The organism is Pseudomonas sp. SWRI92, from assembly GCF_014268685.1.
In the GTDB taxonomy this organism is placed as follows: Bacteria; Pseudomonadota; Gammaproteobacteria; order Pseudomonadales; family Pseudomonadaceae; genus Aquipseudomonas; species Aquipseudomonas marvdashtae.
This window is the reverse complement of the sequence record NZ_JABWQY010000016.1, coordinates 1-115,343: the sequence shown is the minus strand read 5'-3', so window position 1 is coordinate 115,343 and position 115,343 is coordinate 1. Positions and strand designations below refer to the sequence as shown.

Sequence of the window (115,343 nt, the reverse complement as noted above, 5' to 3'; positions counted from 1 at the left end):
CGCGCTCGCTCACGTACATGATCGCCACGGTTGAGCACACTGACGTGATAGCCGTTGCGTTCCAGATAGCTGGCGATCAGTTCGCAAAGGGCGGCGTCGTCTTCGACGAGGAGGATGTTGGGCATGGGTGGGTCCAAAGGTACGAGGCGCTGAGAATCTCAAGCCGCCAAGGATATACACCGTCGCCCTTCCCAAGAGCAAAACCCTTACACAATTTCACATCCAGTCTATAAAGCGTTACCGTCTTGTTCCCCTGGAATACTGGGACGGACTGCCAACCAGGAAGCGCCGCTCGCGCACGGCGAATGCCTATCGCCATTCATTCCTTTGGCAAGATCAACCAACGTAGTACTTGCAGTGGGCTGAGGAAGACTGCTCCCTCAACCCACCGGTCCGATGCAACCAGGTCACGAGCAATTGCCGTTCCGGCAGAGCCGTCAACTGTCCTCGTTGTCGATCCCCCAGTAATCGTTGAGCTTTTTTCGCAGTACCAGCAACGCGGCAGTTTCAGCCAGCGCCTTATCTTTACGGCGCAGTTCGCGCTCAAGTTGCTCGATGCGTTTCTTGTCCTTGCGGGCTTGCTCGCGGTCGTCTTTGGACTGAGCTTTTTCCGACTTCTGACCCCTGATGAAGGCTTGTCGCTACGCCTTGATCTGCTCAGGGTAAAGGCCTTTTCGACGGCAGTACTCACCCAGCTCGATCTCGGATAAACCGCTGGCTTCAAGGACGACGGCAAACTTGGTTTCGGCTGTCCAGTTCTGGGCCGATGGGGTGTTTTCGGGCACTGCGTTTCCTTCAGAACTGACCTGTTTTCGCCAGTTGGACAAAGACATTTCGCTGACCCCTTCGCGCCGGGAAACCTCGGCCATCGATAGGTTGAGCGGGGGAAGCAGCATCTTGAGCAATGCGGCTTTGCGTTCCGGTGAATAGTACGGCACGAGAAATCGAGATGTGCGTACTGTCAGAACTCACAGGTGCGGGCAGGTTTCAGATGGGTGGTCATGGGAGGATCAGGGCAATCAATCTCAAGCGGACAAGATAGATGTCCTCATCCATCTCTGAGCAAAACCATTACACAATTTCACACGCCAGCATCAACCTCGTTATGCGCATTGTTCGAATTGACGTCCGACATCAGTACAGGTGGGCCGACGCAAAACATCGATTGGGTATTTATCAGATACAGAGGGAACCGTTGCGCTATAGAAAAGGCACAAGGATGTCCATCTGTAAACTGTAAAGTCTTACAGTTTACAACCCCTCAAGACTGGCATTACATGGTCTAGTCTCGTCCATTGCTTCCATTGACGGGATATCACTTGTCAAGACAGCGGAGAGTACCTCAATGAACGCATTTGCTAGAACGAGTATGCATCAGGAAGTACAGGGGATGTGTCAAGGAACCATTAATGGCACGGAAACGTTCAATGCCAGTTTGGTAGAACTTTTAGAGGTGGACTTTCCTAACCATCCACCACCTCATAAAAAGGCTCACGTCATGCTGGCCACGCAGATGGCCCCTGGGCCTGATTACACGACCAAAGAGGTGCGAGTTTCGTTTTCCATGGATATGGATGATGACGAATATGGACTAGGTGAGGATAGCTATCCAGTAGGGGTGCTGTTCGTTGATCGGTCGGACCCAGCAGTCGCAGTGGTCTATAAACAAGTCAAAGGTATCGCCAGGCTCGCCTACGACGCTTCAAGCGCGACGCTCTCAGGTACCATTTGCGCGGACGTGGAAAATAATGATGAGAATACCCCCAGTACATTGACTTTAAAAATGGACTTCATCGCCTCCGCTCGCAGCCGCACTAGGAGAAATCCGCGTCGCCCGTCAGCCCGAGTTGGGACCTGCTAGACAGCAAAAACAGTCTAGGCATAAAGATGAAGAAGGAGGCCGAGGCCTCCTTCTTCATCTTTATTCGATTTTGCTCTGTGTTAGAACGCGTAGCGTAACCCCACTGTCCACCCAGCCGGCTGTCGAAAATTTTCTCCATCGCTGTATTCATAATCCGCATGCAATTTCAACTTGTCCGTCATCGACGCAGCGACACCCGCCCCAAACCCAGCGCGCGAGCCAGACAAGTCATTATTGAAGACATTATCATTGACCTGCACTTCGTTACTTTTCGAAAATTCATAACCGCCGGATACCCGTACATAGGGCTGCAGCTCAATGTCATTTTGTACTTTGAAATTTCGGCCGGCGGTCAGGCCCACTTCGCCCAACAATGATCGCGCACGATCTCCATCGGCTTGCAAACCATTATCCAACGAAAAGCTTTTACCCTGGATGACCACGGCAGACCATTTGGTGAATGGCTCGATGAAAAAATCGTCGTCGAGTTTGATATGCCGACCGAACTCGACGGAACCACCAATGCCGCTATTGTCATAATCACCCTTTGCACGTCCCCCATCACTCAGACTGGCCTTGGCTTCGTTGCGAAAGCGGTTAACCTTCAGCACAGCGTCTGCATAGTACCCGCTGCTTGCATCAAGCCAAGTGGCATAGGTGCCGAGGTAGTAGCTGTCCACGCTACCCGAGCTACCCGCATCCAAGTTAAGGTCAGACGTGCTATGCCCGCCCATTACCCCCACCAGCCATTGACCATCCCCCGCCGGTATCGCAGCGTCCGCTCCGAGGGTGAACCCCTGCTGGGTTTGCCGATAAGCCAAGCCGGAACCGTTGGCGATTTCATATTTGTTTCCGTAGGTGCGTCCCCAGGCTCCGGACTGACCGGGATTCCATCGCAACTCGCCCATGCGGGTGCGCAACGACGTCAATTCACCATACCAGGTAGGTAAAGGTGTGTTGAACAGCGCCATCACCGAACGCGTCCCTGGGCTGATGATCCGAGTGCTCGGATCCAGAACCCAGTTGTTGCCACTCTTCTCCAAACTGTAGGAATAGGCGCCTTGATCGACCACGTCATTGAACAACTTGAACTGTGCGTCGCCCCCTCCGGTGGTAACAACCGTAATAGGCTGGCCGGCCGCTGGTTCAGCTCCGCTGCTTGCAATCAGCAGTTCGTGGGTGCCGCGGGCATTACCCGTAACATTCAAGACATCTGTACGACCGGTGGCAAAATCGGTTCCCATGATGAAACGCCCCTCGCCTGACAGGTTTGCCACATCCAGCCGATAAAACGCGTCGTCAGCCCCGAATTTTACTGAGCCGCCATTAAGTGTAAGATTTCCAACCTGGCTGTCGCCCACCAATACCCATTGGGATGTGTCGTTTACGGTCGCGCTCGCGACATTTTCCAACCGACCGGTCAGCACGGAATTATTCTGCAGTGTCAGTTCAGTGGTACTTCCAGATTCAGTAACAATGTTTCCATTCAATACACTGCCATTAACCGTCATCGCCGTGGTAGCGCCTCCCTTGACCTCGAGTAGAGTGCCGTTGCCGGCCAATAAAGTAGAATTGGTCAACGTCAACGTGGCTTTGGAGCTGTCCTCGTTTTTGAAATCGACCACAATCGCTGAACCATTTTTTCCTTGGACCGTGGTGTTCTCCAGATTCAAGGTGGCTGGCGCAACCCCCGTCACATCCAGCTCAACGAACACCCCGTTTTCCCCACCCGTAATCGTGCTGTTCTTGACAATGGCATCTGCACTCTGAAGCCAAAGGCCATAACCGGTAGAAGCCGTTCCTTCTAGCGTGGAGTCGGTGACATTGATCAAGCTATGGGACGAGGCGAATATACCGGCGTTCGCGCCTTTAATAACGCTTTTTCCCGTTACGTTAACGACGGAACCGTCCAGACCGGTGGACAATCGAACTGCCGATATGCCTGTATTACCGCCACTGACGTTACTGCCATTGATGTTGCCGGTACTTGAAATCAGTTGTAACCCAGCCGCACCAGTAGCACTCGTAACGCTGGCACCATTCAAATTGACCGTCGAATTATTTCTGGCTGTGATTGCCTGAGTGCTACTACCCGCATTGACATTAACCGTAGAAGCATCGGCATCAATGGCCAGCGCCTGAGCATTATTGACATTCAACGTAGCACTCTGCGACAAAAACCAGCTTTCAACGGCGTCGCCATTGTTGACGGTGGCACTCCCGCCGACAACGGGCGCGGCTTCGATGACGGAAGAAAGCAAAAATACGGGAAGGCACAATACGCACTTCACAAAGGGCGGCGATGGGACCGGGGGGGAAGTTGGCTGCATGCTAGACACCTGCTTTTACAATAAGGATCGGATTACGGGCCAGCCGCCGAATCAACGACTATCCTTCTCAGGGTTCGCAAGGCTACAGATGAACCAGGCATAGTTATGTAGGATTTCTCCCCACGTGACGTCAGATAACTCTCCAATGCTTCCTGAAGCGACCTGAGTACACGATGGGCATGACAAAGCACCATGCCCACCGCTTTCACGTTAATATCGCTTACGGTACTGGATTTGCGATCTCACAGAAGTCGCCATTATTATCCGTCAAAAACACGAAATGGATAGCCGGGTCCGACTCCGGCGTGACGTCGGTGACGGTGTAGAACAATTTCCCATAGCCATCCGAAACAGGTCTGAAGTTGTCAGAATAATCGCCAATCACCATTTCTATACCCTCAGTCGGTACAGTTCCGCTAATAAGATGAGTCGCCGTGGTAGCGGTTCCGCTAATTGGAACTGTCGCATTCTCATCGCTATATCCTCCCCAATTCAATGTCACGGTCCTCCCATCGACAAGCGATGAGCTGAATGGAATTACGACTTTCAAATTTCTGCGACTGGTGCCATCGCCGTTCACAAAATTTAACGTAGGACAAGCAATTGCGTTCCTCGAAAGTCCTTGCACTTCGGGCATTGGCAACTCTATTTTAGTAATATCGACATCGACATCCTGCGGTAGCGACGACTGTGGGTTGCTGCCCCCAACGGCCGATAACACCCATTTTATTTTGATCACTTCATTCGGTTTTCTCGCAATAACATCCCATGGAACCGTCGCGGCGAGAATTTCCGTATCTTCTTCTCCTGGCGTCAGGTAATAAGGATCAAGTTCCACGTCGTCGTACCAAACCGTTACAACTTGCCCCGTCTCGGTTGGTGGAACATCGTATAGCTGAATGTATATATCAGCCGGCTTGCCGTGATCGTCGTCGTCCAAGACGTTGTCCACTCCTTGAGACGAAACCAAACGAGGCAACTCAAGGTTAGGATTCTCTGGATCCGGCTCTTCGGGATTCTCAGGACCTGCATAAGATATATCAACGTCGATGGTCGTCTGTCCCGTGGCAATAGGATTACCCGAGCCGCGCACCATGACATAGCTGACAGTTGTAGCTTTCCTACCGTCGGTTGCGCCATAGGCTGGCTTGATGACGGTTTCGTAATCAACGGGGAAAGAAAGCAAAGTTTCTGTCCCCACGGTTTGATCGGGTGATAGTTCAATATCCTGCCAAGTGACACGAATCATGTCTCTGCCTTGACTTGGCTGAGGAACAGTAATTTCTACCGTCACACCGTCGGCGCAATCTGCTAGATTAATTAAGTTATCACCATCGGTGCCATCTGCCAGCGGTACGACAGGCGTTGTCGGCACAGGGGGTTCCAAATGCCGGACAGTACGCTGGTTAAGTCTGGACTCTCGGCTGATATTCCCTGCCAAGTCCCTTACCACATATTTCAGAAAATTCACGCCTTCTGCCGAATCTTCAAGAATGGTGACATCTAAAGGAATTTCCCCGCTTACTGGTAACGGGTGATCGCTCAGCACTGGCGTGTCAAAAGCAGGGGTTCCCGGGATGCCCCAATAAATATTTACTGTGTCTGTTGTCTCAGCGTTGGAAGTCGCTAATGGCACCGTGATGACTATCCCACTGGGGTTTGCGGTAAGGTAATCCGCATCGATCTCCTGGGTGGGCGGTAAATTTGCCGGAAACTCAGCAGCGGGAGGAGCGTAATCTGTGGGGGGCGTTTTAGTCTGATAGGGTTTGGTCCGGTCGATTACATACTCGGCGACAACTTCTCCACCCGGATTGACACCGCCAGCAAACATCTCGTAGACCAGCTCGTACTCAGTTGGCGTTTCCGGTGCAGGCAGCTCTATGAGGCGTGCAAGCGGAATGCTCAAGCGCAATGGCCAAATGCGAGCACTAGGCGGATCCCCCAATGGTTTAGCGCTTTCCAAGTCAAATCTTGTGGTCGGGTCACCTTTGACCTGCATGAAAATATCTATCGTATCCTTGTCGAACTCTTGATCAGGCTGGGGAACTTCGTACACCAGATCAGCATTCAGCGCAGCCACTGGAATACGCAAGTCACCCCCTGGCAGGGTTTGCTCAGGAAAAGTAGCAGGGTCGAACAAAATGGTGTTCTGTAGAGAAATTTGTTTATTGGTTGCGGCCGTTCCAACTTTAGCATTCATGAAATTAACTCCGATCTTATACACGATGGTGTCAGGTAAATAACGTGACAAAGTGGCGCATTTGATGCTTCGCTCAAAAACTTTTATTACGCCTTACGGGCCGCACGGCTGCGACTCTCCCGGAATGATTCGATCAATTTTAACCACCTCCCTCACCGAAGCGCCTATCTTCCTCGTACCACGATAGAGCGTGTAATTCGCCGCGCCCGACGCTTTGTCTATCATCGGTTCCAGATGCGGTCGAAAAGGTTCAATCGTTACTGAGAAACCGTTAGTTATCTGGAGCAATGTCAACGGCGTGTCGATTTTTTTATAAGTAGCATTGATGGGCGGACCACTGCCGTTGAGGCTTTGATACCCAATCCATTCCACGGCGCAAATGTCACCGGGTCGGCAGAAATTGGGGAGCGGAGGAACCTTGACTTCCACACCCTGCCAAATAGGCGGTTGTGTGGAGCAATTAAGATAACCATGCAAATTTTGTTTCGCCGCGGGAAACTCAACCTCGGGAAGGTTCGACGGAATCGGTGTGTGATCAATCGTCAATTTCCGTGGATACGAAGGGTGCTCATTTCCAAGGTAGTTTTCGGTCGTGTAACTAACTTCAACCACACCATCCACGGCCAGATACTGCGGACCGATTAGAATGAAAAATTCCGTTTCGCTAATCGGATTTAGATGGTACGTCGCCGAGGTAAACTCCACGACACCATTACGTTTCATCTCGACAGTAAGCGTATCGGTTTCTCCCGAAGGAGAAGGTACAGGCCAAATAGGTATCCTGACCTCGATCCCTGTCTGCAACAGCTCGAACGGGATATAGCCATCCGGGTCGTTTTCGTCCACGCCCACGACCGTCGGCGGATCGTATTCCAGAACTTCAACAGGCTGCATGATGGCTGACCTCGACCTTTGCTTGAAGCACCTAGTCGAAGCGAATTAAGCACCGGATTCCTCTTCTTAACTACTGTCAGACCTGACAGGTATGACTACCGCTTGTCGGCTTTCCATTGCGACATAACTATTCACACAACCGGTTTTAGTTGGATGGCGGTTTGGGGTCGCTGGCCTGTTCAATATACAGCGCCGGCTCAGGCACGTCGCACCCGCAACAATTGCGCCACATATAAGACAATCCGCCGGCACGCCCCCGCCAGCTTCACCTGATCGACCACCAACCCAATCCGAATATGCCCCGCCGCACTGGGCCCGAACGCCTCCCCCGCCAACACTGACACGCCATACCCATCCAGCAGCCGCTCGGCAAAAGCCTGGGCGTCGAGGCCGGTCTGGCGCACGTCAACCATCACGAACATGCCACCATCGGGCCGCACGGGCTTGAGGCCTGGGCAGTCATCGAGCATGGCGCACACCAAGTCCCGGCGTTGGCGATACTCATCGCGCATCCGCGCCACCTCAGGCAAATCCTGCTCAAGGGCAACCTGGGCGGCGCGCTGGACGAAGTCCGGCAGGCCGAACAGCATGCACAGCGACAGGTTCGACAAGTGTTCGGCCAGGGGTTCAGGGCCTATGGCCCAGCCAACGCGCCAACCGGTCATGGCGTGGGATTTGGACAGGCTGTTGATGGTCACGGTGCGCTCGGCCATGCCCGGCAGGCCGGCCGGGCTGATGTGTTCGCCTTCGTAGAGCAAGTCGCTGTAGACCTCGTCGCTGATCAGCCACAGGTCATGGTCGATGCACAGCTGCGCCAACGCTTGCCAGGTCGGCAGCGGCAGGCTGGCGCCGGAGGGATTGTTGGGACTGTTGAGCAGCATGGCGCGGGTGCGCGGGGTGATCAGCCGGGCAACGTCGGCCGGCTGGACCCGGAAAGCGTTTTCCGGGCTCACCGGCACCGGCACCACCGTCGCCCCGCAGGCACCGAATACTGCTTCGTAAGTGACGTACATCGGCTCGGCGACGATGACTTCATCGCCGGGGTTGAGCAAACATTGCGCGACGGCATACACGGCGCACTGAGCACCGGGTAACACCGTGACGTGTTCGGCGCCGACCGGTTGGCCGCAACGCTGCTGATGCCGCCGGGCGATGCTGGCACGCAGGGAGTGCAGGCCACGAGTATCCGAGTAGTGAGTGTCGCCGGCGCGCAGGCTGGCGACGGCGGCTTCGACGATGGCCGGCGGGGTATCGAAATCCGGGTCGCCTACTGACAGCAACAACACTTCCCTGCCCTGCTCGCGCATGGCCAGCGCCCGATCATGTATCTGCCAGGCGGCGGCGCCATCGCCAGTGATGCGTTGGGTCAAGGCTGAAAAGCGCATGTAGTTCTCCTGTGAGCGCGGTGTCCAGCCTCAACCCTATCTCAAATCACGAAGCGCGCCAGACACATTGACGCCCATCCTCGCCCATGGTCTCCTGTGCACCTTGTTACGGGTGCCCTTCACAGGGTGAAACGGGAAACCGGTGAATCGTGTGCTTTACTTCAAGGCCACGTCAGTCCGGTGCTGCCCCCGCAACGGTAAGCGAGCGAAGCGTCGAATCCACTGTGCATGCGCATGGGAAGGTGATGCTTGCCGGCAAGGCCAAGGCCCTGCCCCTCGCAAGCCCGGAGACCGGCCCATGACTCAAGCTCAACAAACCCGCGGTGGGCGGGCGCTGTTCGAATCCTGGCGAGCCTTCGCCCGGTTTTTCATTGCGCTCGATTTACCCGCTGACAAGACCAGAGGGAAGCGCCATGTCGACCATCAGCAATACCGCCCGCACCACCAGTAGCACCATCACCCTGAGCCAGCGCCTGAGCGCGGCAATCTTCGCCTCGATCCTCGGTGCGGGCCTGGTCTATTTCGCCGGTTTCTCCCACATTGAAGCGGTGCACAACGCGGCCCACGACACACGGCATAGCGCCGCGTTCCCGTGCCACTGAGACCTGCCGACATGATCAAGCGTATCGCCCAGACCGCCGGTTTCAGCGGATTGCTGGCCGCCCTGCTGCTGACCCTTCTGCAAAGCCTGTGGGTATCGCCGCTGATACAGCAGGCCGAAACCTACGAAAAGGCTCCGGTGGCGGAGGCCCATGAGCACGTCTCAGGCGCGGCCCACAGCCACGATGCCGAAGCCTGGGAGCCGGAAGACGGCTGGCAGCGGGTACTTTCCACCACGGGCGGCAATTTGGTGGTCGCGGTGGGTTTCGCCCTGATGCTGGCGGGCTTGTACACCTTGCGCGCACCGACTCGTGCGTCCCAAGGCTTGCTTTGGGGCTTGGCCGGTTATGCCACGTTTGTCCTGGCGCCGACCCTTGGCCTGCCGCCGGAATTGCCTGGCACCGCGGCGGCTGACCTGGCCCAGCGGCAGATGTGGTGGATCGGCACTGCGGCGTCCACGGCGGTCGGCATCGCGCTGATGGTTTTCGGTCGGCATTGGCTGCTCAAGCTGCTGGGTCTGGCGACCTTGCTGGTGCCGCACGTGATCGGCGCGCCGCAACCCGAGGTTCATTCGATGCTGGCGCCCGAAGCGCTGGAAAGTCAGTTCAAGATTGCCTCGCAATTGACCAACGTCGCGTTCTGGCTCGCCTTGGGCCTGATCAGCGCCTGGCTGTTTCGCCGTGGCGCCCAGGCGCACCACGACGCATGAAGGCCGGGCCGATCCTGGTGGTCGGCCTGGGCTGCCAACGCGGCTGCCCGGCCAGTTCGCTGCGGGCATTGCTCGACCAGACGCTGCAGGCCCACGGCATTGAGCTCGATGAAGTGCGGGCCCTGGCCAGTATCGAACTCAAGCGCAACGAACCGGGCCTGCTGGCGTTGGCTGAGCAACTGGCGCTGCCGTTGATTTGCTTTACCGCCGAACAGTTGTCGGGCTATCAAGGGCAGCTCAGCCATCGCTCCCGGATTGCTTTCGAGCGTACGGGCTGCCATGGCGTTGCCGAAAGCGCTGCTCTCGCGCTGGCCAATCAATTGGGCGATTCGCCCGCAACGCTACTGATTACCCGCCAGAAAGCTTTGCAGGCCACATTGGCATTGGCGGCCGCTTCGTAACGCTCGATAATCGCCACCGGAATCATGAGCGCGGCTCATGCAAGCCACTCTTTCGACAGGAACCGGTCATGACCGTTTATTTCATCGGCGCCGGCCCCGGCGACCCGGAACTGATCACCGTGAAGGGCCAGCGACTGATCCATAGCTGCCCCGTGATCATCTACGCCGGTTCCCTGGTGCCGACGGCCGTGCTGGAAGGCCATCGTGCCGAACAGGTGATCAACAGCGCCGAGCTGCATCTGGAGCAAATCGTCGACGTGATCAAGGCGGCCCATCTCAGTGGGCAGGATGTGGCTCGAGTGCATTCTGGCGATCCTGGCCTGTATGGCGCCATCGGCGAGCAGATCCGCTGCCTGCGGGAGCTGGACATCCCTTTCGAGATCATTCCAGGCGTCACCGCCACCTCGGCCTGCGCCGCCCTGTTGGGTGCCGAACTGACGCTGCCCGATGTGTCCCAGAGCGTGATCCTCACTCGCTACGCAGACAAAACCGCCATGCCCGCTGGAGAGGAACTTGCCAGCCTGGCGCAACATGGAACGACCATGGCGATTCACCTGGGCGTCAATCACCTGCAGAAAATCGTCGGTGAACTGCTGCCTCACTACGGCGCGGATTGTCCGATAGCGGTGGTACATCGGGCGACGTGGCCGGATCAGGATTGGGTGGTGGGTACGCTGGAGGATATCGCCGAGAAGGTGCAGGCCAAGGGTTTTCGCCGCACCGCGCTGATTCTGGTGGGACGGGTGCTGGGCAACGATGTGTTCAGCGAATCATCGCTGTATCGCGCAGGCCATGCGCATCTCTACCGGCCCTGAAACAATCGATCAGGCGGTAAAACAACCTGTGGCGAGGGAGCAGGCTCGCTCGCCACGGGTCTTGCCGCAGTGACACCTATCAGTAGTAGGCGTTTTCTTTCTGCGTGTGGTCGGTCACGTCGCGCACGCCCTTGAGTTCCGGGATGCGCTCGAGCAGGGTGCGCTCGATGCCTTCCCTCAAGGTCACGTCCGCCTGGCCGCAGCCCTGGCAGCCGCCGCCGAACTGGAGCACGGCGATGCCGTCTTCCACCACGTCGATCAGCGATACCTGGCCGCCGTGGCTAGCCAGCCCCGGGTTGATTTCGGTCTGCAGGTAATAGTTGATGCGCTCGTTGACCGGGCTGTCGGCGTTGACCATTGGCACTTTCGCGTTCGGCGCCTTGATGGTCAGCTGGCCGCCCATGCGGTCGGTGGCGTAGTCGACTACCGCATCGTCCAGGAAAGCCTCGCTGAACGAGTCGATGTACGCGGTGAAGCTCTTGAGCCCCAGCGCGGTGTCTTCAGGTTTTTCTTCCCCCGGCTTGCAGTAGGCAATGCACGTTTCGGCGTACTGGGTGCCGGGCTGGGTGATGAAGATGCGGATCCCGATTCCCGGGGTGTTCTGCTTGGACAGCAGGTCAGCCAGGTAATCGTGGGCGGCATCGGTAATGGTAATGGCGGTCATGGAAACTCCTCGCAGGCTTGCCGGCAGTTTACGCCAATCATCGCGCCGGACAAAGTCCTAGTATTTTTGTCAGGAAAGCACCCGACGGCAGGCAGGATCGCCGCCGAGCACCTTACTCACGGCCTCTGGTAGCGGTTCATCTGCAGCACACCCGCTTGCGAGGGCTCGGCTTGCTGACAGCATCGCCTTGCAAACATGAGCGGCATTCATGCAAAAGCCATCATGATCAAATCCTGCACAGGTTTGCTATCATCCCGGCCTTCGTAATGGTCTTTTTTTCCAGGTAGTCCTATGTCTGATCGCAGCGCTCGCTTTTATCTTCTCCAGCAAGCCCTCAAGGAACGCATCCTGATCCTCGACGGCGGCATGGGCACGATGATCCAGAGCTACAAGCTGGAAGAGCAGGACTACCGCGGCAAGCGCTTCGCCGACTGGCCGAGCGACGTCAAGGGCAACAACGACTTGCTCGTGCTCAGCCGTCCCGACGTGATCGGCGCCATTGAAAAAGCCTACCTGGACGCAGGCGCCGACATCCTCGAAACCAATACTTTCAACGCCACCCAAGTGTCCCAGGCCGACTACGGCATGCAAGGCCTGGCCTACGAGCTGAACCTTGAAGGCGCGCGCCTGGCGCGCCAGGTGGCCGACGCCAAGACCCTTGAAACCCCCGACAAGCCGCGCTTCGTCGCCGGCGTGCTCGGCCCGACCAGCCGCACCTGCTCGCTGTCGCCGGACGTGAACAACCCCGGCTACCGCAACGTGACCTTCGACGAACTGGTGGAGAACTACACCGAGGCCACCAAGGGCCTGATCGAAGGCGGCGCCGACCTGATCCTGATCGAAACGATCTTCGACACGCTGAACGCCAAGGCGGCGATCTTTGCCGTGCAAGGGGTCTACGAAGAACTGGGCGTCGAATTGCCGATCATGATCTCCGGCACCATCACCGATGCGTCCGGCCGCACCCTCTCCGGCCAGACCACCGAAGCCTTCTGGAACTCCGTGGCCCACGCCAAGCCGATCTCCGTGGGCCTGAACTGCGCCCTCGGTGCCAGCGAACTGCGCCCCTACCTGGAAGAACTGTCGAACAAGGCCAGCACCCACGTATCGGCCCACCCGAACGCCGGCCTGCCCAACGAATTCGGTGAATACGATGAACTGCCGGCCGAGACGGCCAAGGTCATCGAAGAGTTCGCCCAAAGCGGTTTCCTGAACATTGTAGGCGGCTGCTGCGGCACCACCCCGGCGCACATCGAAGCCATCGCCAAGGCCGTGGCCGGTTATGCGCCACGGCAGATTCCGGAAATTCCCCGGGCGTGCCGCCTATCGGGCCTGGAACCGTTCACCATCGATCGCAGCTCGCTGTTCGTCAACGTTGGCGAGCGGACCAACATCACCGGCTCCGCCAAGTTCGCTCGACTGATCCGCGAGGACAACTACACCGAAGCCCTGGAAGTGGCGCTGCAACAAGTCGAGGCCGGCGCCCAGGTAATCGACATCAACATGGACGAGGGCATGCTCGATTCGAAGAAGGCCATGGTGACCTTCCTCAATCTGATCGCCGGCGAACCGGACATTTCCCGCGTGCCGATCATGATCGACTCTTCCAAGTGGGAAGTGATCGAGGCCGGCCTCAAATGCATCCAGGGCAAGGGCATCGTCAACTCCATCAGCATGAAGGAAGGCGTCGAGCAGTTCATTTATCACGCCAAGCTGTGCAAGCGCTACGGCGCTGCCGTGGTGGTGATGGCCTTCGACGAAGCCGGCCAGGCCGACACCGAGGCGCGCAAGAAGGAAATCTGCAAGCGCTCCTATGACATCCTGGTCAATGAAGTCGGCTTCCCGCCGGAAGACATCATCTTTGACCCGAACATCTTCGCCGTCGCCACCGGCATCGAAGAACACAACAACTATGCCGTGGACTTCATCAACGCCTGCGCCTACATCCGCGACGAACTGCCGTATGCACTGACCTCCGGCGGCGTGTCCAACGTGTCCTTCTCGTTCCGCGGCAACAACCCGGTGCGCGAGGCGATCCACTCGGTGTTCCTGCTGCATGCGATCCGGGCGGGCCTGACCATGGGCATCGTCAACGCCGGCCAACTGGAGATCTACGACCAGATCCCGGTGGAACTGCGCGATGCCGTGGAAGACGTGATCCTCAACCGCACCCCCGAAGGGACCGACGCCCTGCTCGCCATCGCCGACAAGTACAAGGGCGACGGCAGCGTCAAGGAAGCGGAAACCGAGGAGTGGCGCGGCTGGGAAGTGAACAAGCGCCTGGAGCACGCGCTGGTCAAGGGCATCACCACCCACATCGTTGAAGACACCGAAGAATCGCGTCAGTCTTTCAGTCGTCCGATCGAGGTCATCGAAGGCCCGCTGATGGCTGGCATGAACATCGTTGGCGACCTGTTTGGCGCCGGCAAGATGTTCCTGCCGCAAGTGGTGAAATCCGCCCGTGTCATGAAGCAGGCCGTGGCCCACCTGATCCCGTTCATCGAGGCGGAAAAAGGCGACAAGCCGGAGGCCAAGGGCAAGATTTTGATGGCCACGGTCAAGGGCGACGTGCATGACATCGGCAAGAACATCGTCGGCGTGGTGCTCGGTTGCAACGGCTATGACATCGTCGACCTCGGCGTGATGGTGCCGGCGGAGAAGATCCTGCAGGTGGCCAAGGAGCAGAAATGCGACATCATCGGCCTGTCCGGCCTGATCACCCCGTCCCTGGATGAGATGGTGCATGTGGCCCGCGAGATGCAGCGCCAGGACTTCCACCTGCCGCTGATGATCGGTGGCGCCACGACTTCCAAGGCCCACACGGCGGTGAAGATCGAACCCAAGTACAGCAACGACGCGGTGATCTACGTCACCGACGCCTCTCGCGCCGTGGGCGTGGCGACCCAGTTGCTGTCCAAGGAATTAAAACCGGCGTTCGTCGAGAAAACCCGCCTGGAATACATCGATGTGCGCGAGCGCACGTCCAACCGCAGCGCTCGCACCGAACGCCTCAGCTACCCGGCGGCCGTGGCCAAGAAGCCACAGTTCGACTGGAGCAGCTACCAACCGGTCAAGCCGACCTTCACCGGCGCGCGAGTGCTGGACGACATCGACCTGAACGTCCTCGCCGAATATATCGACTGGACGCCGTTCTTCATTTCCTGGGACCTGGCCGGCAAATACCCGCGCATCCTCACCGATGAAGTGGTCGGCGAAGCGGCCACCGCGTTGTACGCCGACGCCCGAGCGATGCTGCGCAAGCTGATCGACGAGAAACTCATCAGCGCTCGCGCCGTGTTCGGTTTCTGGCCGGCCAACCAGGTGCATGACGACGACCTGGAAGTCTATGGCGACGATGGCAAGCCACTGGCGCGCCTGCATCACCTGCGCCAGCAGATCATCAAGACCGACGGCAAGCCGAACTTCTCCCTGGCCGACTTCGTCGCGCCCAAGGACAGCGGCGTGACCGACTACGTCGGCGGCTTCATCACCACCGCCGGCATCGGCGCCGAAGAAGTCGCCAAGGCCTACCAAGAGGCTGGCGACGACTACAACTCGATCATGGTCAAGGCCCTCGCCGACCGTCTGGCCGAGGCCTGCGCCGAGTGGCTGCACCAGCAGGTGCGCAAGGAACATTGGGGTTATGCCAAGGACGAGAGCCTGGACAACGACGCCCTGATCAAAGAGCAATACACCGGCATCCGCCCTGCCCCCGGCTACCCGGCCTGCCCGGATCACACCGAGAAGGCCACCCTGTTCCGCCTCCTCGATCCCGAGGCCAGTGAAATGAAAGCGGGACGCAGCGGCGTGTTCCTCACCGAGCACTACGCCATGTTCCCGGCGGCAGCGGTCAGCGGTTGGTATTTCGCCCATCCACAGGCGCAATATTTTGCCGTGGGCAAGATCGACAAGGACCAGGTCCAGAGCTACACCGCGCGCAAGGGCCAGGACTTGAGCGTGACTGAACGCTGGCTGGCGCCGAACCTGGGTTACGACAACTAAGCGAGAAACATGCAGACCGCTCTGTCGACGGCGTTGGCATCGACAGGGCGGCATACATCCATAGTTTGAACGCAGATCCAGATCAGTTGTGGTGTGACGGTCCGGGTTGAGGTGAGTGGTTACCGGACTGCTCCGCTTCAGCGGCAACGCCCTGCAAGTCATCCAGCTCTCTTCGCGTCAACTCGACCAGTTTCTGCGTGCGCAGGGAATCCACCGTTCTGCTCAGCGCGTTCAGTTGCAGATTGTACTGCTCCGTGTCGACTTTACCGTCTCCCCTGCTATCCTCCAGTTCACTCAAAAGCTGTTCGCGCCTGCTGGCAACAGTGTCTTCGATATCGTCCATCTGTTCTGGGTAACGCTCGCGCAGGTAGGTCGTCCAGTAATCACGCGACGCCATGCTCTCCAGTAGAGCATCAGTCTGCTCTGCCTCAAGAATCGAGGTCCGCGTCCGTGCCAGTGTCACTCCGGTGATCGGGGCGCCGTAGGCCATATGAGAAGGCTGCCCGGGCAAATCAATACCGTCGCCCCATCCACTTGTCAGCCCAATGCGATAACGCAGGCGAACTTCCGCCCGATCCATGCCCAGGCCGGCTGCTTCGGCCAACGTATCGACCCGGTCCAACCGAAACAATTGCCGCGACAAGCGCAGCAATGCCCGCCCCCTAAGCATCGGGCGATCCAGCGGAATGTCGCGCAAGGCTTGATAGACAAACACACGAACCTCCAGCTCGCTGAACGTCAGGATGCGTCCATCGATGCAGGTGCCGTGGGTTTCGGCGTTGTGGAACAGCACCTGGCGCAGTTCGCTGCTTTCGCTGGCCGCATCCATGACGTTCCATACCCGTTGCGTCAGCTCTGCTCGATTGAACCTGAAATCGAAGGTGTCACGTAACAGCGCGAGCAATTGGAAGAACCGCTCGTGTTCGGTTTCTTCGGACAACTGCTTCCAGATCGTGCTTCGGATGCTGGTCTGCTCGGCGCTGGAGCCGACCAGCCAGGGCTCTAGCGCCAGCTCCGATGAATCGCCCAAGGGATCGAGCAGAGGCTCGACTGGAGCGACGGTGGCATGAGGATCGTGACCGACACCCTGGGCTTCTTCGGAGTCCTCATCAAAATCCGAAGTGCCACCTTCACCTTCCGACCTCTCTAACACGGCTATCCAGCTATCCAACTCGTCCAGGGAGAAACCCATCACACTGGTGTGATTGTGCTGACTGCCATAATTCCTGAGTTGCTGGAGCGCGGCGAGCGAGAGGTCTTCGCAATGACTCAGGTCCGTCCCGGCCACCAGCGTATCGTGATTGCCGTCCAGCAGTCCTGGCGCAATCTCCGTAAGCTCATTGCTACCCAAATTCAGCTCACGCAAGTGTTGCGCACTCAATAAGTGCTGGGGCCAATCATTTATCCCATTGTCACTGAGATCCAGCGTTTCGATCCGGCCAAAATCTACAGGATCGAATGTCTCCATCCAGTTGGATCGCAGGCTAAGCTCGCGCAGGCGACCATGGGTCAGCAACGGGTAAACCGCCTCGGGCGGGATGTTGTTATAAGCCAGTTCCAAATGCTGCAGTTGACTCATTTGCACGACAGCGTGGGGGACGTCGGTCAGACCATTGCTGCTCAGATTCAATCGGCGCACATGAGGGAAGGACTCGAAAAAACCGTTTGAACCTTGTTCGGTTAAAAGCACCCCCGACAGATCCAGTGTCGTCACGCCGGGAAGCCGTTCAACCAGTTCAGGCAAGTCACCTAATAGCAAACCATGCAGACTGAGTGTCTGTTCCGAAGCACCGACGTGTATCAATCCTTCTTGCCACACCTCACCAATGCGCATCGCCGCAAGCAGGCGGCTTTGCGCGGACACCGTGCGCCTGGCCGGGTGTACTCCCCGCGTATAGATCCAACCATTCAACTGACGAGTCAGCGTGTCACACGCCTGATGCCACTGGCTGATCCGCGCATCTATTTGCACCTCGGTCATCCCGTTTTCGCGCCATTGCGCAAGCTTCAGGGCTGCCCGTTCCGGCGTCATGATCGGCCCAAGACGCTGCAGCCGAAGTTGAAGCCCGGCGTCTCCCTCGACCACTGCCGATTCCTCGGGAAGCGATAATAAAAGCTGGGTGATCGACCAGCCTGTTTCCACAGGAGGGAAATCAACCGGTACCGTCTCCTTCGCAAACCGTGCCAACGCGCCGAGGGGAAGTCCGTTGCTTTGCTCTACCCGTTGCTGCGCAGCGCTCAGGGCTGCTTCTCCTTCAAGGCTGAAGGAATTCCCGGTCAGATTGATTTTCAGCAGGACATCGTCATCGGACAGCACTGCCATCGGGAGCGACTCGAGCCGGTTGTCCCGCAAGTCAAGCCAAGACAATTGGGGCAGGCTCTCGGCGCCGATCGGCCAACCTCGCAATTGGGTGGCTTTGAGATTCAACGCCTTGAGCTGGGTCAAGCCGCTGACATCGAGGGCGTTGAGCGGGTTGTTTTCCAGATTCAATACTTCAAGGCTCTTCAAGCCACTGAATTGTGCTTGTACGGATGAGGTGACGAGTACGTTGTTGTTGCGCATGTCGAGTTGCCTCAAGGCAGGCAAATCCTCGGCGACAAAAGGCAATTCGGTGAAGCCGCTGCCGCTGATATCCATTGTTCGAATGTCACTGAATGCCCTGAAGAACTTGCGTGCCTGCTCTAGGGGAACATCCAGTGTTCCCAGGTTTAATGTTCGAACATGGGAAAAGCTGCCGGCCGGCAAAACAGGCAGAGTCTTTATCCTTTCACCGCCGAGCCCCGGTCCCAATGAAGACAGTTCAAACGTGGAAACATCTATCGGCAGACCAAAACGTCGGCGAAGAGCATGACCCCAGCTATCCTGCAGGGCTCGAAGCAAGCGTCCTTCTCCAGGCTGCCGCCATTGCGCTGACGGTATGGCCTGTATCAATCCACCCGGCTCAGCCGGCTCATAGAACTGGGTAAAGATCGCATCGTGTTCTGCCCTGATCGTTTCCAACGCATCGAATCGTTCCCGGGGAGTATTCCAAGCATCCTTGAATCGCTCGGGCAGGCGCCCCAGGTATTCGCTCCGTCCGACCATGTGCTGCAATTGTCCGCGACAGTATTCGTTCACCATCTGGTCCAAATCGGCCAAGTGACCGAACTCACCCGAATAGTTGCTGACATACCGATAGGCGCGCGTGAAAACGTCCGGGGGCAATCTTGACCAATCCAGCGACAACCCGGCCCACAGCTTTTCGTGCCCTTCGAATATCGCGTCAGGCAATGTGTGTATCAATGTATGCGTCAGGTCCAGGCGTTCGAGCGAAGGCAAATTCTGCAGGTAATCGGGCCATCGCGTTAAAGCGAAGGGCGCCGCGATTTTCAACGTTCGTAAACGACTGAACGAGGTCAAATCGGCACCTTGCATGACGGCCGAGTCGAAGCCTGAATAAGAGATGTGCAACGCCTCCAGCGAGGTCAACGCATTCAGTCTCGCCGGATAAGTCGCTGCCAATCTGGGCGCGCTGGTGGTAAACCGCAAGTCGATGAGTCCTGGCATTTGGCTCAACGCTTGCGGCAAGGTGGTCAACGGTTGCGCTTGAACGGACAAATCGATATGGGCGTTTTCCCTGCCGCCAATCGACAGTTTCGTCACGCCTGGGAAATGCGCCAGGAAGGCATCGGCGCTGGCATCTGTCAGGCCGCTGCCAATGACCGACAATTCCTGCACGTGTGGAAAGTCGGCGACGATTTCAGGCAGCGGCTCCTCGCAGGAAAGCGTCAAGCGCGCTGCCTCGGGCATTTCTTCCGCCAGCGGGCGATTGCGCCAACTCTCCTTGAGGGCTTGCGCAAACTGACTCTTGTGCACATTGGCCGGGCTGTCCGTCGCGATTCCCTGCCATTGATCGAGCGTATCGCTGAGGGTCTCCCACTCACGCAGGCGCGTTTGCAGTACCGAATAGATCTGCTGATCTGTCTTGCCCCGCTGCTGCCTGATAAAGGCTTGAGCCTGTCGTCCGTCTGGATAAAGTTGCTCCACCCGAGCCTCCAGGGAAGGATTCATTCCTTTGCCACGTCCGCTCGCGTAATAGCCCTTGAGTGTCGCGCTTACCCGAACCGGTGGCTTGAAGTGTTTGGCCTGGGGTTCCAGGACCTTGGACATTTCGCCATGATGGGTGTCAGCGTAATCGATGATTTTGCGTTGCAGTTCGGCGCTCGGATCGACACGTGACAGCCCCAGTGCGGAACGCGTGTCATCAGGCAACGCATGCAGGACCGACCTGTAGAAGTCGTCGCCCTGCCCGGGCAAGCTGGCGAGGTTTTCCCCACGTTCATTGAGCGCCTGATAGCGAAGTCCGTTTTTGATCAGGTAGGTTTTTTTGGAAGCATTTTCGGCGCCGATGCTATCGAGCAATACCCCCTCGTTGTTCTCCGCGCGAACTTCCAGGCGCATCGTGTCAGGCCATCCCGGCAGTTTTTCCAGGGCACGCAATGCCAGGCGCCGGCTGTCGGCCGAACCGACAGTGTCGCTGCGCAACCCCGCATACGCCCGAACCTGACGTCCTTGTCGCGCATACCAGCGAGCTTCCTCCAGCATCGTCAATGGCGAGCGTCGCGTTGCATCCAGACGGGCCAGGTCAGCGGAACTGCCATGGGCAATCACCTCTTGCGCAGCAGCCTCGCTGAGGCCGGGACACTCTCGCTGCAAAATCCTGACTCGAACGTCCGCAGGTTTGGTGAAGTAGAGGCTGTCAAAAATCGCCGGTTGACGTAGCGAGGCCATGTCCGTCGGTGGCCGGGTGGACTCGCCCGAGTTTGCCGCAGCTTGCGACCGGCCAATCATCTGGGCTGCCTCGGCATCCGCCTTGAACAGGCGCATCGCATCCCTCAGTTCAGGAGGGGAAGCGGTACGGTCCAGGTGCATTTTGCGCAGAGCGTTGTCGCCAACACCGCTGATATCGGCGAGCCGGAGCAGGACCTCGTCCGAGAAGGTTGCGGTCTCATGCCCGATGCGCCTGAGCAGTGTCAGGCGATCCCACGCCATCGGGCGCTCCAGCGTGTGTCGCCAGGCTCCGGTGCCGTTATGCACGAGGATAGGCTGATACGCCGCCGTGTCCGTCGGATGCTTGATACGCCATTTTTGGATCGACTGATCGTAAAACTGCTCGTAGACCTTGTTCCCCTGGCGGATGTAGGTCCTGCCATCGACTTCGTATTGTCCCTGCGCGTTGGGAACGCTCGTGTCGTCGAGCGTTACGCCGCTCTCATAGCCGCTCAGATCAGGCTTGCACAGGCGTGTTTCGCCGTTGGGCAATGTCACGGGCTGAAGGCGCTCGATCACCGGCTCCGGCTTGATAGCGGCGAACCTGCTGTACCCGGCGCCCGCACCGGCCATCACGCCAATCAGCGCGAGGTTTTCCGCGACATCGACCAAGTGGGCCTTGGCGGCTCGCTTGTCGCCCTCACCCCACCCGACTGCGCCTTCCAGGGTTTCGTACAACAATTGCCCCGCCATGACGGTCATCATGACCTCGCCCAACACCGGAACGAACATGGACACCATGTTCACCGCAAACATGCCCATTTGCAGCAGGTGGGCCAATTTCGCTTCTCTTGCCTTGACGTCGACGGCATTCGTAGGAACTGCATGACTGCGCGCATCCGCAAGCACCTTTTCACGGTGCTGATCGAAAAGGTAGGTCCACAGGTCCAGGTTATCCGCCCACAAGTCCCGACCTTTCTGGGGACGCGTGGAAGGTGCGACGTAAGGGTCAGGTTCGCGGCGCAATGTTGGCCGTGGCGGGGGCACGTCGCGGATCTTTGTCAGTAATGACGTGGGATTGACCAATACGGCGAAAGACACCCACGGGGAAAGGAACGGATCACGCGGTGCATCGATCGCACCCTGGACAAACTGACTGAAGTAATAGGGTCGCTTTTCATAGGGTACAAACTGGCTGAAAAAACGCTGATAAGGGGTAGGACTGGCATCTTGCGATGGTCCAGTATCAGGCGTGGTGAGTAATTGCTTGAAGCGCGTTTGAATCTGGCTATCGTCGTAGCGCTTGAACGGATGCTCGGGGTCATGGGGAACGTAGAGAATCATCTCAGTGCTGTAGCGATGCATTTCACAAATCGAGAACGCGACACAGCCCACCAGCCTTTGCTTCATCAGGGTCATGTCTTCGAACCAGACCCGTTTGTTGCCCATCCTGGGATTGTTCTCTCCCTTGATAACCGAAAGGATCATCGCGTAATCCTTGGGCTCGATATCCTTCGTCAACAGCGCTTGCTCGGCTGCGGCCCTCATCGCCGCTTTCTGGCTGGCAATGAATTGCTGTCGAAGCGTCGTTTCAGTCGTCGCGTCAACAGGATAGAAAAATGACTGGAGGTAGGCCTGGTACTTCGCACCGATATCAAGCGTGCGGCACAGGGTAAGGAATTGGCTGACCGATAAATTCAACACCACGGGCGCATAAGTGCCGGATGTGACCGTTTCCACAAGAAACCCGGAGCTTTCATGATAGGCGCCGTCGTCGCATTCCCAGCGCTCGAAGTTATGCAGCGCGGCCTGTAGCAGCGGCAGCTTCAACAGTTCGAACGAAGTCACTTCCACCTCGAACGCGCCCATTCTCACGGGTCGTCTAAGGCATAACAGGGTTTTGTCGACGTCTGTCTCTACCTTGAACTGATCTTTCAATGCCTGGATCAATAACCCCCGGCCAAACGTGTCGACGTCGATGAACGATGACAAGGTCTTATCCAGCTGATTCTGTGCTACGACATTTTCCTTGAAACAGGCATCCAGCACCTTGCGCTGCCCTGGCGAAGCGTTTGTGTACCAGGCCGGCGGCTGCGTTCCGGCCTGCTTGACCGCCTGCCTGCGTTGTGTCGAAGCGTCTATAAGCCATGCGGGCATGGCGGCTTCCAGAAAGTCTGCATGCAAGCTCTCTGTGGCCCTTGGATTTGTGGGTTCTGATTTTTTTGGGTCTTGTGTGGGATTCGCTGACATACGTCGCTCCTGTGAATGAAGCGACAGCAAATCAGCTCGGCAAAGCGCATGTGCGGTACATAGTTATTGAGGGATCGACACTGTGTCGCAAAATGAGACTGAGCAGATTCATCGAAGAATGCGCAGTTTGACTATGCTTTGTCGGGGACGACTTTCAATGAGGGATGTATGGACGATCCAGTCGACAACAAACCGCCAACGCTGTTGCAGATGATGCACAGCGTGTTGGCTGCGGCCTTGGGCGTGCAGAGCAACAAGAACCGCGCCCGGGATTTCACCCACGGCAAACCGAGTCACTTCGTGATATTGGGGATCGCGTTCACGGTGATCTTCGCCTTGACGCTGTTTGGGATCGTCAAGCTGGTGGTGCACCTGGCGGGGTTGTAACGCTTCGCGCACAACACAAATCGATAGGGGAGCGAGCCTGCTCGCTCCCCTATCGAGTCATGTGTGGACAGAAGCTATTGGTGACTGACCCAGAACACCGCCGTGCCCACCACCAGGATAATCAGGAACAAAATGGCCCAGGCATCAACGGTACTGTCGCTTTTCCTTGCTTTGGTCGGATTGCTCATTGCATCGCCTCTTGTCGGTTTTGTAGGTGATTGCATAGGGACTCGACCACAGTTAAGACGATGATTGCCCGTACGACAAATGTGGGTTAGGCAATAATCGATCTCATTAGTCGATTTGGTTCTTTACATATACTCAAACATCACTTTTGCGCATAACTCAAAACAGGTATCTTGCACCGGCTCCTTTAGGAGTGCGCGGCCGTGCGCGCAGAATTGCCGAGGCAGAACCCGATTTCAGCGAGCCAACCTGCAGCTGTTTCTGATCGGCCCAAGCCTGAGAACGAGACTTATATGTACGTATATGACGAGTACGATCAGCGGATCATCGAGGACCGCGTCAAGCAGTTCCGGGATCAGACCCGACGCTATCTGGCAGGCGAGCTGAGCGAAGAAGAATTCCGCCCTCTGCGCTTGCAGAATGGCCTGTATATCCAGCGCTTCGCCCCGATGCTGCGCGTGGCGGTGCCTTATGGTCAGCTGACTTCGCGCCAGGTGCGCAAGCTGGCGCAGATTGCCCGCGACTATGACAAGGGCTACGCCCACATCAGTACCCGGCAGAACGTCCAGTACAACTGGCCAGCCCTGGAAGACGTGCCGGAAATTCTCGCGGAACTGGCCACCGTGCAGATGCATGCGATCCAGACCAGCGGCAACTGCCTGCGCAACGTCACCACCGACCAGTTTGCCGGAGTTGCGGCCGACGAGGTGATCGACCCGCGCCCATGGTGCGAAATCGTCCGTCAATGGACCACGTTCCACCCGGAATTCGCCTACCTGCCGCGCAAGTTCAAGATCGCCATCAACGGCTCGAGCTCGGACCGCGCCGCTATTGAAGTGCATGACATCGGCCTGGAAACGGTCTACAACGCCGCAGGCGAGCTGGGCTTCCGGGTGCTGGTGGGCGGCGGCCTCGGCCGTACGCCGGTGGTCGGTGCGTTCATCAACGAGTTCCTGCCGTGGCAAGACCTGCTGAGCTACCTCGACGCCATCCTGCGCGTGTACAACCGCTACGGTCGTCGCGACAACAAGTACAAGGCGCGGATCAAGATCCTGGTCAAGGCCCTGACGCCTGAAGTGTTCGCCGAGAAGGTCGAAGCCGAGATGGCTCACCTGCGCGGCGGCCAGACCACCCTGACCGAAGCCGAAGTGCAACGCGTAGCCAAGCATTTCGTCGACCCGCAATACAAGGCTTTGGACAACGGGGACGCCGAACTGGCTGCCCTTGACAAGGAACATCCCGGCTTCGCCCGCTGGCGTACCCGCAACACCCTGGCTCACAAGAAGCCGGGCTACGTTGCAGTGACCCTGTCCCTGAAGCCCACCGGCGTCGCGCCGGGCGACATCACCGACAAACAACTGGACGCCGTCGCCGACCTGGCCGACCGCTACAGCTTCGGCCAGCTGCGCACCTCCCACGAGCAGAACATCATCCTCGCGGACGTCGAGCAGAGCCAGCTGTTCACCCTGTGGGGCGAGTTGCGCGAGCAAGGTTTCGCCACGCCGAACATCGGCCTGCTGACCGACATCATCTGCTGCCCCGGCGGTGATTTCTGCTCCCTGGCAAACGCCAAGTCGATCCCGATCGCCGAATCGATCCAGCGCCGCTTCGACGACCTCGATTATCTGTTCGACATCGGCGAGCTGGACCTGAACATTTCCGGTTGCATGAACGCCTGCGGCCACCACCACGTCGGCCACATCGGCATCCTGGGCGTGGACAAGAAAGGCGAAGAGTTCTACCAGGTCTCCCTCGGCGGCAGCGGTAGCCGCGACGCCAGCCTGGGCAAGATCCTCGGCCCGTCGTTTGCCCAGGATGACATGCCTGACGTGATCGAGAAGCTGATCGACGTGTACATCGAACAACGTACCCCGGACGAGCGTTTCATCGACACTTACCAACGTATTGGCATCGACCTCTTCAAGGAACGCGTCTATGCAGCGAATCATTAAGAACAACGAGGTCATCGACGAAACCTGGCACCTGCTGCCCAAGGACGCGACCTTCGATGGCATTTCCAACTGCGATGACTTGATCGTGCCCTTGGCCCTGTGGCGCGACCATGCCCACGCCCTCAAGGCCCGCGACGGCGGCCTGGGCGTGTGGCTGGACGCCGACGAGGAAGCCGAGGAGATCGGTGATGACGCCAATCAGTTGCAGGTCATTGCCTTGAACTTCCCGGCCTTCACCGATGGGCGCAGCTACTCCAACGCCCGCCTGTTGCGTGACCGTTATGGCTTCAAAGGCGAATTGCGGGCGATTGGCGACGTGCTGCGCGATCAGCTGTTCTACATGCGCCGCTGCGGTTTCGACGCCTTTGCCCTGCGGGCCGACAAGGACCCCTATGAAGCTCTCGAAAGCCTCAAGGACTTTTCAGTGACTTACCAGGCCGCCACTGACGAACCGTTGCCGCTGTTTCGTCGTCGCTGATAACGAGAAAATGAAAAAGCCCTGATCCGGGTGCGCCGGATCAGGGCTTTTTTATTGCCGATCAATGACCGCGCGTTACCAGAACCGCTGCTGCGTCAGGCGACTCCACCAGCTCAGCAGCACGCGGTCCACCGAACCGCTGGCGGCCATGCCGATACGCTCTTGCAGGCTTTTACGTTCGGCATAGTGCAGGTGATACAGCTCAGCGGTCTTGGCCCGTTCGGCCAGGTATTCGTCGCTGGTTTTCAGCTCGTCGACCAGACGCTTGCTCAGTGCGGCAACCCCCAGCCAGACTTCACCGGTCGCCACTTCATCGATGGCCAGTTGCGGGCGATAGTTGGCTACGAAGTTCTTGAACAGCTCATGAGTAATATCCAGGTCTTCCTGGAATTTTTCCCGGCCCTTCTCGGTGTTTTCGCCAAACACTGTCAGGGTTCGCTTGTATTCGCCGGCTGTCAGCACTTCGAAATCGATGTCGTGTTTCTTCAGCAGGCGATTGACGTTGGGCAACTGGGCGACGACGCCGATGGAGCCCAGGATGGCGAAGGGGGCGCTGATGATCTTCTCGCCGATGCACGCCATCATGTAGCCGCCGCTCGCCGCGACTTTGTCGATGCACACCGTCAGCGGCACGCCGGCCTGGCGGATCCGTGCCAGTTGCGACGAGGCCAGGCCATAGCTGTGAACCATGCCGCCACCGCTTTCAAGGCGCAGCACCACTTCGTCCTTCGGGGTCGCCAGGGTCAGCAGTGCGGTGATTTCGTGGCGCAGGCTTTCGGTGGCGGAAGCCTTGATGTCACCGTCGAAATCCAGCACGAACACCCGAGGCTTGGCGGCCGGCTTGTCTTTTTGTTTCTTCCCGGCCTTTTCAGCCTTGCCTTCGGCCTTGCGCAGGGCCTTGAGCTGGTCTTTGTCCAGCAGCGTCTGCTCCAGGCGCTCGCGCAACCCTTTGTAGAAATCGTTGAGCTTGCTGACCTGCAACTGCCCGGCCGACTTGCGTCGCCCCTTGCTGCGCAGCGCGGCAAAACTGGCCATGACCACCAGAATAGCGATCAACAGCGTCACCGTCTTGGCCAGGAAACCGGCGTATTCGACAAAAAACTCCACAGCGACTCCTTAAATGCAATGCGCCACTGAACGCAGGCGCGTAACGCTGCCAGCATACCCATGCGCCTGTCCTGCTGCCAGCCATGAAATCTGTGGTTACCTTAGCGCCCGCCAAGGTGAAGCCAAGCACTCAAGCGGGAGCAGGCTCCCTCGCTACAGGCTGTAACGGCCATTTCAAACAAGCGTATGTTTTTTCATTGACAGGCCAACGCCATCCTCATAACCTCGCCAAACCTTCAACGTACCGGGATGACGCGGACGTGGGCAGCATTTATCTGATTCGACATGGCCAGGCCTCCTTCGGTGCGGACGACTACGATGTCCTTTCGCCCAACGGCATACGCCAGGCCCAAGTGCTGGGCAGCTACCTGGCGGAGCTCGGTGTCGTGTTCGATCGCTGCCTCTCGGGCGACCTGCGTCGCCAGCAGGACACCGCCATCGGCGCGCTAGGCCAGATGGCCGCCGCCGGGCTGCCGGTTCCCGAAGTGGAAATTGACGCCGCGTTCAATGAATTCGATGCCGACGCAGTGATCCGCGCCCTGCTGCCGGAGATGCTGCCCCAAGAGCCCGAAGCCCTTTACATCCTGCGTAACGCTGCGCAGAACCGCGCCGAATTCCAGCGTATCTTCGCCTTGATCGTCGAGCGCTGGCTTGGTGGCCAATACGACCCGCCGGGGCTGGAAAGCTGGCTGGGTTTCGTCGAGCGCGTCCAGACCGGCCTGCAGCGCATCCTCGAAAAGGCCGACAAGACCGACAAGATCGCCGTGTTCACCTCCGGCGGGACCATCACCGCCCTGCTCCACCTGATTACCCAGATGCCTGCCCGGCAGGCCTTTGAACTGAACTGGCAGATCGTCAACACCTCGCTCAACCACCTGAAATTCAGGGGCCGCGAGGTAGCCCTGGCTTCCTTCAACAGTCATGCCCACCTGCAACTGCTGAAGACCCCGGACCTCATCACCTTCCGCTGAGGCCGGATTACCTGCAGACCCTTGCCGTACCACTCAAATAAGGACCGAAACCATGACCTCCGTAGCCGACGCCGTACAAGCCATGAAAGCCAAGTTCAACCCAGCCGCCGCTGCCGGCCTGGACCTGGTGTTTGGTTTCAACATCACTGACGAAGACAAGCAATACGCCCTGATCGTCAAGGACGGCACCTGCGAATTGCAGGAAGGCGAACATGCCGACGCCAATTGCACACTGATCATGGACAGCGAAACCCTCAAGGGCATCGTCAGCGGCGAAACCGACGGCATGCAAGCCTTCATGGGCGGCAAGCTGCGCGTTGAAGGCGACATGATGTTGTCGATGAAACTGGCCGAGCTGTTCCCTTCCTGAGATCGGCTCGCGCCACCGCTCTAGCCAGATCCCGCCCTTGTGGCGGGATTTTTGTTTCCTCTGAATGAGCCACCGCATCGCGAGCGGATCACGGTGGTATCGGACAAAACTGCCAGCTCTTACAATGCCCGCTTCCCCCGCATCGGCATGACCATGGACATCGACCTCGCCCGCACCTTCCTGGAAATCGTCCGCCACGGCAGCCTCGCCGCCGCGGCTGAAAAGCTGCACGTCACCCAGACGGCAATTACCGCCCGGGTACAGAAGCTTGAGAGCCAGCTCGGCTGTGGGTTGTTCGTGCGCAACCGGGCCGGCGCACGATTGACCGCCGATGGCGAAGCCTTCGTGGTCTATGCCAATCAGCTCGTACAAACCTGGGAGGCCGCTCGCCGCGATCTGCCGTTGCCCGAGGGTTATCGCAACGTTCTGCACCTCGGCGGGGAAGTCAGTTTGTGCAACCCCTTGATGCTTGCCTGGGCCGGCGCGCTGCGCCAGGCAATTCCCGGCCACGCCCTGCGCATGGACATCCGTGACGGGGAAAAGCTGTTGCAACAACTGGAGCTGGGGCTGCTGGACGCAGCGGTGGTGTATCAGCCCGAATACTGGCCAAGGCTGCAAGTCGAACAGCTTTTGGAAGAAAAACTCATCCTCGTGCGCCTGGCCGCTCGTCCCGAACCCTACGTGTACATCGACTGGAGCGCCGATTTCCGCCGGCAGCACGATACAGCACTGCCGGACAAGGCCAAGGCCGCCGTGACCTTCAATCTCGGCCCCCTGGCGTTGCAGTACATCCTGGAAAACGGTGGCAGCGGTTATTTCCGCACGCGGGTCGTACAGAGCTACCTGGACAGTGGAATCCTGGAGCGGGTGCCCAAGGCGCCGGAGTTCAACTACCCGACTTATCTGGTGTATTCCAGGGACCGGGATTCGGCGGCGTTGCAGCAGGCATTCGAGGTGTTGCGGGGAATCGTCAAGACGGGCAGCGATTGGTCCCAGCGCTGGGATCCCTTGGGTTGATGGGTTTGGAAGGGGCCGCTTCGCGCCCCAGCGGGAGCAAGCTCCCTCGCCACGTGAAGCGCCTATCGTCAGAAAGGCCCTTTGCAACTCAAAGGGCCCCGTATCTTGTTCAGGCTACTCCTGCATCAATGCAGCGATCTCGTCCTTGACCAATAACCGTTCTTTCTTGAGTGTCTCCAAAGCGGGGTCGGACAGCGTGACGGGTGGTTTCTCGGCATTCACGACCTCGGCATCAAGTCGCGAATACTTTTGAAGCAATGAGTCGAGCTTCGGGTCCTTGCTGCGCTTTTGCTGGATATGGTCTTTTGTGCATTTGAGATCCTGACAAAGATCATGGGACACCGGCATGGAGCACCTCCTTCATGAGTTCGGTGGCAAGCGCTTTTCAGTGCACTGCCAGTCCTCAGCATGGCCTTGCCGGTCGGGTTCTGTCGACCGCCAATCAGACCAGCGGTGACCGTTCGTCGTCCCGCCATGCGCTGCGATCAAACCTTCACCCACGTATCGCCCTCCATTGATCAGTGACCACAAGAAACACTTGTACAACCTGTGTGGAGACTTACCTATGGACAGATTTACCCTGCGTCAACTCGGCCTGGCAGTTGCCTTGAGTACCAGCATGGGCATGGCATGGGCCGCGACGTCCAACGACTTCGTCGACAACGCGGCGGCCGGCGGCATTGCGGAAATCGAAACCAGCAAGCTGGCGTTGCAAAAAAGCCAATCGGCAGACATCAAGGCGTTCGCCGACAAGATGATTGCCGACCACACCAAAGCCAATGAAGAGCTGAAGGCGCTGGCGCAAAAACATGACATCGAAGTCCCTGACGACACCACGCTGATGAAGAAGGCCAAGGCCAAGATTCTCGATGTGCGTGATGAGTCCTTCGATCCAGCCTACGCCAACAACCAGGTGATGGCCCACGAAGAAACCATTGCCCTGTTCAAGAAAGAAGCCGAGACCGTCACCGACGACAAAAAGCCCGGTAATACCGAACTGAAGGCGTTCGCCCAGAAAATGCTGCCGGCCCTGCAGCATCACCTGGAAGAGGCCAAGAAACTCCAGGCGGCTCACCCCAGCAAATAAGCTGTTTGAGGCCATGGAAAAAGGCCGTCTTCATTTGAAGACGGCCTTTTTGTTGCTTTTCGGGATCAGCCTCCGTCGGTGTCAATATCCGCGTCAGTGCTCTCGTTGGACTTAGGCCGATCAGGATCAGGCTCGAAGCCTGGACTGAAGGTGTTGTCATTGTCCTGGTGATGTTGTTTCTGATCGACCTCGCTATCAGCACTCTGGGCCTCGTCCGCCCCAGGTGGGCTCACCGGTTGGGCGCCCGACGGGTTGGCCTGGGTCTGCGGATCGATGGCCGGGTCGTTGCGTGGGGACGGGGTCTGCGTCTGGCCTTGCTGCTGCGAGTTTGCAGGCTTGTCGTTCATAGGTACCTCTCATGACAGGGCCGGTTAATGACCGGCCTTGGTTATTCGAAGGTCGCGAAGGGGCCTGGGTTCCATTTGTTTGCAGTGCAGCGTTCAGCCACCCAGTACTGACCTGACCATCCGGGTCAGCGCCTCCGGGTTATAAGGTTTGCTCAGCAAATGAGTATCGGGGCTCAATTGATGGTTGCGCGAGATGATGTCGCGCGTGTGCCCCGACGTGAACAGCACCGGTATCGGCGGGATCTGGACCTTGGCCCAGGCTGCCAGGTCGGAACTCTTGATCAGGCCGGGCATGACCACGTCAGTGAAAATCAGATCCACCGCGACGCCTTCCAGCAATAGCTTCATCGCCTCGTCGCCGTTGGTGGCGGTCAAGGTCCGGTAACCGGACAGTTCGAGCATGTCCACCGAGGCGCTGCGTACTTCATCGTTGTCTTCCACCACCAGGATCGTTTCCTGTCCGCCGCAGGCGAGCGTGCGCTGGTGCGCCGGATCCGAGGCTTCAGGCTGGTGGCTGCGCGGGAAGTACATGTGCACTTGGGTACCTTCCCCCGGGCGGCTGGAAATTTCGATATGCCCGCCGCTCTGCTTGACGAACCCGAAGACCATGCTCAATCCGAGCCCTGTGCCCTGGCCGTCGGTCTTGGTGGTAAAGAATGGCTCGAACACTTGGTTCAGGACTTCCGGCGCCATGCCTGCGCCGCTGTCGATCACCGACAGTCGTACGTAATCGCCGGCAGCGACGCCCTTGCCAACGCAGGACGATTCATCCAACACGATGTTATCGCCGATCATGCTGATGAAGCCTTCGCCGCCCATGGCATCGCGGGCGTTGATCGCCAAGTTCAACAGGGCATTTTCCAACTGGTTGCGATCGACATGGATACACCAAGGCTCAACGGGCAACGAGACCTCGATCCGAATGGTTTCGCCCAGGGCCCGTTGCAGCAACTCGCCCAGGCCGTCATAGATGCGCCGTGGGTTGTAGACCGCCGGCGACAATGGCTGGCGACGAGCAAAAGCCAGCAGTTGCGACGACAACTTGGCGCCCCGCTCCACGGCTTCGATTGAAGCCCCCACCCGCCGCTGCACGTTGGGATTGTCAGGTTCGTGACGAGCCAGCAAGTGCAGGTTGCCGGCAATCACCTGCAACAGATTATTGAAGTCATGGGCCACGCCGCCAGTGAGGCCACCGATGGCCTCGAGTTTCTGCGACTGGCGCAACTGCTCTTCAGCCGCCAACCGCGCCTGTACCTCGGCGGCAACGCGTTGCTCCAGATCGCGGGTGAACTTGAGCAATGAGGCTTCGGCGGTCTTGCGCTCGTTGATATCGATCAGCACACCGGGAAAGCGCAGGGGCTTGCCCAACGCATCGAACTCGCATCGACCGCTGGCCAGTACCCAAAGGTAATCGCCCTCGCCACGGCGCACACGGTACTCAGCGGTGTAGGGTGTGCCCGTGCGCACCGTCAGATCGACCCGTTGCTCAACGTCTTCAAGGTCATCCGGATGGATACGCTGGCGTGCGATTTCGATGGGCAATGCGTCCAGCGGACATTGCGGCGGATAGTCGAACGTACGCGCGAAACGCTCATCGCCAGACAGCGTGTCGGCCTGGATATCCCAGACAAACGAGCCCAGCAGCGGCCCGGCCGAGAGCGCCAGTTGGATGCGTTCATTGACCGCACGGTAACTGCGCTCAGCCTCTTGCCGGGCCCGCTCGGTCAGTACCAGTTCGGTGGTTTCCACGACGATGGCCAATACGCCCGCCGGTGTGTGATCGTCGTCCGGCACCGGGCTGTAATAGAGGTCCATCCAGACATCTTCGGGCTTGCCATCGCGCAGCAGCACCAGCTCCTTGCTGCGGTAGGACAAGGTGCCCCCGGCCAGGCACACGTCCAGCACGTGGCGATTGAACTCGGCCACTTCCGGCCAGCCCAACTCCACCGCGCGGCCCAATAGATAGGGATGACGGCCGCCCGCAAACTCGGCATAGGCGTCGTTATAAATCATGAAGCCCTGGCGGCCCCACAACATGACCATTGGCAAGGGCGAAGCCAACATCAATTGGACGGCACTGCGCAGGCTGGCGGACCAGTGCTCGATCGCGCCCAGTTCGGTGCGACTCCAATCGTACGCCCGGATGCGCCGGGCCATTTCGCCGTCCCATCCGGGACACCCGTTATTCTGGGATAAGAACTTCATGGAACGACTCTCGCCTCAAACTAACAGCAGGGAAGCGGCATACCACAAGTCCCTTGTGCTAGTGCTTCGAGCGCAACGTTGGCAATTGGTTTCATGCGGCAGGTGCGCGCCGCTCCCCGTGGCGAGGGAGCTTGCTCCCGCTGGGGGGCGCAGCCGCCCCAAATCGGTTTTCCTGATTCTTCAGACGGACCGCGCCAGCTGTATTGCGACGGCTGCGCCGCCGAGCGGGAGCAAGCTCCCTCGCCACGGGGCTGCAGCGCTAGCGGAAATCGCGACTGCGCACATGGATGCCCGCCAGCAGTCCGGTCAGGTCGCTCAAGCGCCCGGCGATCAGGTGGCGGACTTCACCGACACTCTCCCAGCGCCCATCCACCCTGAGCAATTGCGATCCCACCAGGACCTTGCGCTGGCGTTCGGCGAGGTCGCGCCAGACCACTACGTTGAGGTTGCCGAATTCATCTTCCAGGGTGACGAAGGTCACGCCGCTGGCCGTCCCCGGGCGCTGGCGACCGGTGACCAGACCGGCGACGCTGACGTTGCGACCATGTTCAACGTCCTGCAATTCCCGCGAACTGCGGCAGCGCCGGGCGCGCAGTTCGGGACGCAGCAAGGCCAGCGGATGGGGGCCCAACGTCGTGCCCAGCGTGGCGTAGTCGGCGAACAGGTTTTCTCCCACGGTGGGTTTTGGCAGGTCCACGGGCGGCTCTTCCTGACTGGGCAAGCCCGCGAACAGGCCCAGTTGTTCTTGTACCCCGGCAATTTCCCAACGGGCGCGGTGGCGATCTCCGGCCAGACCGCGCAAGGCACTGGCGTCAGCCAATTGCGCCAAGGCCCGGGCATCAAGTCGAGCACGCTCGCCGAGGTCGGCCACATCGCTGAAAGCCCGCTGCCCGCGAGCCACCTCAATGCGCCTGGCATCGTCCTCGCGAAAACCCTTGATCATGCGCAGGCCCATGCGAATGGCCGGTTGCCGGCCCTCCAAGGGTTCGAGGCTGCAGTCCCAATCGCTGGCGCGCACGTCCACCGGACGGATCTGCAATTGATGGCGGCGAGCATCCTGGAGGATCTGGTCCGGACTGTAGAAACCCATGGGCCAGCTGTTGATCAAGGCACAGGCGAACGCCGCCGGTTCGTGGCATTTGAGCCAGCTGCTGGCGTAGGTCAGCAAGGCGAAACTGGCGGCGTGGGATTCAGGGAAACCGTAATTGCCGAAGCCTTTGATCTGCTCGAAGATTTGCGCGGCATATTCAAGGCTGTAACCCCTGGCCTCCATCCCGTCGGCCAGCCGCTTCTTGTGAGGCTCAAGCCCACCGTGGCGTTTCCAGGCAGCCATGGAGCGCCGCAGCTGGTCCGCTTCGCCCGGGCTGTAACCCGCGGCGACGATGGCGATCTGCATGACCTGCTCCTGAAATAGCGGAACACCCAAGGTACGTCCCAATACTTCTTCCAATTCTGGCGACGGGTAAGTGACAGCCTCCTCCTTGTTCCGCCGACGCAGATACGGATGCACCATGCCGCCCTGGATCGGTCCCGGCCGCACGATCGCCACTTCGATCACCAGGTCGTAATACTCCTTGGGTTTGAGCCGCGGCAACATTGCCATCTGCGCCCGGGATTCGATCTGGAACACGCCGATGGTGTCGGCGCGGCTGATCATGTCGAACGTGGCTTTATCGTCCTTGGCCAGCGACGCCAAGGTATGGCGCATGCCCCGATAGTGCGCGATCAAATCGAAACATCGGCGAATCGCGCTGAGCATGCCCAAGGCCAGGATGTCCACCTTGAGCAGCCCGACCGCATCAAGGTCGTCCTTGTCCCACTGGATGATGGTGCGCTCGGCCATGGCGGCGTTTTCCACCGGCACCAGGGTGTCCAGGGGTTGCTGGGAAATCACGAAACCGCCGGGGTGCTGGGACAAGTGCCGGGGAAAGCCGATCAACTGCTGGGTCAGGCCCAGCACCCGGCGCAACACCAGGCTGTCCGGGTCGAAACCGCCCTCACGCAAGCGGTCCAATGGCGGTGCCTCGTCACTCCAACGCCCGCAGCAATCGGCCAGGGCATTGACCTGGTCCGGCGGCAGGCCCAGGGCCTTGGCCACGTCGCGCACCGCCCCGGCGCCGTGGTAAGTGCTGACCACTGCGGTCAACGCCGCGCGATGACGGCCATAACGCTGGAACACGTACTGCAAGACTTCTTCACGGCGCTCGTGTTCGAAATCGACATCGATGTCCGGCGGCTCATTGCGCTCGCGGGACAGGAAACGCTCGAACAGCATGTCCGTACAGCTCGGGTCGATTTCGGTGATGCCCAGGGCGTAGCACACCGCCGAGTTGGCCGCTGAGCCGCGTCCCTGGCAGAGAATATGGCGGCTGCGGGCAAATCTGACGATATCGTGGACCGTGAGGAAATAACTGTCGTAACCCAGCTCGGCGATCAACTTCAATTCCTTGTCGATCTGCACCCGCACCTTGTCTTCCACGCCGTCCTTCCACCGCTCGCGCACGCCGCGTTCGGCCAGCTCCCGCAGCCAGGACGCCGGGTCGTGGCCCTCAGGCACCAGCTCGCGCGGGTATTCATAGCGCAACTGATCGAGATCGAAGGTGCAACGCTGGGCGATCTCCAGGGTTTCGTCGAGCAAGGCGCGAGGGTAGAGATCGGCCAGATCCTTGCGACTGCGCAGATGGCGTTCGCCGTTAGGGTGCAAGCGCTGGCCGGCGTCGGCCACGGTGACGTGGTGGCGGATGGCGGTCATGGTGTCTTGCAAGGCGCGGCGACCGCGAACATGCATGTGCGCATCGCCCGTGGCGACGGCGGGAAGATCCAGGCGTGCGGCCAACGCCAGCAAGTCGGCCAGGCGCTTGCGGTCGTCCTGTCCGCAATGCAGCTGCACGGCCAGCCACAGGCGCCCGGCAAAAAACCGTTGGAGCCAACGGCCTTGCGCCTCGGGGTCCTTGCCGTCGGGAACCCACAACGCCAACAGTCCCGGCAGGGGTTCGTCGAAATCTTCCCGGACGATGCGATAACGGCCCTTCTCGCTGCGACGCCGGGCGCGGGTAATCAACCGGCACAAGGCTTGATAGCCTTCGAGATTTTCCACCAGCAGCACCAGCTTGGGGCCATCCTCGACCTGGATTTCGCTGCCAACGATCAGTTGCAGGTCCAGCTCTTTGGCCGCCTGCCAGGCTCGGACGATCCCGGCCAGGGTGCACTCATCGGTAATCGCCAGGGCCCGATAGCCCTGCTGTCTGGCACGGCGACACAGCTCCAGGGCGCTGGAGGCGCCGCGCTGGAAGCTGAAGTTCGACAAACAATGCAGTTCGGCGTAGTCGATGCTCATGCGAACCAGCCTTGCAGCCATAACGGCCCGCTTTCGCCCACCGGTCGATAGGCCCAGGCGCGTTGCCCGGTACGGGTTTCGATCAGGTAGTAATCGCGGCGCACATCGGCGCCGTCCCACCAGCCGGACTCGATGCGTTCCGGGCCCATGAGGATGCGCGCCTGGCCTTCGGGCAACGCTTGGGGCTCGCCAAGCAACCAGCCGGGACGCTGGACTTCATCGCGCAGAGGACAGGCCTGGAGCCGCGGCTCGGGCGTCAGTTGCCAAGCGCACTCGGGTCGATGATCGTCGCCAAACCCCAGCCCCTGCACGGCATCGTCGCCCAGGCGCGCCCGCAGTCGTTCGCGCAATTGCTCCCAGGGCAAGGACTGCTGGGGACGTTCGTCGAACAACTCCAGGCGCTGGGGCACGAAGCTCGGCAGGTCTTCGGCGCACAACCGAAAACCGCGCACGGGTGCCTCGACCTGTACCTGTTCGAGACGGCCACGGGCCAGTTCGAACAGCATCGAAGGGTCCCGCTCGGCGCTGAGCAGGCCGACCTTGATCACCGTGTCGGGCAAACCCGCATGCTCCAGATGCAGGTCAAAGCGCTGCACGCCGCTGTCGCGCCCGCATAAAAAGGCCGACAGATCACCGGTCAAGCGGCGCAACGGAAACAGCAACGCTTGGTGCGATTGCACGTCGTAATTGAGCTCGATACGCGCATCGAAACGGTCCGCAGGCAAGTAGAACGACAGCGCCAGGGTGCGACTGCCCGTCAGCGCGTCGAAGTGCTTGAGCACGTCGGCCTCGAAGCGCCGCGCCAGGGTGTGCCGGGGCAAGGCCTGGACCTGATCCAGGCGGCGCAGCCCCATGCGCGACAACGCCGTGGCGACGTCGGGCGCCAGGCCGATGCGGTCCACGGGCATGTGCCCCAGGTACGCTTGCAGGGTCTCGCCATCGGGCACCACCAGGGCATCATAAGCATTGGCCAGTACACGCGCCGCCACCGGGTTGGGAGCGGCGACGATGCGATGGCGAAAGCCCAGTTCCGTCAGTTCGTCCCGCAAGCGTGCCTCGAACACCGGCCAGGGCCCGAACAGCCCCAGGCTCGATTCGATTTCGAACACCACCGTGCGCGGGTAGTGCACGCTGACCTGGGAACTGAAGCGGTAGGCCCAGGCGGCTAGAAATTGTTGCCAGTGCTCGATCTGCGCCGCGTCGTACTCGGCCGTGGCAAACCCTTTGCTCAGGGCCTGGGCGGCGGTCATGGTCTGCCCGGGCCGCAAGCCCAGGGCGCGGGCCGGTTCATTGACCGCTTGCAACACCCGACGCTGGGCCGGACCGGTCAGCAGCGCCAGGGGCTCGTCGGGATCGGGGCGCTGGCGCAGCGCGGCGTCCAGCGCCAATTGCGGAAAGAGGATACAGACCCAGCGCATCGCAACCTCAATGCTCGGTGTGCGTGGGAAACGCAATCGGTGCCGAACGAGCCAGCCCGCCCCGGGACTTGAGCACTCGCAATTGTGCCGGCCGGGCATCGATGGCAATCCGCAGGGCCGCCGGAGACGGGTTGATGGCTTCCTGGATCGAGCGCCAGGCGAACGCCAGGGTCTGGCCGGTTTCCGCCGCGACTTGCAAACGGCGCAGGGCCCGGTCATCCGCCTGCCGAGGCCAGCACAGCACCGCGCCGCAACTGCCCGAACGCAAGCATTGCTCAGTGGCCCACAAGGCATCGCGTTGATCGGCCTGGATGATCGACAGCTGGCGCAGGTCGACCCCGGCATTTCGCCAAGCCTGGGGATAGGGTACGAACGGCGGCGCCACCAGCACGATCCGCTCCCCCGCCGCCGACAGCCGCGCGAGGGTCGGCCAGACCAGTTGCAACTCGCCCACGCCCGGCGCGCCGATAAGAATTTCCGTCAGTGCCGCTTCCGGCCAGCCGCCATTGGGCAATGCCGCGTCCAGCGCCGCATGACCGGTGGGCTGCGGACTGGCGGCCGGCGGCGCAGGTCGCCCCTTCCAGACCTGGCCGCCATTGAACAGCGTATCCAGCGCAACGACAGCGCCCATCAGCCTTGTCTCACCAGGCCACAGAACACGCCTTCGATCGCCAGGTCCTGGTCGGCTTCAACGATGATTGGCTGATAGGCCGGATTGCGGGGCAACAGGCGCACGCGCTCGCCGATTTGCTCGAAGCGCTTGATGGTCACTTCCCCGTCCAGGCGCGCCACGACGATCTGCCCATTGGCGGCCTGGGGCGTGCGCTTCACGCCCACCAGGTCACCGTCGAGGATGCCGTCCTCGATCATCGAATCGCCCTGTACCCGCAACAGATAATCCGGCGCCTTGGTGAAAATCGCCGGGTCCAGCAGCAGGCGGCTGTGAACCTCGGCGTCGGCACCAATCGGCAGCCCGGCAGCCACCCGCCCCAGCACCGGCACGTCCAGCAACTCGGGCCGTGGCGGCTGGTTCAGCAGCCGAATGCCTCGGGCCTGGTGCGCATTGACCTCGATGAAACCGGCCTCGGTCAACGCCAGCACATGCTTGCGCGCCACGCTGCGAGAGGCGAAACCAAACGCCTCGCTGATTTCAGCAAGGCTCGGAGACTGGCCCTGCTCGGCGATGCGTTCGCGGATAAAGGTCAGGATAGCGGTGCGGCGAGGAGTGAGAGTCGTCATGGAGTACATTTGTACTCCTGTCGGTTTTTTCTGACAAGCGCCGCCAGTCAGTTCACAGGTTGGCTGCGTTTGTGATTGTGGCGGGGGAGCTTGCTCACTCGGCACTCTTTTCAGTTCAGGGCAACAGCAGCCCCTGCTCACGCTCGCACAATTGCACCACGTAATCCCACAACACGCGCAATCGGACGGATTTGTGCAGCTCGCGGCGGGTACTGATCCAGTAGCTGCGGCAGATGCTTTCGTCCGGCAGCAAAGGCACCAGCGTCGGATCGCTGCTGGCCATGTAGCACGGCAGCACGGCGATCCCAAGGCCCGAACGCGCGGCCTGCTGCTGGGCGATGACACTGGTGCTGTGGAAGACGACCCGGGGCTTGCGGCAAAAGCTGTTGAGGAACATCAATTCCTGGCTGAACAGCAGGTCGTCGACGTAGCCGATCCAGGCGTGACGGGCCAGATCCTCGCGGCTGCGCAACGGCGGCGAGCGATCGAGATAGGCCTGGCTGGCATACAGCGCCAGGCGGTAGTCGGTGAGCTTGCGGGTCACCAGCAGGTCGGCCGCCGGGCGTTCGAGATGAATACTGATCTCTGCCTCGCGGTTGAGGATGCTGACAAATCGCGGCACCGCCACCAGCTCAACCTCCAACCCCGGATAACGTTCGAACAACCCGTTCATGCGACTGGCCAGGAACATGATGCCCAGCCCTTCTGTAACGCCGAGGCGGATCTTGCCCAAGGGCGCGCTGGATTGGGTAATGTCCTCCTGGGCCAGCAGCGCGACATTTTCCATGGCCTCGGCATGCTTGAGCAGTGCTTCACCCGCTGGGGTCAGCTCATAGCCCTGGGCGTGCTGGACAAACAACGCCGTGCCGAGGCTTTTCTCAATGGCCTCGATGTGCCGCGCCACCGTGGCATGGGTGGTGTTGAGCCGTCGCGCGGCGGTCAACAAGCGGCCGCTGCGTTGCAGTTCCAGGAAGTAGCGCAGGTCATTCCAATCGAACATGAGCCTTCCTTGCAAGCGCCTGAAAGTGAGGGGCTGTTTATAAACGCACAGCCGCTGCGCAAAAACTAACATTCTTTTGACGAAAACTAACAACTAGGATGAGTCCCACAAGAACAAAAAATGAGGTCGCGAATGCAACCTGTCGTCGATGAATACGATTACGTGGTCGTGGGCGCCGGCCCCGCTGGATGCCTTCTGGCCAACCGGCTTTCGGCCAATCCGCAACACCGGGTGCTGCTGCTCGAAGCCGGTGGCCGTGACAATTACCCCTGGATTCATATCCCGGTCGGCTACCTGTTCTGCATCGGTAACCCGCGCACCGACTGGTGCTTCAAGACCGAAGCACAACCGGGCCTGCAAGGGCGCGCGCTGAGCTATCCGCGCGGCAAGGTGTTGGGCGGCTGCTCGTCGATCAACGGCATGATCTACATGCGCGGCCAGGCCGCGGACTACGATGGCTGGGCCGCCGAGGGTAATCCCGGCTGGGCCTGGAAAGACGTGTTGCCGCTGTTCAGGCAGAGCGAAAACCACTTCGCGGGAGACTCCGATTTTCATGGCGTGAACGGGGAATGGCGAGTCGAACGCCAGCGCCTGTCATGGCCGATTCTCGATGCCTTCCGCACCGCTGCCGAGCAGAGCGGCATCCCCAGCGTCGACGATTTCAACGGTGGCGACAACGAAGGCTGTGGCTACTTCCAGGTCAACCAGAAAGCCGGGGTGCGTTGGAACGCGGCCAAGGCCTTTCTCAAACCGATTCGCAACCGCCCCAACCTGACGATATTGACCGAGGTCGAGGTAGACCGCGTGTTGTTGCGTGACGACCGCGCCCATGCCGTCAGCGCCCGCTGGCAAGGCAAAAACATGACGTTCAAGGCCCGCAAGGAAATCGTCCTGTGCGCCGGTGCCGTTGGTTCGCCGGGCATCTTGCAGCGCTCCGGCATCGGCCCGCGCAGCCTGTTGCAGCGCCTGGGCATCGGCGTGGTTCACGAGCTGCCCGGCGTTGGCGGCAACTTGCAGGATCATTTGCAGTTGCGGCTGATCTACCAATTGGAAAACGCCCGCACGCTGAACCAGATCGCCGGCACGCTATGGGGCAAGATGGGCATGGGCTTGCGCTACCTGTACGACCGCAGCGGCCCGCTGTCCATGGCCCCGAGCCAACTCGGCGCGTTCGCCCGCTCGGGCCCGGAACAGACCTCGGCCAACCTTGAGTACCACGTACAACCGTTGTCCCTGGAGCGCTTCGGCGAACCATTGCACAGCTTTGCGGCGTTCACCGCATCGGTCTGCGATCTGCGCCCGATGAGCCGCGGTCGCGTAGACGTCCGCTCAGCCGATCCCCATGACGCGCCGTTGATCCAGCCCAATTACCTGAGCCATCCCGAAGACCTGCGGGTCGCCGCCGACGCCATCCGCCTGACCCGACGCATCGTCGCCTCCCCGGCCCTGGGCGCCTTCAAGCCGGTGGAATACCTGCCCGGCCCCAGCCTGCAAACCGAAGAAGAATTGCACCAGGCCGCCGCGCGCATCGGCACGACGATTTTCCATCCGGTGGGCACTTGCCGCATGGGCCCGGACGCCGACGCCGTGGTGGATGCGCAATTGCGCGTGCATGGCATCAAGGGCCTGCGCATCGCCGACGCATCGATCATGCCGCACATCATCTCGGGCAACACCTGCTCGCCGACGCTGATGATTGCCGAGAAGGCGGCGCAGATGATGCTAGCGCCAGCGATCACCAGCATCACGACACAAAAGCAGCCCGCCACGGTCTGAAAAACACCAAGAGCCCCCGTGGCGAGGGAACAAATGTAAACCAAGGAAAATGCGTCAAGTCAGGAGACGCCCCACCCGGCGTTGCAGTGGAACAACAAAAACAATCACTGTGAGGGATACCGCTATGTCTGAGCATGTTCAGCCCCTGGAAGCCACGCGCAGCGCCGGCACCAGTCAGGAAACGCAGAAAGTCATCTTCGCCTCGTCCCTGGGGACGGTGTTCGAGTGGTACGACTTTTTTCTCTACGGCGCCCTGGCGGCGGTGATCAGCAAGCAGTTCTTTGCCGGGGTGAACGACACCACGGCGTTCATTTTTGCCTTGATGGCCTTCGCCGCCGGCTTCATCGTGCGTCCGTTCGGCGCCTTGGTGTTTGGTCGATTGGGCGACATGATCGGGCGCAAATACACCTTCCTGGCGACCATCGTGCTGATGGGCCTGGCCACGTTCTGCGTCGGCCTGCTGCCCAACTACGCCAGCATCGGCATCGCCGCACCGATCATCCTGGTGGTGTTGCGCATGCTCCAGGGCCTGGCCTTGGGCGGGGAGTACGGCGGCGCGGCCACCTATGTCGCCGAGCACGCGCCGATGGGCAAACGTGGTTTCCACACCAGTTGGATTCAGTCCACCGCCACCCTGGGGCTGTTGCTTTCGCTGTTGGTGGTGCTGGGGTGCCGTTACTTTACCGGTGACCAGTTCGAAGTCTGGGGCTGGCGCATTCCGTTCCTGCTGTCGATCCTGCTGCTGGGCATTTCCACCTGGATCCGCCTGAGCCTGCACGAATCGCCAGCGTTCTTGAAAATGAAAGAAGAAGGCAAGTGCTGCAAGGCGCCGATCCGCGAATCGTTCGGCAAATGGGAGAACCTGAAAGTGGTGCTGATCGCCCTGTTCAGCATCAACGCCGGGCAAGCGGTGACCTTCTATGCCGCGCAATTCTATGTGCTGTTTTTCCTCACCCAATTCCTCAAGATGGACCCGGCACTCGCCAATAGCCTGCTGATCGTCAGCGTCATCATCGGCGCACCGTTCTTCATCTTCTTTGGCTGGCTGTCGGACAAAGTCGGACGCAAGCCGGTCCTGATGATCGGCCTGCTGCTGGCGACGGCGTTGTACTTTCCGATCTTCAAGACGCTTGCGCATTACGCCAACCCGGCCATCGACCTGGCAAGCCGCCAGGCACCGATCACCGTGGTCGCCGATCCGGCCACCTGTACCTTCCAGTTCGACCCGGTGGGCAAGGCGCGTTTCGACAGCCCCTGCGACAAGGTCAAGACCTTCCTGGTCAAGCAGGGCCTGCCCTACAGCAGCGTCGCGGCGCCTGCCGGCAGCACCGTGCAAGTCAGCGTCGGTGACGTGAAACTCGAAGGCTACGACGAGGCCGCCCTGCGCGGCGCGGTGACGCTGGCGGGCTACCCGCAACAGGCCGACGCCCAGCAGATCAATCGGCCGATGATCGTCGCACTGATCGTCGCGCTGATCATCATCTCGGCGATGTGCTACGGCCCGCTGGCGGCGCTGATGGTGGAGCTGTTCCCGACCCGCATCCGCTACACCTCGATGTCCCTTCCATACCACATTGGCAATGGCTGGTTCGGCGGCTTCCTGCCCACCGTGTCGTTCGCGCTGGTGGTCTATACCGGGGATATTTTCTATGGGCTGTGGTACCCGGTGGTGATCACTGGCGTGAGCCTGGTGGTGGGGATGATTTGCCTGCGGGAAACCAGGCACCTGGATTTGGATACCAACTGAAACCCGAGTATGGCGAGGGAGCAGATGCCCTCGCCATCGTTTTCAGAAGCGCGCCTTCACCGTCGCGGTGAAATTGCGCGGCTCACCGTAATAGTTACCGAAGCCCTCGGTCCCGATGGTGGTGTAGTAGCGCTTGTCGAACAGGTTGTTGCCATTGAGTGCCACGGACCAGGTGTCATCGATGCGATAACCGATACGACCGTTCCACACCGCATAACCGGCCTGGGTGATCTTTTCACCGCTCACCGGCGATACACGGAAATTATCGCTCTGCGCGTTGACCCCGGCGCCGACATTGAAGCGCTCGAAGGCCCCGCCCAAGGCATAATCGCCCCACAGGCGCAGCACATGACGCGGCACATAGCTGTTGAACGAACCGCCATTGAGGCTGGTGTCGATGTCTTCCAGGGTCTTGGTCTGGGTGTAGGTATAACCGGCGAGCAGTTGCAGTCGCTCGATGACTTCGCCGCTGATCTCGGCTTCGAAACCCTGGGCGCGAACCTTGCCGGCGTTCTCGTAGCAATAGCCATCCGATGAGGCGCAGGTCGAGTTGAAATCCGTCTGGGCCTGGTCCTTCTGCACGGTGCGGAACAGGTTGAAAGCCGTGTTCAAGCGCCCTTGGAACCATTCTCCCTTTATCCCCAGTTCATAACTTTCACCTACCAGTGGCTTGAGCGCCGAGCCACTTTGCGAGCGGTAGTTGCCTTGGGGCGTGAAGATGTCCGAGTAACTGGCGTAGGCCGTCAGGTTTTCGTTGAGGTCCAGCAACACGCCGGCAAAGGGCGTGACCTGGCCGGTCTCGGTGCTCCTGGCGTGTTCCGTACCGCCCGTGAGAAACACCGAGTCGCTCTTGGAGCTGTACCAGCTCACCCGGCTGCCCACGACGAAGGTCAACGGGTCCGCCAACTTCAGGCGCAGGGTCGAATACACGCCCTGCTGCTCGGTGACGGTTTTGACCGGTCCGCCGCGAGTCGAATTTTCAATGAAGTAACTGTCGTCCGGTTCCGGGATGTGCCGGTCCGGATCGAATACGTTCTGCTTCTGCGGCAACAAGGCGACCGAGTAGAAATCGTCCTTGTCCGAACGACTGGCGTTGACGCCGAGAATCAATTCATGTCGCTGACCGAGGGCTTGGAAGGTGCCGTCTAGATAGGCGTCCAGACCGTAGTCGACCTGATCGTAGTCGTACATGCTGCCAAGCAGGTTGGTGGTGGAGGCGCCGGGCGCCACCGAACCTGATGCGAACGCGTATTTGATGTCCTGGGTATTTTTCGTATAGACACCTGCGACCTTCACCGCCCAGTCGTCGTTGAGCGAATGCCGCAGGTCACCAAAGACCGTGGTCCGCTGACTGCGCCAGGTATTCCACGACGGGTCCAGGCAGGTGGAACGGCTGAGCTTGAGATCACTGCCATCGCGGTAGCGCGCAAGGCCGCCCCAGCACGGGCTCGCGTCGACGTCCTCATAGGCCACGCCCAGGCCGAGCGTGGTGTCGGACGTCAAGTCGACGTCCAGGGCACCGTAGTAGACCTGATCCTTGCGTTGGGCATCGTCGTAGAAATAACGCCGGCTCTGTTCGGCAATCACCGCCCTGCCCCGTACAGTGCCGGCGTCGTTCAGCGGACCGCCGGTATCGACTTGCCCGCGGTAGTTGTCCCAAGTGCCACCCGAGAGGCTGAGTTCAGTCTGGGGCGTGGCCTGGCCGCGCTTGCGAACAAAATTGACGCCCCCCGAAGTACCGCCCGAGCCCTTCATCATCCCGGCCGCACCGCGCAGGACTTCAACGCGGTCGTAGTAGGCCATGTCACTGCTGAAGCTGTCGGCCTGGACATAGCTGTTGCCCATGTCCAGCGGAACACCGTCGTACTGGTATTGGCCCGACATCCGGAACCCGCGGGAATAGAAATATTTGCCGCCCATCGTCGAGTCGTAGACGGTAATGCCAGGCGTTTTCTCCATCACCTGATCGATGGTGTTCAGGTTCTGGTCGTCGAGCATCTTGCGGGTAATCACCGTGACCGACTGCGGCGTTTCGCGTAGCGAGTGTTCACCTTTGCCAATGGTGACCGCCCCGGTGGTGTAGGAGCCGCTGTTTTCCGTGGTTGCCGTGAGCAACTGTCCGTCGATGGTGGTGGTGCCCAGTTCCATGGCCGAACCGCGCGAGGGTGCGGCACGAAGCCGATAGGTCCCGTTAGCCTGGGGTTCGGCTTGCAGGCCGCTGTCGTCCAGGATGCGAGCGAAGCCCTCGTCCACGCCAAAAAAGCCGTTCAGGCCGCGCGACTGCAAGCCCCGCAGCTGTGCGGCATCGAACGAAATGGCGACACCGGCCTGGCTGGAGAAACGCGTCAGCACATCGACGAGCGAGCCCGCGCCAATATCGTAAGCCTGCACCGAGCGTTGCTGCGCCGGGGCCTCTGGAACGGGATTGGCTGACGCCTCCCAGGCACAGGAAGACGTAGCAGCCAACAAACCGATTTTCATTGCAATCGCCAGACGACCTGGCGTGTTCACGCAAGACATGCGTCCCCTCCCCCAAACAATCAAGAAACTCACTGAGGGATGAGCCGAACCATGCCGATGAAAAGTGCAAAAGTTTTTTAATTGCATCAACGCGTGCGCGTCAGCCTCGTTCGCCGCGAGACACCTGGACCCAGAATCGGCTGTATCGCGTCACTCGCAACGAAAAGCCGGTTTCCAGGGCCGCCAGGGCAAGGTCGGTATTGTCGATGGGGAAAACACCTGAGACTTTCAAGTCGCCGATAGCCGGGTCACAACGCAGTATTCCCAGGCGATAGCGTGAAAGCTCCGTGAGTAACGCCGCCAGCGGCCGGTCAATGGCGATGACGCTGCCTTGCTGCCAGGCACCGACCGATACGTCATTGGCCCGCAGCGTACCGAGCGATTGGCGGTCGAAGCCTAGCTGTCTGCCAGCGTCGACTCGGACTGCCGGCCCGCCACCGAGCAGCCTGACCTCCACCGCCTTTTCAAGTACCGAGACCTCCCCGCCCTGACTGTTGGCGCGCACGATAAAGCGTGTTCCCAAGGCAAGCACTTCGGCTTGGTCGGTGAACACCTTGAATGGACGCTGCGAGGGATCGGCCGCAGTCGTCACGATGATTTCGCCCCACAGCAGCTTCAAGATCCGTTGTTGTCCGTCGAAACGAACGTCGACCGATGTATTGGTATTGAGCAACACCCTGCTGCCGTCCGCCAACCGGACCTCCCGCCGCTCGCCGACGCCCGTGCGGACGTCGCAAAGCAGGTTCTGCGCGGTCTCGCTGCGCCAACTCAACCAGCCCAGGCAGCCGGCGGAGGTCAGCAACAAGGCGCTTCGCAGCACCTGCCGACGGGATCGGCCGGGACTGGTGCTCAAGGTCGGGGCGGCCAATGCACCTGGCACGCTGGACATTTGCTCGGAGACCGCCGCCACGCGCTGCCACGCTTGGTCATTCAAGGCGTCCGCAGCCAGCCAGGCGCGCCATCCCGCCCGTTCCGCGTCCGTCGTGATGCCGGAATGAAGCCGGGCGTACCATTGCGCCGCCACACGAATGGCCTGCAATTGCTCGGGCGACAGGCTCATGGGAGCTGTAACTGGAGCTGCATCAGGCAGCAGTGCTCCATGGCCTTGGCCATGTGATTGTTGATTGTGCGCACGCTGACGCCGAGGCGCTCGGCGATTTGCGGGTAGGTCAGGCCGTTGAATTGCGACAGGATGAACGCTTGCTTGACCTTGGGACCCAAGCCCTGCAACAGCCGGTCAATTTCCATCAGGGCCTGGAACAGGATCGCCTGCTCTTCCAACGACGGTTGCTGTGACTCAGGCATCGCCGCCAAGGCTTCGAGGTAGGACTGTTCAAGAGAGCGGCGGCGAAAAAGATCGATCAGCAATCCCTTGGCGATCATCGACAGGTAAGGTCGCGGTTCGCGGATATCCAGCGCGGAGCGCGCCTTGATCACGCGTACGAAAGTATCCTGGGCCAGATCCGCCGCATCGAACGTGTTACCGAGGCGCTTGCGAAGCCATCCCTGGAGCCAACCGTGATGGTCGCAATACAGATCGTTGACGGCGCTACGTAAGGACAGATCGTTGGCGGACATGACAATGGAATAATTCGCGACTGATAATGACTCGCATTGTCATAGGGGCAACCGCCGTTTTGCAACCTAAACGTGAATAAACGCCCCGCCCCGGCGCCTGACTCGATCAATGCACCGAATGATCTTTCACCGTATTTTCCACCAGGTCCAGCATCTGCCCCAGCGCCCACGGCTTGGCGATGAACGAGGCGTGATGCTTGATCCCCGCGCTCTCCGGCGTCTCGAAGCCCGACATGATCAGCAAGGGTATCTGCGGCCAGCGATCTCCCGTGAGATTGGCCAGGTCCGCTCCATCCATTTCCCCGGGCATGGTGATGTCAGTGAGTAACAAGTCCACGTAATCGGCGCTTTCCTCGAGAAAAGTCAGTGCCGAATCGGCGCTTTCCCGAGGCTCAACGACAAATCCTTCTTCCTCGAGGATTTCACACAAAAACTCCAGGATGGTCGGATCATCCTCAACAACGAGAATCAAACGCGTGGTCGCCTGTCCGTTGCCCTTCGGCATCGAATTCATGAAAGTGACTCTCCTTGATTCCATTAACTTGCTCTGCGGTTTCAATCGCTCTGCAAGTTATGAGCTATGGCCTTGCAAGAAATTCATTCTGCTTGCCTATTCAGTCGCCGAGCGACAAGACAAGCGGGCTGTTGCAACGCAGCGCAATGTTTTATCTGTATATCCATACAGATAAAGCTTGCTCCGGCGCCGATCCCTGACCATGCTACGGCCCCATGAAACCCGCTTAGGAAGAGGCGTTATGCGGTTGTACCTGTGTGAAAAACCGTCCCAGGCCAAGGACATCGCCACCGTGCTGGGCGCCACGCGGCGCGGCGACGGTTGCTGGCTGGGCGCGAACGTCACGGTCACCTGGTGCATCGGCCATCTGCTGGAGACCGCCCCACCCGACGCCTACGACGCGCGCTACAAACGCTGGGTGCTGGCCGACCTGCCCATCGTGCCGGTGCAATGGAAAATGACGGTCAAGCCGAAAACCGCCGGGCAGTACAAAGCGGTCAAGCGGCTCTTGGGTGAAGCGACGGAACTGATCATCGCCACCGATGCCGACCGCGAGGGCGAAATGATCGCCCGGGAGCTGGTCGAGCATTGCCGCTATCGCGGACCGATTCAGCGACTGTGGCTGTCGGCCCTGGACGACGCGTCGATCCGCAAGGCCCTCGGCGCGCTCAAGCCCGGCGCGGAAACTTTCAACCTGTACCATTCGGCCCTCGGTCGCTCACGGGCCGATTGGCTGATCGGCATGAACATGAGTCGCCTGTTCACGCTCCTGGGTCGCCAATCCGGTTACCAAGGCGTCTTGCCGGTGGGCCGCGTGCAGACACCGACCCTGCGTCTGGTGGTGGATCGCGACCGCAGCATTGCCGACTTCGTACCGGTCGCCTACTGGGCCATCGACGTGCAACTGAGCGATGCCGGCACCGCCTTCACCGCTCAATGGCGCGCCGATCCGGACGCCTGCGACGACCAGGAACGCTGCCTGAACCAGGCCCTGGCCCGAGACGCCGCCCAGGCCATGGGCAACGCTGCCACCGCCCGGGTCATCAAGGTACGCACCGAACGCCTGCGCGAAGCGGCGCCGCTGCCGTTCGACCTGGGCACCCTGCAGGAAGTCTGCTCGAAGAAGCTCGGCCTTGGCGCCCAGGAGACCCTGGACGTTGCCCAGTCGCTCTACGAAACCTACAAGCTCATCACCTATCCCCGCAGCGATTGCGGTTTCCTGCCAGTGAGCCAGCACAGCGAAGCACCTGCCATCCTGGCCGCCCTCGCCCAGGCCGACCCGGGCCTTGCACCGCTGCGCGATCACCTGCAACCCCAACGTAAATCCCGCGCCTGGAACGACGCCAAGGTCAGCGCGCACCACGGCATCATCCCCACGGCTGCGGCGAAAAACCTCGACAAGCTCGCCGGCAAGCAGCGCGCCGTCTACACGCTGATTCGCGCGCGCTACCTGGCGCAGTTCCTGCCCAACCATGAATACGACCGGACCCAGGCCGACTTCGATTGTGCCGGCCAGGATCTGCGCGCCGTCGGCAAGCAGATCGTCGAACCCGGCTGGAAGCGCGCCCTGCCCGAAGCACTCGCACCGGCACGGGGCCGCGAAGCACCCGCGCCACAAACCTTGCCGCCGCTGGCCGAGGGCGGTGACTGCAAGGTGGATGCGGTTACGCCCAAGGACCTGTGGACCCAGCCGCCCAAGCCGTTCACCGAGGGCGACCTGATCAAGGCGATGAAGAACGTCGCCAAGCTGGTGCAGGATCCGTTGCTCAAGCAGAAGCTCAAGGACACCACCGGCATCGGCACCGAAGCGACCCGCGCCTCGATCATCCAGGGCCTGCTCGACCGCGGTTACCTGGTGAAGAACGGCAAGGCCTTGTCCGCCACCCCGGCAGCGTTCAGCCTGATCGACGCCGTACCTCGCGCGATTGCAGATCCAGGTACCACCGCGATCTGGGAACAAGCGTTGGACATGGTGCAAAGCGGCGAAATGAGCCTGGAAGAATTCGTCACCCGGCAAGCCGCCTGGATGAGCAAGCACGTCGCCCGCTGTCAGGGCATGAGCTTGACCATCAGCGGCCCGGCCAGCCCCGCCGGGCGCGGGGCTACGCCGTGGAAAAACAAACGCAAGCCGACCAAGCGCAAGGCTGGCGGCGCACCGCGCAAGACGAGCAAGGCCAAGGCGACCTGAGCCCTGCCGCAGAAGACAAAGCCAGATGCGATCCCCGTGGCGAGGGAGCTTGCTCCCGCTGGGTTGCGTAGCAGCCCCAAGGAAACACACGCGCTATATCTGATACATCGCATGTGCCTTTTTGAGGGCCGCTTCGCGCCCCAGCGGGAGCAAGCTCCCTCGCCACGGGAAACCACCCGCAGTTGTTTTTTCATACCCAAACCATTTTGTCCGACAATATGTAGTGACCAAAAATAATCACTACAAAACCGTTGACGCCTCCGATTTGCCCTTGCATGATGCAGACGTCTCCCCGATCGGGAGTACAGGCAAAATGTTTGAGCAAGCTCGTCTGACCGCCGAGCTGTTTTTTCGATAAAGGGACTGCCCACAAGGCAGATTGAAGGTGCTGACCTGGCATGACCGTCCGGTGACAAGGACGAGAAACGCTGGCGATCAATCCTCATGACGCATGGGCTCGACCCTCAAAGTCGACACTGGCCTGAAGATTCTTCGCTGTTTCTCTTCGTTGTAGCGCATTTGCGTAGCAGCCCTTCGACAACACTACACAACTGATGCACGACCCCGTCGAAACTCGACGGACGAACGCTGACGGCCCGGTTTCGGCGACAGGCAAACAAACACCGAACAGCGAAGTTTTGCGAACCACCAGACAGATCAACCAAATGGTCAAGGGGCTTACACATGAATCTGAATAATCAACCATCTATTGATGAACTGGCTCGCATGTTCGCAGCACACAAAGACAGCCTGGACAGCCACATCTTGTGGATCAGCAAGAACGGCCAGGTCCATATGGACTGCCTCTCGCCCTTCACCCAGGAAGACGAGTTCGACAAGCACCAGCGAGACCTGTGTGCCCGGCTGAAGATGTACCGCCGTGGCCAGGGCTACGTCGGCAAGAAAGCCGCCGCCGACAAGGACTTCATGAGTCGCGTGCTACAAACGCTGACCCAGGCCTGGCCGTCGGTGCAGGACAGCGCTGAGGTTCGGGTCATCGACCGCCTCTGCTGAAAATCCATAAAACCAAAGGGCCCGCTCCTGAATCAGGAGCGGGCCCTTTTTTTGTCATCAGAAAACCGACCAGCCGATCCGTTGGCTGAGCAGTTCCAGCGCCGCCATACCGGCGAGGGAATTGCCGGCAACGTTGAGTTCCGGCGACCAGACGCAGACCGTGAACTGCCCCGGCACCACGGCGACAATCCCACCACCCACGCCGCTCTTGCCCGGCAGGCCAACGCGATAGGCGAAATTGCCCGCCTCGTCGTACAGGCCGCTGGTGGCCATGATGGAGTTGACCTGCTGGGTCTGGCGAGCGCTGAGGATCTGCTCGCCGCTGTGCTTGCAGAAGCCATCATTGGCCAGGAAGCAGAACGCCCGCGCCAGGTCGATGCAGTTCATTCGTAGCGCGCAGTGGCTGAAATAGCTGCGCAACACCGCTTCCACGTCGTTGTGGAAATTGCCGAAGGATTGCATCAGGTAGGCCATCGCCGCGTTTCGCGCGCGGTGCTGGTATTCCGACTCGGCGACCTTGCCATCCACCATCACTTGGGGATTGCCCGACAAGCGACGTACGAAATCCCGCATCGACAGCGCCGGAGCGGCAAAGCGTGATTGATTGATGTCGCAGATCACCAGGGCACCGGCGTTGATGAACGGATTGCGCGGTCGGCCGCGTTCGAATTCCAGTTGCACCAGCGAGTTGAAGGGCTGGCCGGACGGCTCGTGGCCCAAGCGTTGCCAGATGGCTTCGCCGGAATGCTCGATCGCCTGCACCAGGCTGAACACCTTGGAAATGCTCTGTACCGAAAACGGCGTTTCAGCATCGCCTGCGCAATACATCTCACCGTCATTGCTGTACACGGCGATGCCCAACTGATTGGCCGGCACCGTGCCGAGTGCGGGAATGTAGTCGGCCACCTTGCCCTGGCCGATCAGGGGGCGAACCGCATCGAGGATCTCGTTCAACAGTGCTTGCATGTGCGCATGGGTCCAGTCATTCCCCGTTCGAGTGCGGGGATACAGACGCTAGACGCCGTTGGGCGGGGGCAGAGCACACTGAGCGAGATGAAAATCCCGCAGTCTATAGTTCAAGGGATCAACCGGCAGGAGGTAAACGATGCGCCAGATCATGCAAAAAGAACCCTGGTGGGCCGCGCCGCCCCGGCCAGGGCAGGATGAAAACGAGTTGGAATGGGGCTGGCTGGTGATCTACAGCGAAGGCGAGCCACGCTTTGAATTCATCAGGGAACGCCCCTCGGACGAACAGATCCGCCATCGCAAGGGCTGCCGCGTGACGCTGGGGTCTGAGTGAGCGACTAGGGCGTCAGGGCTGGGAGATTCGCAGGCCGATTGTTGAGGTCCGCTTCCACCAGGTTGCTATCGATTTCCCCGCCCAGGTAATACACCGGCGCCATCACCCCGCTGAGAGGGTGCTTGAGGGATTTGAACCAGGCTTCGTCGAACGCCGCGCTCAGGCTTTTACGAATGTGCGCTTCCATTTCCGGCCGGTCGCCCTCGTGGATGATCGCGCGAATGCCCGCCACGCCCACCGAAATCAACGCACCTGCGGCCTTGCCGGCCACGGCCGCCGCCGCCCCGGCCGCGCCTCGGGTGGCGAATTGCGCCTCGATTTTTTCGCTGGTGCGTTGTGCCACCGTGGCGATCACCGCATCCGAGGGGCCAGAACCGGTGTCGGCGGCCTTGTCGACGTGATCGATCAGCGCCGCATAGGCCGGCAGTGTATTGAGCGGTTCGGTGTGGACCACCTCGTACAGCGACGCGTTGCGCGCCGCTGGCGGCCCCAGGTTGATCGCCCTGATTCCGTGCAGGCGCCGATTCATCAGTTCGAGGGGGATGCGATGCCGTTGCGCGATCACCTGGACCTGCTGATTCAGCAGGCGCAGGTAGTAAGCCGTCGCGTTGGCCCTGATCGCCTCGGGATCGATTTCCACCGCCACCGGTTCCAGCACCTGTTCGCGATATTGCTCCTGCAGGTAAATCGCCAGGCGCTTGGCCGACGAATCCGCCTCGCCTTCTGCGCTGGCCGAGTACCAACTGACCTTCACGGCCAGCCACTCCTGGGTCCAATAACTGCTGAACCAGGGGATGAACTCGGCCTCCGTGCGCTCATACACCAGCACCCGCCAATGCTCCATGGAGCCGCGCGCATAGAGCCCGGCTTGCTCGGTGGCGCTTTTCGACGCGGCAATGATCTGTCGATCAACCTGTCGCCAAGTGCCCTCGGGGATCGCCACCGGGGCGACCTGCTGACCGCGCTGCGACGTGGCGCACCCCGCCAGGACGAGCAGAACGGACAGCATCAGCACGCGCAGCACGATTGCCCACCCCGGATTCAGATGATCTCAGGGAATGAGTATAGGTGTTGAGCCAAGCTGGCCGAGTCGCTTGCATTGGGGGCGCTGCGCCCCCCCAGCGCGAGCCAGCTCCTCGCCACAGGTCGGCTGTTCAGAACCGCGTGAAATGCTCGAATTGCCAATCGTCCGCCGCCCCGTCCGTAGAGGTTCTATGGTTCGAACCGCTGGGCGTCCAGTCGGTGCGCTGGCCCACCAGCGTGCCGAGGTAAGGCCGTGCGACTTCCAGCACACGCTGGTAATCCATTTGCTCGGGCTCGACGATGCCACGGTCCGGATGCTCTACCGCCCAGACGATGCCCGACAGCACCCCAGCCGCCACTTGCAGGCTGGTGGCATTGTTGAAGGGCACCAGCGCCCGGGCCTCGTCGATGCTCAGCACCGAACCGAACCAGTAGGCATTCAGCTCATGGCCCATCAGCAAGACACCGAGGGCGTCGGCACCGCCGCTGTCGATTTCGCCATTGAGGATGCGTTGCCGGGCTTGCGTTTCCCAGCCGCGACCGACCAGCTCATGAATCGACAGCAGTGCGTCATTGCAAGGGTGATAGGCGTAATGCAGCGTCGGTCGATAGACCAATCTGCGTTGCTCCTTGACGGTCAGCAGGTCAGCCGTCGATGCGGTTTCATGATGAGTAATCATCAGCCCCAGGCAGGGACCGCCCAACGGCGTCCACGTCTTGACCAGCACGCTGGCACTCGGGCGTTCGAGATAAATCGTGTTGCGAGTGCCGAAGCGATGACGCCGGGCAGGCGTCGGCCAACTGCGCTCATGGCTGCCCCATCCCAGTTCCGCCGGCTGGCTGCCCTCGCTGATGAAGCCTTCCACCGACCAGCTGTTGACGAACTCATCGTCCTCCTTGGGACGCTGCGAACGCTGGGTATCGCGTTCGGCAAAATGAATGACCTTGATCCCCATATCCATGCATAACCGCGCCCAGTCGATGCCTTCGCGGTCTTGGGGCAATGGATGGTCCAACTGCACCGCCAACTCCATCAGTCCAGCCTTGAGCAAATGGGTAATCAAGCCTGGATTGGCGCCGTGGGCAACGACTGCCGTCGGGCCTTTGCCCAACCTCCGGCGCAGGTCCAATACTTGATAGCGCAACGCATAATTGGTGCGGTGGGAAAGGTCCAGGTGCGGATCGTCATAGCCACCGGCCCAGGGTTCGACGCAGGTGTCCAAGTACAGGGCGCCCTTGTCGAAGGCGTACGCCATGACGGCCAATGAGCTGACCTCCACTGACAAGTTGACGATGAAGTCCCCGGGTTTCACGAAGCGATCCAGCGTCTGTACAAAGGTCTGCTCGGTCAGCGCCTTGCGGACAAAACGAATGCCCCGCTCCTTGAACCAGATCTCCTGCTCAATCACCGGTGCGATGACGGTGATGCGCTCGACCTCGATATGGTCCTGCCTGAGTAGCAAGGGCAACGTGGCTCGGGCAATGGAACCGAAGCCGATGAAGACCAGATGGCCGCTGAACGGGACCTGATGTTTCATGTGCTGCCTCCTTGGGAACGGTGTACTTCAGATGAAATAACCGCACAACAGCCGAGGCTCCTGCCAACCTTGACAGGTACGGCGCGGGAACATCCCGCACCGCCTCTTGCGCTCGCCTACGAGGTACCCAACCCGCCGGACAGATCCGCGCCGGAATGCGCGTGTCCAGTGGCTGGCGTGGCGGCTGGCTCGTCACGATGCTCAGTGGTCTTGCTCACCGTATCGCGCACCGTTTCATAGCCTTCGCGCGCCTTTTGCTTGGCCTTGTCAGCCAGGTCGGCGCTGGTCCTGCCCATCATCCGCTGTTCGGTCGACGTGCCAGGCAACGCAGCCCCCAGCATGGCGCCCAAGGCGATACCCGCAGCCGCCAGCATCAGCGGTTGCTCCTTGAGCAGACGACTGAACTGCTCGCCCAGGTCCTGGGTACCCTGGCTCATTCGCGCCCCGGTTTCATGGGCGCTGTGGCGGGCATGACGGGCGCTGGCACCGAGGCCGTCAGTCAGGTGCGAAGCCTTGTCCTTAAGATGATGGAAGCCCTCGCGCAACGAATCGGTGGTGTCATGCAAATGATCCTTGGCGTTGCCCAGGCCACCGGCAAGTCCCTCGCTCCAGCCGCTGCCGTCCTGGTCGGGTCCGACGCGATAGCCGACCCGCGGCGGGTGGTTCTGGCCGAGCATCAACCAGCACAAGCCGACCGTGGTCAACACGGTCGGCACCGGGTTATTGCGCACCGTGGTGCCGAGGTTGCCGAAAAATTCCGCGCCATTGCCCTTCACCAGGCCCAGTGCCTGATCGAGCATTTGCCCCGGGGTGAACTTGCTGCCCAAGGCATCGACGATGTGGCTGATATGGGCGCGCTGCTCATCGATCTCGCGTTCGATGGTTTCCGGGCTCTTTTCGGATTCGGTTTTGAATTCATCCTTCATGAGGCTTTCCTCCGCAGGGCTTCCTGGTCTTTGTTCAAGGCATCGAGCGTTCGGTCAGGCTTGAAGTGGGACGGTTCGAACTGCTTCTTGCCCGACTGGACCATGACGAAGCCGATGATCATCGCCACCACACCGACGATCAGCGCGGCCAGCCACGGCGCCATCATCGTACTCAGGCCATACACCACTGCCATCAGCAGGATGATAAAACCGGCCAGCAGCACCATCGCGCCGCCGGCCACTCCGGCGATGCCCGCCTTCAGCGAGTTGAGACTGGCCTGGAACTCAGCCTTGGCCAGCGCCAATTCCTTAGTGAACAGCGAAGGGACTTCATGGGTCAGTTGCCTGAGCAAGCCCATGACCGACGCATCGTTCTCGGGGGCCGTGGTCCCGGTGGGGCGCTGCAGATCTGGGTCTGGTCGGTTCATCACAATTCTCCTCTGGTATTGGCCGAACCCGGCAGCGAGCCGGTGGCTGAGTCACTGGGATGGTCTTGGACGCTGGGTGAAGTCGGGGTAACGCCGGTGGCCAGGCCACTGCTTGATGTTGTTGCGGCACCCGGACCGATGGGGTCTGGGGTGGACTCGAAGGGTCGCTGGGCGCCGAATCCGCCGGCCGGTGGATTCGAACTCCCGGCGGCGGGGTCCTCGACCTCAGTGGCAACCGGCGAGGTACCGGCCTTGAGGAACCGCGACAGGCCGAAGCCCACGGCGATGCTGCCGGCGAGGAACAGACCGGGATTATCCCGTGCCAGGCGAGAGCCGTCGTGCAGCAACTCTTCGGCGCTCTTGTTGCGCAACTTGCCGGCCAGACCGCTCATGCTATCGGCCATGTCCGCCAAGTAATGCGAGAGGCCAAGGGTGTCGTTGGCTTCGAGTTCCGACATGGCCGACTTGGCGCCACGCGCCAAGGCATCGATCTGGTCCGCCGCGGTATCGCGGTATTGGCCGAAGTGCGCATCGGCCTTTTCGCGGGCGCTGCCGATGGCTTCGTTCACGTCCTCCTTGATGTGGTTAAGGGACTCGTCAGGTCGCCCCTGACTTGAAGTGCCGCTTTGTCGCTCGGGGTTGTTGTCCGGGATAGTCATGTCTGTCCATCGCCTCCGTGATGAAAAACTCAACAACAGGCACCGCCGTAGCGATGCCCGAATACGTGCCTCTCAGAACAAATGACGGAGTGTGTGGAAGCGTAGTTCCACTGAGTTTTAATCCCGGACGCTGTGCGGTCGTTGAGGGCGTTTGGCTGGGTTTCGCTCAAAAAAAAGGCATTGGAGGTGAACACCAATGCCCGATCCAACGCTGAACCCGGGAGCTCGTCAGTGCGAACTCAAGACTCCATCGTCGCCGCTTGATTGCCACCCTGCTCGGCAATTTTCGAAAGTTTCTCGTCGGTGGCTTTTTCTTCTTCGAGGGTCGCCAACAGCAAGCCGACCACTTCGTTGCCCAGGTTCAGATGCTTGGCCATGGCGATCAGCGTGCCGTAGCTGGCGATTTCATAGTGTTCGACTTTTTGCGCCGCGCCAATCAGCCCCGCATCGAGCACCGCGCCTTTCTCGATTTCCTCGATCAGTTCCTTGGACTCTTCCACCAACCCTTCCATGGCGACGCACTTCATGCGCTTGAGCTTGATGCCCGCCACCTCGACGAGGGTGTCGATGCGCTCGATCTGACCTTGGGTTTCTTCCAGGTGATCGTTGAAGGCTTGTGCCAACAGCGGGTTGGTAGTGGCCCGGGCCATGCGCGGCAAGGCGCGAGTGATCTGCTTTTCAGCGCTGTAGACGTCGGACAGTTCGTGAATGAACAGGTCGGTGACTGATGTTCTGGCCATCTCAGTATTCTCCGGTCACAGAAGGCGCCGCGTCTGGCGCCTCTCGATTGAAGAGGTGAAGCGGGCTTCACCTGTCATCAACACTGACCCGGAGGAAATTGCGGATGTTCAACAAAATCCGTGCGCGCCTGGACGGAGGGTTGCGAGCGCGTTTTCAGCCCAGCGCCGTGTCGAGGAACATCATCACCGCGAACCCCATCATCAAGCCAAGGGTCGCTGGCGTCTCGTGACCATTGCGGTGGGTTTCGGGAATGACTTCGTGGGACACCACGAAGATCATCGCCCCCGCCGCCAGCCCCAGGCTGATGGGATAAGCCAACGCCACGCCGGACGACATGCCCAGGCCGATCACCGCGCCCAGCGGCTCCATCAATCCCGAGCCGACCGCGATGAGCGCGGCACGCAGGGTACTGATGCCGGTGACGCGCAACGCCATGGCAATCGCCAGCCCTTCGGGAATGTCCTGGATGGCGATGGCGGTGGTCAGGGGCAGACCCACCTTCAGGTCACCGTTGGCAAAGCTGACGCCGATTGCCATGCCTTCCGGTAGATTGTGCAAGGTGATCGCCAAGACAAACAGCCAGACCCGGTTGATACGCTTGGCTTCGGGCCCTCGCCGCCCACTCAACTCATGTTCATGAGGCACGAAGCGATCGAGGCCGACCATCAGCGCGACGCCCAGCCCGAGCCCGATCACGACGACAAGGGCGGCGAGCAACTGATTGCCGAGAATGGTCTGCGCGGCGTCAATGCCCGGCAAGATCAGCGAGAACGAGCTGGCGGCCAACATCATGCCCGCGGCGAACCCCAGCATGATGTCCTGGGTCCGCGACGAGATATCGCGCAGCACCACCGCCATCAGCGCGCCCAAGGCCGTGGCGGCAAACCCGGACGTACCGCCCAGCGCCGCGTACCCGAGGTTCTGGCGGTCGGCGCCGACCAACGCGTTATAGCCGCTATAGAGCAGCAGCGCGGCGACCAGCGCCAAGCCCAGCCAGAAAGCCAGCCCCAGGAACAAGTTGTTTTGCACAGGATCAAGCCAGGTACGCCAGGGCGATCGGATCCGGGAGGTGGGCTGGTCCATCAAATGTCCTTGTCGATTTAGCCGTGCGGCGCCCAACCGCCGTGCACCAAGGCGCAACGGTCAGGCAATGATTTCAGGCGAGGGGGCACGCCCCCTCGCCGGCGTCCTACAGTTTGTCACTTTGCATTCCCGAGCCCAAGTCGGCACCCGTCGTAGGGTCGCTTTCAGGGTTGGACATCGTCCGCGCCTTCATGTCCATCAGCAACGCCTCGTCTTTTTCGCTCAACTGCACGCTCGCCAGGCCATCGCCACCGTCGACTGCCGGCGTTGGGTTCTCGACAAACTCCCAATCGTCGCCCTGGTTCCAGGGACCGCGTACCGAAGGTTCACCCTGGGACATATTGAAGTACACATTGGTGAACTCCGGCATGCCAGGCAATTTACCTTGTGGGAAGTTGGGCTGGATAGCGTGCAGGGCTTTTTCGAACGACAACTGGTGGGCGATTTCGCGGGTCATCAAAAAACCCAGGGCCTCTTTCACGCCAGGGTCGTCGGTGACGTTCATCAACCGCTCATAAACGATTTTCGCCCGGGCCTCGGCAGCGATATTGGAACGCATGTCCGCCGTCGGTTCGCCAATCGTATCGATATAGGCGGCGGTCCAAGGCACCCCAGCCGAATTGGTCAGCGGCGAACCGGCGCCATACAGGACACTGGTAATGTGCGAGTCATTGCCGGCACCGTGAATCTCGCGGTACAGCTGGCCTTCCTTCTCGACGCCCTCGGCCATCTTGCCCTTGGCCCCCTTGTTCAGCATCACGATGATCGAGCCGATCACCTCGAGGTGGCTGAGTTCTTCGGTGGCGATGTCCATCAGCAAGTCCTTGCGACCCGGATCGTCCTCGGACAAGGCCTGGGTGAAATAACGCGATGCGGCCGCGAGTTCACCTTGGGCACCACCAAACTGCTCAAGCAACAGATTGGCGAGCCCTGGATTAGGCTCAGCGACACGCACGGTATATTGCAGTCGTTTGTTATGTATGAACATGATTAAACTCCTCGGTCAGGACGCAGGTCATGAGTAACACTGCCGACGGCAGGCTCATGAAAGTCAGAAGAAGTTACACGGATAAAATTTATTTTTTATTCAAGACAAAAGACGAACGGTAGTTGCAGTCTATATAGGATTGTCGGTATTTCGACAGGAACAAATCAACGAAGCCGGGCATATCATGCCCGACTCGATTAACGCTTTATTGTTGCGACTGGAACAGGTCCCATGCCAATGGCATGAGACCTGAAGACCATGGGATATTACGATTTACGACCGCCACCGTGGCTGTTTTCGCCGCCTTTCTTACCCGCTTCGGAGGCTTTTTCCCGGTCGTTGGCAAAATTGCCGCCCGACGCCTGTCCGCCTTTCTTGCCGGCTTCAGAGGCCCGCTCAGGGTCATTGGCAAAGTTCCCGCCCGAAGCCTGCCCGCCTTTGCGACCGGCTTCTGCGGCACGTTCCGGATCGTTGGCGAAATTGCCACCGGACACATGGCCACCCTTGCGGCCGGCTTCAGCTGCGCGTTCTGGATCGTTGGCGAAGTTGCCACCCGATGCTTGTCCGCCTTTCTTGCCAGCTTCCGACGCTTTTTCACGATCGTTAGCGAAATTGCCAGGGTTGTTATTACCTGTGTTTGCCATTTCATTCACCTCGTTAGTTGCTATTTGCGAACCTCGTTGGCTCGTATTATTCGGAAAACCTGACACGTCCAAGGTTTGAATAAAGTTCTTCAAGTGGCGACGAACGGTCAAGCTCAACCAAACTTTTAGTCTGCAATTAATTTGCCGCCATCGGGACTATTCCTAAGCGCTATCAAACAAGCGGCTATTGATAAATTATCTTTACCGCGGTTCATCAAAAGAACCACCGCGCTGAGATGAACAGTGTCCGATTGCAAAACAGTGCGTGTCTTTCCACGCTGTCCGCCAAGGGCCGAGTGGCGCCGGCACCCCATTGCACCGGTCTCGTCACCCTGGCCTCGCGCCGTTCCAGGAAGCCAAAACTCGCGGGCTGCCGGTGTTGTCTTGCACCACCGCACTGACCGGCTTGCGGTGTCCGGATACCCTGTCGCCGATACCCGGATATAGCTATGTTCAGGGTGAGATCGGGTCACTGGCCGGGAAGGTTTCCTCCAGCGCTTCATCCAGTTGATTGTTGGTGATGTCCCTTTCGCCGACCTTGCCACTGCGCTCGCAATGGCAATCCGACGCCGGACACGGTTCGCCGTTGGGGTGTTGTTCAGCGCAGGCCTGGCTGCAATAGGCCTCGCCGTCGTGATTGAACACCCGCTCCGGATCTACATCGCAATGGCAGCCGGGGCAACCACAACGTAATTCACTCATGCTCGTCCTCCTGGGGTCCGGATCGTCAGGATCCCACCAGCAATTGGACCTCGAGGTTCGCCGTCGCCACGCCGTGCTTTGCCACGTACACGTCGTCGGTCCAACCCTTGGTCCGGTTGCGATAAGTCTGGGTGCCAATGGCCGTTCCGCTGTCCCACTCCATGACATCGCCGATATCGACATCATTGGCCGGTCCCAGCTGGAGGACGGTATGGCCGTCCTCTGCCACGTAGACACCCACCCTCGCGCTCTGTCGATTGATGGCTCTTACCTCACCGGTGGTCTGCTTCATACCTGTCCTCTTTGCGTTTGACGGCAGGTCTGGCGCGGCCGGAACAGGCCTGGCCGCGCCGCTTGCATTGCACTCAAGTCAGCGCTTGGCTTCGGTATGCGGATTGGCCGAACGCTCGAGAAACGCCTGGGTGATTTCCGGCAAGTGATCGCGCAGCCATTCGGCCATGGCGATCTCCTGGGGCAAGATCTGCTCGCAGGCCCTCTGGGTCTCCATATCGCCAGCTACCTTCGCCGCCTCGATCAGTACCGTGTAGGAAGCGATTTCCAGGTTCTCGAATACGTAGCCGCTCATGGCGCCCTTGACCACTTCGTCACTCATCGCCATGCCGCCCATGGCTTGGCCGAACGCCATCAGCTTGCCGGCCATGTCCTTGAGCATCGAAGGGCTGCCGCCCAGGCGCTGGATGCATTGCTCAACCAGCTTCTGCTGCCCGAGGGTCTCTTCGATGTGCTGTTCGATCCGCGCCTTGAGTACCGGGTAATGTTCCAGGCGCTCGGCCTGGGCCTTGAGCATTTTCTCCGCTTGCTGTTCCATGGCGTGAGCATCGTTGAGCCAATCCAGCAGGTTGTCTTTAGGGGTTGCCATTGCGTTCTCCTTATTCAGTATCCATAGCGCACCGTTGTGCGAAAAATCGAAATACCGCACATAAGGTGGATGTTCCGCGCGCCGGGAAAGTTTGAAGAAAGACCCAGGGAGGGCGACGAAAGGCGCACAGCGAGCCCGATGCTAACCTCAAGATTCAAGCCCAGCGGAGAATGCAAATGCCCGACGATCTTCACCGTGACCCTATCGAACAGCTTCAGGCATACATGGCCGGACGCCGCTTCCTGGTGTTGACCGGCGCGGGCATCAGCACCCCCTCCGGCATTCCCGATTACCGCGACAGCGACGGCGTGCGACGGGGCCGTCAGCCGATGATGTATCAGGAGTTCCTCGCCAGGCCCGAGGCACGGCGGCGCTATTGGGCGCGGGCTATGCTGGGCTGGCCGCGCATGCGTCAAGCCCGGCCGAACCAGGCCCACGAAGCTTTGGCGGCGTTGCAGGGACAAGAACGCATCAGCGGCCTGATTACCCAAAATGTCGACGCCCTGCACGACCAGGCCGGCAGCCAGCAGGTCATCGAGCTGCACGGCAACCTGCACCGGGTGCTGTGCCTGGATTGCAGCCAGCGGAGCGAGCGGCAGCGGATACAATTATTGATGGAGGCACAAAACCCTTACCTGGCCGGCGTCGATGCGGTGCAGGCACCCGACGGCGACACCTTGTTGGATCCGGCATTCGAAGCGCGCTTCCAGATTCCCCGCTGCCCTCATTGCGACGGCGAGCGTTTGAAACCCGATGTGGTTTTCTTTGGCGAAAACGTCGCCGCCGCCACGGCGACCCGCGCCACCGAAGCTGTCGAACAAGCGGATGGATTGTTGGTGGTGGGTTCTTCGTTGATGGCGTATTCGGCGTTTCGCCTGTGCCGGGCAATCAAGGAACAAGGCAAGCCGCTGCTGGCGATCAATCGGGGCAAGACCCGCGCCGATGACCTGCTGGACCTCAAGGTCGAGGCGCCCTGTGAGCAACTGTTGCCCTTGCTGATCTGACGACGGCTGGCGATCTATCGCGCCGACAGCCGAGCAGCCAAGTCCTGATCCTTGAACGTATCGAACAACGCCTGGGCCGCCGCCGACAGCTCATACCCCGGCTTGGTCAGCACGCCGATGGCCCGCTCTATCACCGGATCGCTAAGCGTGATGCAGCGCGCGCCCAGTTCGTGCATCTGGCCGACGCACAAGGCCGGCACGGCGCTCACGCCCAAGCCGCTGGCAACCATCCGCCCAACGGTCGCCAACTGATGGCTCTCGAACTCCACCGGCAGTTTCATCCCCCGGGCCTGAAGGTGCTCTTCGAGCATGACCCGCACGGTGGAGGGTCGTTGCAAGGTAATGAACGGATGCTCCAGCAACGCTTGCCAATCGATCTCGGCGAGCTGGGCCAAGGGCGAATCCAACGGCACCACCGCAACGAAACGATCGAGGTACAACGGCGTGAAGACCAGCGACGAACTCTGCAGCGGCTCGAACGCCACGCCCAGTTCCACGTGACGATCACGAACCATTTCCAGCACCTGCTCGTTGATCACGTCGTTGACCGTGACATTGACATTCGGGAACCGGGCGCGGAAGGTCTTCAGGATCGGCGGCAGCAGGTTGCCGGCAAAGGACGGCATCGCCGCCAATGTCACGCGACCGCGCTGCAAGGTGAAGCGCTGGCGCATCTCGTCTTCGGCGTTGTCCCAGTCGGCGATCAATCGACGGGCCAAGGGCAGCAGCGATTCGCCTTCCGGCGTCAACGCGACATTACGGGTATTGCGACTGAACAAACGACCACCGAGCCCCTCCTCCAGCGCCTTGATGGTCAAGCTCAAGGCCGATTGGGAAAGATGCAACCGCTCGCACGCCACGGCGAAGCTCAGGCTCTGGGCCACGGCGAGGAATGCGCGGATTTGCTTGAGGGTCATGGCGTCAGGCTCGGAGGATGATTGGTGAGTTTTATCAATCAATCCCACTTAAAAATCAACTTAACAAATATATGACTTGGCGCAACACTGCATTCATTGCGACCCCATTCAAGAATAAAAGAGGTGTCTATGGCAGGTTTCGACAAACGCGTGAGCTCTTATGAGGAAGCGCTGGAAGGCTTGACGGACGGCATGACCGTCATTGCCGGCGGCTTCGGCCTGTGCGGTATCCCGGAAAACCTGATCGCCGAGATCAAGCGCAAGGGCACCCGGGACCTCACCGTGGTATCCAACAACTGCGGCGTCGACGGTTTCGGCCTCGGCGTGCTGCTCGTAGACCGGCAGATCCGCAAGGTCGTGGCTTCCTATGTGGGCGAAAACGCCTTGTTCGAGCAGCAACTGCTCAGCGGCGAAATCGAAGTCGTGCTCACTCCCCAAGGCACCCTCGCCGAAAAAATGCGCGCCGGTGGCGCAGGCATCCCGGCGTTTTTCACCGCCACCGGCGTCGGCACGCCCGTGGCCGAAGGCAAGGAAGTGCGTGAATTCCATGGCCGCCAGTACCTGATGGAGGAATCCATCACCGGCGATTTCGCCATCGTCAAAGGCTGGAAAGCCGACCATTTCGGCAACGTGATCTATCGTCACACCGCCCAGAACTTCAATCCGCTGGCCGCCACGGCGGGCAAGATCACCGTGGTGGAAGTCGAGGAAATCGTCGAACCCGGTGAGCTGGACCCGGCGCAGATCCACACCCCTGGCATCTACGTCGACCGGGTCATTTGCGGCACGTTCGAAAAGCGCATCGAACAGCGCACCGTGCGCAAGTGATCCCCCGTCCCCGGCCCGAATGAAGGAATAACACCATGGCACTTTCCCGCGAACAAATGGCTCAACGCGTCGCCCGCGAAATGCAGGACGGCTACTACGTGAACCTCGGCATCGGCATTCCGACCCTGGTCGCCAACTACATCCCCGAAGGCATGGAAGTCATGCTGCAATCGGAAAACGGCTTGCTCGGCATGGGCGCGTTTCCCACTGAAGCTGAAGTCGATGCCGACATGATCAACGCCGGCAAGCAGACCGTCACCGCGCGCATCGGCGCGTCGATCTTCTCTTCCGCCGAGTCCTTCGCGATGATCCGTGGCGGCCACATCGACCTGACCGTGCTCGGCGCTTTCGAGGTGGATGTCGAAGGCAATATTGCCTCGTGGATGATCCCCGGCAAACTCGTCAAGGGCATGGGCGGCGCGATGGACCTGGTCGCCGGTGCCGAGAACATCATTGTCACCATGACCCACGCGTCCAAGGACGGCGAGTCGAAACTGCTGCCCCGCTGCAGCCTGCCGCTGACCGGCGCCGGTTGCATCAAGCGCGTGCTGACCGACCTCGCCTACCTGGAAATCCAGGACGGCGCCTTCATCCTGAAAGAACGTGCTCCAGGCGTCAGCGTCGAGGAAATCGTCGCCAAGACCGCCGGCAAATTGATCGTGCCGGACCACGTGCCGGAAATGCAGTTCGCTGCCCAGTGAGGAGAGATTCGATGCAAGAAGTCGTGATTGTCGCCGCCACCCGCACCGCCATCGGCAGCTTCCAGGGTTCGCTGGCTTCCATTCCCGCGCCGGAACTCGGCGCGGCGGTGATTCGCCGCCTGCTGGAACAGACCGGCTTGTCCGGCGAACAGGTCGATGAAGTGATTCTTGGCCAAGTCCTGACCGCAGGTTCCGGGCAAAACCCGGCACGCCAGGCATCGATCCTCGCCGGCCTGCCTCACGCGGTGCCGGCCCTGACCCTGAACAAGGTCTGCGGCTCGGGCCTCAAGGCGTTGCATCTCGGCGCCCAGGCGATTCGCTGCGGCGATGCCGAGGTCATTATTGCCGGCGGCATGGAAAACATGAGCCTGGCTCCCTACGTCCTGCCAGCCGCTCGCACCGGCCTGCGCATGGGCCATGCGAAGATGATCGACAGCATGATCACCGACGGCCTGTGGGACGCGTTCAACGATTACCACATGGGCATCACCGCCGAGAACCTGGTGGACAAGTACGGCATCAGCCGCGAGGACCAGGACGCTTTCGCCGCCGGCTCCCAGCAGAGAGCCATCGCCGCCATCGAAGGTGGCCGCTTTGCCGATGAGATCACGCCGATCCTCATCCCTCAGCGCAAAGGCGACCCGGTGGCGTTCGCCACTGACGAACAACCGCGCGCCGGCACCACTGCCGAATCCTTGGGCAAGCTCAAGCCGGCCTTCAAGAAGGACGGCAGCGTGACTGCGGGCAATGCCTCCTCGCTGAACGACGGTGCCGCCGCCGTGATCCTGATGAGCGCGGAAAAAGCCAAGGCATTGGGCTTGCCGGTGCTGGCGAAAATCAGCGCCTATGCCAACGCTGGCGTCGACCCGGCCATCATGGGCATCGGCCCGGTCTCGGCCACTCGCCGCTGCCTCGACAAGGCCGGCTGGACGCTGGACCAACTGGACCTGATCGAAGCCAACGAAGCCTTCGCCGCCCAGTCGCTGGCCGTGGCCAAGGAACTGGAGTGGGACATGGCCAAGGTCAACGTCAACGGCGGCGCCATCGCCCTGGGCCACCCGATTGGCGCTTCGGGCTGCAGGGTGCTGGTGACGCTATTGCATGAAATGATCAAGCGCGACGCCAAGAAAGGCCTGGCGACCCTGTGCATCGGCGGCGGCCAAGGCGTGGCTCTCGCCCTGGAACGGGCGTAACCGCAACGAGCAAAACGATGCGCGCGCAGACCCACGATATCTGCGCAAACATCGGCAACACCACCGGCGCGGCCCCTTGGGTGCGCTCGTTCCCACGCTCTGCGTGGGAATGTCGCCAGGGACGCTCCGCGTTCCGCTTCTGTAAGGTGACGCAGAGCGTCACTGGATGCATTCCCACGCAGAGCGTGGGAACGATCAAAACGATCAAACAAGGATGATGTTCAGGAGCCCGCGCCAAATCGGTCGCGGCTGTTGGTCAGGTGCAGCCACATGGCCGCACGGGCTGCGTCCGGGTCCTGGCGTCTGATCGCGTTGAAAATCGCTTCGTGCTCAAGGTTCGCCAACTGCGCCAGCTTGCCCAGGTCCGCCTGGCCGCGTTCGGCCACATTGACCCGCGTGCGCGGAATCATCGAACTGCCCAAGTGCTGCATGATCTCGACAAAGCAGCTGTTTTGCGTGGCTTCGGCAATCAGTAGATGGAAACGCCGGTCGGCTTCGGCACAGCTGTCGTTGTTGCTGAGCAAGCGCGGATAGTCATCCAGCGCCTGGCGCATCTGCTGCAGTTGCTGCTCGCTGCGACGCTGGGCGGCCAACGCGGCGGCCTGGGTTTCCAAGCCCAGGCGCAATTCCAGAATGCCCCGCACGCCGGCGGCGGTATCGACATTGAGGCGCAGCCCCTGCTCCCCAGTCTGCTCCAGCACAAAGGTGCCGATGCCGTGCCGGGTTTCCACCAACCCCGACGCCTGCAACTTGGAAATCGCCTCGCGCACCACGGTGCGACTCACCCCGTGCTCCCGCACGATGGCGCCTTCGGACGGCAGCTTCTCACCAGGCTTCAACTGCCCAAGCAAGATGCTCTGGCTCAACTTTGTCACCAAGTCATGGGCCAGGTTATGGGTGCGCTTGCGCAATGGCGCTTCGACGTCGTGCTGCATGGTCACTGTTCCTTGAAACGACAGGCTGATTGCGGAAGCACCAGCACCACAAACTTGTATGACAAGCGCAACCATGTCAATCCTCCGGCAGATTCGTCGCTTCCGTGGGAGATTCATACCAACGCTCTAATCGCTAACAAATTGTCTTTTAAATCAATAGATTGAACCAACCATCAAAATAAAACGCGCTCTAAACGCCAAAGCGCTCTTGTCACCTAAAAAAATCGAGTTGTATGATGTCTATCAACATCGCAGCCATACGATGCCCGTATAAAAACAAAGAGTGGGATAACAATGCATACCCAAGACACCAGCAAAGCCCCGATCATCACCAGCATGCAGGTCGTGCCGGTGGCCGGCCACGACGGCATGCTGCTGAACCTCAGCGGCGCCCATGGTCCGTTCTTCACCCGCAACATCGTCATTCTCAAGGACAACGCCGGGCGCACCGGCGTGGGCGAAGTGCCCGGTGGCGAGCGCATTCGCCAGACCCTCAAAGACGCCCGTTCACTGGTGGTCGGCAGCCCCATCGGCACCTACCAGAAAATCCTCAACAGCGTGCGCCAGGCTTTCGCCGACCGCGATGCCGGTGGCCGTGGCTTGCAGACGTTCGACCTGCGCATCACCATCCACGCGGTCACCGGCCTGGAAGCCGCATTGTTGGACCTGCTCGGCCAGCACCTGGACGTACCGGTCGCCGCCCTGCTCGGCGAAGGCCAGCAGCGCGACGAAGTGAAAATGCTCGGCTATCTGTTTTATGTCGGTGATCGCCAGCAGACCGACCTGGCCTACCGCAGCGAGCCGCAGGCCGATAACGACTGGTTCCGCCTGCGCCACGAAAAGGCCCTGGACGCCGATGCGGTGGTGCGCCTGGCCGAAGCGGCCCAAGCGCATTACGGTTTCCAGGACTTCAAGCTCAAGGGCGGCGTGCTCAGCGGCGATGAAGAAATCGAAGCGGTCACGGCCCTGGCTGAGCGTTTTCCCGAAGCGCGTATCACCCTGGATCCGAACGGCGCCTGGTCATTGAAGGAAGCCATCCGCCTGTGCCGTGACCAGCATAAAGTGCTGGCGTACGCCGAAGACCCGTGCGGTGCCGAGAACGGTTACTCGGGCCGCGAAGTCATGGCTGAGTTCCGTCGCGCCACGGGCCTGAAGACCGCCACCAACATGATCGCCACCGATTGGCGTGAAATGGGCCACGCGATTACCTTGCAGTCAGTGGACATCCCCCTGGCCGACCCGCATTTCTGGACGATGCAGGGGTCCGTCCGGGTGGCACAGATGTGCAATGAATGGGGCCTGACCTGGGGCTCGCACTCCAACAACCACTTCGATATTTCCTTGGCAATGTTCACCCACGTGGCCGCTGCGGCACCGGGCGATATCACTGCCATCGACACCCACTGGATCTGGCAGGACGGCCAACGGCTGACCAAGGCGCCCCTGCAGATCAAGGGCGGTTGCGTGCAGGTGCCGAAGAAACCGGGGCTGGGGGTGGAGCTGGATATGGACCAGTTAGCGAAGGCCCATGAGCTCTACAAGGGCATGGGACTCGGGGCGCGGGATGATTCGGTGGCGATGCAGTATCTGATTCCGGGCTGGAGTTTCAACAACAAGCAGCCGTGCCTGGTGCGCTGAGCCTGAGATGGATGATCGTTCCACACGCTCCGCGTGGGAATGCAGCCAGGAACGCTCCGCGTTCCGAAAGCGTGACGCAGAGCGTCACAGGAGGCATTCCCACGCGGAGCGTGGGAATGATCAGACACGGACGACTAACCCTCCGGCCGCAGGATCAACACCGCCAACGGCGGCAGATTCAGTTCCAGCGACAGCGCCTGGCCGTGGCTCGGGACTTCCTCGGTTGAGGCTCCGCCGCCGTTGCCATAGTTGGAGCCGGCGTAGGTGTCGGCATCGCTGTTGAGCAGCTCTACCCATCGTCCGCCAAACGGCACGCCCACTCGGTAAGCCTCCCGCGGCACCGGGGTGAAGTTGGCGACCACCAGCACCGGCCGGCCATCCTTGCTCCAGCGCAGCCATGCATAGACGCTGTTGACCGCATCGTCACCGATCAACCATTGGAAGCCTTGCGGCGCGTCGTCCTGGTCGTGCAGCGCCGGCTCTTCGCGATAGAGTCGGTTCAGATCGCTCACCAGCTTCTGCACCCCACGGTGCTCGGGGTATTGCATCAGGTACCAGTCCAGTTGCTGGTCATGGTTCCACTCGCGCCACTGGCCAAACTCGCAACCCATGAACAACAACTTCTTGCCTGGATGGCCCCACATGAAGCTGAGGTAGGCGCGCAGGTTGGCGAATTTCTGCCAACGATCGCCGGGCATCTTGTCGATCAGCGAGCGTTTGCCGTGGACCACTTCGTCATGGGAAATCGGCAAGACGAACCGCTCGGACCAGGCGTACACCAGGCCGAAACTCAGCTCGTTGTGATGGTGGGCGCGGTAGACCGGGTCCTGCTGGATGTAATGCAGTGAGTCGTGCATCCAGCCCATGTTCCATTTGTAGGCGAAACCCAGCCCGCCCTGCTGCGTGCTCTGGCTGACGCCGGGCCACGCCGTGGACTCCTCGGCGATGACTAGCGCGCCGGGGGTTTCCAGCGCGACCACGTCGTTGAGGTGGCGCAGGAAATCGATGGCTTCCAGGTTTTCCCGGCCACCGTGGCGATTGGGCACCCATTCGCCAGCCTTGCGTGAATAGTCGCGATACAACATCGAGGCCACGGCATCCACCCGCAGGCCATCAATGTGAAAATGCTTGAGCCAATGCAACGCCGACGCCAGCATGAAGCCGTGCACTTCGGTGCGGCCCAGGTTGTAGATCAGCGTGTCCCAGTCCTGGTGAAAGCCTTCCAGCGGGTTGCCGTATTCGTACAGCGCAGTGCCGTCGAATTGGGCCAGGCCATGGGTGTCTGTGGGGAAATGCGCGGGCACCCAGTCGAGTATCACACCGATATTGGCCTGGTGGCAGGCGTTGACGAACGCAGCGAAATCGTCGGGCGAGCCGAACCGCGCCGTCGGCGCAAATTGCGAGAGCGGCTGATAGCCCCACGAACCGCCGAACGGGTGCTCCATGATCGGCATCAGTTCGATATGGGTGAACCCCAGGTCCTTGATGTAGGGAATCAGCCGGTCGGCCAGCTCGTGCCAGTTGTACTGCCGGGCAACTTCGCCCGCCTCGTCGATTTCGCACTGCCAGGAACCGGCGTGCAATTCGTAGATCGACAACGGCGCGCCTGGCAGCTGGCGTTCACGGCGACTTTGCATCCATTCATCGTCACGCCATTCGACTTTCAGTGGCGCGGCGACTCTGGATGCCGTATCCGGCGGCATCTGGGTAGCCAGTGCCACCGGGTCGGCCTTGAGCGGCAGGATGCCGTGGGCGCCGAGGATTTCATATTTGTAGCCCTCCCCCGGGCCCAGCCTCGGGATGAAGATTTCCCACACACCGGACGGATAACGAATGCGCATCGGGTGCCGACGGCCATCCCAGACGTTGAAATCCCCGACCACCGATACTCGCCGAGCGTTCGGCGCCCAGACGGCGAAGCGCACGCCGTCGATGCCGTCGACTGTGGTCAGTTGCGCACCGAGGCAGGAACTGAGGTCGCGGTGATTGCCTTCGGCGAACAGGTAAAGATCCATTTCCCCCAGCAACGGGCCGAAGCTGTAGGGGTCTTCGGCGACTTGCTCGCCACCCGCCCAGCGAGTGCGCAGCAGGTACGGCTGGGCGCGGTCGAAATGGCCGACGAAAAGGCCCGGGGTTTCGGTGACCTGCAACTCGCCCAGCTCTTCGTCGCTGTCGCGGGCAAGCACGTGCACGCTCAGTGCGCCGGGCAGGTACGCGCGGATGAATTGTCCGCCCGCGCCATCGCCATGGGGCCCCAGGATCGAAAACGGGTCTTGATGCTCGGCGCGCACCAGCGCGTCGATGTCATGGGGGGCCGGCAGCAATGACTCTTTGGCCTGCCCCTGGGATTGCTTGTTCGAGACGCTCATGATTCTCTCCACTAAATCGGTCCGGCTAATCGGAAAAGGGTTGCAGCCCACTCAATAACCCGTACAGACCGTGCAACGGCACGGGCAGCCAGGCGGGGCGATTCTCGGCTTCATAAGCCACCTCATAGGCCGCCTTCTCCAGGCCGAACAACGCCAGCGCGGCGTTTTCGCCTTCAGCATCCTTCCACTCATGGGCAAGACTAGCTGCCGCCAGCCGATATGCCTGGACAAATGCCTGGCGGGCCTCAGTCAAATAACGCTCGGCGACTCGTTTGCGCGCCGCATCGGCATCGGCCGTGGTGTCGACGGTGTGCAGCTGAATCGCCATCGCCGCCGCGTAGTCGAAGGAACGCAACACACCACTGACGTCCTTGTATGGGCTGTGCTTGCCACGTCGCTCATGCAACGGCCGCGCCGGCTCGCCCTCGAAGTCGATCAGATAGGCATCGCCCTTGATCACCAGCACCTGCCCCAAGTGCAGGTCGCCATGGACGCGGATGCGCAAGCCACCGGCGGCCTTGCCGGCGAGGTCCTGGACATGGGACAGGACGGTTTTCTTGTGTTCCAGCAAGCGTGCGACCATCGCCTGATCCGCCGGGTTCAATTGGCCCTGGTTCTGCTTGAGCAGGCGCAAAGCGTTTTCCACCTGCGCGACGACGTCCTTGCCAATCGCCTGGGCTTCCTTGGCGCTGGTAGCCTGCGGCGCGAAGTCCGGATTGTCGGTGGGCTCGGCGAGTACCCGATGCATTTCTCCCAGGCGCTGGCCGAGCATGCCGGCAAAGTCCTTCAACTCGCCCAGGGCGTTGTAATGTTGTTCCTGTTCGGACATGGCGTCCGCCAGCTCATCGCGCAAGGCGCGTTCAAGGTTGTTCTGGGTCCATTCCCACGCATCGCCCTGATTGCTCAGGTAGCCCTGGGCAATCATCAGCAGTGCATCCTCGCCTTGGGCGTCGCGACGAATCACCGAACCCAGCAGCGGCGAGATATTGCTGAACCCCGCAGCGGTCAGGTAAGCGCTCATCTCCAGTTCCGGGTGCACGCCGGACGCGACCTTGCGGATCAACTTGAGCACCAGGCTGCCGCCCACCACCACCGAACTGTTGGACTGTTCGGCGGACAAGTAACGCACCTCAGGCTCGGCACCCAGGTTCAGCGCCGCAAGGCCCTCGGTGGGTTCGAAACGCAACTCGCCATCGGCGCAAGGCAGCACCGTGTTGTCCTGTATGCCTTGCATCACCGCGCGCACGAAGCTTTCGAGGGTGAACGCATCGGTGATCAGCCCGACCTGACGGCCCCGGCGAACCCGCGACAAGGCCAGTTGCTGGGGCAGCGCTGGGCCCACCTGGTCCTCGGCCAACAGACCGAAGGGCAGCTGATAGCGCAGCGTCTGGCCCGCGCTAGTGACATCGATTTCGCTGAGCAGCACCGGGTGTTGCGGATCGCCGAAACGCACGCCGTAGACGATGTCGATTTTCTCGATGGCGCTGTCCTTGCCGGCGAACCAGCGGCGGTTCTGCAGCCAGTTCGGCAGGATGCCCTGCTCCAGGGTGGTACGCGACGGCGCCTCGAGCAATTCTTCCAGGCGTTTTTTCAGTACCAGCGTGGTGAAATCCGGCAGGCTCTGGGCGGGCTCCACGTGCCAGCTCGGCATCTGGTTTTCCCCGGCCAGGGCAAACCAATAGAAGCCATACGGCGCCAGGGTCAGGAGGAAATTCAGCTGACCGATGGGCGGGAAGGCATTGCCGCCGAGCATCTCCACCGGGACCATGCCGGCATAGGCCGAAAGATCCAGCTCGGCGGCCTGGGCGCTGCGCGATACGTTGGCCACGCACAAGATGATTTCATGCTTGCCGTCCGGCCCGGTGTATTCACGGGTATAGGCCAGGATCCGGCGGTTGCTTGGCGAGAGCATCTTCAGCGTGCCGCGACCGAAGGCCTTGGACTGCTTGCGCACCGCCAGCATGCGTCGGGTCCAGTTGAGCAACGAATGGGGGTCGCCGGCCTGGGTCTCGACGTTCACCGACAGATAGCCGTATTGCGGGTCCATGATCGGCGGCAGCACCAGGCTCGCCGGGTCGGCGCGGGAGAAACCGCCGTTGCGGTCGATGGACCACTGCATCGGCGTGCGCACGCCATCGCGGTCGCCCAGGTAGATGTTATCGCCCATGCCGATCTCATCGCCGTAGTACAAAGTCGGCGTGCCGGGCATCGACAACAGCAGGCTGTTGAGCAATTCCACACGGCGACGGTCACGCTCCATCAGCGGCGCCAGGCGCCGGCGAATCCCGAGGTTGATTCGCGCCCGGCGGTCGGCCGCGTAGTAATTCCACAGATAGTCGCGTTCCTTGTCGGTGACCATCTCCAAGGTCAGCTCATCGTGGTTGCGCAAGAAAATCGCCCACTGGCAATTCGCCGGAATCTCCGGGGTCTGGCGCAGGATGTCGGTGATGGGGAAGCGGTCTTCCTGGGCCAGCGCCATGTACATGCGCGGCATCAGCGGGAAGTGGAATGCCATGTGGCACTCGTCACCGTTCAGGCCCTGGGCATCGACGTCGCCGAAATACAGCTGGGTGTCTTCCGGCCACTGGTTGGCCTCGGCCAGCAACATGCGGTCGGGATAATTGGCGTCGATTTCGGCGCGGATCAGCTTGAGGACGTCGTGGGTCTCGGGCAGGTTTTCATTGTTGGTGCCGTCGCGCTCGATCAGGTACGGAATCGCATCCAGGCGCAGGCCGTCGATGCCCATGTCGAGCCAGTAGCGCATGACCGACAGCACGGCCTTGAGCACCTGCGGATTGTCGAAATTGAGGTCCGGCTGGTGCGAATAGAAGCGGTGCCAGAAGTACTGGCCCGCGACCGGGTCCCAGGTCCAGTTGGACTTCTCGGTGTCGAGGAAGATGATCCGCGTACCGTCGTATTTGTGGTCGTCATCGGACCAGACGTAGAAGTCCCGCGCCTTCGAACCCGGCTTGGCCTTGCGTGCGCGCTGGAACCAGGGGTGTTGGTCGGAGGTGTGATTGATGACCAGCTCGGTGATTACCCGCAGGTTGCGCTTGTGGGCCTCGGCGATGAAGCGCCGCGCGTCGGCCATGGTGCCGTAATCGGGGCTGACGCCACGGTACTCGGCGATATCGTAGCCGTCATCGCGCCGGGGCGAAGGATAGAACGGCAGCAGCCAGATGGTGTTGACGCCCAGGTCGGCAATGTAGTCGAGCTTCTCGATCAGGCCGGGAAAATCACCGATCCCGTCGTTGTTGGAGTCGAAATAGGATTTGACGTGGACCTGATAGATAACCGCGTCCTTGTACCAGAGCGGGTCGTTGATAAAGGTGGCGGACCGGGGTTTCTTGGCCATTTGCAACTCCTGAAAATTCGATAAAACCGCGGCTCACAGGCTTGTTTCTTTTGTAATGAAGATCTTCTGTGGCGAGGGGATTTATCCCCGCTGGGTTGCAAAGCGACCCCAAAAGCTTCAGCGCGGCCAACCGGACGTATCCGTTTTGACCCATTGGGGCTGCTTCGCAGCCCAGCGGGGATAAATCCCCTCGCCACGAAAGCCGTTCTTGCGCCTCACGCCACGCTGATCCGCCAGATCCCGAACGGCTGGTACGCCGGGTCGATGCGCATGAACTGGTACTTGCCGTACCAGCTCCAGCGATGTCCGTTCATCAAATCCTCGCCTTGAGTCTGGGCATCGTCAGGCAGGCCCATTTCCCACAGGGGCAACTCGAAATTGGCCTCCTGGACGTTATGCGGATCAAGGCTCACCGCCACCAGGATGAAATTGCTGCCATCGGGGGTGCGCTTGCCGAAATAAAGGATGTTGTCGTTCCAGGCGTTGTAGATCTTCAGGCCCAGGTGCGTGTGCAATGCCGGGTTCTGCCGGCGGATTCGGTTGAGCTGGGCGATCTCGGCAATGATGTTGCCCGGCGCGGTGAAGTCCCGTGGACGGATCTCGTACTTCTCCGAGTCGAGGTATTCTTCCTTGCCCGGCACCGCCGCCGATTCGCACAGTTCGAAACCCGAGTACATGCCCCACAGCCCCGACCCCATGGTCGCCAGCGCCGCGCGTATCAGGAAACCCGCACGCCCCGACTCATGGAGAAACGCCGGGTTGATGTCCGGCGTGTTGACGAAGAAATTCGGCCGGTAGCATTCGCGCAAGGGCGATTCATTGAGCTCGGTGAAATAGGTCGCCAGCTCGGCCTTGGTGTTGCGCCAGGTGAAATAGGTGTAGCTCTGGGAATAACCGACCTTGCCCAAACGCGCCATCATCGCCGGGGTGGTGAATGCTTCCGCCAAGAACATCACTTCAGGGTATTGCGATCGCACATCGGCGATCAGCCACTGCCAGAACGGCAAAGGCTTGGTGTGGGGATTATCGACGCGGAATATCTTCACCCCTTCGTTGACCCAGCCCACCACGATGTCGCGCAGCTCCAGCCACAGGCTGGGAATGGCATCGGCGGCATAGAAATCGACGTTGACGATGTCCTGATACTTCTTCGGCGGGTTTTCCGCGTATTTGATCGTGCCGTCCGGCCGCCAGCTGAACCAGCCCGGGTGCTGCTTGAGCCACGGGTGGTCCTGGGAACATTGGATGGCGAAGTCGAGGGCGATCTCCAGGCCATGGTCGGCGGCAGCGGCCACCAGGCGGCGGAAATCTTCGCGGGTGCCCAACTGCGGATGAATCGCCTCGTGCCCGCCCTCCTCGCTGCCGATGGCATACGGGCTGCCCGGATCGTCTGGACCTGCGTGAAGGGAGTTGTTCGGGCCCTTGCGGAAGCTGCGGCCGATGGGATGGATCGGCGGAAAGTACAGCACATCGAAGCCCATGTCCTGGATCACCGCCAGGCGCGAATGAACGTCGTTGAACGTGCCGTGGCGGCTGGCATCATCGGTGATGGAGCGCGGAAACAGCTCGTACCAACTGGCGAACTCGGCAAGTTCACGCTCCACGTCCAACGGGTACTCGGGGCTGATGCTCAAGTAAGGCCGGTGGTCGGCCAGGGACATCAAGTCGGCGCTGCGGGGATCGAGGAACAATGCGACCTGCTCTTCCGGCAACAGGCCTGAAAGCTCATGGTGCAGCGCGGTCAGCTGTTCCCTCAGTTCGCCATCGCTACGCTCGGCGGCCTGTTGCACGTAATTGCGGCCTTCCTGCAATTCGAGGCTGATGGGCACCCCGGCGGCGTATTTCTTTTGCAGCTCGTAACAAAAGCTGGCGAATTGATCGAGCCAGGCCTCGATGCAAAACACGTAGCGACCCTGGACCGGCGCATTGAACTGCCCACTCCAACTGTTATTGCCCAGCTCGGCCATGACCTCGCTGTTCCAGATCTCGTCTTCCAGGGCGCGCCAACGAATCCGCACGGCCAGCTTGTCGTGGCCATCGGCGAACACCTTGCTGGTCACCGTCACATCCCGCCCCGCCAGGGCCTTGGCGGCAAATAGCCCGCCGTCGATCACCGGCATGGTGTTTTCAATTGCAATACGTGGCAACAACAAGGCCTGTGACAACGGCAAATGCGGGTTGTAGGCCAGGTCAGTCGGGTGTTCGGCAGTCATCGAGCATCGCTCCTTTTACGCCCCATGGACGCGCTTGTGGCGGTAAAGGCCCAACGGGTCCCTGATTAAACTCACTTAAGCTCCGAACCGGACCGGCGACCAAAAGTTCAGCGAGATTTACTGGCCGGCTCCGGGGAATCAAATCCGTCGAGTCATGGTCAACCCAACAAGCACGACTCAAGCCACATCCCCTCCGGAGAGCCGCCCATGAGCATTCCCATCCCGGCCGAAACACCCGATCCGAATATCGACGACCCCAACCTGCCACCAGCGGGTCCCGACCCGGAGCCGATACCGGAAAAAGACCCACCGCTCGACCCGCAACAGCCCCACGGTGACCCGCCGAGCGAGGCACCGCCGGAGCGCGTGTGAGGTAGCCTAGTCGCAACTCTCGGGAACGACGTGAAACCTGCCGGAGTGTCAAGCCAGGGCGCCCTGGCTTACCCCTTGTTGTCCCTTTCCAACGCCCGGACAATCATCGGCATCACGCTGAAGATCGCCAGCGCCAGCACCGTGCTGAGCAGCGCAGTCGCTTCGCGCCCCAGCCCGGCAGCAACGCCGATGGCCGCCGTCATCCACAGGCCAGCGGCGGTGGTCAGGCCCTTGACGTGGCTTTCATCGCCGTCAGCGTTTTTCAGGATCGTGCCGGCGCCGAGAAAGCCGATGCCGGCCACAACGCCCTGGATCACGCGGCTCATGGCGTCAGCCTGGGAACCGGACATCTGCGGCACCAGCACGAACAGCGCAGCCCCTAGCGCCACCAGCATATGGGTACGCACGCCCGCGGCCTTGCCCTTGTGTTCACGCTCGAACCCGAGGATGCCCCCAAGCAGTGCAGCCATCACCAGACGCACCGTTACGCGCGTCATTTGCTCGGTATCGGTGATGTCGGCGAATTCCGCTTGCAGGGTTACCCAGACTTCATCCCACCAGGATTCCATGGACCTTCCTCTCTCACGTCGATAAATGATGGACCACAAGCGGGGCCAGACGTGCCCGCTCCGACCGCTGATCAGCCGCAACGAACCCTGCTGGTCGCCAGGCGCCTAACGATCAGATATCAGGAAGGAGCACCACCATGACTGTGCGTATCGATGACGACCAGACCTGCCATTTCGAAACCCCCAACGGCCCGGAACAGCGTCCGGCCAGCGAACTGACCATCATCACAGACCCGGACAAAGCCATGTCGGCCGTGGAACTCAACAGAGGGCGGGTCTACCTGACCGAGGCGGAAGTGGACGCCTTGACCGTGGCCGGGGCGGCTGACGGTCGCCAGAACCTGAAGGCGACGGACAGCGACTCAGTGATTTGAATCCCAATCCAATACATTTGTGGCGAGGGGATTTATCCCCGCTCGAGTGCGCAGCGCTCGCAAATTTTTAGGGGCGCTGCGCGCCCCAGCGGGGATAAATCCCCTCGCCACAGTAGTATGTTAGTCCAGCCATGGGTGCATCAACGTGTCGCAGGGCTTGGGGCCGACGGCATCTGATCCGGTTTTTATCCGGCTACCTGAGTCTGTTATGCAAACAGTTCGATGCTCATAGTGCTCCGGCCAGATAGCGGCTGATGAGCGACCGACCATGAGCGAACGAATTCCCGTCCAGTTGATACCGACCTACGATCCCGCGCCGACCAGGATCAAGGCCCGGACCACCGACAACCTGATCCATACCCGCAGCTTCACCGGTTTGTTTCGCACCTTGCGCATCAGCGGTGCCGGTGTCTTGTTCTTGCTGTTCTTCGGCACGGTGTGGTTGGACTGGAACGGTCGCCAGGCCGTGCTCTGGGACCTTTGCGAAAGCAAATTCCATATTTTTGGCGCGACCTTCTGGCCGCAGGATTTCATCCTGCTATCGGCGTTGCTGATCATCGCCGCGTTCGGCCTGTTTGCAATGACCGTGTTCGCCGGACGCGTGTGGTGCGGCTACACCTGTCCGCAGAGTTCGTGGACCTGGCTGTTCATGTGGTGCGAGAAAATCACCGAGGGTGAGCGCAACCAGCGGATCAAGCTGCAAGCCGCGCCCTGGGGACCGAACAAACTGCTGCGACGCTGGGCCAAGCACACATTGTGGCTCGCCATCAGCCTGCTCACTGGCCTGACATTTGTCGGCTACTTCACCCCGATCCGCCCGCTGGCCGAAGAACTCCTGACCCTGCAAATGGCCGGCGTCAGTTTGTTCTGGGTACTGTTTTTCACCGCTGCCACCTACCTCAACGCCGGCTGGCTGCGCGAAGCCGTGTGCATGCACATGTGCCCTTATGCGCGGTTCCAGAGCGTGATGTTCGACAAGGACACGTTGACCATTTCCTATGATGTGGCCCGTGGCGAGAACCGTGGCCCGCGCAAGCGTGAGGCTGATCCGGCCGCCATCGGCCTGGGTGACTGCATCGACTGCCAGATGTGCGTGCAGGTTTGCCCCACCGGCATCGACATCCGCGACGGCTTGCAAATGGAGTGCATCGGTTGCGCGGCATGCATCGATGCCTGCGATTCGATCATGGACAAGATGGGCTACGCCCGCGGCCTGATCAAATACACTTCCGAACACCAGTTGCAAGGGGGCAAGACCCACCTGCTGCGACCGCGGCTGATCGGCTACACCGCCGTCTTGCTGGTCATGATCGGCGCGTTGGCCCTGGCACTGGTGGAGCGGCCGATGGTGTCGCTGGACGTGAGCAAGGACCGTGGCCTGTTTCGTGAAAACAGCCAGGGCCAGATCGAGAACATCTACAGCCTGAAGATCATCAACAAGACCCAGCAACGCCAGTCGTATCACCTGTCCTTGGTGGACGGCGACGGCTTCGTCCTGCAAGGCCAGACCCAACTGAGCCTGGCGCCGGGGGAGATCGTCGACGTGCCGGTGTCGGTGGCGATGCTCAGCGGGCGTCCTGGCAAAGGTTCAGAGGAAGTGACCTTCAAGGTCGCCGACAGTGACGCGCCTGATGTCTACAGCGAAGCAACAAGCCGTTTTGTCGCACCGATGAATCGGTGAAGCCTTAAGATGCCTCGCTCCCATAATGAAAGCCGCTCCAGACCGGGCCCGCCATGAAACGCTACGAACAATTCGCCGACGACATCGCGCAACTGATCCGCTCCGGCATGCTGGGGCCCGGCCAGCGGATACCGTCGGTACGCTATGCCAGCCAGACCTATGGCGTCAGCCCGTCCACCGTGTTCCAGGCCTATTACCTGCTGGAGCGCCGAGGCCTGATTCGCGCCCGGCCGCGCTCCGGCTACTTCGTCAACCATCATGGGCCAAGCCCGTTCTACGAACCGGTGATCAGCAGCCCGGTTCATGAGTCCACCGAAGTCGATGTCAGCGAACTGGTATTTTCAGTGCTCGACTCGATCAAGGACCCTGCCACCGTACCGTTCGGCTCGGCCTTTCCCAGCCCACTGCTGTTTCCGCTGCAGCGCCTGTCGCGCTCGTTGTCCAGCGCCACGCGGGACATGGATCCGCGCGTGGTGGTCACCGACATGTCACCGGGCAACCCTCAGCTGCGCCGCCAGATCGCCCTGCGCTACATGGTCGGTGGGCTGATGTTGCCAATGGAGCAATTGTTGGTCACCAACGGCGCGCTAGAGGCGTTGAACCTGTGCCTGCAAGCGGTCACAGAACCGGGCGACTTGGTGGCGATCGAGGCACCGGCGTTCTACGCCAGCCTGCAAGTGCTGGAACGGCTCAAGCTCAAGGCCGTGGAAATTCCTGTGCATCCGCGCGATGGCATCGACCTTGAAGTGCTGGAACAGACCTTGGCGCGCCATCCGATCAAGGCCTGCTGGTGCATGACCAGTTTCCAGAACCCCATGGGCGCGACGATGCCCGAAGCGCGCAAACAGGCGCTGGTCGAGCTGCTGCGCCGTCATGAGGTGCCACTGATCGAAGATGATGTCTATGCCGAACTCTATTACGGCCAACAGGCGCCCAAACCGGCGAAGGCGTTCGACACCGAAGGACTGGTGATGCATTGCGGTTCGTTCGCCAAGAGCCTGGCCCCGGGCTATCGCATCGGCTGGGTCGCCGCCGGGCGCTATGCGCAGAAAATCGAACGGCTCAAGCTCATGACGTCGTTGTGCGCCTCGATGCCAGCCCAGGCCGCCATTGCCGACTACCTGCAACACGGTGGCTACGACCGTCACCTGCGCAAATTGCGCTACGCCCTGGAAGAGCAGCAAAGCGCCATGCTCGCCGCCATTGCCCGCTATTTTCCGGCCCAGACCCGCGTGAGCCAGCCAGCGGGTGGCTATTTCCTGTGGCTCGAACTGCCGGAGCAGATCGATTCGCTGAAGCTGTTCCAGATGGCCCTGGCGCAGGGCATCAGCATCGCGCCGGGACCGATCTTTTCAGCGACCCGGCGCTTCAACAATTGCATTCGCCTGAACTATGGCGGCCCTTGGACCGACGTTTCGGAAAAGGCCATGGAGACGTTGGGGCGGATCATCAAGTCGTTCTGAGTCGATTGCCAGCGCTGGACAGCTCAGCGCCCGCCGCCCAGGTCCACAAACGTGCCGGTCGCATACGAAGCCTTGTCCGACAGTAACCAGATAATCGCTTCGGCCACTTCATCAGGGCGTCCGCCCCGCGCCATGGGAATCGCCGATTCCAGCTTGCTGACGCGATCCGGGTCGCCACTGAGGGCGTGGAAATCGGTATAGATATAGCCAGGACGGACGGCGTTGACGCGAATGCCTTCGCCGGCCACTTCCTTGGAAAGTCCGATCGTGAAAGTATCCAGCGCGCCCTTGGAGGCCGCGTAGTCCACGTATTCAGCCGGCGCGCCGAGGCGGGCGGCAACTGACGAGACGTTGACGATGCTGCCGCCCTGCCCGCCATGCCGGGGCGACATGCGCAGCACCGCGTGCTTGGCACACAGGATCGGCCCCAACACGTTGGTCTTGAGGATCTTGAGAATGCGGAACTCGGACATTTCATCGAGTCGGGATTTGTGCGCAACCGTACCGGCGTTGTTTACCAGTGCAGTGACGCGCCCCAACTCGGCGTCAACGCGATTGAACAGGCCGACCACCTCGTCCTCGATACTCACGTCGGCCCGGACCGCAATGGCCTGCGCGCCCTTGGCCCGGACCTGTTCGAGTACATCCTGGGCGGCATTTTCGTCGGCTTGGTAATTGATGCAGATCCGATAGCCCAGGTCGGCAGCCAACAGCGCCGTGGCCGCCCCGATCCCGCGACCGCCGCCAGTGATGACGATGATTTTATCCACGCTGCTTCTCCGTTTCACGCAAACACATCGGGCCCAAGAATAGCGTTCGCCTGTGTTTTTGCACAACGCGGCCCGCTTACCGGGCCGAGGCACACGCCCTAGCGAACGAGTGCGCGCAGGTCCAGGCGACCGTCCAGCAGCGGCGGGCACCAGTAATAACCGCCGGTAATCGGTCGGCTCATGCGGTACAGGCCATCGGTGATACCGTCCTCCAACCCGCTCATGCGGCGCAGTTGCGCCTCGAAGGCGTCGAGGGAGAAACCGAACGCGAGGAACATCAGGCCAGCGCGATCACCTTCGATCCAAGGCATGGAACGGCGCACGACGAAGGCCTCCGGGGCGAAGCTTTCCTGGGCCGTGCGCTTGACGTGGGCCGACTCCGGCGCGTCTTCGATCTCTTCGTTGTCGCTCAGGCGACGGCCCATGATGTTGTCCCGCTCATGGGTCTGCATCGCCGCGAAACCATCCAGATCATGTTGCCACTGCTGGATCGCGGCAAAACTGCCACCGCGCAACCCGTCGTTGCCCTGGGCCAGGGCGGCGGCGATGGCCGCTTCGTCATGGGGGTTTTCGGTGCCATCTTCGTAGCCGGTCAGGTCGTGCCCGGTCATGTGGCGGAAGGTTTCGTTCATCTGCACCAGGCGCAGGGCCGGCGCCAATGCCGCTTCGATGGCGCGACTGCGGTGCAGCAGCTCGCCCCGGTCCTCGCCGTGCAACCAGCACCAGAGCGCGTGCTGGGTCGACGGGTTGTCGACGCCGACACCGGCCAGCGCGGGAAACGCCCGCAAGCCTTCGACCTGGCCGCCCAGCGCCTGGACCAGCGATTCGCCAAGGCCGACCACCGCGCGGCCATCCAATTGAAGCAGCAGTTTGTCGAGCGCAGCCGGCAGTGCCTCGACCGATTCCAGGGCAAAAAACAGATGACGAGCCTGAGGCGGAACAGGGGTGGCGAGAATGCCGGGCTGGTAGTAACTCATGGGAACTCCTTTGGAAAGAGCCGCGAGTTTAACCGGCGGCCGCCGCTTTGTGTGGTTTCGCTTGAGGCCCGTCATTTTGAGCCATTACGCGTTTTTGTAGGAACATGCCCACTGCGCTGTCAGACCAGACGGAAACAAGCCCCTGCCCAACCACTCCCAATTGTCGCGTAGCGGAAAACATCCTAGATTGACCCCCCTCAAGGAAGGCCAACAGGAGCGGTCCATGATGCAAATTGCCAAATCGATACTCGCCGGGACGTTTTTCCTCGTCTGCGTAACCACCCCAAGCTTTGCCAAGGAGCGAATTGAAGACCGGGTCAACGCGGTCATCCAGCCCTTGATGAAACAACAGGACATCGCCGGCATGGCGGTCGCGATCACGCATAACGGTCAGCGGCAGTATTTCAATTTTGGGGTCGCTTCCAAGGACACGAAAAGCGCGGTGACTGACCAGACCCTGTTCGAAGTCGGCTCGATCAGCAAGGCCTTCACCGCGACGCTTGGCGCCTACGCCCTGGCCCGAGGCAAACTGTCCCTGATGGACCCCGCCGGCCGCTTCGCCCCCGAATTGCGCGGCAGTGCCTTGGAAAGCATCCGCCTGCTCGATCTCGCCACCTACACCCCGGGCGGCCTGCCGTTGCAGTTCCCCGACGATGCCGACCGTCCCGACCGGATGTTCAGTTATTACCAGAGTTGGAAACCGCTCTACCCGGTCGGCACCCAGCGGCTGTATTCGAACCCGAGCATCGGCTTGTTCGGCCATCTGGCGGCCCGCAGCCTGGGGCGACCGTTTGACGAGGTGATGGAACAAACGCTGATGCCCGGGCTGGGCCTCAAGCACAGCTACGTGCGGGTGCCGCAGGACCAACTGGGCCGGTATGCCCAAGGCTACGCAAAGGATGGCAGGCCGGTGCGGGTCGGCCCCGGCGCGATGGATTCGGAGGCCTACGGGGTGAAGACCAGCTCATCGGACCTGATTCGTTTCGTCGAGGCCAACCTGCAACCTGAAAAGCTGGACGCTGACCTCAAGCAAGCCATCGCCACGACACAGACAGGTTTCTACAAGGCCGGCCAAATGACTCAGGGGCTGGGCTGGGAGTTCTACCCCGCCCCGTTCACCCTGGAGAAATTGCTCGCTGGCAACACGCCAGGGATGGCCCTGACCCCGCAAAAAGTCGAACCGCTCGACCCACCCCGGCCCGCGCCGGACGGTGCCTGGATCAACAAGACCGGGTCTACCAATGGTTTCGGTGCTTATGCGGCGTTCGTCCCTGGGAAGGATGTGGGGATTGTGCTGCTGGCGAATAAAAACTACCCGAACGAAGAACGGGTGAAGGCCGCGCACCAGATTCTGATGGCGTTGCAAGAGCAATGAGGTCACCTCACCACAGGGACCTCGTCGCTCTTGGAATCAATCATCCAGCGGTTTCGGCGCAGTCGCTGGCTTGGCTGCCTTGCCCGGCTTCGCACCTTTCGCGTCCTTGGCCGGCTCGGGTTCCGGCGCGGGGGGTGACGCCGCAGGGGTCGCTTCTTTTTCCGCTGCGGGAAGTTTATCGACAGTGTCGAACAATTCTTTCAACTCGATCGCGCCCGAATGCTCAAGCTTCTTTTCCCCGTCCTTGCCCACCAGGATGATCTTGGTCTGCGCACCGGCCCCCAGTTTGAGAGAACGAATCAGCGCCATGGTGCTCTGCGGGTCGAGGTCCTTGCCGTCACGCTGCCCGATGGTGTTGAGCACCGTGTAAAGCACCATGTTGCGCTCGGAAAAACCCTGCTTGCCCGCCGGCTCATCCAAGGCTTCCTTCAGCTTGACCCACGCAGGATCGACGGAGCTGGGCGCGATGACGATCAGCGGGCGAGACTTGCCGACTTCCGCCACCAGGGGTGAATCGCCATCGGCGGCGAACAGGGGGCCAGCGATGGCCAGCAGGGTAGCGAAGGTCAACGACCGAATAAGCATGCGCCTCTCCTTTTGATATTTACGCTGTACTGATTGCACATGGCGGCGATTGTTCCGCGAGAGTCGCCCGATACGCAGCTGCCTGCCTTGAAGCTTAGGCGACCGGACCCATAGCGCAACCGTGACACAAGGCGTTCAAAGGCCGAACGGAAAAGTGTCCTCCTCGTTTTCCAGCGGGTGAGGCGCGGGTAACGGCGTGACGGCTTCGGTCTGTTCGAACCAGAGCCAGGCGTCGAATTGTTCGGCCAGCACCGCCTCGAAATAGTGGCTCTGGCGTTCGGTCTCAGGGCGGTAGATCACACCGATAGCGCGTTCAAGCAGCGGTTCCGACAACGCGTCCAACAAGTCTTCGTCGGGCGCGGTTCGCCAGTCGGTCAGCGATGCGCCCACGCCTGCCAGCAAAAACTCCCGCTCCCAACTGCCGGCCAGCGCTGGCACGACTGGCTTGATTTTCATCGGCGCGTCCCAGTCATCGGCCGCCGCCACGCTGCCATGGTCAGTGCCCATGCCCAGCAACACCGCGTCGCGACCATAGGCCATGCGGCACAATTGGCCAATATTGAATTCCCCTTCCCAGCCCATGCGCGTCGCGGCGGCATTGCCGATGTGGGAGTTATGTGCCCAGACCACCGCTTTTGCACCCGGCCCACGATGCTCCAACAGGCTTTGCAAGGTGTCGAACATATGCTTGTCCCGCAGGTTCCAGGACGATTTGCCGCCACGGTACATCGCCCGGTAATACTGCTCGGCGGCGCGCACGACACGGGCATTCTGGACGGCACTGAAGAATCCTTCGTCGTCCTGGATCAACGGGTCGAGGCGCTCGGCCAGCAAGCTGTTGAGCTGCTCGACCACGGCGTCTTCGCACGTCGCCAGGTTGCCGCGTTCGGTGAAATGGCCGTACAACGCCGGATCGTCGTGCCACGGCGTCAGGCAGCCATAACGGTGTCGGGCGTCACGGGACAGATGTGGATGGCTCTTGTCGAGGTAATCGAGCACCTCGTCGATGGAATGCCGCAGGCTGTAGACGTCCAGGCCGCGGAACTCCACGCGTCGAGCGGCAGGCTGGCCGAGGTTGTGGTCCCGCAGCCAACGGACGAACGCCTGGACATCACTGTTGCGCCACATCCAGCTCGGGAAACGGGCGAAGGCCTGCTGTTTCCAGGCCGAGGGGCCCAGGTCACGGACGCAGCGGTCGATTTGCCCGGCGTCGGGCCAGTCGGCTTCGACGGCGACAATGGCGAAGCCGTGATGCTCGATCAGATGTCGGGTGATGGCGGCGCGGGTGCGGTAGAAATCGTGGGTGCCGTGGCTGGCTTCGCCGATCAGTACGACCTTGGCGTCGGCGAAGCGATTGAACATCTGGCCAAAGGCCGGGCTGTCCTCGGCGGGCAGCGGCTCGGCGTGATGACGCAAGATGTCGGCAATGCCGGTGCGCGGTTCGGCGCGATGACGGCGTAGGCGTTGCAGCAGATCTCTGGCTGGGCTGTTCATGGATCGTGGCCTCATCAGTACCTGGTTTACAGGTATGACTACGGCGACATCCGCATGACTCCGAGCAAATCAGAACGCCAGTTTGAAGCCGATCAGCGCCAACATCACCGCCAGGCAAGGGCGCAGGAGCTCGTCGGAAATGCGTCCCGACAAGTGGCTGCCCAGATAGATGCCCGGCAACGAACCGATCAGCAGAAAGCCCAGGATGTGCCAGTCCATGTTGCCCATGCTCGCATGGCCCAGGCCAGCGACCAGGGTCAGCGGCACCGCGTGGGCGATTTCGGTGCCCACCAGGCGCTTGGTAACCAGGAACGGATAGAGGATAAACAACGCGACGGTGCCCAGCGCGCCAGCACCGATGGAGGTCAACGCGACCATCGTGCCCAGGACCAGGCCAGTGATCACGGTCAAAACGTTGAGCCGCGAACCGCTGGGGTTGTAATGGCCGCCGGCGCGGTCATGGGCGAATTGCAGCAGGCGTTTCTTGAACAGGATCGCCAGGGCGGTGGCAAACAGCACAAAGCCCAGGGCTTGCTTGATGACCGCGTTCATCGCGTCGGGCGAGCCGTCCAGGCTGCTGAGAAACCACAGGGTCAACCCGACCGCCGGCACACTGCCAAGGGTCAGCCAACCGGTAATCGCCCAGTCGATATTGCGATTTTTGGCATGGACCAGGACGCCGCCGGATTTGGTGATTGCCGCGTACAGCAGGTCCGTACCCACCGCCGTCGCAGGGTTGATACCAAACCATAACAGGATGGGAGTCATCAGCGATCCGCCACCCACGCCGGTCATTCCGACGATGAAACCGACCACCAGGCCCGCTACGACTAAACCGACATTACCGAAATCCATCAAACCCGTCTCAGCGCGACCGCGTGAAAAATCTGGCCGCGAGCATAGCGATTTTTCTTATAACTCCCTATATCGATGTGATCTATCTTTATTCCATTCTTACTGGACCGGCAGGAAATTGAGGAACAGCAAGCTCTGCGCGTAATTGAGCCCTATGCGCCGGTAGCGCTCGTCGAGCATCTGCGTCAGCAGGTCCAGCCGCGCGACTATTTTCCCGAACTCGACGGCGAAGCTCAGGTTGCTCCCCTCCTCCGAAATTTCATTGGAAAACAACATCGGCGTGCCGTCCTTGTTCTGTCGCTGGCCCAGCAACCACGTGGCTTTCTCGATGTTGCGCGCCGCGTTGCTGACGAAGCGCGGGTCAATGGTATCGGTCATATAGAACTCGAGCCGATTGCCATGGGCCGTCACCAGCATGCTGCCGATGGCGTAGATGAATGCACCGACCCGATCGCCGAGAAACTCCGGGCTCATGGCGTAGCTCAGGGCGGCGAGATCCTTCTTGTTGCCCAGGGTTGGCAAAGGTTGTTGCTGCTCGATGGCCTGGCGCACCTGCTTGACGGCAATACGCGCATCCAGGAAGCCCGACTTACGCAGCTCTTCAGGGTTGCGCAGGTAAAGCTTGTGCATCAGCAGGTACAGACTTTCCAGGTTGTCATGCATCGAGAGCGTGGCCATGCGGTCGACACTGGTCTGCAAGAATTCCTGGGGCCGGGCGTTGCTGAACTGATTGACCATGTCCTGGCCCTGCTGCTGACTGCAGCCGCCGCTGAGCAGCAACAAAAGCCCTGCCAGCAGCAAGCCGCAGCGCCGTGGCAATACCATTTCGAAAGGGAAAACACCGGCCATTGAATCTCGGTCTGGGCATGGGGAAACGGTGGGGGTCGCCGCTTCCTGGCCATGGATAGAGCGGCAAAAGTCCCAAAAGTGCAGTGGTCGCCATCAAATCTCCCGCTCGGGTCAGGCTCGCCTCGCTCAATTAGTCTTACTTTTTAATTGATAATTCTGTATTTATGGCTATAAATCCCTTCGCAAGCCGTAAATAGAAAGACTACTGAACAGAAAAACCTTCATCGCTGTCCGACCAAGTAACGGACTCGACCCGCGTTAAAACAACAACAAAACAACAGGAAGGAAGGTCACACCATGCTTGAATCCAAATATCTGCTCACGGCCCTCGGAGTCTCTCTGATGATCGCCACCTCATCCCAGGCCGCGGGCCTGACCAACGAACGCGTTGCGTTCGGCAAGACCAACGACGGCACCGCGGTTGAAAAATACATCCTGCGCAACAGCCATGGCATGGAGGCGACCGTCATCACCTATGGCGGGATCCTGCAATCGCTGGTCGTGCCGGACAAAAACGGCATGACCGCCGACATCGTGCTGGGCTTCGACGATGTTCAGGGCTATCAGAAGAACGGCAATGTGTATTTCGGCGCGACCATCGGCCGCTTCGGCAACCGCCTGGCCGGCGGCGCCTTCGAGCTGGACGGCAAGCGTTACCAAGTACCGCAGAACGATAAGGACAACTCCTTGCACGGCGGACCTCAAGGGTTCGACAAACGGGTATGGAAAGCCGAGCCGAGCAATGACAAGGATTCGGTGGGCGTGACCCTGACGTATGTATCGGCGGACGGCGAAATGGGTTTTCCCGGCAACCTGAAGACGGACGTTACCTACAGCCTCAACGATAAGAACGAGCTGCGCATCGACTACAAGGCCACCACCGACAAACCGACGGTGCTGAACCTGACCAACCACAGCTATTTCAACCTGGCTGGCGCGGGTAACGGCGACATCCTCAAGCAAGTCGCGACCCTGCACGCGTCCCGTTATACGCCAGTGACGGCCAAGCTCATCCCCACCGGCGAGCTGGCGCCTGTCGCCGGCACGCCGATGGACTTCACCAAACCCACTGCCATTGGCACGCATATCAAGGCCGATCACCCTCAACTCAAATTTGCCGAGCCGAAACAGGGCGGCTTCGATTTCAACTGGGTGCTCGACGCCAAGGGGGACGTGAGCAAACTCGCCGCCGATGTCCAGGATCCGCAATCCGGACGGCGCCTGCAGCTCTATACCAGCGAACCCGGCGTGCAGTTCTACACCAGCAACTTCCTTGATGGCACGGTCAAGGGCAAGCAAGGCAAGGTCTATTCGCACTGGGGTGCGTTCACTCTCGAGACCCAGCACTACCCGGACTCGCCCAATCAGCCGTCCTTCCCTTCAACACGACTTGACCCGGGCCAGACCTACACCCAGGCCATGGTGCTGAAGTTCTCGGCCGAGTAACTTCCCCACGATTGATCGTTCCCGCCCGTTACACGGGAACGATCAAGATGGGAACACCTGGTCTATCCTGCTGCCACACGCTTTATCGACCCGCAGAGCAGGAGATGTGCATGAGAACTGTGGAATTGGCCGGTGTTTCGGTACCGGTAATCGGCCAGGGCACTTGGCGCCTGGGTGAAGAACCGTCCCATCACAAGAAGGAAGTGGCCGCCCTGCGCTTGGGCATCGAACTGGGCATGACGCTGATTGATACGGCGGAAATGTACGCCGAGGGCGGCGCCGAACACGTCGTTGGCGAAGCGATCACCGGGCTGCGCGACCAGGTGTTCCTGGTGAGCAAGGTCTATCCGCACAACGCCAGTCGTAAAGGCATTCCGTTGGCCTGCGAGCGCAGCCTACGGCGGCTCGACACCGATTACATCGACCTGTATCTGCTGCACTGGCGCGGCCAGTACCCGTTGGAAGAAACCGTCGAAGCGTTTGAACGCCTGCGCGAAGAAGGCAAGATCGGGCGCTGGGGCGTGTCGAACTTCGATGTCGCTGACCTCGAGGAATTGGCCTCGCCGGCCTGCGCCACCAATCAAGTGCTGTATAACCTGCAAGAACGCGGCATCGAATTCGACCTGCTGCCCTGGTGCCAGCAGCGGCGCATGCCGGTCATGGCTTACTGCCCGGTCGGCCAGGGTGGACATTTGCTGAAGGATCACACCCTGCAACAGATTGCCGAGCGCCACCGCGCGACGCCGGCGCAGATCGCCCTGGCCTGGCTCTTGCGCCAGGACAATGTCATCGCCATCCCCAAGGCCGTGCAACCTGAACATGTGCGCCTGAACGCCGAAGCAGCGAATCTGCAGCTTGAGCCCCAGGATTTGGCGGCGTTGGACCTGATGTTCCCGCAGCCACAGGGCAAGCAGCGGTTGGCGATGGTCTGACTCCACTGAAATCGGCGGGCACTGACCTGTGGCGAGTCATGGAAAATCAGAACAACCCCATCTGCCCCCCGATCAACGTTGAAAAATCATCGTCCACAAACGGCAGGATCGCATCCGCCAATGGCTGCAGCTGCTTGGTCACGTAGTGGTCGTAGTCGATTGGCGCACTACGGGTTTCCAGTGGTTCAGGTCCTGTGACGGTGATCACGTAGCTGATCCAGCCACCGTTCTGATACTGCCGTGGACGGCCCTGGCGCTCGTTGAACTCATCGGCGAGCCGCGCTGCCCGAACGTGGGGAGGAACGTTGCGTTCGTAGTCATCCAGCGGACGGCGCAGGCGCTTGCGGTAGACCAGTCGATCATCGAACGCCCCGGCCAGCGTCTGCTGGACATAATTGCGCACGTAGTCCTGATAGGGCTTGCGATGGAAGATCCGCCCGTACAGCTCCTGCTGGAACTGCCGGGCCAGGGGCGACCAGTCGGTGCGCACGGTTTCCAGGCCCTTGTAGATGATTTCGTCGCTGCCGTCGGCACGGGTCACCAGGCCGGCGTAGCGCTTCTTGCTGCCCTCCTCCGTGCCACGAATCGTGGGCATCAGGAAGCGCTTGAAATGGGTTTCGAACTGCAGCTCCAGCGCACTCTGCAATCCATACTCGTCGCGCACATGATCGTCCCACCATTGGTTGACGTAAGCGACCAGGTCCCGGCCGATCTGCGCGGCCTCTTCCTGGCCGTGAGCCCGGCCCAACCAGACGAATGTCGAGTCGGTATCGCCATAGATCACCACGTGCCCCTGGGCTTCGATCAGCTGCCGGGTGCGCTGCATGATCTGGTGTCCGCGCAGGGTGATGGACGACGCCAGCCGTGTATCAAAGAAGCGACAGCCGCTGGAGCCGAGCACGCCGTAAAACGCGTTCATGATGATTTTCAGCGCCTGGGACAGCGGCGCGTTGTGTTCGCGCTTGGCCGTTTCCCGGCCTTCGGCGACCCGCGCCACGATGGCGGGCAGGCAGTGGCGGGTGCGGGAGAACCGCGCCCCGCGAAAACCGGGCACCGACTCGCCATCGTCCGGGTGGCGCAGGCCTTCGATCAAGCCCACCGGATCGATGAGGAAGGTGCGGATGATCGACGGGTACAGGCTCTTGTAGTCCAGCACCAGCACTGACTCATAGAGCCCCGGCTGGGAGTCCATGACAAACCCGCCAGGGCTCGCCTCGGGCGGACGCTGGCCAAGGTTCGGCGCGACGAAACCCTGGCGGTGCATCAGCGGCATGTACAAATGCGTGAACGCCGCCACCGATCCCCCGCTGCGATCCGCCGGCAGGCCGGTGACGCTGGCCCGCTCCAGCAGGAACTTGAGCAGCTCGGTCTTGGCGAAGATCCGCGTGACCAACTCGCAGTCCTTGAGGTTGTAGCGAGCCAGGGCCGGCTTGTCCTCGGCGAACATGCGGTTGATTTCATCCATACGCTGGTAGGGGTTGTCGATGGACTTGCCTTCACCGAGCAGCGTCTGGGCGACGTTTTCCAGGCTGAACGAGGGAAAGCTCCACGTGGCCGAACGCAAGGACTCGATCCCGTCGATGATCAACCGCCCAGCCGCCGAGGCGAAGAAATGGTTGTTGCGCGCGCCGTGCTCGCGCCATTGCATTTCTTCGCCACCACGCCCCAGGCGCAGCGGCACGGCCAGCCGGCGGGCGTGTTCATGCAGCACGCGCAAATCGAACTGCACCAGGTTCCAGCCGATGATCGCGTCGGGGTCGAAGCGAGCGAACCATTCGTTGAGTTTCTTCAGCAGCAACGTGCGGGATTCGCAATATTCGAGCTGGAAATCCACAGCGCTGTCGTCGCCGTTGGGCGGCCCGAGCATATACACCTGGCGCTCGCCGCAGCCTTCCAGGGCGATGGAATAGAGATCACCCTGGGCGGTGGTTTCGATGTCCAGGGACACCAGTCGCAACGGTGGACGGTACTCAGGCGCCGGTTTCATCTGGGCGTCGACCAGTTGGCCATCCGCGGCCGGCGTGCCGCCGAACCAGACCGGCGCGGTGATGAAGCGCTCCATCAGGTAACGCTCCGGCGGCCGGATGTCAGCCTCGAACACCTCGACGCCGGCGCGGCGCAACGTGGTGTCCAGGCGCATCAGTTGCGCATGTTGCCGGCAATACAGGCCCAGCACCGGGCGATGCTCGAAATCCAGCAGCTCCAGGGGACGCAACTCGACATCCTTCTCGCCCTGCAGCAGCGCCTCAACTTGGCCGCGCTGGACCTGCGGCACGAACGCCACCGATGGCTGCACCGGCAGGCGCACACGGCGGGGACCGGCGTCGGTGGCCAGCCAGAACTCGACTTCAGTGCCCGCCGGGGTATCGCGCCAATGCCGGGTCAGGACGAAGCCCTGCTGTAGATCCACCGCTGAAACCTCAGATTTTACGTGTCACTCATTCTACCTGTGACCTGAGGACTTCACCTGCTCTGGATCTGCTTTTGTGGCGAGGGAGCTTGCTCCCGTTGGGTCGCGCAGCGGCCCCCCTGTATCTGCCTGACACACCGGGGTGTCATTGCTTTTTTGGGGCCGCTACGCAGCCCAGCGGGAGCAAGCTCCCTCGCCACAACAGCGCGCAATATCAAATCAGTGAATTTTCATTGGTCATGACGCTTTTGGACGGCTGACTGCCGCTTTATCGCTTGCTCTGCGCCGTTGGGTCTACGATTCTTAAACCACCCGCAAAAACGCTACCCGAGGCCACCCATGAAAACCGTCGCGCAGTTGCTCCGGATAAAAGACGAGAAGAACCAGCAAGTGCATACCATTTCACCGGACGACATGGTGCTGCAGGCGCTGATGCGCATGGCCGAAAAAAACGTCGGCGCCCTGCTGGTAGTAAAAAACGACGAAGTGCTGGGCATCATCAGCGAGCGCGACTACGCACGCAAAATGGTCTTGCATGGCCGCTCCTCGGTGGGCACGAAAGTCAGTGACATCATGGTTTCGCCGGTCATCACCATCGATCCTCACCAAACCGTCGAGACTTGCCTGAGCATCATGACCGATAAACACCTGCGGCATTTGCCGGTGGTGGAGGACGGCAAGCTGGTCGGCCTGTTGTCCATTGGTGACTTGGTCAAGGAAGCCATTGCCGAGCAGGCGGACCTGATCAGACAACTGGAGCAATACATTCGCGGCGAATGATTGGCGCGGACGGGTTGCTCATTTCCAACTCACTTCTATATTGAAGGAGTTGTCCCTGCCGAGCATCCCCATGGCCGTTACCGACCGACTGATCATTTGTGAGCATTGCGATGCGGTATACGAGCCGGTTGCGCTGGTCCCGCATCAAAAAGCCATGTGTTTGCAATGCCACGCGGTGATCCAGCGGTACAACGGCCTGAGCATTGAACAGCGCCTGGCCTTGAGCATCACTGCGGCGGTGCTGTGGACCTTCGCCAATGTGTATCCGGTGATGAGCATCCGGCTCCAGGGCCTGAGCAACAGCGCTACGTTGTGGGATTCCGTCTTGGCCCTGAGCCAGGGACCCATCACCTTCATCGCCCTGGTGGCTGCGGTCGCCATCATCATTGCTCCCGCCCTCCAACTTGCGCTGTTGCTATGGGTATTGGGCTACGCCCATGCCAATCGACGGGCACCCGCCTTCAACCTGTGCATGCGCAGCCTGGAAACCCTGCGACCGTGGAGCATGCTGGAGGTGTGCCTGCTGGGTGCGCTGGTAGCCGTCATCAAGCTTGCCGGGTTGCTCGACGTGCTGCCGGGCATCGGCCTGTTCGCCCTGGCCGCCTTGAGCCTGCTGATGATCCGTATTGCCGGTCGTGATGTCCGCGACCTATGGGACAGCCTGTGAACGCTACACTGCGGGAAAACCCGCCCCGAGCCAGGGATTTCAACCTGTGCCTGTGCCACAGCTGCGGCCTGGCCTGCGACATGACCAACGAGCCCGAGGCCTGCCCGCGCTGCGATGCCGCCCTGCACCGGCGCAAACCCGATACCCTCACCCGCACTTGGGCCTACATGCTGGCGGCGCTGGTGTTCTACATCCCGGCCAACCTGCTACCGGTCATGAATACCCAGATGCTCGGCGACGGCGCGGACAGCACTATCATCAGCGGCGTCCTCGAGTTCTGGCACAGTGGTGCCTGGGACATCGCGCTGATCATCTTCATCGCCAGCATCGCGGTCCCCGGCATCAAGTTCGTCGTGCTGACGCTCTTGCTGGTGACCGTGCAACGCCGCAGCAACTGGGCCCAGGTCCAGCGCGCCAAGCTGTACCGGCTGGTCGAGATCATCGGCTACTGGTCGATGCTTGACGTGCTGGTGGTGGCCCTGGTGGCGGCGCTGGTGAAGTTCCAGGCCCTGAGCGACATCGAACCGCGACCGGGAATTCTGTTCTTCGGCCTCGTGGTGCTGTTTACCATGCTGTCGGCCATGAGTTTCGACCCACGGCTGATCTGGGATACCCAACCCTGCGAGGAGCTCGTGGATGAAGTCGCAAGCCACTGACGGACAGCCCACACCGGGCCGTGCCCATGTCACCACCCGTCGTTGGTCGGTCTCGCTGGTGTGGATCGTGCCGATCATCGCGGTGCTGGTGGGCGTATCCCTGGTGGTCCACAACTGGCTGCAGGAAGGGCCGACCATCACTATCACCTTCAAGACAGGTGAAGGCCTGACCGCCAACAAGACCCCGGTCAAATACCGCAATGTGGTGATCGGCCAGGTCACCGACGTGCAACTGAGCGACGATCAGAAAAACGTCACTGCCACGGTCAAGCTGGCCAAGACTGCCGACACCTTTACCCACGAAGACTCGGTGTTCTGGGTGGTGAGGCCGCGCATCGGCGCGGGCGGGATTTCCGGGATCGACACCTTGCTCTCGGGGGATTTCATCGGCGCCGACGCCGGGCATTCGAAGGTGCGCGCCAAAGCCTTTACCGGCCTGGAGGCGCCGCCGCCGATCACCTACGGCGAACCGGGCAAGCGCTTTACCCTGCACTCCCAGGACCTCGGCTCGCTGGACATCGGCTCGCCGGTGTACCTGCGCAAGATTCCGGTGGGCCAAGTGGTGTCCTACGCACTCGACGCCGATGGCAAAGGCGTCAACATCGAAGTGTTCATCAACGCGCCAAACGATGCCTACGTCACCGAGAACACCCGGTTCTGGAACGTCAGCGGCGTGGACGTCAACGTCGGCGCCAATGGTTTCGCGGTCAAGACCGAGTCCCTTTCCGCCTTGCTGGTTGGCGGCATTGCCTTCCGGGCTCCGGAATACAGCCCCAACGATATACCCGCTGCCGAAAGCAAGAACTTCGAGCTGTTCGCCGACCAGGAGAGCGCCCTGGCGCCGCCCAGTGGCAAGGCGCAATACCTGGCCCTGCGCTTTGACCAGGCCTTGCGTGGCTTGCGCGTCGGCGCACCGGTGGAGTTCCTCGGGATCGAGATTGGCCGGGTGGTCGCCATGAACCTGGACTTCGATGAGAAACAGCGCACATTCCCCGTCAACGTGGGAATCGTGATCTACCCACAATTGCTCGGCAAGGCCCATGAAAAACTGCTCAAGTCGCTCAACCACGATCCGGAAGACGAAGCCGCCGCTGCCCGCCTGGTCGGCAGTTTCGTTGAACGGGGCCTGCGCGCCCAGGCTCGCAGCGGCAACCTGCTGACCGGGCAGTTGTACATTTCGCTGGATTTTTACCCCAAGGCTGAAAAAGTCGCCTTCGACTCCTCCGCCCGGCCGCTCCGGATCCCGACCATTCCCGGCAGCCTCCAGCAGTTGCAGGAACAACTCCAGACGGTGGTCGAGCGAATCAACAAGCTGCCCCTGGAAAGCATCGCCAGCAACCTGGACGGTAACCTGGTGGAGCTGCGCAAAGGCTTGTCGCAATTCAACAACAAGACCCTCCCGGGCGTGCAAAACACCTTGCAGGACGTGAGCAAGACCTTGCAATCGGCAAACTCGACCCTGGCCGAGGACTCTCCCCAGCGTGAACAGTTGACCGAGACCCTCGATGACTTGGGGCGGATGTCACGATCGCTGCGCGAGCTGTCCGACTACCTGAGCCGTCACCCTGAATCGCTGCTGCGCGGTCGTCCGAAGGACGCTCCGGCGCAGAATCTGACCTTTCCGGTGAAAGAATGATCACAGGAGCACGCTTGATGCCGCTGACGCTGAAATGCTCGTTGATTGCCTTGGCGTTGCTGCTCGGTGCCTGCCGCAGCGACCCTATCCACTATCACACCCTGAGCCCGGCCCAGCCGGGCGGCTTGGCCCACGCCAGCGAGGACATCCAGATCGAGCACGTCAGTGTTCCTCCCCAGGTAGATCGCACCCAAATGGTCATCCGCCAAGGCGACAGCGGGTTGGCCATCCTGGAAACCGAATGGTGGGGTTCCAGCCTGCCAGATGAGCTTCGCAGCAGCCTTGACGAACAACTGAGCAACCCCGGGGCCCCGAAGCGGCTGTTGCGGGTAGATGTACAACGCTTCGACTCGATCCCTGGGCGCTATGCCCGCATGGACGTGCAATGGCGTTTGCGCAACCTTGGCGACGACGTTCGTACCCTCACCTGCCGCAGCAGCCTGCAGACACCGGCGGCGGGCAGTATTGACGACTTGGTGAAGAGCCATCAGAACAACGTCCGGCAGTTCGTCGCCCTGGTCAGGCAAGCCGCCTCTGGTCACGCATGCCCTTGATCACTGCGGCCAATGCAATGACAGCACTGGTGCGATCCGCGGATGGTGGTCGATGCGCTCCAGCAGGCCATAGAACTCAGGGCGAGCGCTGAGCATCGCTTCGCGCGTGTCGACCCACTTGGTGATCACCGCCGCCAGGATATCCAGCGCCCCGGGCTCGGCCCCACAAAGGAAAGGGGTCGCCGGGAACTGGTCGGCAAACAATGCCCAGTTGCGATACAAGCGTTGTTTCGTGCCCGCCACCAGTCGCTCTTGGGTAGCCTCGTCGCCGTCAGGCAGCCAGCGTTGTGGAAAATCGATGATGCCAATGGGCGTGTAGCAATTGGCGGCGATATACACCAGTCCGCGGATGATTTGCGCGCGACGGACCGGGTCTTCCGGGAGCAGTTTCGATTCCGGAAAAGACAAGCCCAGGTGAATCAGAATCGCTGCCGCCTCGGTCAGCACCGAGCCATCCGCCAGTTGCAGGGTCGGGACCTGCTTCTGCGGATTTAATGCCTCGAGCTCTTTTGCCGCCTCGTCGTCCTCAGTCGAATAGGTATCCACCCGGCGGTAAGGCACGCCGCACAGCGCCAGGGCAATCTCCACGGCCGAGGAACCGGACTGGCTGTGGCCGAATAACTGATACATGTCGTTTGCCTCCTGCGAAGGGATTCTGCCGGTAGAGCCCCGCTTGCCTATTCATGTTCCATCAACCTGACCGACAGCCAGCCAACCAGCTATCACCGCTGTCGATGTTCACCATCACGTCAATGAAGTTCTCACAATCAGTGCCCGGCGCAACAATGAGCCCACACCCAATAACTGCAACCCCGGAGCACACCACCATGAAACGCCAAATCATTCTCAGCGTCGCTTTCTCGGTTCTGGCAGCCAACGTATTCGCCGCCTCTTCCCACCCGATCGTTGCCGAAGGTGGCTCCGATCGTTTGATCGAAAACCGTGTTGCCGAAGGCGGTGCCGATCGCCTGCTGGAACGCCGCGTCGCTGAAGGTGGCTCCGATCGTCTGGCTCAGAACCGTGCATGAGTTGCCTGACTGCGGCACCTGAGGAAGCCTCACGTAATGTTCAACACGATCCGTGGCGAGGACGACAGCTCGCCACGCTAACCCAGGTAGCATTGAAGCCCCCCCACTAAAAGCCCGGCCTTATCCGCCGGGCTTTTTCGTACTCATCCTGTTAGCGACCCGCAGACCGCGCCATGCACCGCTGGTAACGTTCGTCCACTCGTTTGGCAAACCAGGCGGTGGTCAGCTTGCGGGTAATCTTCGGGCTCTTGAGCACAATGCCCGGCAATATCGCCCTGGGCAGCGGCTTGCCCTCAGCCTTTTCCGCCAATTCGAACACATCCTTGTAGAGTTTGCTGTCCTCGAACGCCAGGCTGTCACCCAACTCCAATTGATTACGAATGGTCGGGTTGCGCATCCCCAATGACTTGCCCAACGTGCGCACCGCCAGTTCCGTGCTGCCGGGCATGATCGAATCGGGGAGGATCAAATCACCGTCCAAGGCCAAGGAAATGCCCGAAGCGCGACTCACGGCGTGCTGGAAAGCCGCGTTGCGGCTGGCGTACCACCCGGCGTTGAAGTCGGCGAAACGGTACAACGGCTCGGTGTAGCTGACGGGATACCCCAATAAGTGCGCGATACCGAAATACATCCCGCCGCGACGACTGAACACTTCGCGACGAATCGAGCCATCCACCGTATAGGGATAATCGCGCGCGTTGGCCTGGGCGAAGGCGATGCTGACTTGCATTGGCCCACCCGTGTGTACCGGATTGAAGCCGTCAAACAGCGTCTTGCCCAACGGCACCATGCTGATGAAGTCATCAAAAATCGCGCTGAGTTCTTTCTCGCTTCGCGCCGCATTGAGTCGATCGCTGTAGCTTTTGCCATTAGGCGAGCGCATCTGGAGCGCGCCGCTGACCAGCAGTCCGGGAATATGCACTTTCGCCGCGCGACGGTCGATTTCCTGACGGGCAATCTTACCCAGTCCCGGCACAGCCGGGTCGGCCTGGAAGGTTGATTCCTGTTCGGTCACGGCAAGCACCGAACAGATATTTTGCGTCGTGGCCGGGATCTGCTGTGCCGAAAACGCCACATAGATGTCCGTGGCCCAGCCTTCCCGATCAGCAGTCTTGGCCGGCAATAGCCGAACGATCTGCGCCTTGACTTCGGCTGGCTGGCGCTCAGGCTCTTGGACCTGTCGGCTGCCGCAGCCAGCCAGTGCCAGCAGTGCGGTGAGACTGATCATCAATCGAGTGAATTGCATGGTGCTCCGTCAGATCCAGTGTTCGGGAGCAACCATACGATCAAAAGCCAGCAGAAATCCAATGGGACGCGATGTCGGGTCAGATCCCACTCAACGCCAGGTCCATCGCAAAATAGGTGAAAATCAGGTCTGCTCCGGCACGCTTGATCGCGCCAAGGCTTTCCCGGACCACGCGAGCCTCGTCGATGGCGCCAGCCTGGGCGGCGAACTTGATCATCGCGTATTCGCCGCTGACCTGGTAAGCCGACAACGGCAGGTTCGAGGCCTGGCGAATGTCGCGAATGATATCGAGGTAGGCACCGGCCGGCTTGACCATCAGTGCGTCGGCGCCCTCTTGTTCATCAAGCAACGACTCGCGCAGCGCCTCGCGACGGTTCATCGGGTTCATCTGATAGCTTTTGCGGTCGCCTTTCAAAGCGCTGCCGCCTGCTTCGCGAAACGGGCCGTACAACGCCGAGGCGAATTTGGTCGAGTAGGCCATGATTGCCGTCTGGCTGAAGCCCGCGTCATCCAAAGCCTTGCGGATGGCCTGGACTTGCCCGTCCATGGCCGCAGACGGCGCGATGACATCGGCACCCGCGCGTGCGGCCGCCACGGCTTGCTTGCCGAGGTTGACCAAGGTCCGATCGTTATCCACTTCGTGGCCGTGCAGGACGCCGCAGTGACCATGATCGGTGTATTCACAGAAGCAGGTATCGGACATCACGACCATTTCCGGCACGGCATCCTTGCAGATTCCGGCCATGCGCGAGACCAGGCCACGCTCGCTCCACGTGTCGCTACCGTCGCTGTCCAAGTGATGGGAAACGCCAAACGTCATCACCGACTTGATGCCAGCGCGGGCGTACCGCTCAATCTCACCGGCCAGCTTGGATTCCGGAATGCGCGCCACGCCCGGCATGCTCTTGATCGGCACGAAGTCACTGATTTCTTCTTCGACAAATATAGGCAGCACCAGGTCGTTCAAGGTGAACTCGGTTTCCTGGAACAGGCTGCGCAAGCTGGCGTTGCGGCGCAGACGGCGTGGACGCGCTTCGGGGAACTGGCTGGACATGGGACTCCTGGGTAGACGATTGATCGCGAGGCAAAGCTTATGCCCTGACCCGGCAGGGCACAAACGCCGGCAACAGAACAGAGTATTACCCGCGCCGCAATAATCCGCCTACAACGTCAACGAGCCATTGATGCACGTCACCACCGCGCCACCAATCCAGACTTCTTCGCCAATCTGCTCGACATGAATCCGCCCGGCCCGGCCCATGGTCAGCCCCTGGCTGACCACATAGGAGGACGGCGCCAAACCCTCGCCCAGCATCCATTGGGCGAGCCCGGCGTTCAGGCTGCCCGTGGCTGGATCCTCCGGCATGCCGTCACCGGCAATGAAACCGCGCACTTCGAACTGCGCGGCGTCGCCATCCACGGCGGGGTTCCAAGGCGCGATCACGCCCACGGCCAGATCCAGCAATTGATGATAATCGGGCTTCAATGCCAGGACTTGCTGGCGGTCCTTGAGCATCAAGGCCAGCCAGCCGGCGCCGTTATCGACCCATTGCGCGGCGACAATCGCCTCGGCCGCCAGGCCAAGCCCACTGCGTACCCGTTCCACCAATCCGGCTTCCAGCGGGCCGGACTTGACCAGGGGCGGCGCCAGGAACGCCAGCCCGTAATCGCTGCGGCGGATTCTCACCAGCCCAACGCCACACTCCTGCACGATCTCCTGCCCTTTCGGAACCCCTCCGGCCTCCAGCCATGCATGGCAGCTGCCAAGGGTCGGATGTCCAGCGAATGGCAACTCGGTCATTGTTGTGAATATACGCACCCGGTAATCGGCTTCCGGGTGCCGGGGCGCCAGCAGGAACGTGGTCTCACTGAGGTTGGTCCAGTTGGCGAAAGCGCTCATGCGCTCATCGGTGAGGCCATCGGCACCCAGCACCACCGCCAGCGGATTGCCCTTGAGCGGCGTCTCGCTGAAGACATCCAACTGCTTGAAATCGAATCGGCGGGTCATCGGCGGCATCACTCAGGAATCTTCAAGCCGCGCGCCACTGCCGGGCGCGCCAGGAACCGCTCCAACACCCGAGTCACGTTGGGGAAATCGTGGATGCCCACCAGATCACCGGCCTCGTAAAAGCCGATCAGGTTGCGCACCCACGGGAATGTCGCGATATCGGCGATGGTGTAACGCTCGCCCATGATCCAGTCCCGCCCTTGCAGGCGCCCGTCGAGCACCTTGAGCAGGCGCTTGCTTTCCTCGGCGTAACGATCGCGGGGACGCTTATCTTCGTAGTCCTTGCCGGCGAATTTGTTGAAGAAGCCCAACTGGCCGAACATCGGACCGATACCGCCCATCTGAAACATCAACCACTGGATCGTCTCGTAGCGCGCCGCCGACTCCTGGGCCAGCAGTTGGCCGCTCTTGTCTGCGAGGTAAATCAGGATCGCTCCCGACTCGAACAACGCCAGCGGCTGATCCCCAGGCCCATGGGGGTCGAGGATGGCCGGGATCTTGTTGTTGGGGTTCAGGGACAGGAATTCGGGGGACAGCTGGTCGTTGCTGGCAAAGTCGACCTTGTGCGGCTCGTAGGGTAGGCCGGTCTCTTCCAACATGATCGAGACCTTCACCCCGTTGGGGGTCGGCAGCGAGTAGAGCTGGATCCACTCCGGGTATTGGGCGGGCCATTTTTGGGTGATGGGAAACGGGGTCAGGTCGGGCATGAGGTGGATTCCAAGTGTCAGCCAGAAAAGCTGGAGCATAAATCAGCTGATGGGGTTTTGGTGCCTCAATCATGATCCCCTGCAAGGGACCGGACGGCCTGTTCTTAAAACCGCAACATCCTGTCGCTAACATTCGCCCCACCTGCCGGAGGACGCCGCTACAGTGCATGGCGCCGGCCAGGATCGAACCAAAGGGCAGAAAGGGACTCAGAGAAGTGCCCCGAGGAATCGAAGCGGCGTAACGACATGGAAAACACCCGAGCCACAAGCTCTGCGGTGCCAAGGTTTGTCAGCCTGAATCGAGAAGACCGAAGACACCTATTCCATGATGACCTCACAGAGATTCACCGGTTACCTCAAACGCCGTTCGTGGTTGATGCTACCGACGTTGCTTGTGGCCTGTGGCCTGGTGCTGTCGCTGGAGTCCAGCGTGAGTCGCGCCCAGCCCGCCGATGGCGTCCAGACCCTGGTGTTCCTGCGTCATGCCGAAAAACCTGCCGGCGGGCTCGGCCAGCTCAATTGCCAGGGGCTGAACCGGGCCATCGACCTGGCGACCCTGCTGCCGGAAAAATTCGGCAAGGCCGACTATGTGTTCGCGGCCAACCCGACTCGAAACGTCGAAGAGGGTGAGCTGGATAATTCCTACAGCTATATTCGCCCGCTGATGACCATCAGCCCCAGCGCCATCAAGCTCGGGTTGCCGGTGAACATCGAATATTCGGCCAACGACACCAGCGACCTGGCTGACGAGTTGCTGCATGACAAGTACCACAACTCCACCATCTACACCGCCTGGTCCCACGGCTACCTGCCGGAACTGATCAATAAAGTCGCGGGTGAAGCGATGGGCAAGCGCCAGACAATCACCGATGACTGGGCATCGAGTGATTTCGATTCGCTGTATGTGCTGACCCTGACCTGGCACAACGGCAAGGCCAGCCTCACCAGCCAAAGCTACAAGCAAGGGCTGGACAACGGGCAAGAGACTTGCCCGACCTGACCTGATGGCCGTTTCCATGGGCAAAGCACCCGTGGAAACGAGCCCGCCAGCGCCTGCTTCGGCTCGGCGGGATGATGAGCGTCGAGTTCATCCTTGCCGAGCAGCGCGCTCACGCAAATACGCCAATACCGCCGCGTGCTCTCCGGCAAATTCGATTCGCCCGCCCTTCTTCTCCCGCTGGAACACATACATCGGGTCGTAATATTCACGCAGCAGGCCGTCGATCCAGCCGCGATGCAAGTCGACGGCGCCGGTACTGGCCTGCTCGGCCAGGGCTGCTTCCATGATGTCCATCAATCGCCGATGACGATCGCCACCCAGGCGCTTGTGAATATTGTCCAGGCTCGCGAGCAGCCGTTCGGAAAACAGCGAGAACCCTTCATCGCCATGCACGTCGATAAATTCGGCGCACAGGTTGACCACGTAGTCGCGCAGGATCCGCTCGACCCGCCGCTCCAGGCTGTCTTCAAGCCAAACCATCGGCACCTGCTGCATACGCTGGTACAAAGGTAATGGGACGGCGCAACTGCCAACCATGCGGCTTTCATCTTCCAGCACGAATTGTTCGATGCCGGCGGCACGCTTTTTCAGCACATCCACCGCCAACAGGTTCTCGAAATCGATGTTGGATGGCTGCCCGGTGGCGCGCTTGCCGAAACTTGAACCGCGATGGTTGGCATAGCCTTCCAGGTCAAGGGCATTGTCCAGTCGGGCCAGCACTTCGGTCTTGCCGGTGCCGGTCATGCCGCCCAGCAGGACCAGGTCGCACTGGGCAGCGGCCTGCTCGACCGTTTCAAGCAGGAATGTGCGCATGGCCTTGTAGCCGCCGCCGACCCTGGGATAGTCGATGCCCGCCTCGTCCTTGAGCCATTGCTGGACGATTTGCGAGCGTAAGCCTCCACGGAAGCAATACAACACTCCATCGGGATGGGACCGGGCGAAATCTGCCCAGGCCTGGATGCGCTGGGCCTTGGTTTCACCGGATACCAGTTGGTGGCCCAAGACAATAGCAGCCTGTTGGCCCTGCTGTTTGTAACAGGTGCCGACACGTTGGCGCTCGATGTCGGTCATCAAGGGCAGATTGATCACGCCGGGGAACGCGCCCTTGTGAAATTCGATGGGCGCGCGGGTGTCCATCATCGGACGATCGTTGAGAAAAATGTCGCGGTAATCGGTAATGTCGTTGGGCATCAAGACACCTCGACCGCGTAGCTCTGTCGCTCGACCAGCTCACCGATCGGCGCGAGCGCAAGACCCAGTTCGGCGGCAACCGCGAGGAATTGTTCGTTGCCCTCGGGGGTGACGGCGACCAGCAGGCCGCCGCTGGTCTGCGGGTCGCACAGCACGCGCTTGTGCAGTTCCTGGACACGTCCGACCTTGCTGGCGTAGCTGTCGTAGTTGCGTAGCGTGCCGCCCGGCACGCAGCCCTGATCGAGATAATACTCAACCCCCGGCAAGCGCGGCACCGCGTCATAGCGAATGCGGGCGGTGAGCTGGCTGCCGTCAGCCATTTCCACCAAATGCCCGAGCAAGCCGAAACCAGTGACATCAGTCATCGCCGTCACGCCGTCGAGCTTGCCGAAACGGCTGCCGGGTTTGTTGAGGGTGCACATCCAGTCCCGGGCCAGGCCAACGTCGGCGGCGCGCAACTTGCCTTTCTTTTCCGCGGTCGTGAGGATGCCGATGCCCAACGGTTTGGTCAGGTACAACAGGCAACCGGCGGTGGCGGTGTCGTTGCGTTTCATGTGGCGCTTTTGCACCAGGCCCGTGACCGCCAGGCCGAACATCGGCTCCGGCGCGTCAATCGAATGTCCACCGGCCAGGGGAATGCCCGCCTCGTCACACACCGACCGACCACCACGAATCACCTCCCTGGCGATTTCCGGGGCCAGGACATTGACCGGCCAACCGAGAATGGCGATGGCCATCAGCGGATCACCGCCCATGGCATAGATGTCGCTGATGGCGTTGGTGGCGGCGATGCGACCGAAGTCGAACGGATCGTCGACGATGGGCATGAAGAAATCGGTGGTCGAGACCACGCCGCGCTCTTCGTCGATGGCATAGACCGCCGCATCGTCACGGGAGGCGTTGCCCACCCATAGCAGCGGGTCAAGGTTCTGCGCACCGCTGCCGGCCAGAATCACCTCCAGGACCTGGGGCGAGATCTTGCAGCCGCAACCGGCACCGTGGCTGTACTGGGTCAGGCGAATCGGCTCGCTCATGGGCATACCTCTCGTAAGTCAAGGTGGGCGATTCTACCAGCAACGCCAACCGTTCACCGCCCGCGTCGCGATCGATCGCCGGCCATCCAACGGAATTTTTCCGCCGCTGGAGGACTCACTTGATTAGAACCAGACACTCTTCCCGGGAGATTGCCGATGCCAACCGCCAGCAACCACCTTGATTACGGTCTCGATACGCTGTTCGGCCGCGAGACCAAAAGCGTCGACTGTCAATTCGACGTCAAGCGCCTCGATGACGGTGAGCCGCCATGGTTTGCCCTGCATGTACGCCCACCGCTGCCGGAAGACCTGGCGAAAGCCCAAATCGTGGTGTTCAGCGCCGAAGGCCGACGCGTCAGTGGCATTGTCCGACGCACCGAGCACCTGGCCGATGACAGCCTGCAACTGGACGTCGAACCCGCCTGAACCGTTCAGGTGCGCCGCGTATTGCTGCGGTACATGAACACCAGCGCCAGTGCCAGGCAGGCCATGGCCAAGAGGCGGCTGGCGGACAGCTCGATGGCCGGGTTGCCCAGCCAGCCAAAGTTGTCGATCAGCATGCCCATGCCCAGTTGCCCGGTGATGACTGCCACCGTTGCCACCGCCGTACCGATGCGCGGCACGGCCCCGACCATGACAATCATGTAGACGACGCCGAACAATGCGCCGCCCAGTTGCCATTTGGGCACGTCCAGCAGGCTGACCGCGTGAGCCGGCTCGAAAAAGACGATCAGCAGACCCGTGACCACGGTGCCCACGACGAAGGTCAGCAGGCTACTGCGCAACACGCCGACCGTCTGGCCCAGGCGGCCATTGACCGCCGCTTGCGCACTCAACACCGCACCGGCGGCGACCACCACTAACAATAAAAAGAATGCGCTCATATCAACCTCGGGCAATCAGGACAAGGGCCACGACAATCAACGCCAATGCCAGCCAGCGCTCGCCGTTGACCCGCTTTCGGCTCGTGCCGAACCAACCGAAATGGTCAATCAGCACGCTTTTGCCGACTTGGCCGGAGAGGATCGCGATCATGGTCATGGCGACGCCGATATGCGGGGTGGCCAGCGTCAGCACGACCACGTAGATCGGCCCCAACAAGCCGCCGATCAGTTGCCAGCGTGGAAGCTCGTTCAGCGCCGGCCCTTGTTGCGGACCGCTGAACAGCAGCAGCAGGAACAACAGCGCCGAGCCGACGCCAAAGATGCTCAGCGTTGCCCATAAATGACCGACCTGGACACCGAGCGGCCCCAACAGCCCGGCTTCTACCGACAAGCCCATGCCTGCGAGGATGACCAGCGGCAGCAATAGCCAGCGCAGGAACGCTCGTGGTTGTGTGGCCGTCGTCATGGACGCGGCCCCGTTGGTGGAGGTTGATTGCATTGGATGACCTGCCTGAAAACGAGATGACGGCTATTATCGGCTGGCGCCGATGTGCGATAAATGGGAGCATCCCGACAACACTTTTGCGCACTACGCACAGCGGACGCATCTCATGCACGGCCTCAACGACTTGGGTTTCAAGGCGCTACGATTGTTCGTCGCGGTGCTCGATCACGGCAGTTTTTCGGAAGTGGCACGGCGCGAAGGACTGGCCCCCTCCTCGATTTCCCGGCAGATCCAGTTGATGGAACAGGCGCTGAACCAGCAGTTGCTGTATCGCCATACCCGTGCTGTCACGCCCACCGAAGCCGGCCGCCTGCTTGGGCATCATGCGCGCCTGGTGCTGGTCCAATTGGAGGAAGCTGAACAGGCCCTGCAAGAACAGCACAGCGAACCCGCGGGCCTGGTGCGGATCAACGCTCCCGTGGTGTTTGGCCAACGTCACCTGACACCATGGCTGGGCCAATTGTGCGAACGCTACCCCAAGCTGCAATTGGATATCCAACAGACCGACAGTTACATCGACCCACTGCAGGAAGGCGCCGACCTGCTCTTTCGCATCGGCCCGCTGCACGACTCCGGCATGCAGGCGCGGATTGTCGCGCCGCACCGTTTCCAGATTGCCGCCAGCCCCACCTACCTGGCCCGCCACGGCACGCCGCGCAAGCCTCAGGACCTCGCCGCTCACCAATGCCTTGCCTATAAAGGCGTGGCCGGTCAACAACGTTGGTTTTTCCGCAAGCCGGGTCAAGCCTGGACGCCCTACAGCGTCAGGGGACCGATCACTGGCAACCACGCCGACACCTTGACCCAGGCCGCCGAGCAAGGCCTTGGCCTGGTGATGTTTCCGTCGTGGCTGATCGGCGAAGCCGTGCGCAACGGCACGCTGGTGCCGGTCCTGGCAGATTACGAAACGTCCAACAGCCTCGAACCCCAGCAGATCGCCATTCTCTGGCCCGGCAGCCGACGCCTGTCGGTGAAGGTCCGCACGGTGATCGACTTTTTCCTGGAGTGTTTCGGCGAAGTGCCGTATTGGGATCGTCCTTGAAATCGCGAGCGGCGCCATCGAACTTGACCCGATTGGAATCGGTCTTGCGCTGGAACCCGAGGCAACGCCCATGGGATGATCGGCCCTCAAGCACGACCATCCGTGGAGAGTTTCAATGTCATCGCTGCGTAAACAAGCCGCCACCCTGTTGCTTACGGCGATCGCCAGCCTGGTCGTATTGCCTGCCCTGGCCGCTCAGCCCAAAGCCGCGGCGCAGGCGCCGGCCCAGAAGATTTCGATGCTCGGCGGCAAATTCAGCTTCACCTTACCCAAGGGTTTCATCGCCACCCCTCTGTCCGCCGGTGACGCGGCCCAGGGCACCGCCGGAGCGACCGGTACGATGTACAGCAATGCCACCACCCGAACGGTGGTGATCACCGCCGAAAACGCCCTGATCAATGGCACAACGGTGAAGGATAATGACGGTACGTTCCTCGACACCTCCATGGCGGATTTCGCCGCCCAGAAAAACAAGACGCTGGCCGACGTCAAGATACTGAGCGAAAAGAGCCTGACCCTAAAAACCTCCGGCCTGGGCCTGCGCCAGCTCGACACCCGCGCCATCCAGGGCGGCGGGCCAACCCTCGACACGACCTTGCTGGGCGCCTCCGGTACGCGCATGGCGGTGGTGCAGGTCATTTCCAGGGCCAGCGACAGCGCCGGTCACGAGGCTTTGGTGAAGCAGATCGTCAGCGGAAAGTGACGGGCCTGACGTTCATGGGTTAAGCCGCTCCAGCCAGGCCCTTAGATCCTTCACTTCCAGCGCGCTGATGTTGTGGCCGAGGCCCGGATACGCGTGAAATTCAGGCTCAAGAGCCAGGGTCTTGAGAAACGTGTCGGCGTCGGTGCCGTCATGATAGGGAATGATCGGGTCCGCCGTGCCGTGCCCGATGAACACGGCCAGCGCCCGCCGCGATTCGTCTGGCGTCAGCTCAGCCCGCAGCACCGACAGGACGCGCCCGCCCATCGCGGCGATGCCGCCAACGGCTTCGGGGTGTCGCAGCGCCACTTCATAACTCATCATCGCGCCCTGGCTGAAACCCACCAGGTACACACTGCTCGCATCAGTGGGGTACTTGGCCCGGGCCTTTTCGATGAAATCCAACAGCATCTGGCCGCTGGCCTTCAGGTCTGACGTGTCACCGTCATAGGCGCCCTCGCCTTTCTTGGCAAACCACTGGTAGCGCCCCGGTTCCATGGACTTGGGGGCCCGTACCGAGAGGTAGTTGTAGTGCTTGGGCAACTCGTCTGCGAGCGACAGCAGGTCTTCTTCGTTACTGCCCGAACCGTGCAGGAAAATCACCAGCGGCCGGTTCCTGGCCTGCTCATCGGCGCGAGCCAGGTAATTGAGCGGCAAGTCCGTGTGCAGCGCAGGTTGGGCCTGCACGCCGGCGGATACCAGCAGCATGAACAGGGCGAACGCTTTAAGCATCTGTCTTCCTCCATTGAGTGATAACCGCACGTAAACGACCCGTGCGGTGAGGTAGACAGCACTTCTCAGTCGTTGATCAATTTGCCCGTGCGAATCGGCTCGCGCCCGGCGATTTTTGCCTGCCAGATGCCCGGCTGGGTGTAGCGTCCGCGATCCAGGGCAAACAGTACCCCGCTGGTTCCGGCTCGAACAACGGTTACCTGGTCATTCAACGGATCGACCACTTCAAACAGCGGATCGCCGCGTTCAACCCACTCCCCCGCCTCGCGCAGAAAACTCACCACGCCATGATGCGGCGCGAACAGGTATTGGGTGCCCTCGAACGGGAAACCTTCGCAGCATTGCGCTGGCGCAGCCGGCCAGTCGCCGCCAATAAAACCCTGTTCAGCCAGGAATCCAAGGATGGCTTCGCAATTGGCCCGGGCCTGATCGACTCGGGTGTCGCTCATGCTGCCCAGTTCCAACGTCGTCGCCAGGTTGGCCGCCGGGATGGCCGCATTCGGGAAAATCCTCGCCAGGCGCAACCAGGGCGTGGAGCAGGACTCGTCGAACGAGCTGCCACCGGAATCTTCGCATAACAACGCCACCCTGGCCTTCAGCCGCGCAGCCAGTGAGCGCCATTGCGGCCATTGTTGTGGCAAGGCATACAGATGGATCGCGGCCTCGAAATCACAATGAAGGTCCAGGGTGACGTCGGCGTCGCAGGCATGGCGAAGCAACAACCGATGCAGTCCTTCGAGTTGCGAAGGCGCCGCGGGCAAGTCATCGAGGACCTCGACCATTGTCTGGCGGATCAAGGTGATATTGGCAGCGAGATCATCCCCCAGGCGGTCCCCGATGCGCTCCGCCACCGGGGCGCTGAGTTCTACGAAGGAACGGTTGAAATTCTTGCCGCTGCCCAGTTCGAAGCGCCCCATGTGGGCACTTTGCAGGTGCTGGTCAAGGCCGATGGGATTGGCCACCGGCACGAGCTCAATGACGCCCTTGAGCAGCCCTTGGGCTTCAAGGTCGTTGAGTCGCTGTTTCAACTCCCAGGCCGTGCGCATGCCCGGCAGTTCATCGGCGTGCAAACTGGCCTGGATGTATGCCTTGCGCGGACCGTGGCCGTAACGAAACACACTGAGCCGGCGCTCCGTGCCTAAATGGCTCCACGGCAGGATATGGTCGATGCGTTGCATAGTCTCTCCCGGATAACGGTTTTCGACAGGCGCAGGGTAAAACAATCGCCCATGAAAAAGGTGGCCGGCCGGGTCAACGGCGGGCCACCTGGTTGCTTCAGCGATTAATGCCCGTAGACGTCAAAGGCGAAGTATTTGTCCTGCACTTTCTTGTAGGTGCCGTTGGCGCGGATTTCGGTGATGGCGGCGTTGAATTTCTCGGCCAGGGCCTTATCGCCCTTGCGCACCGCAATGCCGGCGCCGCCGCCGAAGTATTTGGCATCTTCATAGGTCGGCCCTACGAAGGCAAAGCCCTTGCCAGCGTCGGTTTTCAGGAAACCTTCGTCGAGGTTGACCGAGTCGGCCAGCATGGCGTCGAGGCGACCGGCGACCATGTCCAGGTTGGCTTCCTGCTGGGAGCTGTAGCGCACCAGGTTGATCCCCGCCGGCACCAGCACTTCGGTAGCGAAGCGGTCATGGGTACTGGCGCGCAGCACACCGACTTTCTTGCCTTTGAGCTCGGTCAGCGGATCCTTGACGTCGGTGCCTTCCTTCATCACGAAACGCGCCGGGGTATGGTAGTACTTGATGGTGAAGTCGACGTTTTTCTTGCGGTCGTCGGTGATGGTCATCGACGACAGGATGGCGTCGATCTTCTTGACCTTCAACGCTGGAATCAACCCGTCGAACTCTTGCTCGACCCAGGCGCATTTGACCTTCATCTGTTCGCACAGCGCGTCGCCGATGTCCACGTCGAAGCCGGCCAGCTTGCCGTCGGGGGTCTTCATCGAAAAGGGCGGATAGCCTGCCTCGATCCCGAGGCGGATCGGCTTGGCGTCTTCGGCCACGGCCGAAAGGGACAACACGGACAGTGCCAGGGCACCGAACATGACTAGCTTCTTCATTTTTGCTCCTGAGTGCGCAGGTTTTCTTGATGTTATTGGCAGGTTCGGACACAGCGTTCGGTCAGCGAAAAACCGAAGTGGGCGGAGTCTAGAGGGGCGCTCAGGCGGGGAATTATGTTGAGGCGACAAATAGTTATAAAAATTCTCAGGCTTGGCTGAGGACGATCGGGTCTGGGATAGTCCTGACAGATAAGCGCCTGTGGCGAGGGAGCATGCTCCCTCTCCACTGGCTGAACTGGCTCGTAGAAAGTCTCAGCAATCGCAGCTGATGGCCTTCTCCGCCACGCGTTCCACCGAGCCGGTCAGGCGAAAACCCTCATCGAGCCAACCCATGACGCCACCGATCATTTCCTTGACCGGGTAGCCCAGGGTCGCCAGGCGCACCGCGGCCTTGTTGGCACCGTTGCAATGCGGCCCGGCGCAATAGACCACGAACAACGTGGCCTTGGAATAAGCGGCTAGCGCCTGGGCGGTGAGCGTACGGGTTGGCAGATTGATCGCCCCTGGCACATGCCCGCGTTCGTAGGCCAGCGGGCCACGCACATCCACCAGCACAAAATCGGCATCGCCTGCCGCTTGGCTGGCATGCACGTCGGAACAATCGGTTTCGAACATCAGGCGACGACTGAAATGTTGCAGGGCAAGATCGGACGGGGCAGCAGGTACTTCACGCACGGGACTGGTCATCGGTGTGTCTCCTGGGACAGAAAGGGCTGTAAGAGACTTTATCCACCCGAGGCGAACCGCTACAGTGGCGCACACGACACTCTGTGGGAATTTTCCGCCAATGCAGCCCACCCCCGGCCTGGTTGCAATCCTCGCTTATGACGGCTTGTGCACCTTCGAATTTGGCGTCGCCGTGGAAATTTTCGGACTGGCACGGCCCGAGTTCGATTTCCCCTGGTATGAGCACCGCATCGTCGCCGTCGACGACGGGCCACTGCGCGCCATGGGCGGCTTCCAGGTATTGGCCGATGGCGGCATGGAGCTGCTCGACACAGCCCGGACCATTATCGTGCCGGGCTGGCGCAGCCGCAGCGATCCACCGCCCGATGCCCTGCTCCAGGCCCTGCGTCGCGCCCACGCCCGCGGTGCCCGCTTGCTGTCGATCTGCTCCGGGGCTTTCGTCCTGGCGGCCACCGGACTGCTCGATGGCTTGGGCGCGACGACGCACTGGCGCTACACCGACGAACTCGCCGAACACTACCCCGCCATTGCCGTAGACCCCGATGTGCTTTACGTCGATTCGGGCCAGGTCATCACCTCGGCTGGCAGCGCGGCAGGCATCGATGCCTGCCTGCATCTGGTGGCACGTGATTTCGGAACCCAAGTCGCCAACGCCGTGGCGCGTCGACTGGTCATTGCAACGCAGCGCACGGGCGGCCAGGCGCAGTTCATTCCCTCGCCGGTCAGCCGAACACCGCGCAGCGACCTGTCCGGCGTCATGCAGTGGGCCCGCGAACGTCTGCATGAACCGCTGGGCGTGCGCGAACTGGCCAGCCATGCGGCCATGAGCGAACGGACCTTCCTGCGCCGCTTCACCGAGGCCTGTGGCGTGTCCCCCAAGGCTTGGCTGCAACATGAACGCCTGGCGCGGGCCCGGGAGTTGCTGGAAAGCACCGAGGACAACACCGACATCATCGCCCAGGTGTGCGGCTACCGTTCGGTGGAAAGCTTCCGCGTGGCGTTTCGCAGTGTGGTGGGGCTGGCGCCATCGGTGTATCGGGAGCGGTTTGGGCGGGGGTGAGTTCGGTGCATCTGCCAAGCACTATTGTGGCGAGGGGGGCATCAACGCTTGCGCAACAAATAAGTATCCATGATCCAGCCATTGACCTGCCGCGCCGCCTTGCGGGTGCGTTCGATGTCGTCGGCCACGTCGCCCAGCCGGCCGGCGATGAGTTGCTCATCCGGCGTTCCCACGTAGGCGCCCCAGTAAATATGGGTATCGGGATCGCTCACCTGGCGATACGCATCTTCGGCGTCGAGCATCACCACCACGCTGCCCGCATCGCCCAGTTGCCCCGCCGCCAGCCGGCGGCCCGTGGTGATTTCCAGCGAGCCACCAATGTCATTCAACGGCACCTTGTGTCGTGCTGCGAGGGCCTGGACGCTGGTGATGCCAGGGATCACGTCGTATTCAAAAGCACAACGTCCCGAGTCAAGGATCGCCTGCAGGATACGCAGGGTACTGTCGTACAGCGCCGGATCGCCCCACACCAGGAAACCGCCGCGCTCCCCGTCAGACAACTCTTCATTGATCAGTCTTTCGAAAGTGTCCTGCTTCGCACGATTCAGTGCCTCGACACTGATCGTGTAGTCCAAGTCGTTGCGCTGGCGCTCAGGGCTATGGGTTTCGACGAAACGGTAGGGATGGTCGACGATGTAGCGTCGGCAAATGTCACGCCGCAGGTCCAGCAGCTTGTCCTTGGCAGGCCCCTTGTCCATCAGGAAAAACACATCCACCAGGTTCAGGGCCTTCACCGCCTGCATCGTCAGGTGGTCCGGATCGCCAGCGCCGATGCCGATCACTGATAATTTCTTCATTCCAGCACCTCCCTGGCAGGCCCCTGAGCGCGTAACCGCCAGACGTGGTTGAACCGCAGGTCGATGACAGAAAGCGGTTCAATGTCGATCCGGTTGACCATGGCGGCAGGACACCCGAGGACATTGATCAAGGCCGCACGGATTACGAACGGATGGGTGACGGCCAGCCAGTGGCCCGGTGTATTTTCCAGGGAGGCCAGCCAGTCGCCGACACGGCGACACAAGCGGGAGACGGATTCACCACCATGCGGCGCGGCATCCGGATCGTCGCGCCAGGCTTGAAGCTGTTGCGGCTCAGTCTGGAGCAATTCATCGACAGACAATCCCCGCCAGCGACCGAAGTCACAATCGGCCAACGCTTGTACCAGCCGCGGCTCGTTGTCCAACAACGCGGCGGTCTGGCGCGTGCGCAGCTCCGGCCCGCACAGCAGACCGCGGACGTTCCGGTATTCACGTCCTATCTCAGCACGCTTCTCCAGCCAGGCCACATCCAACGGTTCGTCCAGCCCGAAGCGTGCTTGTTTCTGGGCGGCGGTGCGCGCATGGCACATCAGGGTCAGGCGGGTTGCTTGCACGCTGGATACTCAGGCATTTTGGAAGTTGATGAGCGGGAGAGTCCCCTGCTTTCTTGTACAGCACCTTATATGAAATCAACTTTTCGAGACAAAAGGCGTCTTGTCCTACACAGGCAGGAGCAATGCCTGACATACGTCGATTACTCGAGCCAGGCCCTTGCCCTATGTACGGAACAACCACATGGGTTACAAAAAAGTGCATTCACATAGGTGACACTTTGATTGAAACATAGCCGTTTTTTGCGTCCCGGGCATTGACGTGACCTAGGATCACCG

102 protein-coding genes, 3 pseudogenes and 1 riboswitch (1 of these 106 running past the window's edge) are annotated in these 115,343 nt (G+C 60.8%); of the genes and pseudogenes, 42 read left to right on the top strand and 63 right to left on the bottom strand.

Annotation, left to right across the window (positions count from 1 at the left end; genetic code table 11):
- Together HU762_RS21420 and HU762_RS21415 are read right to left on the bottom strand one after the other, a co-directional pair.
- Nucleotides 1-125, bottom strand: partial view of a response regulator transcription factor gene (locus tag HU762_RS21420; protein WP_186640408.1) — the 5' end (the start) only. 577 nt of this gene lie to the left of the window's left edge; only the first 125 of its 702 coding nucleotides appear in the window; its start codon is at nt 123-125; the stop codon falls past the left edge of the window.
- A 271-nt stretch (nt 126-396) separates the two neighbouring features.
- Nucleotides 397-896: pseudogene (locus HU762_RS21415) on the bottom strand (IS3 family transposase); the annotation flags it as partial.
- Between the two features lie 449 nt (nt 897-1,345).
- On the opposite strand from HU762_RS21415, the gene HU762_RS21410 reads away from it, so the two are divergent.
- Nucleotides 1,346-1,861, top strand: coding sequence for a hypothetical protein (locus tag HU762_RS21410; protein WP_186640406.1), 516 nt, complete (start codon nt 1,346-1,348; stop codon nt 1,859-1,861).
- A gap of 80 nt (nt 1,862-1,941) precedes the next feature.
- Here HU762_RS21410 and HU762_RS21405 read toward each other — a convergent pair whose 3' ends face one another.
- From HU762_RS21405 to HU762_RS21390, 4 genes are all read right to left on the bottom strand, one after another.
- Entirely contained in the window at nt 1,942-4,191 is a 2,250-nt protein-coding gene (locus tag HU762_RS21405; protein ID WP_186640404.1) for an autotransporter outer membrane beta-barrel domain-containing protein, read from the bottom strand.
- 220 nt (nt 4,192-4,411) lie between these two features.
- A complete protein-coding gene (locus tag HU762_RS21400) occupies nt 4,412-6,391 on the bottom strand; it encodes a hypothetical protein (RefSeq protein WP_186640402.1) in 1,980 nt (659 codons plus the stop codon).
- Between the two features lie 93 nt (nt 6,392-6,484).
- The gene (locus HU762_RS21395) at nt 6,485-7,285 is read right to left on the bottom strand and encodes a hypothetical protein (protein ID WP_186640400.1); all 801 of its coding nucleotides are present in this window, start codon (nt 7,283-7,285) and stop codon (nt 6,485-6,487) included.
- 197 nt (nt 7,286-7,482) lie between these two features.
- A complete protein-coding gene (locus HU762_RS21390; protein WP_186640398.1) occupies nt 7,483-8,670 on the bottom strand; it encodes an aminotransferase class I/II-fold pyridoxal phosphate-dependent enzyme in 1,188 nt (395 codons plus the stop codon).
- A 93-nt stretch (nt 8,671-8,763) separates the two neighbouring features.
- A riboswitch (cobalamin riboswitch) is annotated at nt 8,764-8,985 on the top strand.
- On the opposite strand from HU762_RS21390, the gene HU762_RS21385 reads away from it, so the two are divergent.
- The 5 genes from HU762_RS21385 to cobM all read left to right on the top strand — a co-directional run bounded on the left by HU762_RS21385 (nt 8,969) and on the right by cobM (nt 11,195).
- On the top strand, nt 8,969-9,121 hold the full coding sequence (locus HU762_RS21385) for a hypothetical protein (RefSeq protein WP_186640395.1): 153 nt from the start codon (nt 8,969-8,971) through the stop codon (nt 9,119-9,121). (Overlaps the previous riboswitch by 17 nt.)
- Nucleotides 9,084-9,272 carry a CbtB-domain containing protein gene (locus HU762_RS21380; protein ID WP_186640393.1) on the top strand — a complete coding sequence of 63 codons (189 nt, stop codon included), beginning with the start codon at nt 9,084-9,086 and terminating at the stop codon, nt 9,270-9,272. Before HU762_RS21385 ends, HU762_RS21380 begins: the two co-directional genes overlap by 38 nt.
- Nucleotides 9,273-9,283: 11 nt before the next feature.
- Entirely contained in the window at nt 9,284-9,979 is a 696-nt protein-coding gene (locus HU762_RS21375) for a CbtA family protein (RefSeq protein WP_186640391.1), read from the top strand.
- Nucleotides 9,976-10,380: a cobalamin biosynthesis protein gene (locus HU762_RS21370; protein ID WP_186640389.1), complete on the top strand. Its 405-nt coding sequence runs from the start codon at nt 9,976-9,978 to the stop codon at nt 10,378-10,380. The genes HU762_RS21375 and HU762_RS21370 overlap by 4 nt, the downstream gene beginning before the upstream one ends.
- 68 nt (nt 10,381-10,448) lie before the next feature.
- The gene (gene cobM / locus HU762_RS21365) at nt 10,449-11,195 is read left to right on the top strand and encodes a precorrin-4 C(11)-methyltransferase (protein WP_186640387.1); all 747 of its coding nucleotides are present in this window, start codon (nt 10,449-10,451) and stop codon (nt 11,193-11,195) included.
- Between the two features lie 79 nt (nt 11,196-11,274).
- On the opposite strand, the gene nfuA is transcribed toward cobM, so the two are convergent.
- Entirely contained in the window at nt 11,275-11,859 is a 585-nt protein-coding gene (nfuA, locus tag HU762_RS21360) for a Fe-S biogenesis protein NfuA (protein WP_025214551.1), read from the bottom strand.
- 291 nt (nt 11,860-12,150) lie between these two features.
- Here nfuA and metH point away from each other — a divergent pair, with 291 nt between their 5' ends.
- Nucleotides 12,151-15,861 carry a methionine synthase gene (gene metH / locus HU762_RS21355; RefSeq protein WP_186640385.1) on the top strand — a complete coding sequence of 1,237 codons (3,711 nt, stop codon included), beginning with the start codon at nt 12,151-12,153 and terminating at the stop codon, nt 15,859-15,861.
- An 82-nt stretch (nt 15,862-15,943) separates the two neighbouring features.
- On the opposite strand, the gene HU762_RS21350 is transcribed toward metH, so the two are convergent.
- Complete coding sequence (locus HU762_RS21350) at nt 15,944-22,768, bottom strand: NEL-type E3 ubiquitin ligase domain-containing protein (protein WP_238340418.1); 6,825 nt, start codon at nt 22,766-22,768, stop codon at nt 15,944-15,946.
- A gap of 261 nt (nt 22,769-23,029) precedes the next feature.
- On the opposite strand from HU762_RS21350, the gene HU762_RS21345 reads away from it, so the two are divergent.
- From HU762_RS21345 to HU762_RS21335, 3 genes are all read left to right on the top strand, one after another.
- Entirely contained in the window at nt 23,030-23,248 is a 219-nt protein-coding gene (locus HU762_RS21345; protein ID WP_186640381.1) for a DUF2970 domain-containing protein, read from the top strand.
- A 479-nt stretch (nt 23,249-23,727) separates the two neighbouring features.
- Entirely contained in the window at nt 23,728-25,386 is a 1,659-nt protein-coding gene (locus HU762_RS21340) for a nitrite/sulfite reductase (protein WP_186640379.1), read from the top strand.
- Nucleotides 25,370-25,864 carry a DUF934 domain-containing protein gene (locus HU762_RS21335; protein ID WP_053121484.1) on the top strand — a complete coding sequence of 165 codons (495 nt, stop codon included), beginning with the start codon at nt 25,370-25,372 and terminating at the stop codon, nt 25,862-25,864. Before HU762_RS21340 ends, HU762_RS21335 begins: the two co-directional genes overlap by 17 nt.
- A gap of 75 nt (nt 25,865-25,939) precedes the next feature.
- Here HU762_RS21335 and sohB read toward each other — a convergent pair whose 3' ends face one another.
- On the bottom strand, nt 25,940-26,971 hold the full coding sequence (gene sohB / locus HU762_RS21330; RefSeq protein ID WP_186640377.1) for a protease SohB: 1,032 nt from the start codon (nt 26,969-26,971) through the stop codon (nt 25,940-25,942).
- Nucleotides 26,972-27,231: 260 nt separating this feature from the next.
- Between sohB and HU762_RS21325 the strand changes: the two genes are divergently transcribed.
- The 3 genes from HU762_RS21325 to HU762_RS21315 all read left to right on the top strand — a co-directional run bounded on the left by HU762_RS21325 (nt 27,232) and on the right by HU762_RS21315 (nt 29,329).
- Complete coding sequence (locus tag HU762_RS21325) at nt 27,232-27,942, top strand: histidine phosphatase family protein (RefSeq protein WP_186640375.1); 711 nt, start codon at nt 27,232-27,234, stop codon at nt 27,940-27,942.
- A gap of 52 nt (nt 27,943-27,994) precedes the next feature.
- On the top strand, nt 27,995-28,312 hold the full coding sequence (locus HU762_RS21320; protein ID WP_186640373.1) for an SCP2 sterol-binding domain-containing protein: 318 nt from the start codon (nt 27,995-27,997) through the stop codon (nt 28,310-28,312).
- 153 nt (nt 28,313-28,465) lie between these two features.
- Complete coding sequence (locus tag HU762_RS21315; RefSeq protein WP_186640458.1) at nt 28,466-29,329, top strand: LysR family transcriptional regulator; 864 nt, start codon at nt 28,466-28,468, stop codon at nt 29,327-29,329.
- A gap of 114 nt (nt 29,330-29,443) precedes the next feature.
- Here the strand turns inward: HU762_RS21315 and HU762_RS21310 are convergent, their stop codons facing one another.
- Nucleotides 29,444-29,677: a DUF465 domain-containing protein gene (locus tag HU762_RS21310; protein ID WP_186640371.1), complete on the bottom strand. Its 234-nt coding sequence runs from the start codon at nt 29,675-29,677 to the stop codon at nt 29,444-29,446.
- Nucleotides 29,678-29,894: 217 nt separating this feature from the next.
- On the opposite strand from HU762_RS21310, the gene HU762_RS21305 reads away from it, so the two are divergent.
- Nucleotides 29,895-30,416, top strand: coding sequence for a DUF4142 domain-containing protein (locus HU762_RS21305; protein WP_186640369.1), 522 nt, complete (start codon nt 29,895-29,897; stop codon nt 30,414-30,416).
- A 65-nt stretch (nt 30,417-30,481) separates the two neighbouring features.
- Here HU762_RS21305 and HU762_RS21300 read toward each other — a convergent pair whose 3' ends face one another.
- From HU762_RS21300 to HU762_RS21270, 7 genes are all read right to left on the bottom strand, one after another.
- Nucleotides 30,482-30,763, bottom strand: coding sequence for a hypothetical protein (locus HU762_RS21300; protein ID WP_186640367.1), 282 nt, complete (start codon nt 30,761-30,763; stop codon nt 30,482-30,484).
- Nucleotides 30,764-30,856: 93 nt separating this feature from the next.
- Entirely contained in the window at nt 30,857-32,968 is a 2,112-nt protein-coding gene (locus HU762_RS21295; protein ID WP_186640365.1) for an ATP-binding protein, read from the bottom strand.
- A gap of 259 nt (nt 32,969-33,227) precedes the next feature.
- Nucleotides 33,228-36,326, bottom strand: coding sequence for an error-prone DNA polymerase (locus tag HU762_RS21290; protein WP_202883648.1), 3,099 nt, complete (start codon nt 36,324-36,326; stop codon nt 33,228-33,230).
- The gene (locus HU762_RS21285) at nt 36,302-37,723 is read right to left on the bottom strand and encodes a DNA polymerase Y family protein (protein WP_186615210.1); all 1,422 of its coding nucleotides are present in this window, start codon (nt 37,721-37,723) and stop codon (nt 36,302-36,304) included. Before HU762_RS21285 ends, HU762_RS21290 begins: the two co-directional genes overlap by 25 nt.
- Nucleotides 37,724-37,730: 7 nt before the next feature.
- The gene (gene imuA / locus HU762_RS21280; protein ID WP_186640361.1) at nt 37,731-38,354 is read right to left on the bottom strand and encodes a translesion DNA synthesis-associated protein ImuA; all 624 of its coding nucleotides are present in this window, start codon (nt 38,352-38,354) and stop codon (nt 37,731-37,733) included.
- On the bottom strand, nt 38,354-38,971 hold the full coding sequence (gene lexA, locus HU762_RS21275; protein ID WP_186640359.1) for a transcriptional repressor LexA: 618 nt from the start codon (nt 38,969-38,971) through the stop codon (nt 38,354-38,356). Before lexA ends, imuA begins: the two co-directional genes overlap by 1 nt.
- Nucleotides 38,972-39,077: 106 nt before the next feature.
- Nucleotides 39,078-39,962 carry a LysR family transcriptional regulator gene (locus HU762_RS21270; RefSeq protein WP_186640357.1) on the bottom strand — a complete coding sequence of 295 codons (885 nt, stop codon included), beginning with the start codon at nt 39,960-39,962 and terminating at the stop codon, nt 39,078-39,080.
- Between the two features lie 132 nt (nt 39,963-40,094).
- Here HU762_RS21270 and HU762_RS21265 point away from each other — a divergent pair, with 132 nt between their 5' ends.
- Both HU762_RS21265 and HU762_RS21260 read left to right on the top strand, forming a co-directional pair.
- Complete coding sequence (locus tag HU762_RS21265; protein WP_186640355.1) at nt 40,095-41,738, top strand: GMC family oxidoreductase N-terminal domain-containing protein; 1,644 nt, start codon at nt 40,095-40,097, stop codon at nt 41,736-41,738.
- Nucleotides 41,739-41,862: 124 nt separating this feature from the next.
- Nucleotides 41,863-43,485 (top strand): MFS transporter, encoded by a 1,623-nt coding sequence (locus tag HU762_RS21260; protein WP_186640353.1) that lies wholly within the window; start codon nt 41,863-41,865, stop codon nt 43,483-43,485.
- A gap of 42 nt (nt 43,486-43,527) precedes the next feature.
- On the opposite strand, the gene HU762_RS21255 is transcribed toward HU762_RS21260, so the two are convergent.
- The 4 genes from HU762_RS21255 to HU762_RS21240 form a co-directional block, all read right to left on the bottom strand.
- Nucleotides 43,528-46,005, bottom strand: coding sequence for a TonB-dependent receptor (locus tag HU762_RS21255; RefSeq protein WP_186640351.1), 2,478 nt, complete (start codon nt 46,003-46,005; stop codon nt 43,528-43,530).
- Between the two features lie 100 nt (nt 46,006-46,105).
- Entirely contained in the window at nt 46,106-47,065 is a 960-nt protein-coding gene (locus tag HU762_RS21250) for a FecR domain-containing protein (protein WP_186640349.1), read from the bottom strand.
- Entirely contained in the window at nt 47,062-47,583 is a 522-nt protein-coding gene (locus tag HU762_RS21245) for a sigma-70 family RNA polymerase sigma factor (protein ID WP_186609653.1), read from the bottom strand. Before HU762_RS21245 ends, HU762_RS21250 begins: the two co-directional genes overlap by 4 nt.
- A gap of 106 nt (nt 47,584-47,689) precedes the next feature.
- Nucleotides 47,690-48,097, bottom strand: coding sequence for a response regulator (locus tag HU762_RS21240; RefSeq protein ID WP_186609654.1), 408 nt, complete (start codon nt 48,095-48,097; stop codon nt 47,690-47,692).
- Nucleotides 48,098-48,338: 241 nt separating this feature from the next.
- Between HU762_RS21240 and HU762_RS21235 the strand changes: the two genes are divergently transcribed.
- Nucleotides 48,339-50,285 (top strand): DNA topoisomerase III, encoded by a 1,947-nt coding sequence (locus HU762_RS21235; protein WP_186640347.1) that lies wholly within the window; start codon nt 48,339-48,341, stop codon nt 50,283-50,285.
- A gap of 684 nt (nt 50,286-50,969) precedes the next feature.
- Nucleotides 50,970-51,299 (top strand): hypothetical protein, encoded by a 330-nt coding sequence (locus tag HU762_RS21230; RefSeq protein WP_186640345.1) that lies wholly within the window; start codon nt 50,970-50,972, stop codon nt 51,297-51,299.
- A gap of 57 nt (nt 51,300-51,356) precedes the next feature.
- Here HU762_RS21230 and glsB read toward each other — a convergent pair whose 3' ends face one another.
- Nucleotides 51,357-52,265, bottom strand: a complete 909-nt coding sequence (gene glsB / locus HU762_RS21225; RefSeq protein WP_186640343.1) for a glutaminase B — start codon at nt 52,263-52,265, stop codon at nt 51,357-51,359.
- Between the two features lie 139 nt (nt 52,266-52,404).
- On the opposite strand from glsB, the gene HU762_RS21220 reads away from it, so the two are divergent.
- The gene (locus HU762_RS21220) at nt 52,405-52,599 is read left to right on the top strand and encodes a hypothetical protein (RefSeq protein ID WP_186609658.1); all 195 of its coding nucleotides are present in this window, start codon (nt 52,405-52,407) and stop codon (nt 52,597-52,599) included.
- Nucleotides 52,600-52,603: 4 nt separating this feature from the next.
- Here HU762_RS21220 and HU762_RS21215 read toward each other — a convergent pair whose 3' ends face one another.
- The 13 genes and pseudogenes from HU762_RS21215 to HU762_RS21160 form a co-directional block, all read right to left on the bottom strand.
- Entirely contained in the window at nt 52,604-53,623 is a 1,020-nt protein-coding gene (locus tag HU762_RS21215; RefSeq protein WP_186640341.1) for a hypothetical protein, read from the bottom strand.
- Between the two features lie 130 nt (nt 53,624-53,753).
- Nucleotides 53,754-55,160 (bottom strand): saccharopine dehydrogenase C-terminal domain-containing protein, encoded by a 1,407-nt coding sequence (locus HU762_RS21210; RefSeq protein WP_186640339.1) that lies wholly within the window; start codon nt 55,158-55,160, stop codon nt 53,754-53,756.
- A gap of 116 nt (nt 55,161-55,276) precedes the next feature.
- Nucleotides 55,277-56,086: a DUF3618 domain-containing protein gene (locus tag HU762_RS21205; RefSeq protein ID WP_186640337.1), complete on the bottom strand. Its 810-nt coding sequence runs from the start codon at nt 56,084-56,086 to the stop codon at nt 55,277-55,279.
- The gene (locus HU762_RS21200; protein WP_186640335.1) at nt 56,083-56,514 is read right to left on the bottom strand and encodes a phage holin family protein; all 432 of its coding nucleotides are present in this window, start codon (nt 56,512-56,514) and stop codon (nt 56,083-56,085) included. Before HU762_RS21200 ends, HU762_RS21205 begins: the two co-directional genes overlap by 4 nt.
- Nucleotides 56,514-57,173: a hypothetical protein gene (locus tag HU762_RS21195; RefSeq protein ID WP_186640333.1), complete on the bottom strand. Its 660-nt coding sequence runs from the start codon at nt 57,171-57,173 to the stop codon at nt 56,514-56,516. The genes HU762_RS21200 and HU762_RS21195 overlap by 1 nt, the downstream gene beginning before the upstream one ends.
- A gap of 239 nt (nt 57,174-57,412) precedes the next feature.
- A complete protein-coding gene (locus tag HU762_RS21190; RefSeq protein WP_186609664.1) occupies nt 57,413-57,913 on the bottom strand; it encodes a ferritin-like domain-containing protein in 501 nt (166 codons plus the stop codon).
- Nucleotides 57,914-58,067: 154 nt separating this feature from the next.
- Nucleotides 58,068-58,997 (bottom strand): ZIP family metal transporter, encoded by a 930-nt coding sequence (locus HU762_RS21185; RefSeq protein ID WP_186640332.1) that lies wholly within the window; start codon nt 58,995-58,997, stop codon nt 58,068-58,070.
- A 106-nt stretch (nt 58,998-59,103) separates the two neighbouring features.
- Nucleotides 59,104-59,985 (bottom strand): manganese catalase family protein, encoded by an 882-nt coding sequence (locus HU762_RS21180; protein ID WP_186640330.1) that lies wholly within the window; start codon nt 59,983-59,985, stop codon nt 59,104-59,106.
- Between the two features lie 266 nt (nt 59,986-60,251).
- Nucleotides 60,252-60,479, bottom strand: coding sequence for a general stress protein (locus HU762_RS26995; RefSeq protein WP_346656878.1), 228 nt, complete (start codon nt 60,477-60,479; stop codon nt 60,252-60,254).
- Nucleotides 60,475-60,629 (bottom strand): annotated as a pseudogene (locus HU762_RS26990) (general stress protein); the annotation flags it as partial. The pseudogene HU762_RS26990 and the gene HU762_RS26995, both read right to left, overlap by 5 nt.
- A 453-nt stretch (nt 60,630-61,082) precedes the next feature.
- On the bottom strand, nt 61,083-61,331 hold the full coding sequence (locus HU762_RS21170) for a metallothionein (RefSeq protein WP_186640328.1): 249 nt from the start codon (nt 61,329-61,331) through the stop codon (nt 61,083-61,085).
- A 25-nt stretch (nt 61,332-61,356) separates the two neighbouring features.
- Nucleotides 61,357-61,623: a hypothetical protein gene (locus tag HU762_RS21165; protein ID WP_186640326.1), complete on the bottom strand. Its 267-nt coding sequence runs from the start codon at nt 61,621-61,623 to the stop codon at nt 61,357-61,359.
- A gap of 78 nt (nt 61,624-61,701) precedes the next feature.
- Nucleotides 61,702-62,211: a ferritin-like domain-containing protein gene (locus HU762_RS21160; RefSeq protein WP_186640324.1), complete on the bottom strand. Its 510-nt coding sequence runs from the start codon at nt 62,209-62,211 to the stop codon at nt 61,702-61,704.
- Between the two features lie 176 nt (nt 62,212-62,387).
- Here HU762_RS21160 and HU762_RS21155 point away from each other — a divergent pair, with 176 nt between their 5' ends.
- Nucleotides 62,388-63,215, top strand: coding sequence for an NAD-dependent protein deacetylase (locus HU762_RS21155; protein ID WP_186640322.1), 828 nt, complete (start codon nt 62,388-62,390; stop codon nt 63,213-63,215).
- Between the two features lie 14 nt (nt 63,216-63,229).
- On the opposite strand, the gene HU762_RS21150 is transcribed toward HU762_RS21155, so the two are convergent.
- Nucleotides 63,230-64,132: a LysR family transcriptional regulator gene (locus HU762_RS21150; RefSeq protein WP_186640320.1), complete on the bottom strand. Its 903-nt coding sequence runs from the start codon at nt 64,130-64,132 to the stop codon at nt 63,230-63,232.
- A gap of 129 nt (nt 64,133-64,261) precedes the next feature.
- Here HU762_RS21150 and HU762_RS21145 point away from each other — a divergent pair, with 129 nt between their 5' ends.
- Genes HU762_RS21145 through HU762_RS21135 form a run of 3 tightly spaced genes read left to right on the top strand, consistent with a single transcriptional unit; the run spans nt 64,262 to nt 66,854 of the window.
- Entirely contained in the window at nt 64,262-64,960 is a 699-nt protein-coding gene (locus HU762_RS21145) for a CoA transferase subunit A (protein WP_186609672.1), read from the top strand.
- A gap of 35 nt (nt 64,961-64,995) precedes the next feature.
- Nucleotides 64,996-65,661, top strand: coding sequence for a CoA transferase subunit B (locus tag HU762_RS21140; RefSeq protein ID WP_003180355.1), 666 nt, complete (start codon nt 64,996-64,998; stop codon nt 65,659-65,661).
- 11 nt (nt 65,662-65,672) lie between these two features.
- Nucleotides 65,673-66,854, top strand: a complete 1,182-nt coding sequence (locus tag HU762_RS21135; RefSeq protein WP_186640318.1) for an acetyl-CoA C-acetyltransferase — start codon at nt 65,673-65,675, stop codon at nt 66,852-66,854.
- Between the two features lie 221 nt (nt 66,855-67,075).
- On the opposite strand, the gene HU762_RS21130 is transcribed toward HU762_RS21135, so the two are convergent.
- Nucleotides 67,076-67,789, bottom strand: a complete 714-nt coding sequence (locus HU762_RS21130) for a FadR/GntR family transcriptional regulator (RefSeq protein WP_186640316.1) — start codon at nt 67,787-67,789, stop codon at nt 67,076-67,078.
- Nucleotides 67,790-68,083: 294 nt separating this feature from the next.
- Between HU762_RS21130 and gudD the strand changes: the two genes are divergently transcribed.
- Nucleotides 68,084-69,427 carry a glucarate dehydratase gene (gene gudD / locus HU762_RS21125; RefSeq protein ID WP_186640314.1) on the top strand — a complete coding sequence of 448 codons (1,344 nt, stop codon included), beginning with the start codon at nt 68,084-68,086 and terminating at the stop codon, nt 69,425-69,427.
- 134 nt (nt 69,428-69,561) lie between these two features.
- Here the strand turns inward: gudD and glgB are convergent, their stop codons facing one another.
- From glgB to HU762_RS21110, 3 genes are all read right to left on the bottom strand, one after another.
- Nucleotides 69,562-71,796, bottom strand: a complete 2,235-nt coding sequence (gene glgB / locus HU762_RS21120; protein WP_186640312.1) for a 1,4-alpha-glucan branching protein GlgB — start codon at nt 71,794-71,796, stop codon at nt 69,562-69,564.
- Between the two features lie 25 nt (nt 71,797-71,821).
- Nucleotides 71,822-75,151, bottom strand: a complete 3,330-nt coding sequence (gene treS / locus HU762_RS21115; protein ID WP_186640310.1) for a maltose alpha-D-glucosyltransferase — start codon at nt 75,149-75,151, stop codon at nt 71,822-71,824.
- Between the two features lie 215 nt (nt 75,152-75,366).
- Nucleotides 75,367-77,364 carry an alpha-1,4-glucan--maltose-1-phosphate maltosyltransferase gene (locus HU762_RS21110; protein WP_186640308.1) on the bottom strand — a complete coding sequence of 666 codons (1,998 nt, stop codon included), beginning with the start codon at nt 77,362-77,364 and terminating at the stop codon, nt 75,367-75,369.
- A gap of 207 nt (nt 77,365-77,571) precedes the next feature.
- On the opposite strand from HU762_RS21110, the gene HU762_RS21105 reads away from it, so the two are divergent.
- Nucleotides 77,572-77,736, top strand: a complete 165-nt coding sequence (locus tag HU762_RS21105) for a hypothetical protein (protein ID WP_186640306.1) — start codon at nt 77,572-77,574, stop codon at nt 77,734-77,736.
- 68 nt (nt 77,737-77,804) lie between these two features.
- On the opposite strand, the gene HU762_RS21100 is transcribed toward HU762_RS21105, so the two are convergent.
- Nucleotides 77,805-78,305, bottom strand: coding sequence for an MgtC/SapB family protein (locus HU762_RS21100; RefSeq protein ID WP_186640304.1), 501 nt, complete (start codon nt 78,303-78,305; stop codon nt 77,805-77,807).
- Nucleotides 78,306-78,442: 137 nt separating this feature from the next.
- Here HU762_RS21100 and HU762_RS21095 point away from each other — a divergent pair, with 137 nt between their 5' ends.
- From HU762_RS21095 to mapR, 3 genes are all read left to right on the top strand, one after another.
- Nucleotides 78,443-78,679: a DUF3203 family protein gene (locus HU762_RS21095; RefSeq protein WP_186640302.1), complete on the top strand. Its 237-nt coding sequence runs from the start codon at nt 78,443-78,445 to the stop codon at nt 78,677-78,679.
- Between the two features lie 268 nt (nt 78,680-78,947).
- Nucleotides 78,948-80,360 carry a cytochrome c oxidase accessory protein CcoG gene (gene ccoG / locus HU762_RS21090; protein WP_186640300.1) on the top strand — a complete coding sequence of 471 codons (1,413 nt, stop codon included), beginning with the start codon at nt 78,948-78,950 and terminating at the stop codon, nt 80,358-80,360.
- A gap of 53 nt (nt 80,361-80,413) precedes the next feature.
- Nucleotides 80,414-81,823, top strand: a complete 1,410-nt coding sequence (gene mapR, locus HU762_RS21085; RefSeq protein WP_186640298.1) for a GntR family transcriptional regulator MpaR — start codon at nt 80,414-80,416, stop codon at nt 81,821-81,823.
- Nucleotides 81,824-81,846: 23 nt separating this feature from the next.
- Here mapR and HU762_RS21080 read toward each other — a convergent pair whose 3' ends face one another.
- Both HU762_RS21080 and HU762_RS21075 read right to left on the bottom strand, forming a co-directional pair.
- Entirely contained in the window at nt 81,847-82,593 is a 747-nt protein-coding gene (locus HU762_RS21080; RefSeq protein ID WP_186640296.1) for an SDR family oxidoreductase, read from the bottom strand.
- A 98-nt stretch (nt 82,594-82,691) separates the two neighbouring features.
- Nucleotides 82,692-83,570 carry a Dyp-type peroxidase gene (locus HU762_RS21075; RefSeq protein WP_186640294.1) on the bottom strand — a complete coding sequence of 293 codons (879 nt, stop codon included), beginning with the start codon at nt 83,568-83,570 and terminating at the stop codon, nt 82,692-82,694.
- Nucleotides 83,571-83,796: 226 nt separating this feature from the next.
- Between HU762_RS21075 and ampC the strand changes: the two genes are divergently transcribed.
- A complete protein-coding gene (ampC, locus tag HU762_RS21070) occupies nt 83,797-84,945 on the top strand; it encodes a class C beta-lactamase (RefSeq protein WP_186640456.1) in 1,149 nt (382 codons plus the stop codon).
- 36 nt (nt 84,946-84,981) lie between these two features.
- Here the strand turns inward: ampC and HU762_RS21065 are convergent, their stop codons facing one another.
- From HU762_RS21065 to HU762_RS21050, 4 genes are all read right to left on the bottom strand, one after another.
- On the bottom strand, nt 84,982-85,530 hold the full coding sequence (locus HU762_RS21065; RefSeq protein ID WP_186640292.1) for a DUF4174 domain-containing protein: 549 nt from the start codon (nt 85,528-85,530) through the stop codon (nt 84,982-84,984).
- A gap of 135 nt (nt 85,531-85,665) precedes the next feature.
- Nucleotides 85,666-87,024: an erythromycin esterase family protein gene (locus tag HU762_RS21060; protein ID WP_186640290.1), complete on the bottom strand. Its 1,359-nt coding sequence runs from the start codon at nt 87,022-87,024 to the stop codon at nt 85,666-85,668.
- A gap of 69 nt (nt 87,025-87,093) precedes the next feature.
- On the bottom strand, nt 87,094-87,879 hold the full coding sequence (locus HU762_RS21055; protein ID WP_186640288.1) for a sulfite exporter TauE/SafE family protein: 786 nt from the start codon (nt 87,877-87,879) through the stop codon (nt 87,094-87,096).
- Nucleotides 87,880-87,978: 99 nt separating this feature from the next.
- On the bottom strand, nt 87,979-88,728 hold the full coding sequence (locus HU762_RS21050; RefSeq protein WP_186609691.1) for a hypothetical protein: 750 nt from the start codon (nt 88,726-88,728) through the stop codon (nt 87,979-87,981).
- A 297-nt stretch (nt 88,729-89,025) separates the two neighbouring features.
- Between HU762_RS21050 and HU762_RS21045 the strand changes: the two genes are divergently transcribed.
- Both HU762_RS21045 and HU762_RS21040 read left to right on the top strand, forming a co-directional pair.
- Nucleotides 89,026-90,174: an aldose epimerase family protein gene (locus HU762_RS21045; protein ID WP_186640286.1), complete on the top strand. Its 1,149-nt coding sequence runs from the start codon at nt 89,026-89,028 to the stop codon at nt 90,172-90,174.
- A 110-nt stretch (nt 90,175-90,284) separates the two neighbouring features.
- Nucleotides 90,285-91,106, top strand: coding sequence for an aldo/keto reductase (locus HU762_RS21040; RefSeq protein ID WP_186640284.1), 822 nt, complete (start codon nt 90,285-90,287; stop codon nt 91,104-91,106).
- Between the two features lie 46 nt (nt 91,107-91,152).
- On the opposite strand, the gene HU762_RS21035 is transcribed toward HU762_RS21040, so the two are convergent.
- Nucleotides 91,153-93,516, bottom strand: coding sequence for a DNA polymerase II (locus tag HU762_RS21035; protein WP_186640283.1), 2,364 nt, complete (start codon nt 93,514-93,516; stop codon nt 91,153-91,155).
- 339 nt (nt 93,517-93,855) lie between these two features.
- Here HU762_RS21035 and HU762_RS21030 point away from each other — a divergent pair, with 339 nt between their 5' ends.
- From HU762_RS21030 to HU762_RS21010, 5 genes are all read left to right on the top strand, one after another.
- A complete protein-coding gene (locus tag HU762_RS21030; RefSeq protein WP_186640281.1) occupies nt 93,856-94,296 on the top strand; it encodes a CBS domain-containing protein in 441 nt (146 codons plus the stop codon).
- Between the two features lie 70 nt (nt 94,297-94,366).
- Nucleotides 94,367-94,963, top strand: coding sequence for a paraquat-inducible protein A (locus tag HU762_RS21025; RefSeq protein ID WP_186640279.1), 597 nt, complete (start codon nt 94,367-94,369; stop codon nt 94,961-94,963).
- Nucleotides 94,948-95,619, top strand: a complete 672-nt coding sequence (locus tag HU762_RS21020) for a paraquat-inducible protein A (RefSeq protein ID WP_186640277.1) — start codon at nt 94,948-94,950, stop codon at nt 95,617-95,619. Before HU762_RS21025 ends, HU762_RS21020 begins: the two co-directional genes overlap by 16 nt.
- Nucleotides 95,600-97,255, top strand: a complete 1,656-nt coding sequence (locus tag HU762_RS21015) for an MlaD family protein (protein WP_186640275.1) — start codon at nt 95,600-95,602, stop codon at nt 97,253-97,255. Before HU762_RS21020 ends, HU762_RS21015 begins: the two co-directional genes overlap by 20 nt.
- Nucleotides 97,256-97,272: 17 nt before the next feature.
- A complete protein-coding gene (locus HU762_RS21010; protein WP_186640273.1) occupies nt 97,273-97,809 on the top strand; it encodes a PqiC family protein in 537 nt (178 codons plus the stop codon).
- Here HU762_RS21010 and HU762_RS21005 read toward each other — a convergent pair whose 3' ends face one another.
- Nucleotides 97,810-98,439: a glutathione S-transferase family protein gene (locus HU762_RS21005; protein WP_186640271.1), complete on the bottom strand. Its 630-nt coding sequence runs from the start codon at nt 98,437-98,439 to the stop codon at nt 97,810-97,812.
- A gap of 197 nt (nt 98,440-98,636) precedes the next feature.
- Here HU762_RS21005 and HU762_RS21000 point away from each other — a divergent pair.
- Nucleotides 98,637-98,831, top strand: a pseudogene (locus HU762_RS21000) (hypothetical protein); the annotation flags it as partial.
- 157 nt (nt 98,832-98,988) lie between these two features.
- On the opposite strand, the gene HU762_RS20995 reads toward HU762_RS21000, so the two are convergent.
- The 4 genes from HU762_RS20995 to HU762_RS20980 form a co-directional block, all read right to left on the bottom strand.
- A complete protein-coding gene (locus tag HU762_RS20995; RefSeq protein ID WP_186640269.1) occupies nt 98,989-100,083 on the bottom strand; it encodes a DUF1615 domain-containing protein in 1,095 nt (364 codons plus the stop codon).
- 79 nt (nt 100,084-100,162) lie between these two features.
- Nucleotides 100,163-101,137: a porphobilinogen synthase gene (gene hemB / locus HU762_RS20990; protein WP_186640267.1), complete on the bottom strand. Its 975-nt coding sequence runs from the start codon at nt 101,135-101,137 to the stop codon at nt 100,163-100,165.
- A gap of 108 nt (nt 101,138-101,245) precedes the next feature.
- Nucleotides 101,246-102,091 carry a PhzF family phenazine biosynthesis protein gene (locus HU762_RS20985; RefSeq protein ID WP_186640265.1) on the bottom strand — a complete coding sequence of 282 codons (846 nt, stop codon included), beginning with the start codon at nt 102,089-102,091 and terminating at the stop codon, nt 101,246-101,248.
- Between the two features lie 8 nt (nt 102,092-102,099).
- Nucleotides 102,100-102,798 carry a glutathione binding-like protein gene (locus HU762_RS20980; protein WP_186640263.1) on the bottom strand — a complete coding sequence of 233 codons (699 nt, stop codon included), beginning with the start codon at nt 102,796-102,798 and terminating at the stop codon, nt 102,100-102,102.
- 325 nt (nt 102,799-103,123) lie between these two features.
- On the opposite strand from HU762_RS20980, the gene HU762_RS20975 reads away from it, so the two are divergent.
- On the top strand, nt 103,124-103,798 hold the full coding sequence (locus HU762_RS20975) for a histidine phosphatase family protein (RefSeq protein ID WP_186640261.1): 675 nt from the start codon (nt 103,124-103,126) through the stop codon (nt 103,796-103,798).
- Between the two features lie 87 nt (nt 103,799-103,885).
- On the opposite strand, the gene mnmH is transcribed toward HU762_RS20975, so the two are convergent.
- Nucleotides 103,886-104,989, bottom strand: a complete 1,104-nt coding sequence (mnmH, locus tag HU762_RS20970) for a tRNA 2-selenouridine(34) synthase MnmH (protein WP_186640259.1) — start codon at nt 104,987-104,989, stop codon at nt 103,886-103,888.
- Nucleotides 104,989-106,023 (bottom strand): selenide, water dikinase SelD, encoded by a 1,035-nt coding sequence (gene selD / locus HU762_RS20965; protein WP_186640257.1) that lies wholly within the window; start codon nt 106,021-106,023, stop codon nt 104,989-104,991. Before selD ends, mnmH begins: the two co-directional genes overlap by 1 nt.
- A gap of 156 nt (nt 106,024-106,179) precedes the next feature.
- Between selD and HU762_RS20960 the strand changes: the two genes are divergently transcribed.
- Complete coding sequence (locus HU762_RS20960; protein ID WP_186640255.1) at nt 106,180-106,449, top strand: hypothetical protein; 270 nt, start codon at nt 106,180-106,182, stop codon at nt 106,447-106,449.
- 5 nt (nt 106,450-106,454) lie between these two features.
- On the opposite strand, the gene HU762_RS20955 is transcribed toward HU762_RS20960, so the two are convergent.
- Both HU762_RS20955 and HU762_RS20950 read right to left on the bottom strand, forming a co-directional pair.
- Nucleotides 106,455-106,907: a DMT family transporter gene (locus HU762_RS20955; protein WP_186640253.1), complete on the bottom strand. Its 453-nt coding sequence runs from the start codon at nt 106,905-106,907 to the stop codon at nt 106,455-106,457.
- A gap of 1 nt (nt 106,908) precedes the next feature.
- Nucleotides 106,909-107,406 carry a DMT family transporter gene (locus HU762_RS20950; RefSeq protein WP_186640251.1) on the bottom strand — a complete coding sequence of 166 codons (498 nt, stop codon included), beginning with the start codon at nt 107,404-107,406 and terminating at the stop codon, nt 106,909-106,911.
- A gap of 112 nt (nt 107,407-107,518) precedes the next feature.
- On the opposite strand from HU762_RS20950, the gene HU762_RS20945 reads away from it, so the two are divergent.
- Both HU762_RS20945 and HU762_RS20940 read left to right on the top strand, forming a co-directional pair.
- The gene (locus HU762_RS20945; RefSeq protein WP_186640249.1) at nt 107,519-108,454 is read left to right on the top strand and encodes a LysR family transcriptional regulator; all 936 of its coding nucleotides are present in this window, start codon (nt 107,519-107,521) and stop codon (nt 108,452-108,454) included.
- 115 nt (nt 108,455-108,569) lie between these two features.
- Complete coding sequence (locus tag HU762_RS20940) at nt 108,570-109,157, top strand: hypothetical protein (RefSeq protein ID WP_186640247.1); 588 nt, start codon at nt 108,570-108,572, stop codon at nt 109,155-109,157.
- 12 nt (nt 109,158-109,169) lie between these two features.
- Here HU762_RS20940 and HU762_RS20935 read toward each other — a convergent pair whose 3' ends face one another.
- The 4 genes from HU762_RS20935 to HU762_RS20920 all read right to left on the bottom strand — a co-directional run bounded on the left by HU762_RS20935 (nt 109,170) and on the right by HU762_RS20920 (nt 112,635).
- The gene (locus HU762_RS20935; protein WP_186640245.1) at nt 109,170-109,886 is read right to left on the bottom strand and encodes an alpha/beta fold hydrolase; all 717 of its coding nucleotides are present in this window, start codon (nt 109,884-109,886) and stop codon (nt 109,170-109,172) included.
- Nucleotides 109,887-109,951: 65 nt separating this feature from the next.
- Nucleotides 109,952-111,064, bottom strand: a complete 1,113-nt coding sequence (locus HU762_RS20930) for a M14 family metallopeptidase (RefSeq protein ID WP_186640243.1) — start codon at nt 111,062-111,064, stop codon at nt 109,952-109,954.
- Between the two features lie 104 nt (nt 111,065-111,168).
- Nucleotides 111,169-111,948 carry an ABC transporter substrate-binding protein gene (locus HU762_RS20925; RefSeq protein WP_186640241.1) on the bottom strand — a complete coding sequence of 260 codons (780 nt, stop codon included), beginning with the start codon at nt 111,946-111,948 and terminating at the stop codon, nt 111,169-111,171.
- A gap of 252 nt (nt 111,949-112,200) precedes the next feature.
- Complete coding sequence (locus tag HU762_RS20920; RefSeq protein ID WP_186609717.1) at nt 112,201-112,635, bottom strand: rhodanese-like domain-containing protein; 435 nt, start codon at nt 112,633-112,635, stop codon at nt 112,201-112,203.
- A gap of 100 nt (nt 112,636-112,735) precedes the next feature.
- On the opposite strand from HU762_RS20920, the gene ftrA reads away from it, so the two are divergent.
- Nucleotides 112,736-113,695, top strand: coding sequence for a transcriptional regulator FtrA (ftrA, locus tag HU762_RS20915; RefSeq protein ID WP_186640239.1), 960 nt, complete (start codon nt 112,736-112,738; stop codon nt 113,693-113,695).
- A gap of 41 nt (nt 113,696-113,736) precedes the next feature.
- Here ftrA and cobF read toward each other — a convergent pair whose 3' ends face one another.
- Nucleotides 113,737-114,492, bottom strand: coding sequence for a precorrin-6A synthase (deacetylating) (gene cobF / locus HU762_RS20910; protein ID WP_186640237.1), 756 nt, complete (start codon nt 114,490-114,492; stop codon nt 113,737-113,739).
- Entirely contained in the window at nt 114,489-115,067 is a 579-nt protein-coding gene (locus HU762_RS20905) for a histidine phosphatase family protein (protein WP_186640235.1), read from the bottom strand. Before HU762_RS20905 ends, cobF begins: the two co-directional genes overlap by 4 nt.
- Nucleotides 115,068-115,343: the final 276 nt, after the last annotated feature.

Bases quoted from the DNA above. Each gene is read 5' to 3' on its own strand.
- HU762_RS21410 (WP_186640406.1), top strand. From the start codon at position 1,346: ATGAACGCATTTGCTAGAACGAGTATGCATCAGGAAGTACAGGGGATG.
- HU762_RS21405 (WP_186640404.1), bottom strand. From the start codon at position 4,191: ATGCAGCCAACTTCCCCCCCGGTCCCATCGCCGCCCTTTGTGAAGTGC.
- HU762_RS21400 (WP_186640402.1), bottom strand. From the start codon at position 6,391: ATGAATGCTAAAGTTGGAACGGCCGCAACCAATAAACAAATTTCTCTA.
- HU762_RS21395 (WP_186640400.1), bottom strand. From the start codon at position 7,285: ATGCAGCCTGTTGAAGTTCTGGAATACGATCCGCCGACGGTCGTGGGC.
- HU762_RS21390 (WP_186640398.1), bottom strand. From the start codon at position 8,670: ATGCGCTTTTCAGCCTTGACCCAACGCATCACTGGCGATGGCGCCGCC.
- HU762_RS21385 (WP_186640395.1), top strand. From the start codon at position 8,969: ATGACTCAAGCTCAACAAACCCGCGGTGGGCGGGCGCTGTTCGAATCC.
- HU762_RS21380 (WP_186640393.1), top strand. From the start codon at position 9,084: ATGTCGACCATCAGCAATACCGCCCGCACCACCAGTAGCACCATCACC.
- HU762_RS21375 (WP_186640391.1), top strand. From the start codon at position 9,284: ATGATCAAGCGTATCGCCCAGACCGCCGGTTTCAGCGGATTGCTGGCC.
- HU762_RS21370 (WP_186640389.1), top strand. From the start codon at position 9,976: ATGAAGGCCGGGCCGATCCTGGTGGTCGGCCTGGGCTGCCAACGCGGC.
- cobM (WP_186640387.1), top strand. From the start codon at position 10,449: ATGACCGTTTATTTCATCGGCGCCGGCCCCGGCGACCCGGAACTGATC.
- nfuA (WP_025214551.1), bottom strand. From the start codon at position 11,859: ATGACCGCCATTACCATTACCGATGCCGCCCACGATTACCTGGCTGAC.
- metH (WP_186640385.1), top strand. From the start codon at position 12,151: ATGTCTGATCGCAGCGCTCGCTTTTATCTTCTCCAGCAAGCCCTCAAG.
- HU762_RS21350 (WP_238340418.1), bottom strand. From the start codon at position 22,768: ATGCCCGCATGGCTTATAGACGCTTCGACACAACGCAGGCAGGCGGTC.
- HU762_RS21345 (WP_186640381.1), top strand. From the start codon at position 23,030: ATGGACGATCCAGTCGACAACAAACCGCCAACGCTGTTGCAGATGATG.
- HU762_RS21340 (WP_186640379.1), top strand. From the start codon at position 23,728: ATGTACGTATATGACGAGTACGATCAGCGGATCATCGAGGACCGCGTC.
- HU762_RS21335 (WP_053121484.1), top strand. From the start codon at position 25,370: ATGCAGCGAATCATTAAGAACAACGAGGTCATCGACGAAACCTGGCAC.
- HU762_RS21320 (WP_186640373.1), top strand. From the start codon at position 27,995: ATGACCTCCGTAGCCGACGCCGTACAAGCCATGAAAGCCAAGTTCAAC.
- HU762_RS21315 (WP_186640458.1), top strand. From the start codon at position 28,466: ATGGACATCGACCTCGCCCGCACCTTCCTGGAAATCGTCCGCCACGGC.
- HU762_RS21310 (WP_186640371.1), bottom strand. From the start codon at position 29,677: ATGCCGGTGTCCCATGATCTTTGTCAGGATCTCAAATGCACAAAAGAC.
- HU762_RS21305 (WP_186640369.1), top strand. From the start codon at position 29,895: ATGGACAGATTTACCCTGCGTCAACTCGGCCTGGCAGTTGCCTTGAGT.
- HU762_RS21300 (WP_186640367.1), bottom strand. From the start codon at position 30,763: ATGAACGACAAGCCTGCAAACTCGCAGCAGCAAGGCCAGACGCAGACC.
- HU762_RS21295 (WP_186640365.1), bottom strand. From the start codon at position 32,968: ATGAAGTTCTTATCCCAGAATAACGGGTGTCCCGGATGGGACGGCGAA.
- HU762_RS21290 (WP_202883648.1), bottom strand. From the start codon at position 36,326: ATGGCTGCAAGGCTGGTTCGCATGAGCATCGACTACGCCGAACTGCAT.
- HU762_RS21285 (WP_186615210.1), bottom strand. From the start codon at position 37,723: ATGCGCTGGGTCTGTATCCTCTTTCCGCAATTGGCGCTGGACGCCGCG.
- imuA (WP_186640361.1), bottom strand. From the start codon at position 38,354: ATGGGCGCTGTCGTTGCGCTGGATACGCTGTTCAATGGCGGCCAGGTC.
- lexA (WP_186640359.1), bottom strand. From the start codon at position 38,971: ATGTACTCCATGACGACTCTCACTCCTCGCCGCACCGCTATCCTGACC.
- HU762_RS21270 (WP_186640357.1), bottom strand. From the start codon at position 39,962: ATGTTCGATTGGAATGACCTGCGCTACTTCCTGGAACTGCAACGCAGC.
- HU762_RS21265 (WP_186640355.1), top strand. From the start codon at position 40,095: ATGCAACCTGTCGTCGATGAATACGATTACGTGGTCGTGGGCGCCGGC.
- HU762_RS21260 (WP_186640353.1), top strand. From the start codon at position 41,863: ATGTCTGAGCATGTTCAGCCCCTGGAAGCCACGCGCAGCGCCGGCACC.
- HU762_RS21255 (WP_186640351.1), bottom strand. From the start codon at position 46,005: ATGTCTTGCGTGAACACGCCAGGTCGTCTGGCGATTGCAATGAAAATC.
- HU762_RS21250 (WP_186640349.1), bottom strand. From the start codon at position 47,065: ATGAGCCTGTCGCCCGAGCAATTGCAGGCCATTCGTGTGGCGGCGCAA.
- HU762_RS21245 (WP_186609653.1), bottom strand. From the start codon at position 47,583: ATGTCCGCCAACGATCTGTCCTTACGTAGCGCCGTCAACGATCTGTAT.
- HU762_RS21240 (WP_186609654.1), bottom strand. From the start codon at position 48,097: ATGAATTCGATGCCGAAGGGCAACGGACAGGCGACCACGCGTTTGATT.
- HU762_RS21235 (WP_186640347.1), top strand. From the start codon at position 48,339: ATGCGGTTGTACCTGTGTGAAAAACCGTCCCAGGCCAAGGACATCGCC.
- HU762_RS21230 (WP_186640345.1), top strand. From the start codon at position 50,970: ATGAATCTGAATAATCAACCATCTATTGATGAACTGGCTCGCATGTTC.
- glsB (WP_186640343.1), bottom strand. From the start codon at position 52,265: ATGCAAGCACTGTTGAACGAGATCCTCGATGCGGTTCGCCCCCTGATC.
- HU762_RS21220 (WP_186609658.1), top strand. From the start codon at position 52,405: ATGCGCCAGATCATGCAAAAAGAACCCTGGTGGGCCGCGCCGCCCCGG.
- HU762_RS21210 (WP_186640339.1), bottom strand. From the start codon at position 55,160: ATGAAACATCAGGTCCCGTTCAGCGGCCATCTGGTCTTCATCGGCTTC.
- HU762_RS21205 (WP_186640337.1), bottom strand. From the start codon at position 56,086: ATGAAGGATGAATTCAAAACCGAATCCGAAAAGAGCCCGGAAACCATC.
- HU762_RS21200 (WP_186640335.1), bottom strand. From the start codon at position 56,514: ATGAACCGACCAGACCCAGATCTGCAGCGCCCCACCGGGACCACGGCC.
- HU762_RS21195 (WP_186640333.1), bottom strand. From the start codon at position 57,173: ATGACTATCCCGGACAACAACCCCGAGCGACAAAGCGGCACTTCAAGT.
- HU762_RS21190 (WP_186609664.1), bottom strand. From the start codon at position 57,913: ATGGCCAGAACATCAGTCACCGACCTGTTCATTCACGAACTGTCCGAC.
- HU762_RS21185 (WP_186640332.1), bottom strand. From the start codon at position 58,997: ATGGACCAGCCCACCTCCCGGATCCGATCGCCCTGGCGTACCTGGCTT.
- HU762_RS21180 (WP_186640330.1), bottom strand. From the start codon at position 59,985: ATGTTCATACATAACAAACGACTGCAATATACCGTGCGTGTCGCTGAG.
- HU762_RS21170 (WP_186640328.1), bottom strand. From the start codon at position 61,331: ATGAGTGAATTACGTTGTGGTTGCCCCGGCTGCCATTGCGATGTAGAT.
- HU762_RS21165 (WP_186640326.1), bottom strand. From the start codon at position 61,623: ATGAAGCAGACCACCGGTGAGGTAAGAGCCATCAATCGACAGAGCGCG.
- HU762_RS21160 (WP_186640324.1), bottom strand. From the start codon at position 62,211: ATGGCAACCCCTAAAGACAACCTGCTGGATTGGCTCAACGATGCTCAC.
- HU762_RS21155 (WP_186640322.1), top strand. From the start codon at position 62,388: ATGCCCGACGATCTTCACCGTGACCCTATCGAACAGCTTCAGGCATAC.
- HU762_RS21150 (WP_186640320.1), bottom strand. From the start codon at position 64,132: ATGACCCTCAAGCAAATCCGCGCATTCCTCGCCGTGGCCCAGAGCCTG.
- HU762_RS21145 (WP_186609672.1), top strand. From the start codon at position 64,262: ATGGCAGGTTTCGACAAACGCGTGAGCTCTTATGAGGAAGCGCTGGAA.
- HU762_RS21140 (WP_003180355.1), top strand. From the start codon at position 64,996: ATGGCACTTTCCCGCGAACAAATGGCTCAACGCGTCGCCCGCGAAATG.
- HU762_RS21135 (WP_186640318.1), top strand. From the start codon at position 65,673: ATGCAAGAAGTCGTGATTGTCGCCGCCACCCGCACCGCCATCGGCAGC.
- HU762_RS21130 (WP_186640316.1), bottom strand. From the start codon at position 67,789: ATGCAGCACGACGTCGAAGCGCCATTGCGCAAGCGCACCCATAACCTG.
- gudD (WP_186640314.1), top strand. From the start codon at position 68,084: ATGCATACCCAAGACACCAGCAAAGCCCCGATCATCACCAGCATGCAG.
- glgB (WP_186640312.1), bottom strand. From the start codon at position 71,796: ATGAGCGTCTCGAACAAGCAATCCCAGGGGCAGGCCAAAGAGTCATTG.
- treS (WP_186640310.1), bottom strand. From the start codon at position 75,151: ATGGCCAAGAAACCCCGGTCCGCCACCTTTATCAACGACCCGCTCTGG.
- HU762_RS21110 (WP_186640308.1), bottom strand. From the start codon at position 77,364: ATGACTGCCGAACACCCGACTGACCTGGCCTACAACCCGCATTTGCCG.
- HU762_RS21105 (WP_186640306.1), top strand. From the start codon at position 77,572: ATGAGCATTCCCATCCCGGCCGAAACACCCGATCCGAATATCGACGAC.
- HU762_RS21100 (WP_186640304.1), bottom strand. From the start codon at position 78,305: ATGGAATCCTGGTGGGATGAAGTCTGGGTAACCCTGCAAGCGGAATTC.
- HU762_RS21095 (WP_186640302.1), top strand. From the start codon at position 78,443: ATGACTGTGCGTATCGATGACGACCAGACCTGCCATTTCGAAACCCCC.
- ccoG (WP_186640300.1), top strand. From the start codon at position 78,948: ATGAGCGAACGAATTCCCGTCCAGTTGATACCGACCTACGATCCCGCG.
- mapR (WP_186640298.1), top strand. From the start codon at position 80,414: ATGAAACGCTACGAACAATTCGCCGACGACATCGCGCAACTGATCCGC.
- HU762_RS21075 (WP_186640294.1), bottom strand. From the start codon at position 83,570: ATGAGTTACTACCAGCCCGGCATTCTCGCCACCCCTGTTCCGCCTCAG.
- ampC (WP_186640456.1), top strand. From the start codon at position 83,797: ATGCAAATTGCCAAATCGATACTCGCCGGGACGTTTTTCCTCGTCTGC.
- HU762_RS21065 (WP_186640292.1), bottom strand. From the start codon at position 85,530: ATGCTTATTCGGTCGTTGACCTTCGCTACCCTGCTGGCCATCGCTGGC.
- HU762_RS21060 (WP_186640290.1), bottom strand. From the start codon at position 87,024: ATGAACAGCCCAGCCAGAGATCTGCTGCAACGCCTACGCCGTCATCGC.
- HU762_RS21055 (WP_186640288.1), bottom strand. From the start codon at position 87,879: ATGGATTTCGGTAATGTCGGTTTAGTCGTAGCGGGCCTGGTGGTCGGT.
- HU762_RS21050 (WP_186609691.1), bottom strand. From the start codon at position 88,728: ATGGCCGGTGTTTTCCCTTTCGAAATGGTATTGCCACGGCGCTGCGGC.
- HU762_RS21045 (WP_186640286.1), top strand. From the start codon at position 89,026: ATGCTTGAATCCAAATATCTGCTCACGGCCCTCGGAGTCTCTCTGATG.
- HU762_RS21040 (WP_186640284.1), top strand. From the start codon at position 90,285: ATGAGAACTGTGGAATTGGCCGGTGTTTCGGTACCGGTAATCGGCCAG.
- HU762_RS21030 (WP_186640281.1), top strand. From the start codon at position 93,856: ATGAAAACCGTCGCGCAGTTGCTCCGGATAAAAGACGAGAAGAACCAG.
- HU762_RS21025 (WP_186640279.1), top strand. From the start codon at position 94,367: ATGGCCGTTACCGACCGACTGATCATTTGTGAGCATTGCGATGCGGTA.
- HU762_RS21020 (WP_186640277.1), top strand. From the start codon at position 94,948: ATGGGACAGCCTGTGAACGCTACACTGCGGGAAAACCCGCCCCGAGCC.
- HU762_RS21015 (WP_186640275.1), top strand. From the start codon at position 95,600: ATGAAGTCGCAAGCCACTGACGGACAGCCCACACCGGGCCGTGCCCAT.
- HU762_RS21010 (WP_186640273.1), top strand. From the start codon at position 97,273: ATGCCGCTGACGCTGAAATGCTCGTTGATTGCCTTGGCGTTGCTGCTC.
- HU762_RS21005 (WP_186640271.1), bottom strand. From the start codon at position 98,439: ATGTATCAGTTATTCGGCCACAGCCAGTCCGGTTCCTCGGCCGTGGAG.
- HU762_RS20995 (WP_186640269.1), bottom strand. From the start codon at position 100,083: ATGCAATTCACTCGATTGATGATCAGTCTCACCGCACTGCTGGCACTG.
- hemB (WP_186640267.1), bottom strand. From the start codon at position 101,137: ATGTCCAGCCAGTTCCCCGAAGCGCGTCCACGCCGTCTGCGCCGCAAC.
- HU762_RS20985 (WP_186640265.1), bottom strand. From the start codon at position 102,091: ATGACCCGCCGATTCGATTTCAAGCAGTTGGATGTCTTCAGCGAGACG.
- HU762_RS20980 (WP_186640263.1), bottom strand. From the start codon at position 102,798: ATGCCCGACCTGACCCCGTTTCCCATCACCCAAAAATGGCCCGCCCAA.
- HU762_RS20975 (WP_186640261.1), top strand. From the start codon at position 103,124: ATGATGACCTCACAGAGATTCACCGGTTACCTCAAACGCCGTTCGTGG.
- mnmH (WP_186640259.1), bottom strand. From the start codon at position 104,989: ATGCCCAACGACATTACCGATTACCGCGACATTTTTCTCAACGATCGT.
- selD (WP_186640257.1), bottom strand. From the start codon at position 106,023: ATGAGCGAGCCGATTCGCCTGACCCAGTACAGCCACGGTGCCGGTTGC.
- HU762_RS20960 (WP_186640255.1), top strand. From the start codon at position 106,180: ATGCCAACCGCCAGCAACCACCTTGATTACGGTCTCGATACGCTGTTC.
- HU762_RS20955 (WP_186640253.1), bottom strand. From the start codon at position 106,907: ATGAGCGCATTCTTTTTATTGTTAGTGGTGGTCGCCGCCGGTGCGGTG.
- HU762_RS20950 (WP_186640251.1), bottom strand. From the start codon at position 107,406: ATGCAATCAACCTCCACCAACGGGGCCGCGTCCATGACGACGGCCACA.
- HU762_RS20945 (WP_186640249.1), top strand. From the start codon at position 107,519: ATGCACGGCCTCAACGACTTGGGTTTCAAGGCGCTACGATTGTTCGTC.
- HU762_RS20940 (WP_186640247.1), top strand. From the start codon at position 108,570: ATGTCATCGCTGCGTAAACAAGCCGCCACCCTGTTGCTTACGGCGATC.
- HU762_RS20935 (WP_186640245.1), bottom strand. From the start codon at position 109,886: ATGCTTAAAGCGTTCGCCCTGTTCATGCTGCTGGTATCCGCCGGCGTG.
- HU762_RS20930 (WP_186640243.1), bottom strand. From the start codon at position 111,064: ATGCAACGCATCGACCATATCCTGCCGTGGAGCCATTTAGGCACGGAG.
- HU762_RS20925 (WP_186640241.1), bottom strand. From the start codon at position 111,948: ATGAAGAAGCTAGTCATGTTCGGTGCCCTGGCACTGTCCGTGTTGTCC.
- HU762_RS20920 (WP_186609717.1), bottom strand. From the start codon at position 112,635: ATGACCAGTCCCGTGCGTGAAGTACCTGCTGCCCCGTCCGATCTTGCC.
- ftrA (WP_186640239.1), top strand. From the start codon at position 112,736: ATGCAGCCCACCCCCGGCCTGGTTGCAATCCTCGCTTATGACGGCTTG.
- cobF (WP_186640237.1), bottom strand. From the start codon at position 114,492: ATGAAGAAATTATCAGTGATCGGCATCGGCGCTGGCGATCCGGACCAC.